Origin of the sequence: Aminobacter sp. HY435 (genome assembly GCF_027568395.1) — a bacterium.
Taxonomy (GTDB): Bacteria; Pseudomonadota; Alphaproteobacteria; order Rhizobiales; family Rhizobiaceae; genus Aminobacter.
On record NZ_JANKZL010000001.1, the window covers coordinates 1 to 113607 of the forward strand.

105 protein-coding genes, 1 tRNA gene and 2 pseudogenes (1 of these 108 only partly in view) are annotated in these 113607 nt (G+C 63.5%); 26 read left to right on the forward strand and 82 right to left on the reverse strand.

Translation table 11 applies throughout. From position 1 onward, the window contains the following. Positions 1-149: 149 nt before the first annotated feature. From PCJ21_RS00005 to PCJ21_RS00060, 12 genes are all read right to left on the reverse strand, one after another. On the reverse strand, positions 150-1784 hold the full coding sequence (locus PCJ21_RS00005) for a GMC family oxidoreductase (RefSeq protein WP_269929330.1): 1635 nt from the start codon (positions 1782-1784) through the stop codon (positions 150-152). A gap of 11 nt (positions 1785-1795) precedes the next feature. Continuing rightward, positions 1796-2572 carry a 3-ketoacyl-ACP reductase gene (locus PCJ21_RS00010; RefSeq protein ID WP_269929331.1) on the reverse strand — a complete coding sequence of 259 codons (777 nt, stop codon included), beginning with the start codon at positions 2570-2572 and terminating at the stop codon, positions 1796-1798. Continuing rightward, complete coding sequence (locus tag PCJ21_RS00015; RefSeq protein ID WP_269929332.1) at positions 2569-4074, reverse strand: GMC oxidoreductase; 1506 nt, start codon at positions 4072-4074, stop codon at positions 2569-2571. The genes PCJ21_RS00010 and PCJ21_RS00015 overlap by 4 nt, the downstream gene beginning before the upstream one ends. A 1-nt stretch (position 4075) precedes the next feature. After that, positions 4076-5191, reverse strand: coding sequence for an ABC transporter ATP-binding protein (locus PCJ21_RS00020; RefSeq protein ID WP_269929333.1), 1116 nt, complete (start codon positions 5189-5191; stop codon positions 4076-4078). Between the two features lie 4 nt (positions 5192-5195). Beyond that, complete coding sequence (locus tag PCJ21_RS00025) at positions 5196-6077, reverse strand: carbohydrate ABC transporter permease (protein WP_269929334.1); 882 nt, start codon at positions 6075-6077, stop codon at positions 5196-5198. After that, positions 6074-6991, reverse strand: coding sequence for a carbohydrate ABC transporter permease (locus tag PCJ21_RS00030; RefSeq protein WP_269929335.1), 918 nt, complete (start codon positions 6989-6991; stop codon positions 6074-6076). Before PCJ21_RS00030 ends, PCJ21_RS00025 begins: the two co-directional genes overlap by 4 nt. A gap of 155 nt (positions 6992-7146) precedes the next feature. Next, positions 7147-8400 carry an ABC transporter substrate-binding protein gene (locus tag PCJ21_RS00035; protein ID WP_269929336.1) on the reverse strand — a complete coding sequence of 418 codons (1254 nt, stop codon included), beginning with the start codon at positions 8398-8400 and terminating at the stop codon, positions 7147-7149. Between the two features lie 83 nt (positions 8401-8483). Beyond that, complete coding sequence (locus tag PCJ21_RS00040) at positions 8484-10004, reverse strand: aldehyde dehydrogenase family protein (protein ID WP_269929337.1); 1521 nt, start codon at positions 10002-10004, stop codon at positions 8484-8486. Continuing rightward, on the reverse strand, positions 10004-10783 hold the full coding sequence (locus PCJ21_RS00045) for an enoyl-CoA hydratase/isomerase family protein (protein WP_269929338.1): 780 nt from the start codon (positions 10781-10783) through the stop codon (positions 10004-10006). The genes PCJ21_RS00040 and PCJ21_RS00045 overlap by 1 nt, the downstream gene beginning before the upstream one ends. Beyond that, entirely contained in the window at positions 10776-12386 is a 1611-nt protein-coding gene (locus PCJ21_RS00050) for an acyl CoA:acetate/3-ketoacid CoA transferase (RefSeq protein WP_269929339.1), read from the reverse strand. The genes PCJ21_RS00045 and PCJ21_RS00050 overlap by 8 nt, the downstream gene beginning before the upstream one ends. 2 nt (positions 12387-12388) lie before the next feature. Then, the gene (locus PCJ21_RS00055) at positions 12389-13390 is read right to left on the reverse strand and encodes a Gfo/Idh/MocA family protein (RefSeq protein WP_269929340.1); all 1002 of its coding nucleotides are present in this window, start codon (positions 13388-13390) and stop codon (positions 12389-12391) included. Beyond that, positions 13387-14424, reverse strand: a complete 1038-nt coding sequence (locus PCJ21_RS00060; protein ID WP_269929341.1) for a LacI family DNA-binding transcriptional regulator — start codon at positions 14422-14424, stop codon at positions 13387-13389. The genes PCJ21_RS00055 and PCJ21_RS00060 overlap by 4 nt, the downstream gene beginning before the upstream one ends. A 317-nt stretch (positions 14425-14741) precedes the next feature. Between PCJ21_RS00060 and PCJ21_RS00065 the strand changes: the two genes are divergently transcribed. The 5 genes from PCJ21_RS00065 to rimO all read left to right on the forward strand — a co-directional run bounded on the left by PCJ21_RS00065 (position 14742) and on the right by rimO (position 19707). Next, a complete protein-coding gene (locus PCJ21_RS00065; protein ID WP_269929342.1) occupies positions 14742-15908 on the forward strand; it encodes a dihydrodipicolinate synthase family protein in 1167 nt (388 codons plus the stop codon). A gap of 196 nt (positions 15909-16104) precedes the next feature. Continuing rightward, positions 16105-16773: a DUF2161 domain-containing phosphodiesterase gene (locus tag PCJ21_RS00070; RefSeq protein WP_269929801.1), complete on the forward strand. Its 669-nt coding sequence runs from the start codon at positions 16105-16107 to the stop codon at positions 16771-16773. Between the two features lie 205 nt (positions 16774-16978). Further along, a complete protein-coding gene (locus PCJ21_RS00075; RefSeq protein ID WP_269929343.1) occupies positions 16979-17332 on the forward strand; it encodes a hypothetical protein in 354 nt (117 codons plus the stop codon). Between the two features lie 165 nt (positions 17333-17497). Beyond that, positions 17498-18193 (forward strand): TerC family protein, encoded by a 696-nt coding sequence (locus tag PCJ21_RS00080; RefSeq protein ID WP_269929344.1) that lies wholly within the window; start codon positions 17498-17500, stop codon positions 18191-18193. A 197-nt stretch (positions 18194-18390) separates the two neighbouring features. After that, complete coding sequence (rimO, locus tag PCJ21_RS00085) at positions 18391-19707, forward strand: 30S ribosomal protein S12 methylthiotransferase RimO (protein WP_269929345.1); 1317 nt, start codon at positions 18391-18393, stop codon at positions 19705-19707. A gap of 72 nt (positions 19708-19779) precedes the next feature. Here the strand turns inward: rimO and PCJ21_RS00090 are convergent, their stop codons facing one another. Beyond that, positions 19780-20310 (reverse strand): dihydrofolate reductase family protein, encoded by a 531-nt coding sequence (locus tag PCJ21_RS00090; RefSeq protein WP_269929346.1) that lies wholly within the window; start codon positions 20308-20310, stop codon positions 19780-19782. A 315-nt stretch (positions 20311-20625) separates the two neighbouring features. Here PCJ21_RS00090 and PCJ21_RS00095 point away from each other — a divergent pair, with 315 nt between their 5' ends. From PCJ21_RS00095 to PCJ21_RS00105, 3 genes are all read left to right on the forward strand, one after another. Continuing rightward, entirely contained in the window at positions 20626-21876 is a 1251-nt protein-coding gene (locus tag PCJ21_RS00095; RefSeq protein ID WP_269929347.1) for a multidrug effflux MFS transporter, read from the forward strand. A gap of 142 nt (positions 21877-22018) precedes the next feature. Beyond that, positions 22019-23236, forward strand: a complete 1218-nt coding sequence (locus tag PCJ21_RS00100; protein ID WP_269929348.1) for an ABC transporter substrate-binding protein — start codon at positions 22019-22021, stop codon at positions 23234-23236. A gap of 415 nt (positions 23237-23651) precedes the next feature. Then, positions 23652-24719: a helix-turn-helix transcriptional regulator gene (locus PCJ21_RS00105; RefSeq protein ID WP_269929349.1), complete on the forward strand. Its 1068-nt coding sequence runs from the start codon at positions 23652-23654 to the stop codon at positions 24717-24719. A gap of 157 nt (positions 24720-24876) precedes the next feature. Here the strand turns inward: PCJ21_RS00105 and PCJ21_RS00110 are convergent, their stop codons facing one another. The 10 genes from PCJ21_RS00110 to PCJ21_RS00155 all read right to left on the reverse strand — a co-directional run bounded on the left by PCJ21_RS00110 (position 24877) and on the right by PCJ21_RS00155 (position 33641). Then, on the reverse strand, positions 24877-25971 hold the full coding sequence (locus PCJ21_RS00110; RefSeq protein ID WP_269929802.1) for an oxidoreductase: 1095 nt from the start codon (positions 25969-25971) through the stop codon (positions 24877-24879). Positions 25972-25975: 4 nt separating this feature from the next. Beyond that, positions 25976-26611 (reverse strand): nuclear transport factor 2 family protein, encoded by a 636-nt coding sequence (locus PCJ21_RS00115; RefSeq protein WP_269929350.1) that lies wholly within the window; start codon positions 26609-26611, stop codon positions 25976-25978. Between the two features lie 27 nt (positions 26612-26638). Beyond that, positions 26639-27097, reverse strand: coding sequence for a MaoC family dehydratase (locus PCJ21_RS00120; protein ID WP_269929351.1), 459 nt, complete (start codon positions 27095-27097; stop codon positions 26639-26641). Between the two features lie 2 nt (positions 27098-27099). Beyond that, a complete protein-coding gene (locus PCJ21_RS00125; RefSeq protein ID WP_269929352.1) occupies positions 27100-27900 on the reverse strand; it encodes an SDR family oxidoreductase in 801 nt (266 codons plus the stop codon). A gap of 19 nt (positions 27901-27919) precedes the next feature. Beyond that, a complete protein-coding gene (locus tag PCJ21_RS00130; protein ID WP_269929353.1) occupies positions 27920-28678 on the reverse strand; it encodes an enoyl-CoA hydratase family protein in 759 nt (252 codons plus the stop codon). A gap of 13 nt (positions 28679-28691) precedes the next feature. Continuing rightward, complete coding sequence (locus PCJ21_RS00135; RefSeq protein ID WP_269929354.1) at positions 28692-29759, reverse strand: NAD(P)H-dependent flavin oxidoreductase; 1068 nt, start codon at positions 29757-29759, stop codon at positions 28692-28694. A gap of 123 nt (positions 29760-29882) precedes the next feature. After that, complete coding sequence (locus tag PCJ21_RS00140) at positions 29883-30647, reverse strand: SDR family NAD(P)-dependent oxidoreductase (protein ID WP_269929355.1); 765 nt, start codon at positions 30645-30647, stop codon at positions 29883-29885. Between the two features lie 45 nt (positions 30648-30692). Beyond that, positions 30693-31229 carry a nuclear transport factor 2 family protein gene (locus tag PCJ21_RS00145; RefSeq protein ID WP_269929356.1) on the reverse strand — a complete coding sequence of 179 codons (537 nt, stop codon included), beginning with the start codon at positions 31227-31229 and terminating at the stop codon, positions 30693-30695. A gap of 52 nt (positions 31230-31281) precedes the next feature. Continuing rightward, positions 31282-32457, reverse strand: coding sequence for an acyl-CoA dehydrogenase family protein (locus PCJ21_RS00150; protein WP_269929357.1), 1176 nt, complete (start codon positions 32455-32457; stop codon positions 31282-31284). Beyond that, entirely contained in the window at positions 32454-33641 is a 1188-nt protein-coding gene (locus tag PCJ21_RS00155) for an acyl-CoA dehydrogenase family protein (protein WP_269929358.1), read from the reverse strand. The genes PCJ21_RS00150 and PCJ21_RS00155 overlap by 4 nt, the downstream gene beginning before the upstream one ends. A 168-nt stretch (positions 33642-33809) precedes the next feature. Here PCJ21_RS00155 and PCJ21_RS00160 point away from each other — a divergent pair, with 168 nt between their 5' ends. Beyond that, on the forward strand, positions 33810-34580 hold the full coding sequence (locus PCJ21_RS00160) for an SDR family NAD(P)-dependent oxidoreductase (RefSeq protein ID WP_269929359.1): 771 nt from the start codon (positions 33810-33812) through the stop codon (positions 34578-34580). 51 nt (positions 34581-34631) lie between these two features. Here the strand turns inward: PCJ21_RS00160 and PCJ21_RS00165 are convergent, their stop codons facing one another. Then, on the reverse strand, positions 34632-35492 hold the full coding sequence (locus PCJ21_RS00165) for an SDR family NAD(P)-dependent oxidoreductase (protein ID WP_269929360.1): 861 nt from the start codon (positions 35490-35492) through the stop codon (positions 34632-34634). A gap of 37 nt (positions 35493-35529) precedes the next feature. After that, on the reverse strand, positions 35530-35943 hold the full coding sequence (locus tag PCJ21_RS00170) for a nuclear transport factor 2 family protein (protein ID WP_269929361.1): 414 nt from the start codon (positions 35941-35943) through the stop codon (positions 35530-35532). Between the two features lie 131 nt (positions 35944-36074). Here PCJ21_RS00170 and PCJ21_RS00175 point away from each other — a divergent pair, with 131 nt between their 5' ends. From PCJ21_RS00175 to PCJ21_RS00190, 4 genes are all read left to right on the forward strand, one after another. Further along, positions 36075-36563 (forward strand): nuclear transport factor 2 family protein, encoded by a 489-nt coding sequence (locus PCJ21_RS00175; protein ID WP_269929362.1) that lies wholly within the window; start codon positions 36075-36077, stop codon positions 36561-36563. A gap of 99 nt (positions 36564-36662) precedes the next feature. Further along, positions 36663-37541, forward strand: coding sequence for an SDR family NAD(P)-dependent oxidoreductase (locus PCJ21_RS00180; protein WP_269929363.1), 879 nt, complete (start codon positions 36663-36665; stop codon positions 37539-37541). After that, positions 37538-38431, forward strand: coding sequence for an SDR family NAD(P)-dependent oxidoreductase (locus PCJ21_RS00185; RefSeq protein WP_269929364.1), 894 nt, complete (start codon positions 37538-37540; stop codon positions 38429-38431). Before PCJ21_RS00180 ends, PCJ21_RS00185 begins: the two co-directional genes overlap by 4 nt. 184 nt (positions 38432-38615) lie before the next feature. Further along, entirely contained in the window at positions 38616-39353 is a 738-nt protein-coding gene (locus PCJ21_RS00190) for a TetR/AcrR family transcriptional regulator (RefSeq protein ID WP_269929365.1), read from the forward strand. 52 nt (positions 39354-39405) lie between these two features. Here PCJ21_RS00190 and PCJ21_RS00195 read toward each other — a convergent pair whose 3' ends face one another. The 9 genes from PCJ21_RS00195 to PCJ21_RS00235 form a co-directional block, all read right to left on the reverse strand. Beyond that, entirely contained in the window at positions 39406-40011 is a 606-nt protein-coding gene (locus tag PCJ21_RS00195; protein WP_269929366.1) for a VOC family protein, read from the reverse strand. A 26-nt stretch (positions 40012-40037) separates the two neighbouring features. Beyond that, positions 40038-41243, reverse strand: a complete 1206-nt coding sequence (locus PCJ21_RS00200) for an acetyl-CoA C-acyltransferase (RefSeq protein ID WP_269929367.1) — start codon at positions 41241-41243, stop codon at positions 40038-40040. 185 nt (positions 41244-41428) lie between these two features. Continuing rightward, positions 41429-42199: an SDR family NAD(P)-dependent oxidoreductase gene (locus PCJ21_RS00205; protein WP_269929368.1), complete on the reverse strand. Its 771-nt coding sequence runs from the start codon at positions 42197-42199 to the stop codon at positions 41429-41431. A 12-nt stretch (positions 42200-42211) separates the two neighbouring features. Continuing rightward, positions 42212-43282, reverse strand: a complete 1071-nt coding sequence (locus PCJ21_RS00210) for a phosphotransferase family protein (protein ID WP_269929369.1) — start codon at positions 43280-43282, stop codon at positions 42212-42214. A gap of 15 nt (positions 43283-43297) precedes the next feature. After that, positions 43298-44506, reverse strand: coding sequence for an acyl-CoA dehydrogenase family protein (locus PCJ21_RS00215; RefSeq protein ID WP_269929370.1), 1209 nt, complete (start codon positions 44504-44506; stop codon positions 43298-43300). 68 nt (positions 44507-44574) lie between these two features. Next, positions 44575-45375, reverse strand: a complete 801-nt coding sequence (locus PCJ21_RS00220) for a CoA-transferase subunit beta (RefSeq protein ID WP_269929371.1) — start codon at positions 45373-45375, stop codon at positions 44575-44577. 11 nt (positions 45376-45386) lie between these two features. Continuing rightward, positions 45387-46265 (reverse strand): CoA transferase subunit A, encoded by an 879-nt coding sequence (locus PCJ21_RS00225; protein ID WP_269929372.1) that lies wholly within the window; start codon positions 46263-46265, stop codon positions 45387-45389. A 50-nt stretch (positions 46266-46315) separates the two neighbouring features. Next, positions 46316-48409, reverse strand: a complete 2094-nt coding sequence (locus PCJ21_RS00230) for a 3-hydroxyacyl-CoA dehydrogenase NAD-binding domain-containing protein (protein WP_269929373.1) — start codon at positions 48407-48409, stop codon at positions 46316-46318. After that, positions 48406-49416, reverse strand: coding sequence for an NADPH:quinone oxidoreductase family protein (locus PCJ21_RS00235; RefSeq protein WP_269929374.1), 1011 nt, complete (start codon positions 49414-49416; stop codon positions 48406-48408). The genes PCJ21_RS00230 and PCJ21_RS00235 overlap by 4 nt, the downstream gene beginning before the upstream one ends. 226 nt (positions 49417-49642) lie before the next feature. Here PCJ21_RS00235 and PCJ21_RS00240 point away from each other — a divergent pair, with 226 nt between their 5' ends. Beyond that, on the forward strand, positions 49643-50398 hold the full coding sequence (locus PCJ21_RS00240; protein WP_269929375.1) for an SDR family NAD(P)-dependent oxidoreductase: 756 nt from the start codon (positions 49643-49645) through the stop codon (positions 50396-50398). 100 nt (positions 50399-50498) lie between these two features. Then, complete coding sequence (locus PCJ21_RS00245) at positions 50499-52037, forward strand: class I adenylate-forming enzyme family protein (protein ID WP_269929376.1); 1539 nt, start codon at positions 50499-50501, stop codon at positions 52035-52037. 102 nt (positions 52038-52139) lie between these two features. Here the strand turns inward: PCJ21_RS00245 and PCJ21_RS00250 are convergent, their stop codons facing one another. The 8 genes and pseudogenes from PCJ21_RS00250 to PCJ21_RS00285 all read right to left on the reverse strand — a co-directional run bounded on the left by PCJ21_RS00250 (position 52140) and on the right by PCJ21_RS00285 (position 58671). Beyond that, entirely contained in the window at positions 52140-52925 is a 786-nt protein-coding gene (locus PCJ21_RS00250; RefSeq protein ID WP_269929377.1) for an SDR family NAD(P)-dependent oxidoreductase, read from the reverse strand. Continuing rightward, positions 52922-53677 carry an SDR family NAD(P)-dependent oxidoreductase gene (locus PCJ21_RS00255; RefSeq protein WP_269929378.1) on the reverse strand — a complete coding sequence of 252 codons (756 nt, stop codon included), beginning with the start codon at positions 53675-53677 and terminating at the stop codon, positions 52922-52924. The genes PCJ21_RS00250 and PCJ21_RS00255 overlap by 4 nt, the downstream gene beginning before the upstream one ends. After that, complete coding sequence (locus PCJ21_RS00260; RefSeq protein WP_333474376.1) at positions 53674-54591, reverse strand: branched-chain amino acid ABC transporter permease; 918 nt, start codon at positions 54589-54591, stop codon at positions 53674-53676. Before PCJ21_RS00260 ends, PCJ21_RS00255 begins: the two co-directional genes overlap by 4 nt. Positions 54592-54693: 102 nt before the next feature. After that, positions 54694-55602, reverse strand: a pseudogene (locus tag PCJ21_RS00265) (branched-chain amino acid ABC transporter permease); the annotation flags it as partial. 5 nt (positions 55603-55607) lie between these two features. Beyond that, positions 55608-56324: an ABC transporter ATP-binding protein gene (locus PCJ21_RS00270; RefSeq protein WP_269929379.1), complete on the reverse strand. Its 717-nt coding sequence runs from the start codon at positions 56322-56324 to the stop codon at positions 55608-55610. Then, positions 56317-57084: an ABC transporter ATP-binding protein gene (locus tag PCJ21_RS00275; RefSeq protein WP_269929380.1), complete on the reverse strand. Its 768-nt coding sequence runs from the start codon at positions 57082-57084 to the stop codon at positions 56317-56319. The genes PCJ21_RS00270 and PCJ21_RS00275 overlap by 8 nt, the downstream gene beginning before the upstream one ends. Before the next feature lie 50 nt (positions 57085-57134). After that, entirely contained in the window at positions 57135-57419 is a 285-nt protein-coding gene (locus PCJ21_RS00280) for a DUF1330 domain-containing protein (protein WP_269929381.1), read from the reverse strand. A 52-nt stretch (positions 57420-57471) separates the two neighbouring features. Then, the gene (locus tag PCJ21_RS00285; RefSeq protein ID WP_269929382.1) at positions 57472-58671 is read right to left on the reverse strand and encodes an ABC transporter substrate-binding protein; all 1200 of its coding nucleotides are present in this window, start codon (positions 58669-58671) and stop codon (positions 57472-57474) included. Positions 58672-58907: 236 nt separating this feature from the next. On the opposite strand from PCJ21_RS00285, the gene PCJ21_RS00290 reads away from it, so the two are divergent. Then, positions 58908-60512, forward strand: coding sequence for a GMC family oxidoreductase (locus PCJ21_RS00290; protein ID WP_269929383.1), 1605 nt, complete (start codon positions 58908-58910; stop codon positions 60510-60512). Between the two features lie 91 nt (positions 60513-60603). Here PCJ21_RS00290 and PCJ21_RS00295 read toward each other — a convergent pair whose 3' ends face one another. From PCJ21_RS00295 to PCJ21_RS00310, 4 genes are all read right to left on the reverse strand, one after another. Beyond that, a complete protein-coding gene (locus PCJ21_RS00295; protein WP_269929384.1) occupies positions 60604-61551 on the reverse strand; it encodes an alpha/beta hydrolase in 948 nt (315 codons plus the stop codon). Between the two features lie 141 nt (positions 61552-61692). Continuing rightward, on the reverse strand, positions 61693-62901 hold the full coding sequence (locus tag PCJ21_RS00300) for an ABC transporter substrate-binding protein (RefSeq protein ID WP_269929385.1): 1209 nt from the start codon (positions 62899-62901) through the stop codon (positions 61693-61695). A gap of 169 nt (positions 62902-63070) precedes the next feature. Continuing rightward, positions 63071-63505, reverse strand: coding sequence for a hypothetical protein (locus PCJ21_RS00305; protein ID WP_269929386.1), 435 nt, complete (start codon positions 63503-63505; stop codon positions 63071-63073). A 3-nt stretch (positions 63506-63508) separates the two neighbouring features. Further along, entirely contained in the window at positions 63509-64315 is an 807-nt protein-coding gene (locus PCJ21_RS00310) for an SDR family oxidoreductase (RefSeq protein ID WP_269929387.1), read from the reverse strand. 203 nt (positions 64316-64518) lie between these two features. Here PCJ21_RS00310 and PCJ21_RS00315 point away from each other — a divergent pair, with 203 nt between their 5' ends. Next, positions 64519-66102: a FadD3 family acyl-CoA ligase gene (locus PCJ21_RS00315; protein ID WP_269929388.1), complete on the forward strand. Its 1584-nt coding sequence runs from the start codon at positions 64519-64521 to the stop codon at positions 66100-66102. 204 nt (positions 66103-66306) lie between these two features. Here the strand turns inward: PCJ21_RS00315 and PCJ21_RS00320 are convergent, their stop codons facing one another. From PCJ21_RS00320 to pcsA, 19 genes are all read right to left on the reverse strand, one after another. Then, positions 66307-67212, reverse strand: coding sequence for an SDR family oxidoreductase (locus PCJ21_RS00320; protein WP_269929389.1), 906 nt, complete (start codon positions 67210-67212; stop codon positions 66307-66309). 11 nt (positions 67213-67223) lie between these two features. Continuing rightward, complete coding sequence (locus PCJ21_RS00325; RefSeq protein ID WP_269929390.1) at positions 67224-67826, reverse strand: gamma carbonic anhydrase family protein; 603 nt, start codon at positions 67824-67826, stop codon at positions 67224-67226. A 2-nt stretch (positions 67827-67828) separates the two neighbouring features. Beyond that, complete coding sequence (locus PCJ21_RS00330) at positions 67829-68980, reverse strand: acetyl-CoA C-acetyltransferase (RefSeq protein WP_269929391.1); 1152 nt, start codon at positions 68978-68980, stop codon at positions 67829-67831. Further along, positions 68973-70037 carry an acyl-CoA dehydrogenase family protein gene (locus PCJ21_RS00335; protein ID WP_269929392.1) on the reverse strand — a complete coding sequence of 355 codons (1065 nt, stop codon included), beginning with the start codon at positions 70035-70037 and terminating at the stop codon, positions 68973-68975. Before PCJ21_RS00335 ends, PCJ21_RS00330 begins: the two co-directional genes overlap by 8 nt. A 15-nt stretch (positions 70038-70052) precedes the next feature. After that, entirely contained in the window at positions 70053-71216 is a 1164-nt protein-coding gene (locus PCJ21_RS00340) for an acyl-CoA dehydrogenase family protein (protein ID WP_269929393.1), read from the reverse strand. Positions 71217-71256: 40 nt separating this feature from the next. After that, on the reverse strand, positions 71257-72153 hold the full coding sequence (locus PCJ21_RS00345; protein WP_269929394.1) for an enoyl-CoA hydratase: 897 nt from the start codon (positions 72151-72153) through the stop codon (positions 71257-71259). A 185-nt stretch (positions 72154-72338) separates the two neighbouring features. Next, entirely contained in the window at positions 72339-73283 is a 945-nt protein-coding gene (locus tag PCJ21_RS00350) for an aldo/keto reductase (protein ID WP_269929395.1), read from the reverse strand. A gap of 55 nt (positions 73284-73338) precedes the next feature. Then, positions 73339-74955 carry a GMC family oxidoreductase gene (locus tag PCJ21_RS00355; RefSeq protein WP_269929396.1) on the reverse strand — a complete coding sequence of 539 codons (1617 nt, stop codon included), beginning with the start codon at positions 74953-74955 and terminating at the stop codon, positions 73339-73341. Between the two features lie 2 nt (positions 74956-74957). Continuing rightward, positions 74958-75494 carry a thioesterase family protein gene (locus tag PCJ21_RS00360; protein WP_269929397.1) on the reverse strand — a complete coding sequence of 179 codons (537 nt, stop codon included), beginning with the start codon at positions 75492-75494 and terminating at the stop codon, positions 74958-74960. A 6-nt stretch (positions 75495-75500) separates the two neighbouring features. Then, complete coding sequence (locus tag PCJ21_RS00365; RefSeq protein ID WP_269929398.1) at positions 75501-76208, reverse strand: ABC transporter ATP-binding protein; 708 nt, start codon at positions 76206-76208, stop codon at positions 75501-75503. Further along, a complete protein-coding gene (locus tag PCJ21_RS00370; RefSeq protein ID WP_269929399.1) occupies positions 76201-77967 on the reverse strand; it encodes a branched-chain amino acid ABC transporter ATP-binding protein/permease in 1767 nt (588 codons plus the stop codon). The genes PCJ21_RS00365 and PCJ21_RS00370 overlap by 8 nt, the downstream gene beginning before the upstream one ends. Before the next feature lie 41 nt (positions 77968-78008). Further along, the gene (locus tag PCJ21_RS00375; protein ID WP_269929400.1) at positions 78009-78887 is read right to left on the reverse strand and encodes a branched-chain amino acid ABC transporter permease; all 879 of its coding nucleotides are present in this window, start codon (positions 78885-78887) and stop codon (positions 78009-78011) included. Positions 78888-79135: 248 nt separating this feature from the next. Further along, positions 79136-79975 carry a sugar phosphate isomerase/epimerase family protein gene (locus tag PCJ21_RS00380; protein WP_269929401.1) on the reverse strand — a complete coding sequence of 280 codons (840 nt, stop codon included), beginning with the start codon at positions 79973-79975 and terminating at the stop codon, positions 79136-79138. 173 nt (positions 79976-80148) lie between these two features. Next, the gene (locus PCJ21_RS00385) at positions 80149-81219 is read right to left on the reverse strand and encodes a BMP family ABC transporter substrate-binding protein (RefSeq protein ID WP_269929402.1); all 1071 of its coding nucleotides are present in this window, start codon (positions 81217-81219) and stop codon (positions 80149-80151) included. 114 nt (positions 81220-81333) lie between these two features. Further along, positions 81334-82248, reverse strand: a complete 915-nt coding sequence (locus PCJ21_RS00390) for an ABC transporter permease (protein ID WP_269929403.1) — start codon at positions 82246-82248, stop codon at positions 81334-81336. Next, positions 82241-83341, reverse strand: coding sequence for an ABC transporter permease (locus PCJ21_RS00395; protein WP_269929404.1), 1101 nt, complete (start codon positions 83339-83341; stop codon positions 82241-82243). Before PCJ21_RS00395 ends, PCJ21_RS00390 begins: the two co-directional genes overlap by 8 nt. Beyond that, complete coding sequence (locus PCJ21_RS00400; protein WP_269929804.1) at positions 83341-84918, reverse strand: ABC transporter ATP-binding protein; 1578 nt, start codon at positions 84916-84918, stop codon at positions 83341-83343. Before PCJ21_RS00400 ends, PCJ21_RS00395 begins: the two co-directional genes overlap by 1 nt. A gap of 101 nt (positions 84919-85019) precedes the next feature. After that, complete coding sequence (locus PCJ21_RS00405; RefSeq protein ID WP_269929405.1) at positions 85020-85997, reverse strand: quinone oxidoreductase family protein; 978 nt, start codon at positions 85995-85997, stop codon at positions 85020-85022. Positions 85998-86001: 4 nt separating this feature from the next. Next, positions 86002-86742, reverse strand: a complete 741-nt coding sequence (gene pcsA / locus PCJ21_RS00410; RefSeq protein WP_333474372.1) for a phosphatidylcholine synthase — start codon at positions 86740-86742, stop codon at positions 86002-86004. Positions 86743-87120: 378 nt separating this feature from the next. Here pcsA and PCJ21_RS00415 point away from each other — a divergent pair, with 378 nt between their 5' ends. Further along, positions 87121-88350 (forward strand): UbiH/UbiF family hydroxylase, encoded by a 1230-nt coding sequence (locus PCJ21_RS00415; protein WP_269929407.1) that lies wholly within the window; start codon positions 87121-87123, stop codon positions 88348-88350. 3 nt (positions 88351-88353) lie between these two features. On the opposite strand, the gene PCJ21_RS00420 is transcribed toward PCJ21_RS00415, so the two are convergent. After that, the gene (locus tag PCJ21_RS00420) at positions 88354-89316 is read right to left on the reverse strand and encodes an AEC family transporter (protein ID WP_269929408.1); all 963 of its coding nucleotides are present in this window, start codon (positions 89314-89316) and stop codon (positions 88354-88356) included. Positions 89317-89569: 253 nt separating this feature from the next. Between PCJ21_RS00420 and hspQ the strand changes: the two genes are divergently transcribed. Beyond that, positions 89570-89893: a heat shock protein HspQ gene (hspQ, locus tag PCJ21_RS00425; RefSeq protein ID WP_269929409.1), complete on the forward strand. Its 324-nt coding sequence runs from the start codon at positions 89570-89572 to the stop codon at positions 89891-89893. A 92-nt stretch (positions 89894-89985) separates the two neighbouring features. Here the strand turns inward: hspQ and PCJ21_RS00430 are convergent, their stop codons facing one another. Beyond that, positions 89986-90618, reverse strand: coding sequence for an invasion associated locus B family protein (locus PCJ21_RS00430; RefSeq protein ID WP_269929410.1), 633 nt, complete (start codon positions 90616-90618; stop codon positions 89986-89988). 320 nt (positions 90619-90938) lie between these two features. On the opposite strand from PCJ21_RS00430, the gene PCJ21_RS00435 reads away from it, so the two are divergent. Together PCJ21_RS00435 and PCJ21_RS00440 are read left to right on the forward strand one after the other, a co-directional pair. After that, positions 90939-92666 carry an extracellular solute-binding protein gene (locus tag PCJ21_RS00435; protein WP_269929805.1) on the forward strand — a complete coding sequence of 576 codons (1728 nt, stop codon included), beginning with the start codon at positions 90939-90941 and terminating at the stop codon, positions 92664-92666. 24 nt (positions 92667-92690) lie between these two features. Beyond that, complete coding sequence (locus tag PCJ21_RS00440) at positions 92691-93368, forward strand: DsbA family oxidoreductase (RefSeq protein ID WP_269929411.1); 678 nt, start codon at positions 92691-92693, stop codon at positions 93366-93368. A gap of 355 nt (positions 93369-93723) precedes the next feature. On the opposite strand, the gene mfd is transcribed toward PCJ21_RS00440, so the two are convergent. Both mfd and PCJ21_RS00450 read right to left on the reverse strand, forming a co-directional pair. Further along, on the reverse strand, positions 93724-97224 hold the full coding sequence (mfd, locus tag PCJ21_RS00445; protein ID WP_269929412.1) for a transcription-repair coupling factor: 3501 nt from the start codon (positions 97222-97224) through the stop codon (positions 93724-93726). A gap of 8 nt (positions 97225-97232) precedes the next feature. Beyond that, positions 97233-97520 carry an FAD assembly factor SdhE gene (locus PCJ21_RS00450; protein WP_269929413.1) on the reverse strand — a complete coding sequence of 96 codons (288 nt, stop codon included), beginning with the start codon at positions 97518-97520 and terminating at the stop codon, positions 97233-97235. A gap of 93 nt (positions 97521-97613) precedes the next feature. Here PCJ21_RS00450 and recG point away from each other — a divergent pair, with 93 nt between their 5' ends. Next, positions 97614-99722 carry an ATP-dependent DNA helicase RecG gene (gene recG, locus PCJ21_RS00455; RefSeq protein ID WP_269929414.1) on the forward strand — a complete coding sequence of 703 codons (2109 nt, stop codon included), beginning with the start codon at positions 97614-97616 and terminating at the stop codon, positions 99720-99722. Here the strand turns inward: recG and PCJ21_RS00460 are convergent. The 5 genes from PCJ21_RS00460 to PCJ21_RS00480 all read right to left on the reverse strand — a co-directional run bounded on the left by PCJ21_RS00460 (position 99674) and on the right by PCJ21_RS00480 (position 105262). Beyond that, entirely contained in the window at positions 99674-100429 is a 756-nt protein-coding gene (locus PCJ21_RS00460; RefSeq protein ID WP_269929415.1) for a DUF502 domain-containing protein, read from the reverse strand. The genes recG and PCJ21_RS00460 overlap by 49 nt on opposite strands. A gap of 82 nt (positions 100430-100511) precedes the next feature. Then, complete coding sequence (gene glmS / locus PCJ21_RS00465; protein WP_269929416.1) at positions 100512-102335, reverse strand: glutamine--fructose-6-phosphate transaminase (isomerizing); 1824 nt, start codon at positions 102333-102335, stop codon at positions 100512-100514. Positions 102336-102473: 138 nt separating this feature from the next. Further along, on the reverse strand, positions 102474-103835 hold the full coding sequence (gene glmU / locus PCJ21_RS00470; RefSeq protein ID WP_269929417.1) for a bifunctional UDP-N-acetylglucosamine diphosphorylase/glucosamine-1-phosphate N-acetyltransferase GlmU: 1362 nt from the start codon (positions 103833-103835) through the stop codon (positions 102474-102476). Between the two features lie 187 nt (positions 103836-104022). After that, complete coding sequence (locus PCJ21_RS00475) at positions 104023-104769, reverse strand: cytochrome c biogenesis CcdA family protein (protein WP_269929418.1); 747 nt, start codon at positions 104767-104769, stop codon at positions 104023-104025. Positions 104770-104923: 154 nt separating this feature from the next. Further along, the gene (locus tag PCJ21_RS00480) at positions 104924-105262 is read right to left on the reverse strand and encodes a hypothetical protein (protein WP_269929419.1); all 339 of its coding nucleotides are present in this window, start codon (positions 105260-105262) and stop codon (positions 104924-104926) included. A gap of 218 nt (positions 105263-105480) precedes the next feature. Here PCJ21_RS00480 and PCJ21_RS00485 point away from each other — a divergent pair. The 3 genes from PCJ21_RS00485 to PCJ21_RS00495 all read left to right on the forward strand — a co-directional run bounded on the left by PCJ21_RS00485 (position 105481) and on the right by PCJ21_RS00495 (position 106929). After that, positions 105481-105556 (forward strand) — tRNA-Lys (locus tag PCJ21_RS00485). Between the two features lie 160 nt (positions 105557-105716). Then, a complete protein-coding gene (locus PCJ21_RS00490) occupies positions 105717-106133 on the forward strand; it encodes a hypothetical protein (RefSeq protein WP_269929420.1) in 417 nt (138 codons plus the stop codon). 301 nt (positions 106134-106434) lie between these two features. After that, a complete protein-coding gene (locus PCJ21_RS00495) occupies positions 106435-106929 on the forward strand; it encodes a BA14K family protein (RefSeq protein WP_269929421.1) in 495 nt (164 codons plus the stop codon). Between the two features lie 33 nt (positions 106930-106962). Here the strand turns inward: PCJ21_RS00495 and PCJ21_RS00500 are convergent, their stop codons facing one another. The 7 genes and pseudogenes from PCJ21_RS00500 to PCJ21_RS00530 form a co-directional block, all read right to left on the reverse strand. Then, the gene (locus tag PCJ21_RS00500; RefSeq protein ID WP_269929422.1) at positions 106963-107739 is read right to left on the reverse strand and encodes a DeoR/GlpR family DNA-binding transcription regulator; all 777 of its coding nucleotides are present in this window, start codon (positions 107737-107739) and stop codon (positions 106963-106965) included. Positions 107740-107844: 105 nt separating this feature from the next. After that, entirely contained in the window at positions 107845-108576 is a 732-nt protein-coding gene (locus PCJ21_RS00505; RefSeq protein WP_269929423.1) for a proteasome-type protease, read from the reverse strand. A gap of 33 nt (positions 108577-108609) precedes the next feature. Next, positions 108610-109404 carry a transglutaminase family protein gene (locus PCJ21_RS00510; RefSeq protein WP_269929424.1) on the reverse strand — a complete coding sequence of 265 codons (795 nt, stop codon included), beginning with the start codon at positions 109402-109404 and terminating at the stop codon, positions 108610-108612. Between the two features lie 12 nt (positions 109405-109416). Beyond that, positions 109417-110358: an alpha-E domain-containing protein gene (locus PCJ21_RS00515; RefSeq protein ID WP_269929425.1), complete on the reverse strand. Its 942-nt coding sequence runs from the start codon at positions 110356-110358 to the stop codon at positions 109417-109419. 60 nt (positions 110359-110418) lie between these two features. Then, positions 110419-110793, reverse strand: a pseudogene (locus PCJ21_RS00520) (four helix bundle protein). A 47-nt stretch (positions 110794-110840) separates the two neighbouring features. Next, the gene (locus PCJ21_RS00525) at positions 110841-112253 is read right to left on the reverse strand and encodes a circularly permuted type 2 ATP-grasp protein (protein ID WP_269929426.1); all 1413 of its coding nucleotides are present in this window, start codon (positions 112251-112253) and stop codon (positions 110841-110843) included. Positions 112254-112406: 153 nt separating this feature from the next. After that, positions 112407-112643, reverse strand: a complete 237-nt coding sequence (locus tag PCJ21_RS00530) for an Lrp/AsnC ligand binding domain-containing protein (protein WP_269929427.1) — start codon at positions 112641-112643, stop codon at positions 112407-112409. 167 nt (positions 112644-112810) lie between these two features. Between PCJ21_RS00530 and PCJ21_RS00535 the strand changes: the two genes are divergently transcribed. After that, entirely contained in the window at positions 112811-113224 is a 414-nt protein-coding gene (locus PCJ21_RS00535; protein WP_269929428.1) for a DUF4864 domain-containing protein, read from the forward strand. Positions 113225-113435: 211 nt separating this feature from the next. Here PCJ21_RS00535 and tgt read toward each other — a convergent pair whose 3' ends face one another. Beyond that, positions 113436-113607, reverse strand: the 3' portion of a protein-coding gene (gene tgt / locus PCJ21_RS00540; protein ID WP_269929429.1) for a tRNA guanosine(34) transglycosylase Tgt. 968 nt of this gene lie beyond the right edge of the window; 172 of the gene's 1140 nt are visible here — the last part of the coding sequence; its start codon lies beyond the right edge, outside the window — the gene reads right to left on this strand; it ends in the stop codon at positions 113436-113438.

Sequence of the window (113607 nt, forward strand, 5' to 3'; positions counted from 1 at the left end):
TCTCGACGCAGCGGCGTGAGGCGGGCATTCTTGTGGATGTTCATTCGGACCCTCCGGAGAGTGCTGTAGCTTGGTAACTCCAGTCTCCTCGGTCCGGTCCGAATGGACAACCTCCTGAAAGCTCACACCTAGCGAACCTCGTCGCGTGCTCATGGCCGCGCGTCGTTGCGCTCGTCGGCGAAGATCGCAGGCGGCAGCGGCTCGCGGTTGCGGATGATGTCGGCGCCCTTTTCGCCCATCATGATCGTCGGGCCGTTGGTGTTGCACGACGGCACGCGCGGCATCACCGAGCTGTCGCAGACGCGCAGGCCCTCGATGCCACGCACCTTGAGTTTGAGGTCGACAACGGCCATGTCGTCGGTGCCCATCTTGCAGGTGCCGACCGGGTGGTGGTCGGTCTTGGCGTTGGCGCAGCCATAATCGAACAACGCCTCTTCCGATACCTTGCCCGGCCCCGGCAGGCGCTCGGCCAGCACGAAGGGCTTGAGTGCCGCCTGCTGCATGATCTCGCGCGCGATCCTGAGACCTTCGATCGACATCTTGCGGTCGTGCGGATCTGCCCAGTAGTTCGGGTCGATCAGCGGGGCCGCCGCCGGGTCGTTCGAGGCAAGGCGCACGGTGCCGCGCGAGCGCGGGTGCAGATAGGCCGAGTTCAGCGTCACGCCCGCATTCTTGAGCCGGGCCACGCCGGCCTCGATGCCCGAGCCGAGCCCGAGATGGAACTGGATGTCGGGCGAGCGCGCGTCGGGGTCGGCATACCAGAACCCGCCTGTCTCAAAGAGGCTCGACGTCACCGGCCCGGTGCGGAACAGCACATATTGCAGCCCGGCCCACAGCGTCCGGTACAGCTTGGTGACATTGTCGTAGGTGTGATCGCCGGTGCATTCGGAAATGACGAACAGGTCGAGGTGATCCTGCATGTTCTCGCCGACGCCCTTGAGGTCGTGGACGACAGGAACGCCAACGCTTTTCAGGTGATCGGCCGGGCCGATGCCTGACTGCAGCAGAAGTTTCGGCGAGCCGATGGCGCCCGAGGCCACCAGCACTTCGCGTTCAGCGCGGATGATCTCGGTGCTGTTGCCGCTGGCGATCTCGACACCGACCACCCTGCCCTTCTCGACCACGATGCGCGTCACCCGCGCGCCCAAACGGACGGTCAGATTGCGCCGGTCCTTGATCGGGCTGAGATAGGCCATCGAGGCCGAAGAGCGGCGTTTGTTGCGCTGGGTCAGCTGATAGAAACCGACGCCGGCCTGCTGCTTGCCGTTGAAGTCGTGGTTGTAGGGAATGCCAAGCTCCTGGCCGGCACGGATATAGGCGTCGCAGATCGGCAGCGCAGCCGACGGCATCGACACGCCCAAGGGCCCGCCATAGCCATGATAGTCATCGGCAAAACGCTGGTTGTCTTCCGAGCGCTTGAAATAGGGCAACACAGAGCGGTAATCCCAGTCGGTGCAGCCGTCCTCGCTCGCCCACAAATCGTAGTCGGCGGCGTTGCCGCGCGTGTAGAGCTGGGCGTTGATGCTGGAGCCGCCGCCGATCACCTTGGCCTGGGTGTAGCGCAAAACGCGGTTCTTCATGTGCTTCTGCGGCACGGTTTCCCAGCCCCAGCTGGCCACCCCCTTGGTCATCTTGGCGAAGCCCGCCGGCATGTGGAACAGCGGGTTCCAGTCGCCGCCACCCGCTTCGAGCAAAAGTACGCGCACGTCCGCGTCTTCGCTCAGCCGATTGGCGAGGACGCAGCCGGCCGGACCGGCACCGGTGATGATGTAGTCGTAGGTCATCCCGAAAACTCTCAGAGACGCGCGACGGACAATGCGCCGTCGGCCTTGATGATGGTGCCCGTAGCGAAACCGAAGCCGCCGCTGGCAAGTGCTGCCGCGATGCGGCCGACATCGTCGGGCTCGCCCCAGCGCTTGACCGGCACAAGCCCGTCGGCGATCAGCCGGTCGTATTTTTCCGAAACCTTGGCCGTCATGTCGGAGCGGATGATCCCGGGCCGGATCTCGAACACGTCGATGCCGGTGCCGGCGAGCCGCAGCGTCAGCCCTTGCGTGAAGGCGGCGAGCCCGGCCTTCGACATGCAGTAGTCGAGCCGTTCGGGCGAGGTCATCTCGGCCGAGATCGAGGTGATGTTGATGATCGATCGCCGCTGGCCTGGATGCGGCATGGCCAGCATGGCGCGCAGCACAGCCTGCGTGAAGAACACCGTGCCGCGCAAATTGACCGCCATGATGGCGTCGTAGTTCTCGGACGAAAGCTCGAGGAAATCGCCTCGCACCCTGGACGCGATGCCGGCATTGTTGACCAGGCAGTCGAGCCGCCCGAAGTGGTCGACGATCGTCGCCACCGTCGCCGCGTGTCCCTCGATCTCGGCAAGGTCGGAGGCGACGAACAGTACCTTTGCGCCATGCTTTTCGAGGCCGGATACGGTCTCCGTCGCAGTCTTGTCCTCTTCCCGGTCGGTGATGGCGAGGTCGAAGCCTGCCACGGCCAATGCCCTTGCCACGGCAAGGCCAATGCCGCGGCGGGCGCCGGTCACCAGCGCCACGGGTTTCGCCTGGGCGCTCATGCCGCCATATCCCTTTGCGCGATATGGTCGGCCACCCGCAGCGCCTGGGCCGCGATGGTCAGCGCCGGATTGACCGCAGCCGATGCCGGCAGGAAGCTCGCGTCGACGACAAACAAATTGGGATGGTCGAAGGCCCGGCAAAAGACGTCGAGCGGCGCCTGCGCAGGGTCGTTGCCCATCCGCACCGTGCCGCATTGGTGCGACGGCGTGCGCTTGTCGAAGGCACGTGACACAACGACCGGAAAGCCTGCGCTGCGCAACACGTGCTTGAGCTTGGCAACCAGCCGTTCATGCGCCTCCCAGTTGCTGCGCACCCATTTCAGCACGATGCGCTCGCCATCGACCATGACGCGGCTTTCCTGCGACGGCAGGTCTTCGCTCATCGCGTAGAAATCGATCGAATGCGCGGTCACCCGGTTCAGCAGCCATTCCGGCACCGCCGGCATCGAACCTTTCAGGATCGTTCCCGAGATGCGACCGAGCAGTTGCACATTGCCCAGCGGTGGCCCGCCCTCTCCATCGCTGAGATAGAAATCGTTGAAACCAAAAGTCTTCTGGTAGACCGAATCGTTGCGGAACCATGGGCTTATGGCAATCACCGCCGTCGAGTTGTGGTTCATGAAGTTGCGGCCGACCTGGTCGGAGCGATTGGCCAACCCGGTCGGATTGGCATCATTGGCCGAGCGCAGCAGAAGCACCGCCGACTGCACCGCGCCCGCCGACAGGATCACCAGCTTCGGCCTCAGCACCACGGCCTCGCCGTTGCGGAGATAGTGAACCGCGACGATCCGGCCGGCCGGGCCGCTCTCCAGCCGGGTCACCCGCGAGCCGGTCTGCAGCTTGACGTTGTCGTGCTTGAGTGCAGCAGCCAGCGCCGCCGTCTCGGCGTCCATCTTGCCGTCGAAGCTGTTGGGGTGCGCGTCCCACGGCGTCTTGCCCTTGGCGAGCCAGCGCTCGATGTCGACCCCCAGCGGCAGCGAGAAGGGATGCACCCCCTTGGCCTTGAGACGCGCCCGCACCTTCGAAATCGCCGGCTCGTCGGCAACCGGCCTCAAGCCATAAGGCTTCGAATGCACCGGTTCGGTCGGGTCTTCGTCGAGCGCGCCACGCACCTGGTAGAGCTCTTCGGCGAGGCCGTACCACGGCTCCAGTTCCTCATAGGCAAACGGCCATGCCGGCGACACGCCGTCGAGATGCTGCATCTCGGCGAAATCCTCGCGGCGATAGCGCGTCAGCACGGCGCCGTAGAACTTCGAATTGCCGCCGACATTGTAGTAATTACCGGGGATGAAGCCGGTGCCATCGGCTTCGTACCAGGTTTCGTCGGGACGGAAGTGGCCGCGCTGGAAGATGGCGCGTTGATCACGGTTTTCCGGCCGGTCCTCGATGTGACCGCCGGTCTCCAGGATCAGGATTTCGGCACCGGTTGCAGCGAGGCCGGCAGCGACGGTCGCGCCGCCGACACCCGAGCCGATGATGACGATATCAGGCTGTCCGGACATGTCAGGCGATGCGCAGCTGGCTCTTGGGGTCGAAGAACACCGCCTTGTCAAGATTGAAGGCGAGCTTGGTCTTCTGGCCGGCATGGATGGCCGCATCGGCACGCAGCCGCGCCACCACCTCCTTGCCACCGAGCTTGGTGACCGCGAAGGTGTCGGAGCCCGCAGGCTCGACCACCTCGATCAGGCATTCGCCTTCGGCGATCGACTTGGCGTTGCGGTCGGCGCCGTCAGGGTCGGTCAGCGCCTCGGGGCGGACGCCGAAGATGATGTCCTTGCCCGAATAGGCGCCAAGCGCCCCGTTGGCCAGCTTGATCGGCAGCGCCAGCGGCTGGTCGCCGGGCCGGTCGAGCACGACGCTGAGCCCGCCTGCCCCGCCTTCGAGGCGGCAGTTGAGCAGGTTCATCGCCGGCGAGCCCATGAAGTCGGCAACGAACATGTTGGCCGGGCTGTTGTAGATTTCAGCCGGCGTGCCGAACTGCTGCAGCACCCCATCCTTCAGCACGGCGATCTTGGTCGCCAGCGTCATCGCCTCGATCTGGTCGTGGGTAACGTAGACGATCGTCGTCTTCATGCGCTGGTGCAGGCGCTTGATTTCGGTGCGCATGTCGACGCGCAGCTTGGCGTCGAGGTTTGACAGCGGCTCGTCGAACAGGAACACCTGCGGATTGCGCACCAGAGCCCGCCCCATGGCGACACGCTGGCGCTGGCCGCCGGAGAGCTGGCTCGGCTTGCGGTCGAGCAGGTGCCCGATCTGCAGGATATCGGCCACCTGCTTGATCGCCTTGTCGCGTTCGTCCTTGGGCACGCCGCGGATTTCCATGCCAAACGCGATGTTCCCGGCAACCGTCATGTTCGGATAGAGCGCGTAGGACTGGAACACCATAGCGATGTCGCGCTTGGACGGGTGCAGCCCGGCCACGGAATTGCCATTGATGGCGATGTCGCCCGAGGTGATCGGCTCGAGCCCGGCGATTGTGTTGAGCAGCGTCGACTTACCGCAGCCCGACGGGCCGACGAGCACCAGGAAACCACCCTTGTCGATCTCGATGTTGATGTCCTTGAGGATCTCTACCTGGCCGTAGTTCTTGTAGAGATTGCTGATCTTGAGAAACGACATGGGCTTACCCCTTGACCGCGCCGGCCATCAGGCCGCGCACGAAGTAGCGTCCGGAGACGATGTAGACGATGAGGGTGGGAAGCGCGGCCAGGATCGCACCGGCGAAATGGACGTTGTATTCCTTCACACCGGTCGACGAGTTCACCAAATTGTTCAGCGCCACGGTGAGCGGGATGGAGTTGAAGCCTGAAAAGGACGAGCCGAACAGGAAGTCGTTCCAGATGTTGGTGAACTGCCAGATGACGGTGACGACGATGATCGGTCCCGACGACGGCAACAGGATGCGCCGGAATATCTGGAAGAAGCCGGCGCCGTCGATTTGTGCCGCACGGATCAGCTCGGTCGGGAATGCTTCATAGTAGTTGCGGAAGAACAGCGTGGTGAAGCCGAGGCCGTAGATAGCGTGGATCAGCACCAGCCCGGTGATGGTGCCGGCAAGGCCGGTCAGGCCGAGGATGCGGGCCGACGGGATCAGCACGATCTGGAACGGTATGAAGCAGGCCAGCAGCATCAGGCCGAAGACGATGTTGTCACCCTTGAAGCGCCATTTGGTCAGCACATAGCCGTTGAGCGCGCCGAGGATGGTCGACAGCGCCACCGCCGGCACGACCATCATCACCGAGTTCAGGAAATAGGGCTTCAGCCCGGTCGGCGAAACACCGATCTGCGCCGTCGACCAGGCCGAAAGCCAAGGCGCGATGGTCCATTGCTGCGGCAGCGCCAGCATGTTGCCCTGGCGGATCTCGTCCAGCGGCTTCAGCGAGTTCACCACCATGACGTAGAGCGGCAGCAGGTAATAGACTGCAAACAGGATGAGCACGGCATAGATGAGCGCGCGGGCGAAAATGCCGTTGCGGGTTGCGACGTCCTGGGAAGCGGCGCTCATTTCTTCTTCCCCCCGAGCTCGGAGTACAGATAGGGCACGATGATCGCGAAGATCATCATCATCATGATGATCGCAGACGCGGCACCCATGCCCATTTCGTTGCGGCCGAAGGTGAATTTCTGCATGAACAAAGCTGGCGTCCAGGTCGCGGTGCCGGGGCCGCCGTCGGTCATCGCCACGACAAGGTCGTAGGACTTGATGGCGAGGTGGGCGAGCACCACGAAGGCGGAGAGGAACACCGGCCGCATCAGCGGAATGATGATCCGGCGATAGATGGTCAGGGTCGAGGCGCCGTCGATCTGGGCCGCCTTGATGATCTCGTTGTCGACGCCGCGCAGGCCGGCGAGGAACATCGCCATGACGAAGCCCGACGACTGCCAGACCGCGGCAATGACGATGGTGTAGATCGCCATCTGGCCTTCCTTGATCCAGCGGAACGAGAAGCTCTCCCAGCCCCACGACTGCATCACGTGCTCAAGGCCGATGCCGGGATCGAGAAACCATTTCCAGGCGACGCCGGTGACGATGAAGGACAGCGCCATCGGGTAGAGGTAGATCGGGCGCAGCACGCCCTCGCCGCGGATTTTCTGGTCGAGGAAGATCGCCAGCGCCAGCCCGATGAAGCTGCATATGACGATGTACAGCACCGAAAAGATCGCGAGGTTCTTCAGCGCCGTGATCCAGTTGGGATGGTTGAACAGCCTGACATAGTTGTTCAGGCCGACCCAGGTCGAGAAATCGGGCAAAAGCTTCGAACCGGAGAACGACAGGAAGGCCGTGAAGACGATGAAGCCGTAGACGAAGATCAGGATCAACGCGAAGCTCGGCGCCAACACGATCTTCGGCAGCAGGTCCTGCAGCGTCGCGCGCGGGTTCGTTACCGCGCGAGGTGCGGTCGTGGTGAGTTCGGCCATGCGTCGATCTCCAATCATTCCCTGGTGGTGCCGCCCCTCATCCCCTGCCGGACCCCGTGAAAGAAGGGCAGAAGGAGAAAGCTCCGGCATTGACGCCCCCCTCTCCCCGTTTTTCACGGGGAGAGGGTAAGGGTGAGGGGCAGTTTAGCGACGTATCAGCCTTTTGCTGCGGCAACCGCTTCGGCCAGCGCCTTGGCGGCGGCCTTGGAGTCGAGCTCTCCGTTGAAGTGGCGTGTCACGACGTCATAGAGCGCGTTCTTCACCGCGGCCGGTGCGGCATAGCCATGGGCCATCGAGCCGAACAGCTTGCCGCCGGAGCTGGCTTCCGCCAGGTCCTTGATGCCCTTCTTGCCGCAATCGTCGAAGGCGGTGTCAGGCACGTCGGTCCGCGCCGGCACCGAGCCCTTGACCACGTTGAACGACGACTGGAAGGCCGGATCCTCGATGTCGGCGGCCATCTGCAGCTGCGCCTTCTTCTTGTCGTCGCCGACCTTGAACATCATGAACATGTCCGAGTTGAAGGTCACCGCGCCCTGCGTGCCGGGGAAGCGGATGCAGACGAAGTCGGTGCCCGGCTTCTGGCCCGCCTTGAGGAATTCGCCCTTGGCCCAGTCACCCATCATCTGCATGCCGGCCTTGCCTTCGATGACCATTGCCGAAGCAAGGTTCCAGTCGCGGCCGGAGAAGTCCTTGTCGACATAGCTCTTGAGCTTGGCCATGCGGTCGAAGGCTTCGACCATCTTGTCACCGCCAAGTGCCGCCGGATCGAGATCGATCATCGACTGCTTGTAGAAGTCAGTGCCAAGCGACAGCACGACGGAGTCGAAGATCGTCGCATCCTGCCAGGCCTGGCCGCCATGGCCGAGCGGGGTGATGCCGTTGGCCTGCATCTTGTCGAGCACGGCGACCAGCTCGTCCCAGCTCTCCGGCGCCTTGCCGCCAGCGGCGTCGAGCGCTTTCTTGGAGATCCAGACCCAGTTGGTCGAGTGCACGTTCACAGGAGCGGCGATCCACTTGCCGTCATGCTTGGCGAAGTTCTGCAGCGCTGCCGGAACGACCTTGTCCCAGCCTTCCTTGTCGGCCACTTCGCCGAGATCGCCGACGACGCCCTGGTTGGCCCAGTCGGTGATGTCGAAGCCTAGCGCCTGCACGGCGGTGGGCGGATCGCCTGCGGTGACGCGGGCGCGCAGCGCGGTCATCGCCGCTTCGCCGCCGCCGCCGGCGACCGGCATGTCCTTCCAGGTCACGCCCTGGGCTTCCAGGTTCTTCTTCAGCACGTCGAGCGCGGCTGCCTCGCCGCCTGACGTCCACCAGTGCAGCACTTCGACACTTTCCTCGGCATGCGCCATCGGCATCGGCGCGGCCAACAGTGCCGCCACAGCTGCCGTACTCATCAAAAACTTACGCATTCCAGTTCCTCCCGGGTTGCAAGTTCCTCACGCATCATTGCGTGACATAAGTTCCCCTTGGCCCCGCCTCGGGGAATTTCTCCTCAGGTCCGCGCCTCCTTCGGCATCCAGTGTCCGGTGCGCGGTCCGATATGCATGTTGAGCGTCTTGGTCTCGGTGTAGTCCTCGACCGCATGGCGGCCGAGTTCGCGGCCGATGCCCGACTGGCGGTAGCCGCCGAAGGGCAGTTCCGACGCACCGTCCATGAAGGTGTTTATCCAGATGGTGCCCGCGCGCACACGGCGACCGACAGTCAGGCAGGTGTCGAAATCGCGGCTCCACACGCCGGCCGACAGGCCATAGTCGATCGAATTGGCGATGCGGATCGCCTCGTCAGTGGTCTCGAAGGCAAGCACCGAAAGCACCGGTCCGAACACCTCCTCTTTCGCCACCGCCATGTCGGGGGCGACCGACGACAGGATCGTCGGCTCCATGAACTGGCCAAGGCCGAGATCGGCGGCAGACCCGCCGATGGCGACGTCAGCGCCATTGTCGCTCGCACCTTTCACGTAACTAACGATCTTCGCAAGATGCTGCGGCGTGATGATAGCACCAACCTGCGTTTCGGGGTCGAGCGGATCGCCGACCTTGACCTTGGCCGACAGTGCCGCGACGCGGCTGGTCACCTCGTCCAAAATGTCGCGATGGACGATCAGGCGCGAGCCGGCGTTGCAGCATTCGCCGGCGTTGAAGTAGGCGCCGAACACCGCCGCATCGATGAAGTCGTCGAGATTGGCGTCGGGGAAGACGACCTGCGGGTTCTTGCCTCCAAGCTCCAGCGACACCTTCTTCAGCGTCTGCGCGGCATTCGCCATGGTCAGCCGCCCGATGCCGGTCGATCCGGTGAACGACACCATGTCGATATCTGGGTGGCTGGTCAGCGGGGCGCCTGCTTCCGGGCCGGTGCCGACGATGATGTTGACCACGCCGTCAGGCACGCCGGCGGCTTGCAGAATCTCGCCCAGCACCAGCGTCGAGCCGGATGTCAGCTCCGACGGCTTGACGACGGCCGTGCAGCCGGCGGCCAGCGCGAAGGGCAGCTTCTGGCTGACGATCAGGAACGGGAAGTTCCACGGCGTGATGATCGACACCACGCCGATCGCCTCGCGCAGCACGACGCCCAGCGTGCCGTCGCCCAGCGTGTTGTAGCTCTCGCCATGCAGGTCGCGCGCAAGGGCCGCCGCATAGCGCCAGATGTCGGCGGCGCCACCGAGTTCGCCCTTGGCCTGCGAGATCGGCTTGCCTGACTCGATGCAGTCGAGGAACGCCAGTTCGTCGGCACGCTCGTCGATGATGTCGGCAGCCCTGAGCAGGATGCGCGAGCGCTCGGCGCCGGTCATGCGCGGCCAGTGGCCGTCGTCGAAAGCTTTCCGCGCGGACGCGATGGCACGGTTCGCGTCGACTGCCGTCGCAGCCTCGTAGCGGCTAACAACGGTGCCGTGGCCGGGGCTGGAACGCTCAATGGCCTTGCCTTCGGCGCCTGATGTCCACTTGCCGTCGATCAGCATCTTGAACTCGCGGACCTTGAAGCCGTCGAGCGGCTTGGGGCGCATCAGGACCGTCATCACCATTCTCCTGCAAATTTGGCGGCGCGTTTCTCGCTGAAGGCCGCGAGGCCCTCCTTGAGGTCGCCGGTCTTGGCCACGAGAATCGAGCCCAGCGCCTCGACGGCGGTGCCATTGTCTTCGCCGTTCGCTGCGGCGATCATCAGTTTTGCGACCTCGACTGCCGCCGGGCCGCGTGCCGCGATACGCACCGCATAGTCGCGCGCGGCAGCCACCGCTTCACCGGTCTCGACCACATGGTCTACCAGCCCGAGCACTGCCGCCTCGTCGGCGAAAAAAACCTCGCCGCCCAGCGCCATGCGCCGCACCACCTGCGCGCCCGCACGGCGCACCAGCCGCTGCGTGCCGGACCAGCCCGGCACCATGCCGAGCCCGGTTTCCGGCAGGCCGATCTTCACGTGGCGCTCGGCGATGCGGATGTCGGCGGCAATCGCCAACTCCAGCCCGCCGCCCAGCGCATGACCGTTAACGGCAGCGACCAGCGGCACGCGGAGCGTCGCCAGCCGCTCGAACACGCGGTGGCCGAAACGCACCCAGGCATGACCGAATTCGCTGGGCGTCATGCCACCCCAGGCCTTGATGTCGCCGCCGGACGAGAACGCCTTGCCCTCGCCGGTGAGGATGGCGACGCGGATGTCACCATTCGCCTCGACCTCGTCACAAGCCGCCGCCAGTGCCTTCAGCATGTCGATGTCAAAGGCGTTGAGCTTGTCCGGCCGGGCGGCCGTGATGACCGCGACAGGACCGTCGAACTCGACCTTGATGCGCTGATCAGCCATGGACAGCCTCCAGCCTGCGCTCCGCCTTGCGCGGGAGCTTGAGGCCAACAGGCGCATCGGCGAACAGGGCGGCATCCATCTGCTTGAGCTTGTCGGAAACGATCAGCGGAAACTCGGACTGGTCGAGGATATGCGCCTGCAACTCGACCCCAGGCGCGATCTCGGTCAGCACGATGCCTTGAGGCGTCAGCTTCATTGTGCAGCGTTCGGTGACGTAGGTGATGTCCTGGCCCTGCTCGACGCCGCGACGGCCCGAGAAGGTGACGTGCTCGACCTCGTTGACCAGCTTCTTGAGCTTGCCTTCCTTCTCCACCACCAGCTTGCCGGCCTCGATGCCGAGTTTGGCGCCGGCGTTGAACATGCCCGAGAAAACTATCTTCCTGGCCCGCGCCGTGATGTCGACGAAGCCGCCCGCACCCGCCGTCACATGCGGCCGGAAGCTGAGCTTGGAAACGTTGACCGAGCCGCTCCTGTCGATCTCGAGGAACGACAGCAGCGAGGCGTCGAAGCCCGCGCCCTGGAAATAGGTGAACTGGTAAGGCGACGGCATGAAGGCGTCGGCGTTAGAGGCGCAACCGAAGGCGAAGTCGAGCAGTGGCACGCCGCCGACAGCCCCTTGCTCGATCACCCAGGTGACCTCGCCATGCAGCCCCTCTTCGAGCAGGATGCGCGGCACGTTGGCCGAGATGCCGAAGCCGAGATTGACCGCGCTGTCCGCTTCCAGCTCCTGCGCCACGCGGCGCGCGATAACCTTCTGGATGTTGAACTCGGGCACGCGAAAACTGTCGAGCGGGCGCATGATCTCGCCCGAAATCGCCGGATCGTAGAGCGTCTGCGTCGTCTGCTTCTGCTCGGGGTCGACGACGATGTAGTCGACCAGCATGCCGGGCACGCGCACATCATGCGGGCGCAGCGATCCATCCTTGGTGATGCGCTTGACCTGGGCGATGACGATGCCGCCATTGTTGCGGGCGGCCAGCGCCTGGTCGAGCCCGCCGAGATAGGCGCCCTCATGCTCATAGGTCAGGTTGCCGCGCTCGTCCGCCGTCGTCGCCCGGATGATCGCGACTTGCGGCTTGATCGCGGGGAAGAACAGCCAGTCCTCGCCCTCGAAGCTGACCTTCCTGACCAGTGGCTCCGCTGCGGCGCGCGCATTCATGGCGCAGCCCTGGCGCTCCGGATCGACGAAGGTGTCGAGCCCGACCTTGGTCAGCACGCCCGGCCGCTTGGCGGCGGCTTCGCGGTGCATGTCAAACATGATGCCCGACGGCACATTGTAGGCCGCCACCTCCTCGTTGCCGATCATCTGCCAGATCAGCGGCGGTTCGGCGCTCGACGGCCCCGACGGATAGGAGCCGCCGATGATCTTGTTCAGCAAACCCTTCTTGGCGATGTGGTCGACGCCCTTGATGCCGCTCATGTCGCCGGCAGCGATCGGATGCAGCGTCGTCAGTCCGCGCGGATGCCCTGTCGCCTCGAAGCGCTCGCCGATCGCCTTCAGCATCAGGTCGGGACAGCCGAGCCCGCTCGACGACGACACCGAAACAACGGCACCATCGGGAATGAGCGCTGCAGCCTGATCAGGGGTAATGTGCTTGCCCATGGTCAGAGTCCCGCCTCGATGGCGACCGCCTTGCCGGTCACAGCCGACTCGACCACCGCAAGCCCTGTCGCCAGCGACCACACGCCGTCCTCGCCCGTCGCCGAGGGCTTGCCCTTGCCAGCGACTGCGTCATGGAACGCCTGGAGTCCCGCTTCGTAGAGATTGCTTTGGTCGAGCTTGAGCTCGTGTTCGCCCTCGGCATTGCGCAGCACCACCGATCCGACAGGCTTCTGCGTCATCACATTGCGTGCGATCAGCGAGCCCTCGGTGCCATGCACCTCGAAGCCGGTCTCGGCGAACTTGGTCGTGAATGCGTCATGGAACTGGGCGATCACGCCTGACTTGAAGCGCAGCACTCCCATCACGGCGTCCTCCAGCCCCGCCTGCCCCATGCCACCCGTCTGGCTGAAGGCGATTGCCTCGACCGGATCGTCGTTGAGCACAAAGCGCAGCGTGTCGGCGTCATGCACCGTGATGTCGAGGATCACCCCTCCGCCGGCCTGCGGCTTGTCGAGCCGCCAGCCCTGCAGGTGCGGCGGCAGGTAGACGGCGTGGAACACCCGTGCCGCCAGCGGCTTGCCGATGCGGCCGGCAGCGATCGCATCGCGCATCGCCCTGTGGCTCGCCGCATTGCGCAGGTGATGGTTCGTTGCCAGGACGACTCCGGCATCCTTAGCCGCCCGTACCATTGCCAACGCGTCATCAAGCGTCAGCGCCAGCGGCTTTTCGCACAGCACATGCTTGCCAGCCTTTGCCGCAGCAATCGCCTGCTCGACATGCAGTTCGTTGGTGGTCGAGATGTAGACGGCATCGATCTCAGGATCGCCGGTGACGTCCTCAAGCGAGGTCACCGATTTCGCGATGCCATTCGCCTGGGCATAGTCCCGGCCGCGCTCGGCATTGGTACTCATCACCGACACCACCACGCCGCCGGTCCCCCGGATGGCGCCGATGACCCATTCCCTGGCGATGGTGCTCGCTCCGATCAAACCCCAGCGCGTCATGCCATGAACTCCTTGACCCGTTGCGGCGCGCCGCAGCTCTCGCGCACCACCAGCCGCACCGTAGCCACCAGCGCCTCGGCGTCGAAATCGCCGGCATTGATCTGCTTCAGCAGCAGCTGTGCCGCCCGCCGGCCCATGCCCTGCGGGTCGACCGAAACGGTGGTCAGCGCAGGCACCGCCGTCTTTGCCTCGATCACGTCGTCGAAACCGATGATGCCGAAGTCGACGCCCGGCTCGATGCGGGCGCTGCGCAGCCCGTCGCAGGCGCCGAAAGCCACGGCATCGTTGAAGCAAAGCGCCGCCGTCGGTCGGTCGGCCATCGACAGCAGCCGCTCAACGGCCGCCACGCCGCCGGCGCGCGAGGGCGCAGAGCTGATCACCAGTTCATCCGATGCATCGAACCCGGCTTCCAGCAGCGCGTCGCGAAAACCGCGCCTGCGCTCGTCAAAGACAGCAGTGTCATTGAAGCCGCCGAGGAAGGCGATGCGCCGATGCCCGAGTTCGATCAGGTGCCGCACTGCAGCCGCAGCACCGGCATGCCCGTCCGAAACGACGGAAGAAACCTTGAGCCCCGGCACGTTGCGGGCAACCAGCACCACGGGGATGCCGCTGTCGACAAGCGGCCGGAGGTCAGCGGCGGTCGTGCCGCGCGCCGGCGACAGGATCAGCCCGGCCATGCCGTGCTCGCGCATCGAGGCGATCACCTCGCCCTGGCGGTCGGCATTCTCGGAGGTGTTGGCCATGAACTGGATGTAGCCGGCCGACTGCACCACCATGTCCATGCCGACGGCCAGCTCGGCAAAGAAGCTGTTGGTCAGGTCGTTGACGACAATGCCGACGATCTTCGATTTCGACTGCCGGAGATTGGCAGCACCGCGGTTGTAGACATAGCCGAGTTCGCGAATGACCGCACCCACCCTGGCCCGCGTCGCCTCGTTCACCAGCGAACTGCCCTGCAGCACCAGCGACACGGTCGACTTCGACACGCCGGCGGCGCGCGCAACATCGACAACTGTCACTTTCGGCTGCTTCAAAACGATCCTCCCGGGGAAGCGTCCATGTCCCCCTTTTCGGAGTCCAATAATTGGAACGTTCCAAACTGTCAAGCAAGGAAGAAGCTGAACGCTTCCGATTTCACATGGGGTGCACGAGGAGTGCACGGTCGCCAGAATACCTAAATTGTACACAATTCGACATTTCAAACGATTTACGACACCTCGCAATACCTGAGCGCTTCGACACCATGCGTCACCGGCAAGTCCAGCGGTGCCGTCGCGTGACGGCACAAAATTCCAACTTGAAGTTTGGAACGATCTAAATTACGAGATGCAGCCGATCAGGGGAGGAACCCATGGCCAGGGCAGTGAAGCTTCCGCGGGCGGACCGCACCGTCGAGACCTACGCCCTTGTAGGCGCGCCCACCGAGCGGCCTGAAGCCGCCCCCGTTTTCAACCGCATCGCCTATGCGGCTGCGCATGTCGTCTCCGATCCGTGGGTCGACGCCACGCCCTGGAACTCCCCGGCGATCGACTGGGATGCCACCTTGGCTTTCCGCCATCATCTGTGGTCGCTCGGCTTCCGGATCGCCGAGGCGATGGACACCTCGCAGCGCAGCATGGGGCTCGACTGGACCGGCGCGCAGGAGCTGATCCGCCGTTCGCTCGGCGAAGCGCGCACGGTTCCGGGCGCCGACCTCGCCTGCGGCGCTGGCACCGATCAATTGTCCAAACAGGATGCCAAATCGCTCGACGACGTGATTGCGGCCTACGAGGAACAGCTCGGCTTCATCGAAAAGCATGGCGGCCGCGCCATCATGATGGCCAGCCGGGCGCTGGCCCATGTCGCCAAATCCCCCGACGATTACCTGGAGGTCTATGGCCGCATCCTCGGCCAGGCCAAGGACAAGGTGGTGCTGCATTGGCTGGGCGACATGTTCGATGCCGAGCTCAGCGGCTATTGGGGCGGCGAGCGCTTCGAGGATACGCTGGAGACGGTTCTGTCGATCATCGCCGATCACCGGGACAAGGTCGAAGGCATCAAGATCTCGCTGCTCGACCAGGCCTGTGAGATCGAGCTGCGCCGCCGCCTGCCCGAAGGCGTCATCTGCTTCACCGGCGACGATTTCAACTACGCCGCCCTGATCGGGGGCGACGGCACGCATCATAGCCATGCCCTACTCGGCATCTTCGACGCGGTAGCGCCACAGGCATCCAAAGCACTGGCTGCCTTGGCCAAAGGCGACCTCGCCACCTTCCGCGGCACCATCGAGCCGACGGTGCCGCTGTCGCGAAAGATCTTCGAGGCGCCAACGCAGTACTACAAGGCTGGCGTCGTCTTTCTCGCCTGGCTCAACGGCCACCAGCGTCACTTCACCATGCCTGCAGGCATGCAGTCGGCGCGCGGTGCCGTCCACTATGCGGATGTCTTCCGCCTGGCTGATCAGGCCAATGTGCTCGACAGGCCGGACCTCGCTGCCGAGCGGATGGCGGCGCTCATGAAGCTTTGCGGCATCGAATGATCCGGGCTGTTGCTGTTCGTACGAGCGGCGCTTGACGGTTGCAGCGGCAGGAGCGCGAACCGTGGCTCCTGTGGACTCCACCATCTTCCCAAGGTGCTGCCATGTCATGCATATCCTTGGCAAGGCTGTGTTGGCGGCGATTCTTGTACGCGAGCCCTCCCCCTGCACACGGCACTTCCGAAAGGAGGAATGGAAATTGCTTGAGACCTCGCTCTACGCTCCAGTCAAGCTCTACCTGGAAAGCCTTGGCTTCGAGGTGAAGGGCGAGATCGGCGGCTGCGACCTCGTGGCCTTGAGCAGCGGCTCACCTCCGATTGCAGTAATCTGCGAGCTCAAGCTGCAGTTCAATCTTGAACTCGTATTGCAGGGCATCGACAGAGCAGCTGCGGCCGACGAAATATGGCTCGCCGCGCGCATGTCCCCGCGCGGAAAAGGTCGGGAGGGCGACAAGCGGTTTAGAAACCTGTGCCGGCGTCTTGGCTTTGGCATGCTCGGCGTATTCGACGACGGCCGTGTCGAGCTTTTGGTCTCGCCAGTGGCGCCAGCACCGCGGCGTGACCCGAAACGCCGCTCCAGGCTGGTCGACGAACATCGCCGCCGTCAAGGCGATCCTGTAGCCGGCGGTAGCACGCGGTCGCCGATCATGACCGCATACCGTCAGGACGCCCTGAGATGCGCGGTCGCATTGGCTGACGGTCCGAAGCGCCCACGTGACCTGGTTCCGTTGGTCACTCGCGCCCCAAAGATACTGCTCGACAACGTCTACGGCTGGTTCGCGCGGGTTGAGCGTGGTGTCTACGATCTCACTGTGGCGGGGCGCGAGGCATTGCAGCGCTGGCCGCAGGAAGCGTCAAGATTTCCTTAGATGTGGGCTTCGACTGGCGATGCGGGCGGGCAACTTGCATGCGGGGGCCGGCAATGGGCCGCCACCTCGCGGATATCCACCTGGGCACGACCAATCGCGGGTGCCCCCGCCAGCCAGGCCTCAGCTTGCCACCTCACTGTTGCCATCTCAACTGATTGAAAATGACCACTTTATCGGGACCTCCGGGCGAGATATAGGATTTGACATGTATTCCGGTTCCAGATTGGCCCTTGCGCTCCCTGTCTGTCTTTCGCTGCTGTCCGTCAGTGGATGCAGCCGATCGTCCGATGGAACTGTGATCATTCCCAAGCCGCTCGACTCTCGCCGCTTCTGGCAGGACGATGAAGCCAAACGCGCTGCCGTCGAACGTGCCCAGTCTGCTAACTATCCCCAAACCAGCCAGGAAATCCGCTTCGTCGACCCGCAGGCGGGATCCGGATCGGCGCGGCGGAGCTCGCGTCCCCGCATGGCCGGCCAGCCTCAGTCGGGAAATGTGTCGCCGCTCGCTTGCCGCAACCAGACCGGTTCCAACGGCCGGGTGAGATACGTCTGCGACTGAACCGGTCGACGGCAAAAGAGCGCATTCGGACTGTTCTCGTCAGCTTCGCGTCAGCATTTCCAATGTTTCATTCAAATTTGGACAAACGCTGCGCTAGTCGGTTGACGCGCCGCCCACGCTCGTTATAGCCCGTTTCCGACGCCGGTTCGGAGAAGGTCACGTCATATGGAAATTTTCACCGCCGCAGGCTTTACGGCCCTGTTGCAAGTCATCGCGATCGACCTTGTGCTGGCAGGCGACAATGCAATCGTCATCGGTCTGGCAGCGGCCGGCCTCCCGGCTGACCAGCGCAAGAAGGCGATCCTCGTCGGCATCATGGCGGCGACTGTTCTGCGTATCGGCTTCGCGCTGATTACCCAGTGGCTGCTGGCAATCGGCCCGATGCTTCTCATCGCCGGCGGTCTGCTGCTGCTCTGGGTGTGCTGGAAAATGTGGCGCGAGCTCAGCGTCAGCCATGAACAGGAACATGAGGCCACCGAGGCGCTGTCCGACGCGGACTACGACAAGGACGGCAAGATCGCCGGAAAGGGCCCGCGCAAGACCTTCGCCCAGGCAGCCTGGCAGATCGTCATCGCCGACGTTTCGATGTCGCTGGACAACGTGCTCGCGGTTGCCGGCGCGGCGATGGACCATCCGACCGTCCTGATCATCGGTCTGGCGTTGTCGATCGCGCTGATGGGCTTTGCCGCTTCCTTCGTCGCCCGCCTGCTCCACAAGTACCGCTGGATCGCCTATATCGGACTGATCATCATCCTCTATGTCGCGGTGAAGATGCTGCTCGACGGCGCCGTGCAGCAGTTCCCAGACCAGTTCGGCTTCCTTTCGCCCTGGTTCGGCGCGCATTCCGGCGGCGGCCACTAGGCTGCGGATTTTGGCAAGGGCCGGGTACTCCCCGGCCCTATTCATTTCGGAGCGGATCGCCGGCGGTTTGCTTGACAGCGGAACTGTGCTATTGCGCCGCCCGAATTAAGCTCTTTTCAGAGCCGACAGATCGAGAAAATTCGAGTCTTCCGGGCCGGCCTTCAGGGGTTGCGGCCCGCATCCATTGGAAACCGCCCATGACCGCAGCCCCCCGCGTTAGCTTCGTCAGCCTCGGATGCCCGAAAGCGCTGGTCGATTCCGAACGCATCATCACCAGCCTGCGCTCGGAAGGCTACGAAATCGCGCGCAAGCATGACGGCGCCGATCTGGTCGTGGTCAACACCTGCGGCTTTCTCGATTCCGCGCGCGATGAATCGCTGAATGCCATCGGCACGGCGCTCAAGGAAAACGGCAAGGTCATCGTCACCGGCTGCATGGGCGCCACGCCCGAGCTGATCCGCGAGAAGCACCCCAACGTCTTCGCCATCACCGGCCCGCAGGCCTATGAAAGCGTCATGGCGGCTGTGCATGAGGCTGCGCCTCCGGCGCACGACCCGTTCACCGACCTGGTGCCGCCGCAGGGCGTCAAGCTCACCCCGCGCCACTACGCCTATCTCAAGATTTCGGAAGGCTGCAACAACCGCTGCACCTTCTGCATCATCCCCGACCTGCGCGGCGATCTGGTGTCCCGTCCGGCCGGCGATGTGTTGCGCGAAGCCGAGAAGCTCGCCAATGCAGGCGTCAAGGAACTGCTGGTCATCTCGCAGGACACCAGCGCCTATGGCATCGACATCAAGTATGCCACGAGCGTCTGGAAGGAGCGTGAGGTCCGCGCCAAGTTCCTCGACCTGTCGCGCGAACTCGGCGAGCTCGGCATCTGGGTGCGCATGCACTATGTCTACCCCTACCCGCATGTCGCCGACGTCATCCCCCTGATGGCCGAAGGCAAGATCCTTCCCTATCTCGACATCCCCTTCCAGCACGCCTCGCCGCAGGTGCTGAAGAACATGCGCCGCCCGGCCCATGGCGAAAAGGCGCTCGAGCGCATCCGCGGCTGGCGCGACGTCTGCCCGGATCTCGCCATCCGCTCGACCTTCATCGTCGGCTTCCCCGGCGAGACGGAAGAAGATTTCGAGATGCTGCTCGACTGGATCGACGAGGCCAAGATCGATCGCGCCGGGTGCTTCAAGTATGAGCCGGTCAAGGGCGCGCGCTCCAATGACCTCGGCCTGGAGCAGGTGCCGGAAGAGATCAAGGAAGCCCGCTGGCATCGTTTCATGCAGCGCCAGCAGAAGATTTCCGCAGCCGCGCAGGCTAAGAAGGTTGGCAAGCGCCTGCCGGTGATCATCGACGAGGCGAACGGTACGACCGCCAAGGGCCGCACCAAGTACGATGCGCCGGAGATCGACGGTTCGGTGCATATCCAGTCGCGTCGCCCGCTGCGGCTCGGCGACATCGTCACCGTCAAGATCGAGCGTGCAGACGCTTACGACCTCTACGGCTCGGCCGTCTGATCGCCTGGACGGCATCCTCCAGATCCCGCCGCATTGACCGCTGCCGCCCGCGCCAGGCTGCGAGGCGCGCGATCAAGCCGGAACGTACGTCAACCTGATCACGTCCTCGTCAACTTGATCGGTGCAAACAAGATGGAGCGGTGGTCGCGGGCCAGCGAAAAACGGCTTGCCGCGACCGAGCACGATCGGGAGCAGGTACAGTCGATACTCATCGACAAGGCCAAGGTCCGTAAGGCTTCGCGCCAGGTCCGGCCCGGAAACTGCAATGTCCCCGATGAGCCGGGCCTTCAGGTCACGTATCACCGCCTCGACGCCATCCCCGACAAGCGTGGCGTTGGGGCCGACTGACTTCAACGAGCGCGACACGACCCATTTCGGCTGGCGCCGCCAGGCCGTCGCGAACTCGCGTTGCTCCGCACTCCACTCAGGATGCTCTTCGTCCCAATAGCGCATGATCTCGTACATGCGGCGACCGTACACGCTGCCTGCAAGATCGCGCACGTGCTCTATCCAGTGACGAAAGAGCAACGGGCCAGGCGCAAATTCCTGGTGGTCGACATACCCATCCAGGGACTGGTTCATTCCAAAGACGAGCTTCGCCATCCTGCAAGATCTCCGCCGCGGTTATTCAGAATAGCTCGAGGTGATATTATGCAAAAGCGAGGTCGGGCATAAATTGCGCGCCGATCTGTCGGAATGACGAACATCAGAACCGCTAGCCGGCCTCGTGCGACATTCGAACCTCTGCTTCCGGGCAGGGTCTGAATGCGCCGCCACTGCCAGGACGGAGGTTTCTGCTCGGCTACCAGGCGCGCACTAGTCCGTATGACGGATGACGTTTCGCAGCCCTGGTTGGAAGTAAAGACAGGCACTCTGCCCTTTTGGCGCCTGCCGTCCATTCCGCGGAGGCAAGCGTCAATGAACCACAATCCCCTTGGCACACCGTCAGCCGCGCTGATGAGCGAAAGGCGGGTGACAATCGTCGGCGCTGTCCTTGCCGGCATCGGCCCGGCGTCGCTGTCGCTGTTCACCCCGGCCATGCCCGAGATTGTCCGCGCTTTCGGCACGTCGGAGGACGCGGTCAAGATGACACTCGGGCTCTATTTCGCCGGGTTCGCGCTGGCCCAGCTCGTCTGCGGGCCTCTGTCGGACGGATACGGGCGCAAGCCCGTGACCATGGCATTCCTCTGGCTGTATCTGGCCGGCAGCCTGGGCGCCTTGCTTGCGCCGTCGATCGAAATCCTGATCCTGTCGCGTCTGCTGCAAGGCGCAGGCGCAGCCGTCGGTCTTTCGCTGTCGCGCGCCATCGTGCGCGATCTCTTCGCTCATGAGCAGTCGGCGCGTATCCTCAACCTCATTACCCTCATCCTGGCGCTTGCCCCCGCGCTGGCGCCGACCGTCGGCGGCGTGGTCATGGAACTTGCCGGATGGCACGCGATATTTTCGATCATGTTCCTCATGGGGGTGGCTGCCCTTCTCACCGTCAGGATCGCATTGGTCGAGACGGTGGAGCCCAACCCGGCCAGCGTGCGACCGATGGCCGTGCTCGCCACGTATCGCAAGCTGGTTGGCGACGGTTACTTCCTGGGGTCGAGCCTCGTCATCGCCGGGACGCTCGGCGCCTACTACACCCAGGCGACGGTGCTGCCCTTCGTGCTGATGGACCGTATCGGGCTTACGGCGGGTCAATTCGGGTTGGCCATGCTGTTCCAGTCCGCCAGCTTCATCAGCGGGTCGCTGGCGATGCGCTGGCTCATCCCGCGCTATGGCGCATACCGCATGGTGCCCGTCGGTCTCTTCTTCACCAGCCTTGGAGCAATTGCCATGGCGGTGCTGCTTGGCTTCTACGAGCCGACATTCGTCACCGTCATGGCGCCCTTAGCCCTGTTTGTGTTCGGCAACTCCTTCGTCATGCCGGCCATGTCCGCGGCAACTGTCGCTTCGTACCCGGAGAATGCTGGCGCGGCTTCGTCGCTCAGCGGTTTCCTGCAGATGGGCAGTGGCCTGGTGGGCGCACTGCTGGCCGGCTTGATCGGCGATGCCGTCAGAGGCATCTCGGTGGTGGTGCCGCTGATGGGGCTGCTCGCCGTATTGTCATGGCTTGTCTGGCGCAAGATACCTGAGCCGGTCACGGCGAGAACCGTGCTAACCCGCAAGACCTCGCGCTGACCAGCCTGTACATGCGTGTCCGCCCATTAGGCGGTTCTCATGCAAATTGTTGCCTTGCGCGGGGCGTTATCGTCCAAGCGGACGATGCCGGAAAAAAATGTCCGTGACTGGCTGGCGGTCGAAGTAAGCGGAGGAGATACGCATGAACTTCCAATGGAATAGTTCCATTACACGTCGCCTGGCCATCGGAATGGTTTCGGTAGCTGCCCTGGCCATTTCGGCCGGCGCGTCGCAGGCTGATGAGACCATCAAGCTTGGCGGCATCATGTCGCTGACAGGTGGTGGCGCATCGATCGGCAAGACCGCCGAGGTGGGCTGGAAACTGGCTGTCGAAGACATCAATGCCGCCGGCGGTATCCTCGGCAAGAAGGTCGAGCTGGTGCTCGGCGACACCATGACCGACCCGACCCACGCGGTCAGCGAAGTGCGCCGCCTGATCGAAAACGAAAAGGTCCAGGCGCTGGTAGGCCCAGCCACCAGCCAGGAAACCATTCCGGTCGTTCCCGTCGCCACCGAAAAGGGCATTGCCCAGGTTTCGTCGGCTGCTTCCACCCAGCTGACCCCGGAAGCAGGTCCGCTCCACTTCTCGGGCTCGGTGACCGGCCTCAACCAGATGAAGCCGAATATCGACTACGCGCTCGACAAGCTCAAGCTCACCAAGCTCGCGCTGATTTCCGACAATGGCGGCATGTCCAAGGCAGCCGTCGCCGAGATCGTGGAATACCTCAAGTCGCGCGGCATCGAGCCGACCGCGGTGCAGGAATTCGCCTTCCGCACCGAAGACATGACCCCGCAGCTGTTCCAGATGCGCAGCTCGGGCGCCGAAGCCATCCTGCTGATCAATTCGATCGGCGATGATTCGCGCAAGCTGCTCGAAAACCGTGCAGACATTGGTTGGGAAGTGCCGGTTCTGGCCAGCCAGACGATGACCAACTACGCAGTCGGCAATGCCGGCGTCGTTGGCGAGGAAGCGTTCAAGGACGTCTACTCGGTGCAATTCGTCGGCATGACCTATTGCCCGAGCGACGCGGTCGGCGAATCGCCGTTCGCCAAGTTCGTCAAGCGCGCCAAGGAACAGGTCGCCGACGTGGACCGTATGGGTGGCGCGCCGGCGCTGATCCCCTACTACATCCAGCCGATCGTTTTGGCTGCCGCCATCAATGGCGCGGGCAAGAGCGATGGCGCGGCTGTCGCAGCCTGGCTGCAGGAAAACGCCTCCAAGGTCGAAATGTTGATCGGGCCGATCCAGGCAAGCGCCACCAGCCACTTCTTGCCGGCGCCGGAGTCGATCAAGGTCGTCAAGAACGCCTACAAGCTGCGTGAAGACGGTCTGGTGGAGCGCGCCGACTGCGGCGCATAAGCCAGATCCCACACTGCCGAACGAAACGGGCCGGGTCGCAAGACCCGGCCCGTTTCGTTTGCAGGTGCCCAAAACTTATCCACTGTTGACAGGGTGTCAAAAATTCCACGACTGTCATTTCAGATTTGACGACCTGTCAATTTAGTGACATAACTGTCGACGTTAATCATTTCGCATTCGGGAGGAAGCGCGATGACGAGTTCGAGCACCGTCTGTCTCACTGCTGCGTCATCTTTCGTCCGGCACCACGTCCGACGAGGTTTCCTGCCCCCATCCTGATACGCTGACGCCTAGGCCGGCCCCCCGGCCTTCGCCAAAAGTCCAACGCATTTCATCCCATGACGCTCCGACCGGGCACCATGGGGCTGGGTCCGTACGCCTGACAGGCTGTGCGGCGGATATTGGGAGCACGACCTTGACCTTTCACGCCAGATCGATCGTTGAATTCGGCCATTTCCTGAACCGCGTGTCAGACAGCCTGCTCAACGGCAAGCCGCTCAGGAATTCGCTGGAACTTATCCGCGAGCAATTCGACGGCTACGCCGCGGTCCTCGTCATCGAAGATCGCCAGCGCACCGGCGAGACCTACTATGTGTTCACCGAGATCGACGAGAACATGGCCGACGCGTCCGGCGCGGCCCTGCCCCGTTCCGCGCAGTTGACCTATCTCACCGAACGCTGCCAGCCGATGTCCGCTTCCTTGCTGACGGCGGACGAATCCGCCCGCTATACGCTGTGGGTCTTCCGCGATCGCGCCGCGGGCAAGTTCGACGATGACGCCGCATCGGTGTGTGAAATCCTGGTCTCGCAGCTGGCGAGAGGCGTGGAAACCTCATGGCGCATGGGCGCTACCGAGGTCGAGCGCACGCTTTATTCCGACGTCATGGACAAGCTCTATGTCGGCGTCGTCATCCTCGACCATTCCGGCAAGATCGTACGCGCCTCCGATGCCGCCGCTCGCTTGCTCGAAGCACGCGATGGCCTGCAGATCCAGGGCAACCGCCTGCGCGCCACCTCCGCCAAGGAGGATCGCGACTTCCAGGCGGCAGTCAAGTCGGCAATGCAGCAAGCCGACAGCAACGACGCGCCGCTCTCGCGCGGCCTGTCGCTGACCAAGCAGTCCGGCTCGCGCAATCTCGGCGTCATCGTGCGCCCCATCCACGCCGCCAAGGACAATGCCGCAGCAGCCAATTCCGCCGTCGCCGTCTACATTCGCGACCCGGAGACCAATCCGGAAGTTGAAGGCGAACTGGTGCGCCAGCTTTTCGACTTGACCCCGGCCGAAGCCGCCGTTGCCCGCCGCCTGACCGCCGGCCTGTCGCTGGAAGATGCCGCAACCTCGCTTGACATCAGCCGCAACACGGCGCGTGCCCATCTTCGCTCGATCTTCTCGAAGAGCGGCATCACTCGCCAGACCGAGCTCGTTCGCCTTGTGCTGAACAGCGCCGTCATCCTGGGCCAGGGACCGCGTCAGGCCGCATAGGCAACGCGCGTCCGGTCACCAATCACGCATACGACCCTACTGAAAGCGCCGGCGGACAATGTCCCCGGCGCTTCTTTTTTTGCTTCTGAATTGAGGGTGGCGCTGGCCCTGATTGCCCGGACATGGCGTCGCGCCGGCTGGGCGCGACGCCAAACCGTCAAAACAGCGACTTCAGCTGTTCCTTGCTGTAGCCAACGCCTTCACTGGCGCGGCCCTGCTTGATTTTCAGCGCCCAGGCGGGGTCGGCGAGCAGTGCCCGGCCAACCGCCAGGATGTCGAACTCGTCGCGCGACAGCGGCTTTTCGATGACGTCGAGCGGCGCGATTTCGGCTGCGTTGAGACCAGGGCGATCCAGGCCTACGCCGCCAACCGCGATGACAGGCAATCCGGTCAGTTTCTTCGTCCAGCCGGCCAGTGTCATGTCGCCTTCCGCGGCAAACCCCGGCTCCCACACGCGCCGCGTCGAGCAATGCAGCATGCTGATGCCGGCATCAGCCAGGGGCTCGAGCACTTCGGCCAGTTCCGCCGGTGTATCGCCCAGCGCCACCTTGTAGTCCTGTTGCTTCCACTGCGAATAGCGGAACGAGATCGGGAATTCCGAACCGACGCGGGCGCGCATCGCTTCGATCACCTCGACGGCGAACCGCGTGCGCTGGCGACGGTCGCCACCATAGCGGTCGGTGCGACGGTTGGTCGTCGCCCAGAAGAATTCGTCGATCAGATAGCCGTGCGCGCCATGGATTTCGACACCGTCGAAGCCGAGCTTCTGTGCCGCTTCGGCGGCCGCCGCATAAGCCTCGATGACCTCTTCGATTTCCTTTTCGGTCATCGCCTTGGTCGGCTCGGGGTGTCCCGTGAAGGCATTCAGGTTTTCCGATGGGCCAACGCCCGGAACGCCCGGCTGCGGCGCCATCGCCGAGTTGCGGAAGCTGCCGGTGTGCCACAACTGCGGCATGATCTTGCCGCCGGCGGCGTGGACGGCCGCGCGCACCTTTGCCCATCCCGCCAATGCCGCTTCGCCATAGAAGTTGGGAACCCCTTCATAGCTTGGCGCTGTCGGATGGCCGATATAGGTGGCTTCGGTGATGATCAGGCCGACATGGTTGAGCGCACGACGCGAATAGTAGGCCGAGACCTTTTCGTGCGGCACGCCATCGGCGCAGAAATAGCGCGACATCGGCGCCATGGCGATGCGGTTGGCAAGCTCGAGCTGGCCGACCTTGATCGGCCGGAATAGCTTGTCGGCGATCATGTTGTCAGCGTACGCGGTTTCCACGGACTTCGTTACCTTTGCGCATGGTTTCGATGAAAGCTTCGAGCGGTGCCGGCTCCGGCAGCGCTTCCTCGGGACCCGAACGCGCCCAGAATTCCTTCCAGGACGGGAACAGGTCGTGGAACGAACCCTCATAGGGTTCGCGGCCGGGCCAGCGCATCTTGCGCGAGCCGACGGGAGGCTTGTTGAGGTCGGTGGCGTACCAGTAGAGCGGCTGACGGCGGCGGAAGCACCAGCGTCCGTCGATGCGCTCGTAGCGGTCGTAGTACATCATCTGCATGATGACCCATTCCGCGCCGCACTCGTGTTCGTTCTTGGAGTAGACGACGCCCACAGCATTGTCGGCGTCGATGAACTCGATGATCGTCGAACCGACATGGTGCGAGGTGCCGTCGAACTGCTTGCGCATGGTGTCGTCGAGCCAGTCGCGCAGCGCCGCCCGACCCGACTTGCCGCCGCCGACCTTGACGTCGGGCGCAAACAGCGAGGCCATCGCGCTCATGTCGCGCATGTCGAGCGCCAAGGAATATTTCGAGATCAGCTGGCGGATCTCGTCGCGCGACTCGAGCCTGTCCAGCCGCGCAAGGATCTCGGCCTGCGCATCGCTAGTCTTGTCCATTGTCATCTCCCGACGGCCCTTCGCGTCTTAGAAATAGTATCGGCCGACCATGTCGGCGACGCAGGCCGGCTTTGCCGACCCCTCGATCTCGATGGTCACGCGAACGGTCGTCTGCACCGCGTTTCCGGCCAAGAGCTCGGCATTGACCAGCTCGCCAACAGCCCGAACCCTCGAGCCGACCGGCACCGGTGCTGGAAAGCGCAGCCGGTCGCAACCGTAGTTGATGCCCATCTTCATGCCTTCGGCCTTGAACAAATCCGGCAGGAAGCCATTGATCAGGGAGAAGGTCAGGCAGCCATGCGCGACCGTGGTGCCGAACGGCCCGTCCTTGGCGCGCACCGGATCGACATGGATCCACTGGTGATCGCCGGTCGCCTCGGCAAACGTGTCGATGCGCTTCTGGTCGATTATCAGCCAGTCGCTCGAACCGAGGTTCTGGCCGATGGCCGCCACCGCCTCTTCGGGCGAGGAGAAGACGAGCCCCATGCTCACGCCCTCTGGCTGGAAACGGAGACGATCTCACCGACCATGTAGCCGGCATAATCGCTGGCCAGGAACATCATGACGTTGGCGATTTCCCACACTTCCGCCGCGCGGCCGAAGGCTTCGAGGCTGGTCAGCGCGTCGAGCTGCTCCTGCGGCGCCGACTTCTTGAGGAAGTCGTGCATGGCGATCGACGGCGACACTGCGTTGATGCGGATGCCGTATTCGGCGGCTTCGACGGCCGAGCAGCGGGTGAAGGCCATCACGCCGGCCTTGGCGGCGGCATAGTGCGACTGGCCCTTCTGGGCGCGCCAGCCGAGCACGGAGGCGTTGTTGACGATGGCGCCCTTGCCGCGCGGCTGCATCTTCTTGAGCGCGGCGCGCGTCATGCGCATGGTGCCGGTGAGCGTGACGTCGAGCACCAGGTTCCATTCCTGGTCGGTCATTTCGACCACCGGCTTCAGGCCACCGAGACCGGCATTGTTGATCAGAACGTCGATGCCACCGAGCTTTTCCTCTGCCGCGTCGACGAGCGCCTGCACCTGCTCTTCGTCGGTGACGTTGCAAAGCTGGCTGTAGATTTCGACCGTCGGGGAGAACTCGCGCAGCTTCTCGGCCGCCTCGCCCAGACGACGCTCGTGGACGTCGGAGATCATGATAGCGCGGCAGCCTTCCTCGATCGCCTTGCGAGCGGCGGCGAAGCCGATGCCGACGCCGGCGGCGGCGGTGATGAGAACCGAACGGCCCTTGAGCAGGCCATGGCCTTCGACATAGGGCGGAACGGGCAGGATTTTGGTGGCGGTCATCTGGGGCGTCCTGGTCTGATTACTTCTTGAAGTCGGCGTCGCGCTTGCCGACGAAAGCGTCGCGCGCCTCCTGCGATTCCTGGGTCAGGTAGGCCTGCGCGGTGAAGCCCTGTTCCCAGCGGTATTTCTTCTCGAGATCGCCGTCCTCGATGCCGTTGAGCGCTTCCTTGGCTAGGCGGATCATGATCGAGCTCTTTGCGGCGATGGTCTTGGCGATCTTGATGGCTGCATCGCGCAGTTCCTCGCGCGGAACGACCTTCTCGACGGCGCCAAGCCGATAGGCCTCGGCCGCGTCGATAGGCTCGCCGGTAAAGTACATCTGGCGCACCTTCTGCACCGGGAACAGACGCTGCAGGTGCGCGCCGGCGCCGAGTGCGCCGCGATCGACCTCGGGCACGCCGAAGGTCGCGTCGGGCGAGCAGACGATGATGTCGGCCGACCCGCAGATGCCGATGCCGCCACCGAGGATGTAACCGTGCGCGGCGACGATCACCGGCTTGAGCCCGCGATGCACGGCGCGGAAGGTTTCCCAGTTGCCGGCATTCACTTCCGGAATACGCTCGGGATGCTTCTGCAATTCCTTGATGTCGACGCCGGCGCAGAAGCCGCGGCCTTCGGCGCGAATGACGATCACCCGCACATCGCCATTGGCGTTGAGGGCATCGATCTCCTGCGACAGCTTGCGCCAGCCGATGCTGTCGAGCGCGTTGACTGGCGCGTTCTCGATCACCACTTCGGCAATGCCGTCTTCGATCCTGGTCCAGAACTGGTCGCTCATCGAAATATCTCCGTTACTTCGCGGCGACGAGCGCCGAAATTTCCTTGAGGCGCGCCTCGGCCTCGGCAACGATGCGAACGATCAGTTCCTCGCAGCTTTCGAGCTTGTTGATCATTGCGGCAGCCTGGCCGGACGGTAGCAGGCCGGTTTCGGTATTGCCTTCGACCACGCCGCGCTGCACGAGCGTCGGCAGGTTCGGCGCCATCACCGTCTGGGCAAAGCTGTTTTCGCCGCTCGACAGAACCTTCAATCCGAGCTTGGCCATGGCGATCGGGCCAAGGCCGGATTCCTTGCCCCACTGGCGAGCATATTTCATGCTCATGGCGAGCCGCGCTGGCAGGCCCATGCTCTCGAGACGCCTGATCTCGGCGTTTTCGATGAAGCGCTGCGGCATGCCGTCGACGGCGGTGGTGGTGCGGATCAGCGTCGGATCCTTGGTGGCGAGGTAGCGGTCGAGCGCCGAGCTGGGAACCGGCGATTCCTTGGTCATCAGGAAGCGCGTGCCCATGGCGATGCCGGCTGCACCGTAGCCGAGAGCGGCAGCCAGGCCGCGACCGTCGAAGAAGCCACCGGCAGCCACTACCGGAACCTTCACCGCGTCAAGAACCTGCGGCAGCAGGATGGTGGTCGGCACAGCGCCGGTATGGCCACCGCCCTCGCCGCCCTGCACGGTAATGATGTCGGCGCCGAGTTCGACTGCCTTGATCGCGTGCTTGACGGCACCGACCGTCGGCATGCAGACGACGCCGGCGTCCTTCAGTCGCTTGATCGTCTTGGCGTCGGGGCCGCGACCGTAGCTGACGGCGCGAACCTGATGCTTGATGACAGCCGCGATCACCTCTTCGGCGTTGGGCTGGAACATGTGGAAGTTGACGCCAAACGGCCGGTCGGTCTTCGACTTGATCAGCAGCAGCTGGTTCTCGACGTCGCCCGGTTCGGTTGTGGCGCCGGCGAAGAAGCCGAAACCGCCAGCGTTGCAGGTCGCAGCTGTCAGGTTCGCATCGGCCACCCAGCCCATGGCAGTCTGCACCACCGGGTAGCGGCTGCCGAGGCGTTCGCACAGGACGGTATGCAGGCTCATGGTCATTCTCTCTTGCTGGTTTTCCAGTGAGCGCCCCTTGCGGGCCGGGGCGACCACTCTGTCTGCTTTCAAATGATGCGCCGCACAATCCGGAACATCGTCTGAATGAACTAACGAAAACGATCAGTAGAAGACGCGTCCGCCATTGACCATCAGCGTCTGCCCGGTGATGAACCGCGCCTTGTCGCTGGACAGGAAAACGACCGCGTTGGCTATGTCTTCCGGCTCGCTCAGCTCGCCAAGCGGGATCATGTTCCTGGCCCGCTCATAGGCGTCCCTGGGGATACGCTGCATGGCGCGGGTGTTGGTCGGTCCGGGGCAAACGGCGTTGACGTTGACCTTGAACGGCCCGAGCTCACGGGCGAGCGCGCGGGTGAAGCCGAGCACGCCGGACTTGGCAGCGGCATAGTCGACGCAACCGATGTCGCCATTCATCGCCGAATCGGACGAGATGGAGACGATCTTGCCCGAGCGCCGCTCGCGCATGTCTTCCACGACCTGGCGCGTGCAGGTCAGCGTGGTCATCAGCGAAACGCCGATCACGAACTGCAGCGTTTCAGGTTTCGCCTGCCAGAATTCGGAATAGTTCTCGCGCGCGGTCTGGCCGATGTTGTTGAGCAGGATGTCGACCGGCCCCAATTCGCGCTTGATGCGGGCGAAACTGTCGACCACCACTTGCTGGTCCGTCATGTCGCCGACCAGCGGCAGCGCCTTGACGCCATGCGCGCGCACCAGTTCCATAGTCTCTGCGAGCGCCTCGGCCTCGCGATCGAGTATGGCGACATCGGCGCCTTCCTGGGCGTAGGCGATGGCGGCGGCGCGGCCGATGCCGTTGCCGGCTCCGGTCACAACGGCGATCTTGCCGGCGAATTGCCTGGCGTTTGTCATGTCTTCCTCCCTGCGAAACAGTTAGCTGCTGAAAATCAATCGGCGTCAGCCGCCGTGGCGGCCAAACAGTTTCAGGACTTCGTAGGACAGGTCGTCAGGACCGGGCCGCCCGGGTGGGCTGCCGGCTGCGAAGTCGCGATAGGCCTCGGCGTCGACTTTGCGCCTGGTCGACCAGTCGAGCGTTATGGACCGTCCCAGGAACCGCCACTCGCCATTGTCGCGCCGGTAACGGTCGAGGCTGCGACTACCGGTGATCACCTCATGGGCGTCAGGGCCATGCGTGCGGTGATAGTTGATCTTGTAGACCTCGCCCTCGGCGCGGTCGCCGTCGATCTCAAAGCTGGTGTTAACGACATAATGGGCCGTCGCAGCGTAGCTGGAGAGCGCCTTTTCAACGAACGTCATGTAGGCGTCCGGGCCGCCGACGAACATCTCGCCATGCTCCTCGTGCGCATCGTCGTGGTAGAGGCTGCGCAACAACGCGAAATCGCGCCGGTCCACCGCCCGCGAATAGGCCGTCACCAGCCGACGCAGCGCATCGCGCGCTGCGAGCTCCTCCAGATCCGCCTCACGAATGCCCATGCTGGTCCTCCCAAACCCGTGCCGCACCAACCGGGGTGCGGCCGCGCCATCCTCATGATTTGCCGCGCGGCTCCCGTGGCATGCCCAAGCCCTGCTCGGCGATGATGTTGAGCTGGATTTCGTTGGTGCCGCCGTAGATCGTGTCGGCGCGTGCAAACAAAAACATCTGCTGCAGCCGCTCGCGGCGCGGATCGTCCGAGATCACGTTGCCGTCCATGCCGAGCACGTCCATGGCCAGGCGGCCAAGGTCGCGATGCCAGTTCGACCAGTGGAATTTGTAGGCCAGGCCTTCGCGGCGCGTGTCGGCCGCCGGTTCGTCGCTCAGAACGCGCATGGCGAGATAACGCATGGCGCGCAGGCCAACCCAGGCGCGGGCCAGCCGATGCCGGACGGCAGGAGAGCGATCCGCGCCATTTTCCTTGGCGATATCGACAATCAGGTCGAGCTCCTGCTGGAAACCCATCTGCTGGCCGAGCGTGGAAATGCCGCGCTCGAAGCCGAGCAGCGCCATGGCGATCTTCCAGCCGTCACCTGGCTGTCCGACGACATGTTCGGCCTTGGCGCGGGCGTTGTCGAAGAACACCGAGTTGAACTCCGAACCACCGCCGATCTGCTTGATTGGATGGATGTCGACACCCGGCTGATCGAGTGGCATCAGCAGGAAGATCAGCCCGTTGCGGCCGACCGAACCTTCCTCGCAGCGCGCCACGACGAAAATCCAGTCGGAGAGATGCGCAAGCGACGTCCACACCTTCTGGCCAGAGACCAGCCAGTCGCCGGTTTCGGCGTCCTGCCTTGCGCGGGTCTTGATGTTGCCGAAGTCCGAGCCGGCGCTCGGCTCGGAGTAGCCCTGCGCCCAGAACTCGGTGCCGTTCAGGATGCCCGGCAAGAAGCGCTTCTTCTGTTCTTCTGTGCCAAATGCAATCAGCGTCGGTCCCATCAGGCCTTCGCCGATATGCCCCATGCGTCCGGGACCGCCGGCACGACTGTATTCTTCCTGGAACACCACCTGCTCGGCGACCGACAGGCCGCGACCGCCGTGCTCGGCAGGCCAGCCCGGGCAGGTCCATCGGCCGCGCGCCAGTTCCTGCTCCCATTCCTTGCGCAGATCGGGCAGTGCATCGCCCTCGCCCGAGCCGCCGCGATATTTCAGCTCGGCAAACTTGCCGTTGAGATGGCCTGCCATCCACTCGCGCACTTCGGCGCGGAAGGCGTTCAGGTCGCTCATGGCCGGCCTCCGTCACTGAACAGCGCAGCGGCAATGTTGTCCATCTGTGCCTCGCGTGAACCGAGCAGCGCCGCGCTGGCCTGCGCGCGCTTGAAATAAAGGTGTGGGTCGTATTCCCAGGTGAAGCCGACGCCGCCATGCAGCTGGATCGCTTCTTCTGCGGCAAGGAACTGCAGATCCGACGCCAGAACCCGCGCGCCTGCAATCTCCAGGGCGCTCGCGGTCGCCTCGGCCTGGTCCATCGAAGCCGCCGCGCCGAAGACAAGCGAGCGCGCTTCGGCGATGTCCACCACCAGCTTGGCGCAGCGATGCTTGATAGCCTGAAACGAGGCGATGCTGCGCCCGAACTGCACGCGCTCCGAGATGTAGTCGAGCGTCAGGCCGAAGGCCCCTTGCGCCGCCCCGATCTGCTCGGCAGCGAGTCCGAGATTGGCATGGCGAAGCGCCTCGGCGAATTGACCTTCGGTGACCCCGCCCTGGTCTATCCGACATGCGGCCGAGACTTCGACCTTGGCGAGTTCGAGCGATGCGATGGGACGGGTGGCGTCCATGACGTTGAGAGGCGTGATCTTCTGACCGGCATTGCGCGGCAGCGCAAACAGGGCGACGGCGCCATCATCCAGCTTGGCGGGAACGATCACGATATCCGCAACCGCCAGATCGATGACCTGGTCGACGCTGCCAGACAGACGATAGCCGTCGGTCGTGGAGGTGGCCTGGACCGCAACCGTCGCCGCCGGATCGGCCGCAGAAAGATCGGCGTAGGCGACGGTTACGGCCATTTCGCCCGCGGCGATGCCACCAAGATAAGTCGTCTTGGCATCGTCGCTTCCGGCCGCCTCGATGAGGGGTGCCGCCAGGCACACCGTCGACCAGAAGGGCGCGCAGGCAAGTCGTGCGCCGGCAAGTTCCATCAGGATGGCAACCTCGGTTGCCCCAAGCCCCAGCCCGCCGAATTCTTCCGGGACAGCCATCGCGCACCAGCCGAGTTCGCGTGAGATGCTGTTCCACAACTCGGCGTCATGCGTCGCTCTGGCATCGACGACGCGACGGATGGCTTCGGATGACGATTTCTCGCGCAGAAAGCGCTCGGCTTCCTCGCGGATCATCTGCTGGTCAGGTGTGAATTCGAGGATCATGAAGGTCCATGAGGCCCGTATCGCTACGGCTTTGTCGTTGAACATTGCCTCAAGCCTTTCGACGGAAGCAATGAATGCGCTTCATGCCGGATGCCACCGCCGAGCACCAGCGACATCGTCCAAATGTGGGATGTTAGGCCACTGCCGGGCCTAGTCTATTCCCGTCCGGAAGTTGGCGGGCCGTCGGCCACCGCCGTTTGCAGGGAGATGACTATGGCGCTCAGGCGTTTCGACAACAAGGTGGCGCTCATCACCGGCGCTGCCACCGGCATCGGCCGCGCCACGGCCCTGCGCCTGGCAGCCGAGGGCGCGACGTTGATCCTTGCCGACCGCAATGTCGAGGGCGTGGAAAAGGTTTGTGCGGAAGCTGCCACCAGCTTTGGCGTCCGCGCCGATGCCGTCGGTTACGATGCGGCCGACACGGCGTCGGCGCGCGCAATGGTCGACAAGGCGCTTGCACTGCACGGTCGCCTCGACAGCCTGATCAACAATGCCGGCATCTATCGCCGCGACCACTTCGCCAAACAGACCGGCGACGAATGGGCCCTGGTCTTCCGCATCAATCTCGAAAGCGTCTTCCACATCGTGCACCAGGCGCTGCCGGCACTGGCCGCCTCGCGTGGCAATGTCGTGTCGACAGCCTCGACGGCCGGCATCGACGGCATCGCCTATGCCGCAGCCTACGCCGCATCCAAGGCCGGGATCATCGCCATGACCAAGTCGCTGGCGACGGAGTATGCGCCCAAGGGCGTGCGTTTCAACGCTATCTGCCCTGGCCGCGTGCGCACCGAAATCGGCACTGGCCTGCAGCCGATCGATGATCAGGATCCGGCAATCAGCGTGCGGCCCTCGAAGCTGCTCGGCAAGATGGAGACTGGCGAGCCCGAAGACATCGCCGGCGCCTTTGCCTACCTGGCGTCGGACGATGCATCCTATGTCTCGGGCGCTGTCATCGTCGTCGACGGCGCACAGACCGTCGGCTGATCGACGAATGTGAGGCAGCCGGTCAATCGGGACCGGCTGCGCGAGTTTCGATCACGCCTTGTGCGCGTGCGCGGTGATGACGGGGCGATTGGTCCAGGTGCCATCAGCCGTCTGGCGCCAGCCGCCTGCAGCCAGCGCGCCGCCGTCGAGATTGATCGTCGTCCCCGTGATCCAGCTCGACAGGCTCGATGCGAGGAACAGGGCAGCACCCGCTGCGTCGTCAGGCTGGCCGTAGCGGCCGAGCGGCATCCAGCGCTTGACCATGTGCTGGTGCTCTTCCGGGATCCATTTCAGGATCTGGATCTGCTCGGTCTCGGTCGTCTCTGGAGCGATCGCGTTGACGCGGATGTTTTCGGGCGCCAGTTCCAGCGCAAGGCTCTTGGTGAAACCGGTGATTCCAGTCTTGAAGGCGCTGTAGACCGAGAAGTTCGGGATGCCGCGGAAGGCCTCGATGGTCGAGACGTTGATGATGCTGGCGTTCTCGCCCTTGCGCAGCAGCGGCAGGGCGGCATGCGTCATCAGGAAGATGTGCTCGAGATTGACGCCGTAGAGCGCGCTCCACTCTGCGCGCGTTGTTTCGGCGAACGGCTTGTGCACCCCCAGGAAGTCGCCGACATTGTTGACCAGAATATCGAGCCGGCCGAAGCCGTCCTTGATTTTCGCGATCAGGCTGTCGACCGCATCGGCGTCGGTCACGTCGGCGCAGGCGACGATATTGGTGACCTTGGCGGCGTCGAGTTCCGCGCGGATATTGTCGGCGCGGCCGGCGTCCTTTTCGGCAACGACGACGATTGCGCCGCACCGTCCGTAAGCCAGCGCGATGGCGCGGCCGATGCCGGCGCCGCCGCCGCTGATCAGGGCGATTTTGCCGAGCAGCGAATCCGCCATGCCTTCAAGTGACGTTTCTGTCATGATAGTCTCATTATTTCCGTTTGTTAGATGTGTTTGTTCAAGGGGCGCGAAAGGTGATGTCGGTGCGCCTATGGGCAAGGCGCCAACCATCGGCGGTGCGCACGAACCTGTCGAAATAGCGGCCGACCACCCGGGGCGTCGTGGCTGCCGGATCGTCGCGGCTGGTGCCGTAGTAAGTGAAGGTCGCGGTGCCGGTCGCTGAGACATCGTCGATCAGATCGATGACGATGTTGTGGGCCATATGGATCGTCGTATCGGTTTGGGCCTTGGCGTCGAGATAGGCACGCATTTCGGCATGGCCTTTCAGCGGACCCTTCCAGGTCTCCCACAGTCCGTCGGCGGCCCACAAGCCGACAAGCTCCTCGTGCCGGTATTCGTCGACGAGCACGCAATAGCGTCGAACCAGCTTCGCGCATTCATGTTCAGCGGCGATCCGCTCTGCCTGATCCATGGTTTCCTCCCGTGAGACGTTGGCTGGCACCGTCGTCGCTGGGAAAAGCTGTTTCATCCTCCAAACGAACGATGGCGCAACCCGGACCATGGCCCACTATGGCTCCAACACGCGAACCATCGGAGGATTCTATGACTGACCTGGAAGCGCGGCTGGCGGCGCTCGAAGCCCGAACCAAGCGCCTGGAGGATCAGCTCGCCATCTACCAGCTGCTCGCCAGCTACGGTCCGTCGGTCGACAGCCGCAGCGGCAATGTCACAGCCTCGCTGTGGGCCGAAGATGGAGCCTACGACTTCGGCGGCGATCCGCTGGTCGGCGCCGAAAATGTCGGATCGCTGGTCAACATCGAACCGCATATCCATTACGTCGCCGATGGCTGCGCCCACGTCATCTCGATGCCGCATATCGCCGTCGACGGCGATGCGGCTGTGGCTACCGGCTATTCGCGCGTCTATCTCAACCAGGGCGACCACTGGCGCGTCGAGCGCGCCAGCGCCAATCGCTGGGAGCTGATCCGCACGGCGACTGGCTGGCGGGTCCAGAACCGGGTGAACCGCCTGCTCAACGGCCAGCCGGAGGCTCGCGACCTGCTCTCCAGCGGCGTCAAGGCCGGCGACTGAAACGATCAGGCCCAACCAGGCCTGCTTGGTGGCATCGTCCGAACGTGGGATGTCCCGGCTCGTCCTCTTCTTCACCATGGACTGCCGGGAGGACACCAAATGATATCACTTGAAGGCAAAGCGGTGGTCATCACCGGCGCCGGCTCCGGCCTTGGCGCGGCATACGCCCGCCATGCGGCCCATCTTGGCGCGAGGGTCGTCGTCAACGACATCAGCGCTGCGGCGGCGCAGTCGACGGTCGATTCCATCAACGCGGCTGGCGGCCGGGCGGTCGCGCACGCGGGTGATGTTTCATCGTGGAGCTATGCCCAGTCACTTGTCGATGCCTGCATCGATGCATTCGGTTCGATCAACGGCGTTGTCAACAACGCGGGCATCCTGCGCATCGGCAAGATTCTTGAGTTCACCGAGGCCGACCTTCGCCAGATGATCGAGGTCAACCTGATCGGCACCGCGGCCTGCGCCAGCCATGCCGCACGGCGCATGTTGGCTGCCGGAAAGGGCGGTTCGATCCTCAACGTTGCTTCGGGCTCGCAGGCCGGCGACGTCGCGCTCGGTGGCTACAGCGCGACCAAGGGCGGCATCGCCTCCTTGACCTACAGCTGGGCGATGGAGCTGCGTGGTACCGGCGTGCGCGTCAACGCACTGTCGCCATTGGCCGAAACCGCTATGGCAGCCCAGAACAAGGCGCTGATGGCCGAACAGGCGGCCAACCGCGAGGTGCACTACGCCGCCCTGCCCGATCCCGACGTGAATGCCCCTGTGGTCAGCTTCCTGTTGTCGGACGCTGCCGAACAGATCAACGGCCAGGTGGTCCGCATTGCCGGCAAGCAGCTGTCTTTCGTCACCCATCCTCTGATCGCCGACCCGGTACTCGAAGGCGATTGGAACGACGTTGCGGTGCAGGCGGCCTTCGCCGGCACCCTGGTCGAAAGGCAGCAACCGCTTGGTCTCGGCTATTCGAGGAAACCCAATTGAACGCGAAAACGCCAGAGAAGCCGGTAGCGGTCGTCACCGGCGCCAGCCGCGGACTCGGCCGCGGCATCGCCATTGCGCTCGGTGAAGCCGGCTTCACCGTCTATTGTACCGGCCGCAGCGACAGGGCCGCGATCGGCCCGTGGGCCGGCACGGTTCGCGACACCGCCGAGGAGATCGACAAGGCCGGCGGCAAAGGAATCGTGGCGATCTGCGATCACCTCGACGATGGCCAGACCGAAGCGCTGTTCAAACGCGTCGACGCCGAGCAAGGTCGCCTCGACCTGCTGGTCAACAACGCCTTCGCCATGCCCGACTGGGCCGTCCCGGACGGCAATTTCTGGGAGCGCCCGCTGTCGCTGTGGCGCGACATGATCGATGTCGGTTTGCGTTCGAGCTATGCGGCCAGCCATTTCGCTGCGCCGATAATGGTGCGCCAAGGTTCCGGCCTGATCGCCAACACTTCTGGCCCCGGTGGCAAGGTCTATCGCCACAGCCTTCCCTACGGCGTCGGCAAGGCTGGCCAGGACAAGCTGGCGCACGACATGGCGCACGAGCTGAAGCCGTTCGGCGTTGCCGCGATTTCGCTCTGGCCGGGCCTGATCGGCACCGAACGCACCCTGGCGGGAATCGCTGCCGGCGGGGTCGTCGGCGACAATGCCGGCAACCTGCCCCACATCGAAACGCCCTATTTCATCGGCCGCGTGCTCGCGGCCATTCACAATTCCGGCGACGCAATGACGCTCAGCGGCGGCACGTTCTATTCGACGGAGCTCGCCGAGCGCTTGGGCGTCGTCGACGCAGACGGCCGCCTTCCAGTGTCGCGCCGCCCGATGTTTGGTGCGCCACTGTACCATCCCCTGTCTGAAGACATCGCCCTGGGAACATCATGATGGCTGCTGACAGCGATACGAATCCTGAATATGTCCGGGCTTACAGGAGCGCGAAGCGTATTATAGTCGATTTGGCGAGAGGCTCCCGGCGCGGGCGATTCGACCCTTGGTTGTCGTGCAGGTCAGCGATAACCCTCGAACGCATCCCGGGCGCGGAGTCGCGGCGTTGAGCAGGATGGCGCGTATGGCACAAACGGACGGTGGTATTGGCGCGGACACACTGGATCGCGACGGCTCGGTGCGCGCGGCGACCAACCCGCGCAAGGAGCTGGTTCGCGAGCAACTGATCGACATTGCCGCCGAGCTGTTCGACAGCAAGGGCTACGTCCAGACCAGCATCAACGACATCGCCCAGGCACTCGGCCTCGGCCGTTCTGCCGTCTACCACTACTTCCGCAACAAGGAAGAGATGCTGGCGGCACTGGTCGAATCCGAGGCGCTGACGCCTTCGAACAGGCTGCAGGAATTGATGGCCGAGCCCGGTCTGTCGCCATCGGAACGCATCCGCCGGGCAGTGGTTGACGGCATCGTGCGGCGCCTGTCGTCCGGCGCGCGCTTCATCCTGTTGTCCCGGCTCGAGACGCAGATTCCGGAAGCGCTCGGCCCCCTCTACAATCAGGGTCGCCGGCACATCTACGATTTCTACGTCCGCTGCATTTCCGATGGCATGGCGACGGGCGAGTTCCGCACGGTCGACCCCAAGGTGACTGCGTTTGCCGTGATCGGCATGGCCAACTGGACGTCTCGCTGGTACTCGCCTTCAGGCGCAAGGACGCCGACCGAGATCGGCGAGATCATCGCGGATCTCGCGCTGTCCGGCTTGCGCGCGCATGACGACCGTCCACGTGACGCCGAAGCGGTGCGCCAGACCATTTCCGGCCTGCGCCAGCAGATCGACGAGTTGGAAAAGCTGGTAAAATAGGAAAATGGCCGCCGGTGTGCCGGCGGCCGCCAATTTGCCCTTACAAGGTCGATCAGTCGAATTTCACGCCGGCATGCGCGATGAACGCACTGTAGGTGTCGAAGCGGATGATCGGATCAGAGCCGGCATAGGCGCGGATATGGTCGAGAACTGCCTGGCGTGACCGACGCCACATTGGCGGCACGATCTCGAGCATCGGTCCGTAGAGTGACGGCGACTTGTAGTAGATGATCGACTGTGACTGGCCGGCGACGCGGATCTCGTAGTCGCGCACGTAGCCCGCTGCTTCGACGCGGCTCGTTGCCTCGTCGTGATCGTGCACCCAGAAACCGAGATGCTGGAGCCCTTCGCGACCTTCGTTGAGAAAATCGGCATAGGGCGACGACGCGTCGTTGGTCTGTTCGATCAGCTCAATCTGCACGTCGCCCATATAGGCGAAGGCCAGCCTGAGTTCGACCTGCACCGGTTGGCCGCGATGATAGGTCGTGCCGACCGGCTGGCTGACGCCACGTTCCATGAAGATGAAGGGACCGACGCCGAACACGTCGATCCAGTGGCGCATCGCCTTTTCGATATCACGGACCACAAAGCCGAGCTGGGTGGCAGGTCCAAGTATGGGCCTGAGACCCGGTTGAATTTCGATCTCAGTTCCAGTCATTGGACCCTCCCAGGTAGTCAGTCTCGTCAGTTGTAGATTTCGAACAGGCCGGCAGCACCCATGCCACCGCCGACACACATGGTGACGACGCCATACTTTGCGCCACGACGGCGACCTTCGATCAGCAGATGACCGGTCGTGCGTGCGCCGGTCATGCCGAACGGATGGCCCACGGCAATGGCGCCGCCATTGACGTTTAGCTTTTCCGGGTCGATTCCAAGCGTGTCGCGGCAATAGATTGCCTGGCTGGCGAATGCCTCGTTGAGCTCCCACAGGCCAATGTCATCGACGGTGAGGCCGTGCCGCTTAAGCAGCTGGGGCACGGCGAAAACCGGACCGATGCCCATTTCTTCAGGCGCGCAGCCGGCAACCGCCATGCCGCGATAAGCGCCAAGCGGCTTCAGACCGAGCTGCTCGGCGCGCTTGGCTTCCATGACGACGAGTGCTGCTGCGCCGTCGGAAAGCTGCGACGAGTTGCCGGCGGTGATGTATTCGCCGACCTTGACGACTTCGCCATCGGCGAACACCGGCTTCAGCTTTGCCAGGCCTTCGAGATTGGTATCGGCGCGGAAACCCTCGTCCTCGGCCAGCGTCACGTCGTGGAAGCTGGTCTCGTTGGTTTCCTTGTTGACCACCATCTTGCGCGAGGCCATCGGCACGATTTCGTCGTTGAAGCGACCGGCCTGGTGAGCGGCGGCCGTGCGCAGCTGGCTGGCCAGCGAGAATTCGTCCTGCGCTTCGCGGCTGACGCCGTACTTCTTGGCGACGATCTCGGCGGTCTCGATCATCGTCATGTACATATGCGGCCACTGCGAGGTCACCGCCTGCGAGCGGGCACGGTAGCTGTTCTTGTGCTTGTTCTGGGTCAGGCTGATCGACTCGACACCGCCGGCGACGACCGTCTCCATGCCGTCGACGATGATCTGCTTGGCCGCGATCGAAACGGCCATCAGGCCGGACGAGCACATGCGGTCGATGGTCATGCCCGGCACGCTGTCGGGCAGGCCGGCTGCGGCTGCGGTCAGGCGGCCAATGTTGTAGCCTTGCGTGCCCTGCTGCGCGGAGCAGCCCAGGATGACGTCTTCCACAGCATCGAGCGCGATGCCGGCGCGTTTGACCGCCTCGCGAACCGCGTGGCCCGACAGGGCCGGCGCCTCGGTGTCGTTGAAGGCGCCGCGAAAGGCTTTGCCGATTGGGGTGCGGGCGACAGAAACGATGACGGCTTCGCGCAAGGGATTGCTCCAGAACTGCTTATGTTTCGGCAAGGAACCGGGGGCGAAGCGGTCTTTGCAACCGCCCTCGAAAACGCCCGGAACCGAAGTTTTCCAGCTACTTGCCTAGGAGCGACGCGATCGCCGAACATCGTCTGAAAAGACTAACGGTCGGCGCGGACGATTTTCCCGCGCCGATGTTGCCGTCAGACGTGATAGCCGCCATCGACATTGATGACCTCGCCGGAGATGAAGCCGGCGCGGCTGGAGGCGAGGAACGACACGGCTTCGGCAATGTCGATCGCCTTGCCGTTGCGGCGCAGTGGCGTGTTCATCGCCGCGGCCTGCATGTACTTGTCGTCGATAAAGCCGAGCTTGCTGAGTTCGGTGTGCTGGCCGGTCTCGATGATCCCCAGCGCCACGCCATTGGAGCGGATGCCATAGCGGCCCTCCTCCTTGGCAACGCCCTTCATCAGCGCATGCACCGCCGACTTCGGCACGACGGAGAGGCCGTCCGCAGCGGCGAAGCGGTACTGCGCCGAGCTCTGGCAGGCGACGATCGAGCCACGCGTCTTGCGCAAATGCGGGATCGCGTAATGGACGACGTTGAAGAAGCCGAAGGCGTCCTGCATCAGGTGCTTGCGCATCTGTTCCGGTTCGATCTTGCTGAGATGAATCAGCGGCACCAGCGGCCCGGCCGCGTAGACGACCGTATGGACGCCGCCACCGGCATCCGCAACACCATCGATGAACGCGCGTGTCGCCTCGACATCCTCGATGTTGAGCTTGTGGATCGAGGCCTTGCGCCCCTCGCCGCGGACCGTCTCGGCCGCAGCCTCCGCCTTGGCCTGGTTGCTGTGATAGGTCAGCGCCACATCGCAGCCGTCACGGGCCAGCACCCGGCAGATCTCGGCGCCGACGCCGCCGCTGCCACCGATGACGATAGCCGTTCCCTCGGCCGGATAAAGTCCGCTCATGTCCATCCTCCCTTATGATTTCATCGCCAGTTCGGCGTAATGCCAGCCGAATTCGGCGACGGGGCGCGCGAGTGCGCCGGCCTCGCGGGCGTGGGCGCTCGCCGCATTGCCGTCGACCACGCGTTTCATGATGCCCTGGCGAATGCCGGCAACGCGGAACAGGCTGTAGGCGAGATAGGCGTACCAATGGCGGTCCGACACACCGTGCTGCCCAGTCGCCTTGAGATAGGCGTCGCGGTAGCTGCGCTCGTCGGGGATGCCGAGTGCGCCGATGTCGAGGTCACCGAGCCCGCGATAGGGCTTGTTCGGCAGCCGCCACGTCAGCATGTGATAGGCAAAGTCGGCCATCGGCTCGCCGAGCGTCGACAACTCCCAATCGACCAGCGCCAGAACGCGCGGCTCGGTCGGATGGAACAGCATGTTGTCGATGCGGAAGTCGCCGTGGATCAGCGACGTGCGGGTTTCAGGCGGGATGTTGCCTGGCAGCCATTCGATCAGCCGGTCCATCGCCGCGATGGTTTCGGTCTCCGAGGCGCGGTACTGCTTGGTCCAACGTGCGACCTGCCGTGCGACATAGTCGGCCGGCTTGCCAAAACCCTCCAGGCCGACAGCCTTGTAGTCGGTCTTGTGCAGGGCGGCGGCGACGCGATTCATCTCCATGTAGATCGCGCGGCGCTCGGCCGGCGACTGATCCGGCAGCGACGGCGCCCAGAAGGAACGTCCCTCCACGAAGTCCATGACGTAAAACATCGCGCCGACGATGCTTTCGTCGTCGCACAACAGCCGCGCGCCGGCCACCGGCACGTCGCTCTCGCGCAACGCGCTGATGACCCGGAATTCGCGATCAACGGCATGCGCCGACGGCAACAGCTTGCCGTCTGGCTTCTTGCGCAGTACCAGGCTGGGCTTGCCGTCGAAGGAAAGCAGCATCGTCGGATTGGACTGCCCGCCGCGAAAGCGCTCGACCGTCAGCTTTCCTTCACAGCCCTCGATATTGGCCTTGAGATAAGCATGCAGACGCGCGACATCGATCGGGCTGTCGGCAGCGAGCGGCTCGGTGCCGACGAAACGGCTGGCATCCATGTCCCGCCTCCCCGCTCAGCCGATATCTGCGTATTTGGCCAGTTCGAGGCGCCCGATCTGGTTGCGGTGAACCTCGTCCGGACCGTCGGCGAAGCGCAACTTGCGGGCATGAGCGTAGTAGTTGGCAAGCACGAAGTCCTGCGACACGCCGGCGGCGCCATGCGCCTGGATGGCCCAGTCGATGACCTTGCAGGCCATGGTGGGGGCAGCGACCTTGATCATGCCGATCTCGGCGCGCGCGGCCTTGTTGCCGACTGTGTCCATCATGTAGGCGGCCTTCAACGTCAGCAGGCGCGCCTGGTCGATCATGATGCGGGATTCGGCGATGCGCTCGAGCGTCACGGACTGTTCGCCGATGGGACGGCCGAAGGCGACGCGGCTCTTCACGCGCCGGCACATCAGTTCGAGGCAGCGTTCGGCCAGGCCGATCAGGCGCATGCAGTGATGGATGCGGCCAGGTCCGAGGCGGCCTTGCGCGATTTCGAAGCCACGGCCTTCGCCCAGCAGCATGTTGGTCGCAGGTACTCGCACGTTCTCGAATGTCATGTCCATGTGGCCGTGCGGCGCGTCGTCATAGCCGAACACCGTCATCGGACGCAGAACCTTGATGCCGGGCGTATCCATTGGCACCAGGATCATCGACTGCTGCTTGTGCTTGTGGGCACTCGGATCGGTCTTGCCCATGAAGATCAGCAGTTCGCAATGACGGTCGCCGACGCCCGAAATCCACCACTTGCGGCCGTTGATGACGTAGTCGTCGCCGTCGCGGACGATGGAGCTCTGGATATTGGTCGCATCGCTCGATGCGACATCAGGCTCGGTCATCGCGAAGGCCGAGCGGATCGAGCCGTCGAGCATGCCGGGCAGCCAGCGCGCCTTGTGCTCATTGGAGCCGTAGCGCTCGATGGTCTCGATGTTCCCGGTATCGGGTGCTGAACAATTGAAAATCTGCGACGAAAAATGCACGCGGCCCATGACTTCGCAGAGTGGCGCATATTCGGCATTGGTCAGACCGGCGCCATGTGCTGAATCCGGCAGGAACAGGTTCCACAGTCCGGCGTCCTTGGCCTTTGCCTTCAATTCTTCGAGGACTGGCGGATGGCCCCAGCGATCGGCCTCCACCTCTTCATGGTAGCGGCGTTCGTTCGGGTAGACATGCTCGTCCATGAACGCGTTCAGGCGTTTGAGCAGGCCATTTGTCTTTGCGCTGTATTCGAAGTCCATGTCACGTCCGCCACTGGTATTTCAGGAGAAGTGCCGCCGGCATATTGGAATGCCGGCGGCGGTTTTTGTTACGCGGCTCGGATGCCGGGCGGGTTGCCCTTGAGCACGGTCGCGCGGATATTGTGCGGATCGAGCTTTGCGATGATCGCCAGCTGCGCCTCGGTCGGTGCGTCTGTGGTCGTCATGCCTTCCGCGCGCAGCAGCGGGAAGCCAGTCGCTTCCTGCACCTGCTCGAAGGTGACGCCCGGATGCAGCGACAGCACCTGCGGCGCATGGTCCGGGCCATTGTAGTCGAACACGCAGAGGTCGGTGATGACGCGGCCCAGCTTGACGTCGTCGGGCTTTGTGCCCTCTGGCCAGTTCTTCGCGTTGAAGCCGACGCTCGCCACCACATCGACCTCACCCTCGACGAAGGTGCGCTTGCTGTGGTTGGGCAGGAACATCGAGTTCTTGTGGCAGAGGCTGTTGCCCGGGAAGCCACGGACGCCAAGCATGGCGACCTTCGGCTTGTTGAAGTCGTCGCCAAGCGCCGAGATGTTGCCCTGGCCGTAGCGGTCCATCTGGACCGGCGTCACCATGGCATGGCGGCGTCCGCTCCAGACGCTGTCGAAGACGCGGTGATAGGGCATCCAGCCGGAGAATTTCGGCTTGAAGTCGCCGCGTGCGCCGAGCGGGATCGGGTCCTCGACCAGGTATGCCTCACCGTCCGTCATCATGAGACCGGGCGCGCAGGTGAGCTTGGCCAGCCCAACCGCGAGACGCGGCAAGGGGCCGATACCGGTGGCGAGAACTTCTCCATCGTTGCGAAATGCTTCCGCACCGGCAACGATGATCAGTTCGGCAAGAGTGAATTCATTTGCAGTCGTCATGTCGTATCCGATCAGAAAATGGGGAGCGGCAGGGCGCGGATCTTGGCTTCACCGCCTACGCTCGCGATGTAGCTGGCCTCATCGCCCTTCACATACTCGTCAAAATAGCGCTGCCAGCCGCCCTCTTCGCCCGCCGACGCGGCATAGGCCTTCAAGTGGCCCATGTCCCAGCCATAGGCTTCGTGCGAGGCGGTCGGGTGTGCGCCGAGCGGCGCCTTGACCACGCCGCTGACAAAGCAGCGTTCGAACAGCTGCTGCTTGGCCTTGTCCGAATATTCGGCGTCGATGCGGTCGACCAGCACCTCGGTGGTGACGAACACCTTGTCCGCCGCGCGCGCAAACAGCGCGTCGAAGAACGGGTCCGGACCATCGGTCTGGGTGTTGCCCAGGCGGTCGGCACGGCTGGTGTGGATCAGGGCCACGTCGAGCTTGATTGCCGGCATCGCCAGCAGCGTCTCGCCGTCGTCGTATGGCGACTTGATCGTCTTGAAGTGCGGATTGTACTTGAGCACGTCCGAGCCGATACCGACGCGGGTTGCGGCGAACGGCAGGTTGTGGCCGGCAGCCTGCAGGCCGAGGAGCAGGAGCCCCTCGTCGAGTTCGCTGACTTCCACCGAGCCCGCCTCACGCGCCTTGCGGAAGTAGGGCTCGATCGGCATGGCGTCGAGCGAGACGAAGCCGTAGATCAGCTTCTTGACCTTGCCGGACGCGCACAGCATGCCGATCTCGGGGCCGCCGTAAGCAACCAGCGTCAGATCCTTCAGATCAGAGCGAAGAATCTCGCGCACGATCGCCATCGGCTTGCGCCGGGGACCCCAGCCGCCAAATCCGATCGTCATGCCGTCGCGCAACTGGGCGACGACCGATTTCAGGTCCATTTCCTTGTTCATAGATACCTAATCCGTTTGTTATTCGTCTTGGTTCGGCAAGGTTCCACGGCTCAGCCGTAAAAGCCCCTGCCCTCGGCTACCAGCCGCTCTATGAGCGCGGCCGGCTTGAAATACTGCTCGCCCACCAGGCCCGCATACTTGTCGAGCGCCGCCTTGACCTTCGGCAGGCCGACCTGGTCGGCGTAGAACATAGGTCCGCCCAGATAGGTCGGGAAACCGAAGCCGTTGGTCCAGATGACGTCGATGTCGCTCGGCCGTGCGGCCGCACCTTCGTCGAGGATCTTGGCTGCCTCGTTGACCATGGCGAAGAGGCAGCGTTCGAGGATTTCCTCGTCGGTGATGGTGCGCGCGGTGAAGCCACGTTCGCGGCGGTGCGTGTCCAGCAGTTCGTCCACGGCAGGATCGTGCGATGCCTTGCGGTTTTCGTCATAGACGTAGTAGCCCGCGCCCGACTTCTGGCCGAGACGGCCAGCAGCGACCAGGCGGTCGACGATGTTGCACTGCTGCTCGCGCGGCGACATCCGGGCGACGCGTGCTGCGCGCGCGGCCGCCATGATGTCCATGCCGGCAAGGTCCGCCAGAGCGAACGGCCCGATCGGGAAGCCGAAGGCGGTTAGCACGCGGTCGACCTGTTGCGGCGTCGCACCGTCCTCAAGCAGGAATTGAGCCTCGCGCGTTCGCTTGGAAAGCATGCGGTTGGCGACGAATCCTTCGGAGCGCCCGACCATGACAGGCACCTTTCCGAGGCGCTTGCCAATCGCCGTGGTGGTTGCAAGCACGTCCGGGGCCGTCTGGGCCGCCCGCACGTTCTCGAGCAGCTTCATGACATTGGCCGGGTTGAAGAAATGCATGCCGGCAACACGCGCCGGGTTCTTCGAAGTCTGGGCCAGTTCCTCGATGTCGAGGAAAGAAGTGTTGGTGGCAATGATCGCATCGTCGCGCAACACGGCGTCAAGCTTGGCAAACACCTCCTTCTTGACATCGAGCTGTTCCGTCACCGCTTCGATGACCAGGTCGACATCACCGATGCCGTCATAGGTCGTCGCCGTGGTCAGCAACGCCATGCGGCGCTCCATCTCCTCGGAAGACAAGCTGCCGCGCTTGACGCTGCCTTCGTAGATCTTGCCGATTGCCTTGGTCGCCGACGCAAGCCCTTCGTCCGACAGACCGATCAGCGTGACCGGAATGCCGATGTTGAGGAAGCAAGCGGCGATGCCGCGTCCCATCGTGCCAGGACCGACGATCGCCACCTTCGTGACGTCGCGCGGCTTGTCATCCGCACTGACGCCGTCGATCTTCAGCGCCTCGCGCTCGGCCGCAAAGATATGGCGCAGCGCCTTGGACTGCGGAGACACCAGCAATTCCTTGCAGGTCTTGTATTCGAGCGCGATCGCCTCGGCGACCGGCGTCTCGATGACCATCTTGATCAGATCGACTGCAACAAGCGGCGCCTTGAAGCCCTTGTATTTCTTTGCCAATGCCGCACGGCTCGTTTCCAGGACGGCAGGGTCGAACGCCGGCACCGGCAGGTCGCTGGTACGGCGCACCTTGGCGCCGTCTGCCACCACCTTCTCGGCGAAGGCAATGGCCGCCGCTTTCAGGTCTCCAGCGACGACTTCGTCGACGATGCCCTTTTCGCGGGCGTCCCGCGCCGAGATCTGGCCGCCTTCGCTGATCATCGTCAGCGCCTGCTCGACACCGGCAAGGCGCGGCAGGCGGACCGTGCCGCCCGAACCCGGCAGGATGCCGAGCTTGACTTCCGGCAGACCGACCTTCGAGCCGTCGAGGGCGACGCGGTAGCTGCAGGCGAGTGCTACTTCGAGGCCGCCGCCGAGTGCGGTGCCATGGATGGCGGCAACGATCGGCTTGGTGGCAGCGTCAAGCGTGTCGATCACCTCACCCAGGAGGGGCGCGACCATCGGCTTCTTGAATTCGTGGATGTCGGCGCCGGCGATGAAGGTGCGGCCCTCGCAGACGATGACCATGGCGCGTGCCTCGGCATCGCTTTCGAGCGCCTTGACGGCCTCGATCAATCCAAAACGCACCGAATACGACAGCGCGTTGACCGGTGGATTGTCGACGGTTGCAACCAGAATGTTGCCTTGCTTGACGACCGATACGGTCTTGACCAGTTGCTCGGTCATGCCGGCACTCCTTCCTTGCTGTTATTGCTGCTTCCGGTGACCAGCACGACCTTGCCCTTCACCGCGCGTTCCATCACCACGTCGAGGGCTTCGGCGAAGCGTTCGAGCGGATATTCCGCCGAAATGTGCGGCTTGAGCTTGCCCTGCGCGAACCAGTCCATCAGTTCGGCGATGTTTTCGGCGTTCTTCTCCGGCGCCGAGCGTGCATAGGCGCCCCAGAACACGCCGATCAGCGCGGACTGCTTGAGCAGCAGCAGGTTGAGCGCGATCTTCGGGATGTCGCCTGCGGCGAAGCCGATGACCAGAAGACGCCCGAACAACGCCAACCCGCGCACGACCGTTTCCGTCATGCTGCCGCCAACCGGATCGTAGACCACGTCGACGCCCTGCCCGTTGGTAAGCTCCTTCAGGCGCTGGCGCAGGTCCTCGGTCGAATAGTTGATGGTCTCGTCGGCGCCGTATTCACGGCACAGCTCAAGCTTCTCGTCGCTGGAGGCGGCGGCGATGACACGCGCGCCCATCTGCTTGCCGAGTTCGACGGCGGTCAGCCCGACGCCACCGGCAGCACCCAGGACGAGCAGCGTTTCGCCCGGCTTGATCCGCGCTCTGTCCTTCAAGGCATGATGCGAGGTCGCATAGGTGATCAGGAACCCCGCCGCCTCGACGAAACTCATCTGGTCAGGGATCGGAAACACCTTCCACGCATCGACCGCAACCTGCTCGCCATAGCCGCCGATACCGGCGAAAGCCAGAACCCGCATTCCGACCTTGAGGCGCTCGACGCCGTCGCCCAGCGCAACGATGACGCCCGCGGCCTCGCTGCCCGGCGTGAACGGCAGCTCCGGCTTGGTCTGGTACTTGCCCTCGACCATCAGGCCGTCGAAGAAATTGATGCCGCAAGCTTCGGTGCGGATCACCACCTGCCCGGGCTTCGCCACGGGCGCCGGAACCTCTTCTATTCTGAGTTCGGCCCGTGGGGCGAACTCCCTGCAGATGACTGCCTTCATTTCCAGTAACGCCGCTTTCTCTGCCGTTTAGGCACATCCAACATCCTTGATCGAGGCAAGAAATGGGACAGTGGCACAGGGCAAACATCGTCTGATGGGACTAGTCGCCGGGAAGCGGCCATTTTGCTGCATGGATGGCAGAACTGTGCGGCTTCGCTAGTCCCTTCGGACGATGTTGCCGGCGCTGTCGCGCGCAGGTTCGCGCAATCAGTTCAGGAGGAAAATCATGGCCCGTTTGGCAGGCAAAGTCGCATTCATAACCGGCGCGACCGGCGGCATTGGCGAGGCTGCCGCACGGCTGTTCGCACAGGAAGGTGCCAAGGTCGCAGTCGCAGGCCGCAGCCGCGACAAGGGCGAAGCGATTGCAGCGTCGATCAACGCCGCCGGCGGCGTAGCCATGTATGTCGAGACGGACGTGACCGAACCGGAAAGCGTCGCGGTCGCATTCAAGGCTGTCATGGACGCATGGGGCCGCCTCGACGTGCTCTACAACAATGCCGGTGGTTCGAGTTCGGCTGACGGACCGGTCACCGTCGCGCCGTTCGAGGAGTTCTGGCGCTGCATCAAGCTTGACCTGTTCGGCACCTGGGTCTGCTGCCGCAACGCCATTCCGCTGATGCAGCAGTCTGGCGGCGGTTCGATCATCAACTGCTCGTCCATCGTCGGCGCCATGGGCATCCCCAATCGCGACGCCTATTCGGCCGCCAAGGGCGGCATCATCTCACTGACGCGCTCGATGGCGGTGGAGTTCGCCAAGGACAACATCCGGGTCAATACGCTGGTTCCGGGCGCGGTCGCCACTGACCGCGTGCTCGGCTTCTTCGAGCGGGAGCCGCACCTGAAGGCGCAGTTCGACGCCTACCTGCTCGGCATCGCCGAACCGATCGACGTGGCCAACGCGGCGCTCTACCTGGCCTCGGACGAATCGCGGAAGATGACCGGGCATCAGCTGCCAATCGACGGCGGCATCCTGATCTCCTGAGCGGGCCTGCGGTTGCTTAGTCTGTGCAGACGATGTCCGGATTGACCCGCGGGTCTTGAAGTCGGCACAGAATCCCATTTTCGAGTGCAGGAATACACGTATGGAAATCCTGAGCCAGGTCCTGGCGCGGAATGCGCGGCTGATCGGCGACCGCCGCTTTATCGTGACGGACAACGAAACCATCACCTACGCGCGCTTTTCAGAACTGACGGCGCAACTGGCCAACGTGCTTGCCGCGCGCGGGGTTGCCAAGGGCGATCGCGTTGGCCTCTACCTGCCGAGCACGCCGATGATGGCAGTCGGCTTCTGGGCCTGCCAGCGGCTCGGCGCGATCCCTGCGCCGCTAAGCGCCATGTTCCGCCACGCCGAACTGCGCAAGATCGTTGCCCAGACTGGCATGAAGGCGCTCATCGCGGACGGATCGACTTGGCCCTATTTCTCGGAGATCAGGGGCGAATTCGACGAGCTTGCCCATTGCCTGGTGGCCTCCGGCGATGGCAGTGCCGACGATCTCACCGCACTGATGGCCGCAGCGCCCACGACGTTCGAGGACGCAGCCTGCCATATCGATGACATCTGCGCCCTGTTCTTCACCTCCGGCACGACAGGCGCGCCCAAGGGCGCCGCGCAGTCGCAGTTCAACCAGTGCTCGACGCTGCGCGACATGATGGTGTCCCACCGCACGCGCTTCGCAGAGGAAACCTATCTTTGCGCCGTGCCACTGTTCACCAATTTCGGGCTGACGGTGACGCTCAACCTCTGCCTCTACACCGGCGGCACCATCGTGCTGCACGAGCGTTGGGACACACAGCGGGTTCTGTCCGACATCGGCCGGCATCAGGCCACCTATTTCGGCGGCACCCCGACCATGTATGTCTACATGGTCAACGAGGTCGATCCGACAAAGCACGACCTGTCGTCGCTGCGCATCTGCACCACGGGCGGCTCGCCCGTTCCGCAACCGGTCATCCGTCGTTTCGAGGAGCTGTCGGGCGCTCGGGTGACCCAGGTCTACGGCTCGACCGAGACCAGCGGCCAGAACGTCATGGAACCGACTGCCGGCATCCGCAAACCAGGCTCGGCGGGCCTCCCGGTCGGCAGTTCGCGCATCTCGATCGTCGACGACGAGGGCAATGCCTTGCAGCAGGGTGAAATCGGCGAGGTCATCATCGAAGGCGACTGCGTCGCGCAAGGCTACTGGATGGACGAGAAGGCAACAGCGGAAGCCTTCGGCAATGGCGGCTGGAAGTCGGGCGACCTCGGTTATGTCGACGAGGACGGCTACCTGTTCATCGTCGACCGCAAGAAGGACGTCATCATTGCCGGCGGCCACAATGTCTATCCACTCGAAATCGAGGCGCTGCTCTACAAGCACCCAGCGGTGGCCATGTGCGCTGTTGTCGGCGCGCCCGACGAGAGCAAGGGCGAAATCCCGGTCGCGGTCATCGTCAAGGCCGAAGGGCAGAACGCGACTGCCGAGGAACTGATCCGTTACTGCCGCGAAAGCCTCGCAGCCTACAAGGCTCCGCGCGCTGTCCACTTCATCGACACCATGCCCGTCGAGGCTGCCAAGATCCGCAAGCGCGAGCTGGTGCTGGCACTGCGCGAAAACCGCCTCGATGATTTCAGAAACAAGTGATTTCCGGCATAGCCGGAGCACTGAAACGGCCGCGCGATGCGCGGCCGTTGTATTATATATCAATCAGTTGTTAGGATATGTTCAGTATCGACTGCAACTTGCTCAGGCGCTCACAACGTCACCTGCGCCGCCGAAAGCGCTCCAGCCGCCGTCGACCGGCAACACAGTCCCGGTGATGTAGGACGCCCAGTCCGACAACAGGAACACGGCCGCCTGCGCCATCTCCTCCGGCACGGCCAATCTGCCAAGTGGCGTTCGGCGCTCCAGCAGCGTCGGATCGAACGCCTTGCGCTCGAGCAGCGCCTCGACCATCGGTGTGCGCGTATAGGCCGGTGCAATCGCATTGACGCGAATGCCATGTGGGCCCCATTCGCAGGCCAGAGTGTGCGTCAGATGGTTGATGCCGGCCTTGGCGGCAGCGTAGGCCGAACGCCTGGGGAAGCCCCCAAGTCCGACGATGGACGACACGTTGACGATGGCGCCGCGCTTCTGCGCCAGCATCGGCCGCGATGCGGCTCGGCACATCAGGTAGGTGCCGCGCAGGTTGACGTCTACCACGCGCTGCCAGCGCTCCACCGACTGCTCGTGCACCGGCACGAGGTCGTCGCCGATGCCGGCAGAATTGAAAACGAGGTCAAGCCCGCTCAGCATGGCCATCGCCTCGCCGACCATGCGTTCGGCATCGGCTTCACTGGCGACGTCACCCTGGGTCGCGCCCACTGCTCCGGTGCGCCGTGTCGCCGGGTCGAGTTGCTCACGATTGAGGTCGGCGATGACCACGCGCGCGCCGAGATCGCCCAGCAGCCGGGCGGCCGTCTCGCCGATGCCGCTGGCACCGCCAGTGACCAGCGCCCGCCTGCCGTCGAAGCGGATCGCCGGTGCGCTCATGCGTCGGGATCCCCGCCGTCTTCTGCGTCCTGCCTGAAATGGAAATCCGGCTGCCACTGGTCGCGCGGCTGGACATGCAGTTTCCAGTAGGCCTCGGCGACGAGATCGTGGTCGTAGGGCGTTCCTGCCTGCATCGTGCCATGGATGGCGACGGTCGAGACGTGGATGCCTGACGGCGAAAGCTCCTTGTCGAGCGAGTGCCCGAGGCTGCGCAGCGCCGCCTTGCCGAGGGATGTTACGCCCCATTCGATCCACGGACCGAATGCAAGCACGCCGCCGGTCAGCAGGATTGTGCCGCGACCGCGTTCGATCATCGCAGGCGCAACCGCCTGCGCCGCATGCAGCGCGCCGGCGACGTTGGTCCGGAACGCGTCGACGACATAGTCGACGCTGGCTGCCTCGCCATGCGATTTCCAACCGTCGGCGGTGCCGTACTTCACCTCGTCGAGACGAGACGGCGTCACAAAGCGCGCCGGCTCGATGATCGCGGCATTGTAGACCAGCGCCTCCGCATTGCCGTGCTGGCTGCGGATGGCGGCATGGACGCGGTCCATGTCGTCAGGCCTGCCGGCGTCGCCTACGAAGCCGGTGACATCCAGCCCCTCGGCGCGCAAATCCTGTTCGTAGCGCGCAATCGTTTCGGCGCGGCGGCCGACGAAGGCAACGCGGTGACCTTCTCGGGCGAACTTTTTCACCAGGGCCTGGCCAAGACCAGGCCCCATGCCGATGACAACAGTCGACGGCGCGCTCATGGCGCGACTTTCGCCTTGGCCGGGGTTGCGCCTTGCGCCTTGCGCTCGGCCCGGTTCGCCAGGAATTCCTCCAGCGTGCCGATGATGCCCTTGCGCAGGAAGAGCACGCACAGGACGAAGATCACGCCCTGGATCACCACCACCCAGGCCCCGAAGGTCGCCAGCTCACGCTGCAGCGTCACCAGGACTGCGGCGCCGACCACCGGTCCCAGCAAGGTGCCAACGCCGCCTATGAGGGTCATCAGCAGCACATCCGCCGAGGTCATGAAGAACACGTCGGCGAGCGAGGCGAGCTGGAAGATGATCGCCTTCAACGCACCCGCGACGCCTGCCAGCATCGCCGACAGCATGAAGGCGATCAGCTTGAAGCGGTCGGTGGAGTAGCCGAGCGAGATGGCGCGCGGCTCGTTCTCGCGGATCGACTTCAGCGTCTGGCCGAAAGGCGAATGGATGATCCGGTAGACGAAGGCGAACCCCGCCAGGAACACAGCCAGCGTGACGTAATACATGTTGAACGTATTGGAGAGGTCGATCGCGCCGAACAGCGTGCCACGCGGCACCGACTGGATACCGTCTTCGCCATGCGTCCACGGCGCCTGCACAGCGTAGAAATAGATGATCTGCGCCAGCGCCAGGGTGATCATGGCGAAATACAGGCCTTGCCGGCGGATCGCCAGCCAGCCGAACAGCGTGCCGACCGCCGTTGCCGTTGCGACGCCCATCAGGATGCAGATCTCGGTCGGCAGCCCCCAGGCGGCGGCCGCATGCGCCGTGACATAGGCCGACGAGCCATAGAATGCGGCATGACCGAAGGCGAGCAGGCCGACATAGCCGAAGATCAGATTGTAGGCCAAGGCAAACAGCGCCAGCACCAGGATCTTCATCGCCATGATGGGATAGACGACGAACGGCATCGCGAGACCGCCAACGGTGAAGATCGCGAGCCACAGGCGTCCGTTTTCAAGGAAGCTGCCCGAGCGGCCCGACGAGACGTCGGCAACGGAGTGGCTGGTGGTTTCCTTGCCGAACAGACCGGCGGGCCGGAAGATCAGAACCAGCGCCATGATGATGAAGATCACCGTTGCCGAGGCCTGCGGATAAAACACCTTGGTCAGGCCCTCGATCACGCCCAGCATCAGGCCGGAAACGATGGCACCGAAGATCGAGCCCATGCCGCCGATGACCACCACGGCGAAGATGGTGATGATGATACCTTGGCCCATCTGCGGGCTGACCTGGTAGATCGGCGCCGCCATCACGCCGGCGAAGCCGGCAAGCCCGACGCCAAAGGCATAGGTCAGCATGAGCAGCCGAGGCACGTTGATGCCGAAGGCGCGGACCAGGTCCGGATTTTCGGTAGCCGCGCGCAGGTAGGAGCCCAGCTTGGTGCGCTCGACCGTGTACCAGGTGCCGAAGCAGACGATGATTGCGGCAACGATGACCCATGCGCGGTAGATCGGCAGGAACATGAAGCCGAGATTGATGCCGCCCTTCAACGAGTCCGGAACGCCGTACATCTGGCCGGCCGCGCCGTAATAGACGTTGAAGGCGCCCTCGATCGCCATGGCGAGGCCGACGGTCAGCAGCAGACCATAGGCATGGTCGAGGTCGTAGACGCGGCGGATGAAGATGCGCTCCATCAGCGCGCCGATGACGGCGACGACCAGAGGCACGATGACCAGCGCCCACCAGTAGCCGATGGATGGCAGGCCGAGGCCGGGGAACAGTTCGGGCAGGCGCAGCAGATACCACGCGCCGAACGCCCCCAGCATGTACTGCGCGCCATGGACGAAGTTGCCGATGCGCAGCATGCCGAAGATGATCGCCACGCCAAGGCTCATCATGGCGTAGAACGAGCCGTTGATGAGGCCAACGAGCAACTGGCCGAAAAGTAGTGCAGGCGGAACGCCAATCAGGTCCATCATGGCCATCACACCCCGAGGTAAGCTTGGATCTTGGCTTCGTTTCCGGCGAGCTCGTCGCGTTTGAAGCGCTCGACGACCTTGCCGTGGTCGACGACGAAATGCCGGTCGGCGAGTTTCGACGCAAAACGGAAGTTCTGCTCGACCAGAAGGATGGTGAAGCCCCTCGCCTTCAGCTTTTCGAGCACAACGGCGATCTGCTTGACGATGACCGGGGCAAGGCCCTCGGTCGGCTCGTCGAAGATCAGTAGCTTGGCGCCGGTGCGCAGGATGCGGCCGATGGCCAGCATCTGCTGTTCGCCGCCCGACAGCTTGGTGCCCGGGCTCGACCAGCGCGCCTTGAGATTCGGAAACAGCTCGAGAATTTCGTCGACGCTCATGCCGCCCGGAGCGATGACCGGTGGCAGTTCGAGGTTTTCGGCCACAGACAGGCTGGAGAAGATGCCGCGCTCTTCGGGGCAGTAGGCGATGCCGCGGCGCGCAACGATTTCGGGCGCCTTCTGGGTCAGGTTTTCGCCTCGGTAGCTGATCGCGCCGGTCTTCTTGCGCACCAGCCCCATGATGCAGCGCAGGGCGGTCGTCTTGCCCGCGCCGTTGCGGCCAAGCAGGGTGACGAGCTCGCCCTCGCGGATGTCGAAGTTCATGCCGTGCAGCGCTTTGCTTTCACCGTACCAGGCATGCAGGTCGGCGATTTCGAGAACCGTCTTGTTGTTGTTTTCAGTCATCTGCGCCACCGATGTAGGCCTCGACAACGCGCGGATCGCGCGACACGGTCTCGTAGTTGCCCTCGGCCAGCACGCGGCCTTGCGCCAGCACCGTGATGGTGTCGGAAAGGGCTGCGACGACCGACAGGTTGTGCTCGACCATCAGGATGGTGCGTTCGGCCGATACCTTGCGGATCAGTTCTGCGATGCGGTCGACATCCTCGTGGCCCATGCCGGAGGTCGGCTCGTCGAGCAGCAGCATCTCGGGATCGAGCGCCAGCGTTGTTGCGATCTCCAGCGCCCGCTTGCGCCCGTAAGGCAGGTTCACGGCAACATGGTTGCGATAGGAAAGCATTCCGACAGCGTCAAGCAACTCGTCGATGCGGTCGTTGAGTACGCCGAGCGTGCGCTCGCTCTGCCAGAAGCGGTAGGACGTACCTGTCGGTCGCTGCAGCGCCATGCGCACGTTCTCGCGCACGCTCATGCGCGGGAACACGGCCGAGATCTGGAACGAGCGGACGAGTCCCTTGCGCGCCACCTCTTCCGGCTTCAGCGCGGTAATGTCCTCGCCGTTGTAGCGAATGGTGCCTTCGCTCGGCGCCAGGAACTTGGTGATGAGGTTGAAGGTCGTCGTCTTGCCGGCACCGTTCGGACCGATCAGGGCGTGGATGGTATTGCGACGGACCTTGAGGTCGACGTCCTTCACGGCGGCGAAGCCGTAGAAATACCGGCTCAGCCCAGACGCCTCGATGATGTAGTCGTCCGAAGTGCCTTGTCGCACCTTGTCCTCCCGAATGCTTTGAATGATGCGGCGATGCCGACTCGTCGGCCCTAGACGTCGACGAGTATGCCTCTGGCGCGAGATGCGACCTGCCTGAGCGCGACGACCTTCTGATAATCGTCCGAGCGGTAGAAGCGGCGCGCGTCCTCGGCGCTCGTAAATTCCACCACCGAGATCGAGGCCGGCTGCCAGTCGCCTTCCAGGCTTTCGATACGGTCGCTCGACAGGACGAAACGTCCGCCCCCGCCAGCCAGGATCGGGCCCGCCACCTCGCGGTAGTGATCGTAGGCCGCCTGATCGGTGACCTCGATTTCAAAGATCAGATAGCCAGGCAAGGTTCGCTCCCGAATATTGCCGGGCCGCCAGACGACGGCCCGGCAACTCAACTCAGCTCTTGGACAGCTTGCAGGCGCTCTTGTCGATCGAGCGGAATGCCTGGTCAGCCGGAACGGTGGTCACGACCTTGAACACGTCCTGGGCATCGGGAGCTTCGCCCGGCGCACGGACCTCCAGCAGCTGCATGTCATGCGCCAGACGGCCATTCGGCAGCAGCGTGGCGTTCTTTGCGAACAGGTCGTTGATCTTGCCTTCGCGCAACTTGGCAAGCACCGCGGTCGGCTCGTCGGTACCCGCGGCCTTGACAGCGTTCAGGTAATTGGTGGCCGCCGAATAGGCACCGGCTGCGACCCAGCCCGGCGCATTGCCGGTCTTCTTCTGCATCTCTTCCTTGAAGCGCTTGGATGCGTCGTCGGTGTTCCAGTACCAGGCGGCTGCGAACTGGATGCCCTTAAGCGCTTCGAGGCCGATGGCGCGCGCATCCGACTGGTGCAGCACGGTCACAGCGACGCGCATGCCCTGGTCGATCAGGCCGAACTCCTGCACCTGCTTCAGCGTGTTGATCAGCTCGGGGCCGTTGACGGTCAGCGCCAGCACCTTGGCGCCGGAAGCCTGGGCCTGCAGGATGTAGGACGAGAAGTCAGTCGAGCCGAGCGGCGCACGAACGGCGCCCAGGATCTTGCCACCCTCCTCCTCGACGGCGGCCTTCACGCTGGCTTCCATCACCTTGCCGGCTTCGTAGTCGGGCGACAGGATGAACCAGGTCTCGCCGCCGGCCTGAAGCTGGGCGCTGACGGAGGAGCGCACCTGCGAATAGGCATCATAGGCCCAGGCCATGCCGTAGCCGTTGCAATCGGCTTCCGTCATCTTGTCGGTCATCGGCGACACGAAGAAGCCGAGCTTCTTCTGCTCGCCGAGCAGCGTGTTGACGCTGAGCGCGATGGCCGAGTTGGCGACGTCGAACAGCGCGTCGACATTGTCACGCTCCAGCCACTCGCGGGCGATCGACAGCGCCACTTCCGGCTTGTTCTGATGGTCGGCTGAAACAATCTCGATCGGCTTGCCGAGCACTTCGCCGCCGAAATCCGAAATGGCGAGCTTGACGGCCTCGGTCACTTCAGTGCCGCCAAGGGCCGAGAAGGACGAGCTCTGGTCATTGAGCACGCCAAGCTTGACGCTCGGCGCGTCCTGAGCCGCAGCGGTCAGCGCGGTCGACAGCAGCAAGGCTGCCGCGAAGATGGATTTCCTCATGTGTATCCTCCCGAAACGGATGCTTGGGTGCGCGCAAACCTCCTTGCGCGCGCCAGAACGGCGCTTCCAGAAAATTGGCGCGCGGGCTCTTCCGGTGAACTCACAAGATCACCCACCTGGAGGCATCGTCCATGCGGACTAGCGCACGTTCGTTGTCGCGCTAACGGCTGCCCGCCAAAGGCGGGCTAATTCGTTTGTAGGATGCCGGTGCAAGGCTGCCGGGCCGAGATCGTGTCATGAGCGAATTCGATACCATCATCGTCGGGGCCGGCTCCGCCGGTTGTGTTCTGGCCGCACGGCTGAGCGAGGATCCCGCGCACCGGGTTCTGCTGCTCGAGGCCGGGCCTTCCGACCTGCATCCTCTGGTGCGCATGCCGCGTGGCTGGGTGAAACTTACCAAGAGCGCCAACCGGTCCTGGAACTTCCCGGTGGAGCATGCGTCGGGGCGCCCAAGGGGTGAAACCTGGGCGCGCGGCCGCGGCCTGGGCGGATCGAGCTCGATCAACGGCATGCTTTATTGCCGGGGCGCGCCCGAGGACTACGACGGCTGGCGTCAATTCGGCGTCAACGGCTGGGACTGGTCGGACATGGCGCCCGTTTTCCACAGGATGGAAAACCGTCAGCTCGGCGGAAACGACCTGCGCGGCGGCCGCGGCCCGCTGCAAGTCAGCATGCGTCCCCTCGCCAATCCGCTCGGCCAGGCGATTCTCGACGCCGGCGTGTCCTACGGCCTGCGCACGCTTGATGACCTGAACGGTCCGTCCAGGGAGGGCATCGGCACCTATGAGCATACTGTCGGCCACGACGGCCGACGCATGAGTGCGGCGCGGGCGTTCCTGCACCCTGCTCTTTCGCGCAATAACCTGACCGTCATGACCACTGCCCAGGCGACGCGGATCGTCTTCGAAGGGCGGCGCGCCGTGGGCGTCGAGTTTCTCAAGAGCGGTCACAGGCGGATTGCCCGCGCCAGGTCGGACGTGATCGTCGCCTGCGGCGCGATCCAGTCGCCGCAATTGTTGCAAGTGTCGGGCGTTGGCCCGGCCGACGTGCTGGCAGCAGCCGGGGTGGACAAGGTGGCGGTGGTGCCGGGCGTGGGCAGGAATTTCGCCGAGCACCTGGTTGTCGCGCTGCCATACCGGCTGGCAGGATTGGAAGGTCACAACCCTCGGCTTCGAGGCCTGCGCTTGATCGGCGAGGTTCTCCGCTACTATCTCTGCGGCAGCGGGCTGATGAGCTTCGGCGCTTCCGAAATGGGCGGCTTCGTCCGCTCGTCGCCGCAAGTCGCCTACCCCGATATCCAGCTGTCGCTGTCGCCCTACACCTTCGCGCGGGGGCTTTTGCAGGGAAAATTGCAGCTCGAGGACAAGCCGGGCCTGACCATCATCGGCTACGCGTTGCGGCCGGAGAGCCGTGGCGAGATCGCCATCCGCACTTCGGACATGCGCGACCTGCCGCGGATCAGGCCGAACTGGCTGGCGACCGAAGCCGACGCCCGCGTGGCCGTTTCGATGATGCGCATCATGCGCGAGCTTGTTGCCCAGCCCGCCCTTCGCCCCTATGTCAAGGAGGAGATCTGGCCCGGCGCAGGCGTTCAGTCCGACGCCGCATTGCTGGATGCCTTCCGCGGAACGTTCGTTTCCGGCCTGCACGCAACGGGCACCTGCCGGATGGGCACGGATGCCGGCGCCGTGGTCGACGAAAGGCTGCGCGTCCATGGGGTCGAAGGCCTGCGTGTCGTCGATGCCTCGGCGATTCCCGCGCCCATTTCCGGCAACACCAACGGCCCCGTCATGGCGCTGGCCTGGCGTGCGGCCGACCGTATTCTTGAAGACCGGCGCTGAGTTCAGAAGCCGAAGTATTCGCACGGGCGCGCCTCAAGTGCGATGATTTCCGACATCGCTTCGGCGCGTGACCAGCGCATTTCCAGCGTTTTCATGCAGAAGCCTCAAAGGAGCGCCGCAGCCTGTCGCCGCCGAACCCGATCGCCTGGCTCGCCTTGCCGATCAACCCGACCATGCTGGCAAAGCCGTGCGAAACACCATCGTAGCGCCTTGCCTCAACATCCACGCCGGCTTCGGCCAGTGCTGCGCACAAGGCCTCGACCTCGCTGCGAAGCGGGTCGTATTCGGCAATGGCGACCGTTGTTTGCGGCAGGCCCGCCAACCCCGCCGAGCGCATCAGCGCCACACGCGGGTCGGCCAGATCAGCCGTCTCGCCAATGTACTGGCGCCAGTACCAGCGCATCATCTCGGCGCTGAGAAACGGCGTCAGCGGATAGGTCTCATAGCTGGGCCCTGAGCCGGACGGGTCGGCTGCTGGGTAAAACAACAACAGATGGAGGAGCACGTGGCGTATTTCGGGCGACGCATGCATCGCTGCCGCGGCCGCCAGATTGCCGCCGGCGCTGTCGCCCGAGATCGCCAGGCGCTCTGCGTCGCAGCCCAGCGACTCTGCATTTTCTGCTGCCCATTCAAGTGCTGCCAGCCCATCTTCGAAGGCCGCCGGGAATTTGTGTTCCGGCGCCAGCCGGTAGTCGACCGACAGCACCGCGCAATCGCCCGCCTTGGCCAGTGCCCGGCAGAAATTGTCGTGCGTGTCGAGCGAGCACAGAACGAAACCGCCTCCATGCAGGAAAACCAGCAACGGCAGCCGCTCCCCATGACGAGGCTTGTAGAGTCGCGCCGGCAGCGCGGTGGCTCCGCCGACAATCTTGATGTCTTCGACCGAGGCCATCTCTGTGCGTTCGGTCGGCCAGCCGGCGGCATTCACGGCAGCGCGCAAGGCCGGGATATCGATATTGCGGAGGTCGAACTGGGGGCGTTTGGCGATGATCTCCGCCATGGCCGCCATGTCCGCATCCAGCATCATCGTCTCGACCATCGGCGCCTCCCTTGCCAGCCCAGGCGAAAAGAGTGCCGTCGCCCCGGTCGGCGCGCATCGTTCGATCGGGTGAGACCTGGCAACGAAAGGGCGCCGCCGGAAACCGGCGACGCCCTCAGGCACGTTATGCGCCGGCGCTGCTTACTGCGCGCAGTCGGCGCGCTCGACGAGACCGTCCTCACGCAGCTGGTAAGGGTTCTTGACCACCTTGAGGCTCTCGACCGAAGGCAGGAAGTGGTTGTCGGCACTCGCCGCAAGCTTGCCGGTCAAAGTCTTGATCTCGCCGGCGTTTGCCTCGATCCAGGCCGCGACCGACTTGCCGTCGGTCTTGCCCGAGCCGTTCATCGCAGCTGCGAGGATAAAGGGCTGGATGTAGTAGGGTACCAGCGCCGAAGGGCCGCCCATGCGGTCGAGCTCGGCAACCTCTGCCTTGGCTTTGGCGGCGAACTTGGCGAAGTCCTTCTCGCCGAGCGCGTCGCCCGGGCAGTAGGTCATGCCTTCGAACTGCACCGAATAGACACCCTCGAACGGCTCGGTGCCGATGGTTGCGGCGTTGCCGACCGCGTAGTTGGTCATGGTCAGGCTTGCCAGCACCGGCACGTCCCAGCCGATGTCATAGCGGTTTTCCAGCATCTTGCGCGAATCGTCGCCGATCGAGTTGATCAGCAGAACAGCCTCGGCTTCGGAATTGCGCAGCGAAAACAGCTGCGGCGTCATGTCCTCGGTGCGGAAGGCGAATTCCTGCACGGCGACCGGCTCGACGCCCTTGCCCTTCATGTAGTTGACGATATCGGCGACAGCCGCTTTCGACATGCCGCCATTGTCCGAGATCAACGCCAGCTTGGTGAGCTTCAGCACGTCGAGAGCGTAGGTGATATTGGGGATCATCTGGTTCTCGCCGATCGGCGAGGTCGAGAAGTGATACGGACCGACCTGCGGCGTCAGCTGGGTAGAGGCGGCGCTGGAAATCTGGGCGATGTTGGCTTCGGTGCCGATCGGCATCAGCGGCGTTGTTTCCTGGCTGGTCGCAGGGCCGACAACCGCCTGCACCTTTTCGCTTTCGATCAGGCGACGCATTTCGCTGACGCCGTGCGTCGGATCGGTCATTGTGTCGGCAAGGACGAGCTCGACCTTCTTGCCCAGGATGCCGCCGGAGGCATTGATATCTTCGATCGCGCGCTTCCAGGCGATCTCGGCGTTCTTGCCGATTGAAGCGCCAGCACCCGTCAGCGACATGATGCCACCGATCTTGATTGTCTCCTCGGCGTGCGCGGCAGTCGCGCCAGCCAGGGCGGTGAAGGACATCAGGGCGGCTGCGAGGGTGCGCCGGCTGCGGATGCTGGTAGTCATGAACTTACTCCTCGGAAATCGGAAGCCGCCCTGTCCGCCTAACGATCCGCCTCCGCATCGTCCATAAGGACCATTGGATTGGGCCAGCGCCATCTGGCAGCAGGCTGACGCAACGTCGTGGACCAATCATGCCCTGATCTTCCAATCAGCTTTCCGGGAGCAATGCCTCTCACCCGATCGAACGATGAAGAAAGCAGCTGCGTAGCCGACACTCCGGACAATGCCAGGGCGGCATTTGTATCCGCAGCGGAGGAGCCTGCCAGCCGGAGCCGGTCATGAACTCCGAGCGCGAAAAACCCTCTTCGCCTACAAGCTCCGCCAGGGTCGTGACCTTGCCCAGCGGCAGGTCGATGAACGGATCTTCGGCATAGAGGGCATTGTAGCGCGCGATCCGCTCCTCGGACGCAGTGGCCGAATAGATGGCTCCGGGACGGTCCCGGCGCTGCCGCTCGATGATGAGCGTGCTGCTCTCGGCGTCGACCGCCGTGCGCAACGCCTTGAGAAAGCCGTCGAACGGCTTTGTTTCGGTGATGCCGGCATAGAGCAGTTCTGCCAGGCGGTCGTGGTCGGGCCAGGCCGTGGATGTTTCGGCCCGGTTGGCCACGCGTCAGCTCTGGTCGGGCTTGGCGTAGCGCTTGATCAGGTCCAGGAACAGCGGGGTTTCGCCGCCGCCGTGAACTTCAAGCTGCGCGCCGGTGACAAAAGTCGCGGTCGGGTTGGCGAGGTACAGGGCGGCGCGGGCGATGTCTTCGCCGCGGCCCATGCGCTTCATCGGCACGGAGGCGGCGATCGCCTCCTGCGCCTCGAGCGATCCGTAGGTCTCTTCGGCCTTCTCGGTCTCGATCAGGCCGACGATGATGGCGTTGACCCTGACCTTCGGCGCCCATTCCTGGGCAAGGCTGGCGGTCAGGCTCAGAAGCCCAGCCTTGGCCGCGCCATAAGCAGCGGTGCCCGGCGACGGTCGGCGGCCCGAAACGCTGGCAATGTTGATGATGTTGCCGCCCTCCGGCAGCTTCGCCATCCACCGGTAGGCTGCCTGCGACAGATAGATCGGCGCCATCAGGTTGAGGTTGATGATGGCGTCGGAGAAGCGCGGCGAAACTGTTGCCGCGTCGACATGGGGCGAACCGCCGGCATTGTTGACCAGAACGTCGACGCGGCCATGCTCTTCTCCGACCCTGTCGAGCAGGTCGATGCAGGCTGCGGCCGTGCGCACGTCGCATTGCATGAAGATCGCCTTGTTGCCGTTGGCATGCGGCAGGCTGTCCGGCTCGGTGCGCGCGCACACCACGACGACTGCCCCTGCGCCCAGGAAACCCTCGGCTATGGCGCGCCCGATTCCCTTGGTGCCGCCGGTCACAATGACCACGCGTCCCACGAAATTGGTCGAAGCCGGTAGCGTCGCGCTGCTCATTTCATTCTCCACGCTGGTCGTGCGTATCGCGTCTGTCGTTGCGCACAGTCCTACAGGTCTTTAAGTCCATCGATGGCGGCTTTATTCGTCTCTTCGGACGATGCCTGCCGCTGGCCGGTGCCTATGTTCGCGCCAAACTAGCCCGGCTGTCGCCTTGGTGCACAGCCCTTTGTCGTATCGGCCTCGCGCCGTCAGGTAGCCAGATGATTGCAGAAGACGCCAACTGGAAGTTCACCACGATCCCCAACCTTTGCGCGCGCGCCGCGGAGGTCTATGGCGACCGGCCGGCCATTGAGGACGGCATCACCCTGAACTACGTCGAACTCGATGCCGTTCGCCGTCGCGTCGCCAAGGCGATGATCGCTGCCGGCGTCCAGAGGGGCGACCGGATCATGATCTGGGCCCCCAACACCTGGAAGTGGTTCGCCACCGCACTCGGCCTTGTCAGCGCCGGTGCGGTGCTGATCCCCGCCAGCACCCGCTTCAAGGGCGCGGAGATCGCCGAACTGGTCAAGCGCAGCGGCACCTCGATGCTGTTTTCGGTCGGCGAATTCCTCGGCGCCTACTATCCCGATCAGCTCAAGGCTGAGACGCGCGAAATCCTGCGACAGGTCGTCGTCATCGGCGAGCCGCGCGGCGGCGATCTCGACTGGGACAGCTTTGTCGCCAGGGGCGACAGCATCAGCGACGCGGAGCTCGCCGAGCGCGAAGCGACGGTCGGCCCCGATGATCTCTGCGACATGCTTTTCACCTCGGGTACGACCGGCTACCCCAAGGGCGTCATGTACGGTCACCAGCAGTGCCTCAAGGCGATCGACGCCTGGGCAACGCGCGTCGGCATCCGCGAACATGACCGCATCCTGGTCATCCCGCCCTTCTTCCATGCCTTCGGCTACCGCTCGGGCGCCATCGTCTCGATGATGCGCGGCGCCGTCCTCATGCCGCATCTGACATATGACGCAGGCGAAATCCTCAAGCGCGTCTCCGAGGAAAAGATCAGCGTCATTCCCGGACCGCCGGCCATCTTCCACGGCATGCTGCAGCATCCGGAACTGGCGAAGTTCGACACCAGTTCGCTGCGTCTCGGCGTGACCGGTGGCGCGGTGGTTCCCTCGATCCTCATCCGCCGCATGCGCGAGGAGCTTGGCTTCGCTGGCGTGGTCAATGGCTACGGCCTGACCGAATGCGGCGGCTACGGCACCATGTGCCTGGCGACCGATCCCGACGAAGTCATCGCCAACACCGCGGGCAAGGCCGCGGCCGGTGTGGAAGTCCGCATCATGGACGACGACAGGAACTTCCTGCCCGACGGCCAGCCAGGCGAAGTGGTGATCCGTGGCTACATTGTCATGAAGGGCTACTTCAACGATCCGGAATCGACCGCCAAGACCATCGACTCCGAGGGCTGGCTGCACACCGGCGACGTCGGCTATTTCGACGCCGATGGCAACCTGCGCATCGAAGACCGTCTCAAGGACATGTACATCACCGGCGGCTTCAATTGCTATCCGGCCGAGATCGAGCGCATGCTGAGCACGCATCCGGCGATCGGCATCGTCGCCGTAATCGGCGTTCCCGAAGAACGCCTCGGCGAGGTCGGGAAGGCCTATGTTGTGCTGCGTCCCGGCACAGCGGCGACGGAAAAGGAAATCATCGACTGGTCGCGCGCCAACATGGCCAACTACAAGTGCCCGCGCTTTGTCGAAATCCGGTCTTCGCTGCCCACCAGCCCGCAGGGCAAGGTGCTGAAGAACCTTTTGCGGGATGAGGCTCCCCAAGACGCCTGACCGCCCGCCGCCTGCCCTTCAGCCTCCCGGCCGAAGCGGCAGGCCTCCAATCGCTGAACTGAAAACGGGATGGCTTTTCGCCGTCCCGTTGTCGTTTGGCGGACCATTGATCGCGGACATCGCCCCAGGTTTCGCCGGCAGCGGGCCAAAATGCAAAAGGGCGCCGGTTTCCCGGCGCCCTCGAGCAACAGACTTGGCTGGCGTCTATGCGCCGTAGACGGACTTCGGCGCCGGCCGCGCGGCGACCAGGTCCTTGATCTTGTCGCCGAGCGCAGCCGCGTCCCAGCGGCTGCCCTTGTCGAACTCCGGACCATCGTTCCAGCCGAGGCAGACGCGGATCTTGCCGCCGATCAGCTCGAAGACCTGTCCGGTGACATCGGCCGACGCCGAGCTGCACAGCCAGGCAACCAGCGGCGCGGTGTTTTCCGGGGCGAAGATGTCGAACTCGCCGTCCTTGGCCTGCATCGCCTCGGCAAACGCCGTCTCGGTCATGCGCGTGCGGGCGTTGGGAGCGAGGCCGTTGGCGGTGATGCCGTAGCGGCGCAGTTCCGCAGCCTGGACCAGCGTCAGCGAGGCGATGCCGCCCTTGGCCGCCGAGTATGCGCTCTGGCCGACGCTGCCCTGCAGGCCGGCACCCGACGAGGTGTTGACGATGCGGGCGTCGATCTGCTTGCCCGCCTTCTGCTGGGCGCGCCAGTAGTCGACGGCGTGCCGGCTGACGCAGAAATGGCCGCGCAGATGCACGCGAAGCACCGCGTCCCACTCTTCCGGGGTGCAGGACACGAACATGCGGTCGCGTACGAAACCGGCATTGTTGACCACTGCGTGCAGATCGCCGAACGCGTCGAGCGCGGCCTTGACGATGCGACCGCCGGCCTCGAAATCGGTGACGTCGTCATAGTTGGCGACGGCCTGGCCGCCCATGGCCTTGATTTCGTCGACCACCTGCTGCGCCGGCGTCTCCGTCGTCGCATCGCCATGGGTGCCGACGCCGAGATCGTTGACCACCACCTTGGCGCCCTCGGACGCCAGTCCAAGCGCATAGGCGCGGCCCAGGCCGCGGCCTGCCCCGGTGACGATGACAACCCTGTTTTCGCAAATACCCGACATTTTGGTCTTTCTCACTTTGTCTTTGTGGACAGCCGCACCGCGCGTGCCTGGCCAGCGTTGCGCTTGCGGTTGGGCTCCACTGAACGGAGCGGTTCGCATTCGACGAGGTCGGCGAGCGACCTGTCCGCCAGTCGCTGATACTCACCGTCGCCATTGTTGCGCCAGCGGATCGCCTCTTCCGGCATTTCCTTGATGACTTTCGCCGGATTGCCTGCAACCAGGCTGCGCGCCGGCGTCACCGTGTCGTTCTTGACCAGGCTGAGGGCGGCCACCAGGCTGTCCTCGCCGATGACAGCGCCGTCCAGCACGACAGAGTTCATGCCGACAAGCGCATTTTCGCCAACGTGACAGCCATGCAACACCACGCCATGCCCGATGGTCGCGCCGCGGCCGACGATGCAGTCCGAACCCGATCCGGTGTGCAGGGTGCAGTTGTCCTGCACGCTCGAGTCTCCGACCACCGTGATGCGGCCGAAATCGCCGCGCAGCGCCGCTCCGGGACCGATGTAGCAGCGCGGACCGATGGTCACGTCGCCGATCAGAACGGCCGTAGGGTGCAGGTAGGTGGTCGGATCGACGACAGGGACGATACCCTCGAAGGCGTAGCAAGGCATGGTCAGAGCCTTTCGATGATGGTCACGTTGGCCTGGCCACCGCCTTCGCACATGGTCTGCAGCGCATAGCGGCCGTTGCGGCGCTCGAGTTCGTTCAGCATCGTGGTCATCAGACGTGCGCCGGTGGCGCCAAGCGGGTGGCCAAGAGCGATCGCCCCACCGTTCACATTGACCTTGTCGTGCGGGATGCCGAGTTCCTTCATCCAGGCGAGCGGGATCGAGGCGAACGCTTCGTTGCATTCGAACAGGTCGATGTCGTCGACCTTCAGGCCGGTCTTCTCGAGCGCATGGCGGGTCGCCGGGATCGGTGCTGTCAGCATCCAGACCGGGTCGTCGCCGCGCACGCTGATGTGATGGATGCGGGCGCGCGGCTTCAGGTTGTGGTCCTTCACGGCGCGCTCGGAGGCAATGAGCAGCGCAGCCGAAGCGTCGGCGTTCTGGCTGGCCACGCCCGCATGTACGCGGCCGCCTTCGATCAGGGTCTTCAGCGTTGCCATCTTCTCCATCGACGTGTCGCGGCGCGGCGTCTCGTCGACGGCGAAGTCGCCGACCGGCACGATCTCGCCGGCGAAGCGGCCTTCATCGATCGCCGCCACCGCACGTCGATGGCTTTCATAGGCAAAGCGTTCCATCTCTTCGCGGCTGCACTGCCACTTCTCGGCAATCATCTCGGCTGAACGGAACTGGCTCACTTCCTGGTCGCCGTAGCGTGCGTTCCAGCCCGGCGAGGTGCTGAACGGATCGGGAAAACCGAACTGCGGCCCGACCAGCATGGCCGAAGCCATAGGGATCATGTTCATGTTCTGGACGCCACCGGCCACCACCAGGTCCTGCGTGCCGCTCATCACAGCCTGCGCCGCGAAATGCACCGCCTGCTGCGCCGATCCGCACTGGCGGTCGACTGTCACGCCAGGAACGTGGTGAGGCAGGCCTGCCACCAGCCAGCAGGTGCGGGCGATGTCGCCGGCCTGCGAACCGATGGTATCGGTGCAGCCGTAGATGACATCATCCACCGCATTCGGATCAATACCGGTGCGCGCCATCAAGGCCTTGATAGGCTGGGCGCCGAGATCGGCGGAATGAAGGCCTGCGAGCGAACCCTTCTTGCGTCCGACAGGCGTGCGGACGGCGTCTACGATGTAAGCTTCAGGCATTTTCGGCCTCCCTGGCAAAAGTGTGTTCGGGTCCAAGCGCGGCGCCGAAAACGCGAGCGGAGACGCGCCCGCGATGGAAGGCGGGGCCGCCCCACCAGTTGGTCAGCGCGATGCCGCGCTTCAGGAAAAAGTGGACGTCGACCTCCCAGGAATAGCCCATGGCTCCATGCACCTGGATCGAGGTACGAGCGGCGACGTCGGACGCGTCGGCGCAGGCAAGCTTCGCCTGCGAGATGCGAGCGCGGCTGTACAGGTCACCCTGCTCCAGCTGGGCAGCGGCGGCATGCAGCACCGGCCTGGCGAATTCGATCTTGACCTGCGCGGTGGCAAGATGGTGCTTCACCGCCTGATACGAGCCGATCGGCTTGCCAAACTGCTGCCGCTCCTTGGCGTAGGCCACGCCGAGATCGACGCAACGCTGCGCCATGCCCTGCATCTGGGCCGCGGCAAACAGCGCGCCGCGATCTAGGGCTGCCGCGAGCGGCGCTTTGGCCAGGGTTGCGTCGGCCAACAGCGTTTCGGCACTCGGCTCGAACTCGACGGTGAACAGACGACGGAACGGGTCGACGCTCGGCTGGGCAACGAGCGTCGCCTTCACCGTCTCGACCAGATGCACCGCGCCATCACGGACAACGATAATGGCCTCAGCGGTATCGGCATCAGCCACGAACGGATTGGCAGGGTGCGCAACGGTGACCGTCACCTCGCCCGCCAGCGCCCGCTCGAGCAGAGCCCCAACGCGCGGGTTCCCGGCAAACGCGGCGAGCAACGGCAATGCAACGCCGGCATTTTCGACCAGCGGCTCAGGCAGTCCAGCATAGCCGCAAGCTTCGGCGATCTGCACGAAATCGACAGCCTTGAGGCCGAGGCCGCCCTGCTCTTCGGCGACAAGCGCCCCGGCAAGGCCCATCTCGACGATCTTGGCCCAGCGGACCTCGTCGCGCGCGGCACCCTCGCCCATCAGCCGGCGCAGGTCGGCCGGCTGGCAAACGTCGGCGAGCAGCTCGCGCACGACGTCTGATGTCATCGTCTGTTCTTCGGAGAAACGGAAATCCATGTGTCGTCCCTCCCCTTAGGCGCGCGGCAGCCCGAGCATGCGCTCGGCGATGATGTTGCGCTGGATTTCGTTCGATCCCGCATAGATCGGTCCGGCCAGCGAGAAGAAGTAGCCGTCCAGCCAGCGCCCGATATCGCCGGCTTCCGGCGCGCTGCGCAGCAATTCGGCGCGAGCCCCCAGAATGGAGAGTGCCGCCTTGTGCAGTGCTATGTCCATTTCGGACCAGAAGATCTTGTTGGTGCTGGCCTCGGCGCCGATATGGCCGCCGGCGGCGAGCCGCGAGGCAGTGGCGTAGATCGACAGGGCATAGGCCTCGGCATCCATCCAGGCCTGCAGAACAGTCGCGCGGACTGTCGGCTCGACCTCGGCTTCATGCGCCTTGAACAGCTCGACCAGCTTGCGCGCCGCCACCTGGAAGCGGGCCGGACTGCGCAGCATCAGGCCGCGCTCGAAGCCGGCAGTCGCCATGCAGATGTTCCAGCCTTCGCCTTCGCCACCGAGACGGTTGAACGCAGGAACGCGAACGTCGTCGAGGAAAATTTCAGCGAAGCCGGTTTCGCCGTCGATCTGCGGAATCGCCTGCACCCGCACCCCCGGAGCGTTGAGCGGAAAGAAGATCAGCGACAGGCCCTTGTGGCGCTGCGAGGCAGCGTCGGTGCGGAACAGGCCAAAGGCCCAGTCGGCGAAGACCGCGCGCGACGACCAGATCTTGTGGCCCTTGAGAACATAGTCATCGCCTTCGAGCACGGCGGTGGCGCGCACGGCAGCAAGGTCGGAACCCGCCTGCGGCTCGGACCAGGCTTGCGCCCAGATTTCGTCGCCCGAAGCCATGGAGGTCAGGAAGCGCGCCTTCTGTTCGTCCGTGCCGTATTCCATCAGCGTCGGGCCGAGCAGGAAGATGCCGTTCTGGTTGACGCGCAGCGGTGCGCCGGCACGGTAATACTCTTCCTCGAAGATCAGCCACTGGATCAGGTCAAGGCCGCGGCCGCCGTAGCTTTCCGGCCAGGTGACCATACCCCAGCGCCCTTCGTTGAGCACACGCTCCCAGGCGCGGTGCGCCTCGAAGCCCTCGCGGCTTGCATCGAAGGACGGCAGCGGCGTGCTCGGCACGTGAGCTTCGAGCCAGGAGCGCACTTCCAGGCGGAAGGCCTCTTGCTCTTCGGTGTAGTTCAGATCCACGCTTGGAAATTCCTGTTTGGTCGTCTGGCGGCGAGAAGGCTCAGCCTTCGCCGGCCTGCTTCTTGTTGGCGGCGGCCATGCTCTTGGCGTCCTGGCCGCCGAGCGTGTTGCCGGTGGTCAGGTCGTTCTGGGCATGGGCGAAGTGGTGCATGTGGTAGTGGGCGTCCATCGCCGTGCGCTTGCCGCGCAAATCCTCGACGTGATTGATCGCCTGCTTGGAAAGCCAGAGCCCGAGCCGCGGATACTGCGCCAGCTTCTCTGCCATGGCCCGGCCAGCCCCTTCGAGTTCGTCACGGGTGACGATCTTGTTGACCATGCCATACTGTTCGGCACGCGCGGCCGGCATGCGCTCGCCCAGCATCAGGAACTCTTTTGCCACGCGCGGCGGCAGTTCAAAGGCATGGGCGAAATATTCGACACCGGGAATACCCATCCGCACGACCGGGTCCTGGAAGAACGCGTCGTCGGTGGCGACGATGAAATCGCAGACCCAGGCCAGCATCAGCCCGCCGGCAACGCAGGCGCCCTGCACCAGCGCGATGGTTGGCTTGGGGATGTCGCGCCAGCGCCGGCACATGCCGAGATAGACCTCGTGCTCCCTGGTGTAGAGCATCTCGGCCGCCGGCTTGTTGGTGTGGTCGGACCACATCAGGCGGCGGTCGAAGGTCTTGTTGACGTCACGTCCCGGGGTGCCGATGTCATGACCGGCCGAGAAATGCTTGCCTGCACCGCGCAGGATGATGACCTTCACCGCGTCGTCGTCGACAGCGCGCTTGAAGGCGTCGTCGAGCGCATAGGTCATCTGAGAATTCTGGGCATTGTTGAACGTCGGCCGGTTCATCGTCACCCAGGCGATCGGCCCTTCGGTTTCGTACAGAACCGGCTGGTCGGTCTCATAGGTAATATCAGCCGTGCGCGGCTCTACCAGATCGCTCATGTTCGGTTTTTCCGCTGACAATTCAAATTCGTAGCTGACGGCAAACTATGGCTCCCCGCAAGGGGTGCAATCGTCCAAAGGGACTAACGCAACGGCCCGAAAACCACTTTCGATTTTCGGGCCGGAACGGCTCTGTGGCGGCGCTGCACATCAGGACGCAGCGGGCATATCCAACGCTCGCGGCGTCACTTGCAGATGGTGTCGATTTCCGCCAGTTCTTCGGCGGAAAGCTTCCAGCTGGCAGCGGCCGCGTTGGCCACGACCTGCTCGGGCCGGGTCGCGCCGGCAATCACGCTCGACACGATCGGCTGCGCCGCCAGCCACGAGAACGCCAGCTCGAGAATGGTCTTGCCACGCGCATCGCTGAAGGCGATCAGCTTTTCCACCTTGTCTAGATTGGCGTCAGTCAACCCAGCCTTGAAGTAAGCCATGTTCATACGCGTATCGGCCGGAATTTCCTGGCCCTTTCGGTACTTGCCGGTCAGCAGGCCGCTGGCGAGCGGGAAATACGGCAGCAGCGTCATGCCGGTCTTGCGCATTGCCGGAAACAATTCCGTCTCGGCCGAACGCGAAATGAGATTGTATTCGGTCTGCGTCGACAACAGGCTATGGAGCCCGTGGTGGCGCGACGTCCAGCTGGCATCGACCAGTTGCCATGCCGGCAGATTGGAGCAGCCCAGGTAGCGCACCTTGCCCTGCCTGACGAGGTCGTCGAGCGCCCGCAGCGTCTCTTCGATCGGGGTCAGCGGATCCGGGAAATGGTACTGGTAGACGTCGATGTAGTCGGTCTTCAGGCGTCGCAGGCTGGCTTCCACCGCACCCATGATGTAGCTGCGCGATCCATTGTAGCGAGTGCTCTTCTCGCGGTTAAGCGGCGAAGCGAACTTCGTGGCCAGCACCACATCCTTGCGGCGGTCGCCGAGGATGTCGCCGAGCGTGCTCTCCGAGCCGCCGTTGATGCCATAGGAATCCGACGTGTCGAGAAGGGTGATGCCTGCGTCGAGGGCAGCGAACACAACCTTGCGCGCGCCGTCGGCGTCGAGGGCCTTGATCATGCCGCCGAAGTTGTTGCAGCCGAGGCCGACCACGGAAACCTCAAGGCCGGAATGGCCCAATACGCGCTTTTCCATCTCGTCTACTCCATCATCTCTGTTCGCTAACTATTTGCAATTGTTGTGGATTGCCTCACGCCGCAGCCTTGATGAGGTCGGCGGCCTTTTCGGCGATCATCACGGTCGCCGCGTAGGTATTGCCGTTGACCAGAACCGGCATGACCGAGGCATCGGCGACGCGAAGCCGCTCGACGCCACGCACCCGAAGCTGCGGATCGACCACCGAACCCATATCCGCGCCCATCCGGCAGGTGCCGGCCGCGTGGTAGTGCGTGACAGTGGTCGCCAAGATATCTGCCTTCAAATCCTCGACCGACCGGATCGGCCCTGACGGCAACAGCTCCTGGCCGAGCGCGCCGCGCAAGGCAGGGCGATGAACCATGGCGCGCACCCGATCAGCCCCTTCCGCCAGAGTGCGCAGATCGCGCGGATCGGAGAAATAGTTGGGCGAGATCGCCGCGTGGGTGAGCGGGTCCGCCGACTTCAGCGTCACGCGACCTCGGCTGTAGGGCGAACCATGATTGAGCAGCAGCGTGAAGCCGTGCTCTTTCGGCAATATGCCGAGCACGCCCGGCCCGCGCCGGATCACCAGCGCCGGCGCCATGCACACCTGGATTTCCGAACCGGCGTCGCCGCTGTCCGTGCGAAAAAAGCCGCTCGTCGGAAACAGGCCGCGGCTCAGCACGCCGCGTCGAGCGAACACATACTCGGCGCCGGCTTTCAAAGCGCCCCACGGCCTGACGTGCGAATAGGCGCTGACCGGCATGGTGGTCTTGTACATCAGCCTGTACATCGGATGGTTCTGCAGGTTCTTGCCGACTTCGGGCCGATCAGCAGCAACGGTGATGCCCAACTGGTTGAGCCGCCTGGCATCGCCGATGCCCGACAGCATCAGCAGTTGTGGCGAGTTCACCGCCCCTCCGCTGAGGATTATCTCCTTCGCCGCGCGCGCCACCTTGGTTCGCCCGGCGTGGACGAACTCGACACCTGCGGCAACGCCCGCCGCGACGACAACACGAAGAACGGGCGCATCGACGATCAGGGTCAGGTTGCGGCGCTTCAGGGCCGGATGCAGGAACGCAGCCGATGTGCTTGAGCGCCTGCCCCGCCCGATCGTCAGATCGACATGGCCGATGGCTTCCTGCGCGTCCTTGTTGAGGTCGTCGCTGACCGGCAGGCCCTCTTGCCCACCCGCCGCCACGAACATGTCGCAGACGGGCGCGGTCCCTGCCCCCTTGGAAACCTGGAGCGGCCCGTTGTCGCCATGGATGTCGTTGGCGCCGCGTTCATTGGTTTCGGATCTCTTGAAATAGGGCAACACGTCGTCGTAGCCCCAGCCATCGCAACCCAAATCGCGCCAGTTGTCGTAGTCGCTGCGATGCCCGCGCATGTACATCATGCCGTTGATCGAGCTCGAGCCGCCAACGACACGGCCTTGGGCCCAATACAGCTTGCGGCCGCCCAACGCCTGGACCGGCTCTGTTTCGTAGCTCCAGTTGTAGGCAGGGCTCGTTCCCGTCACGACGTTCGCGCCGGGGATCTTGAGCAGCAACGCCTTGTCCAGCCCACCAGCCTCGATCACCGCGACGCGCATGTTGGGGTTCTCGGACAGACGGGCGGCGAGCACGCAACCAGCCGCGCCTGCGCCAACGATGACGTAGTCGAATTCCAGGTCGTTCAGGTCGGTCACGTTTACTTCTCGAAATCTCGCCGCGCGACGCCCTTGGGCCAGGGCAGATGCGCGTGTTCGGCGGCAAGAACCGTCAATCTGTCGGCGACGTCGGGGGTGACGATCTTGGCGGCTCGGCGGACGCGCAGGTCGACATGGATCGACAGTCCTTCGACCGTCGCCGCCCTGTAGTTTTCGTCGACATTCCACAATTCGTGGAAATGGTGCACGCGCTTGAGGTCGGTCCACAGCACGCGGCTGCGCGCCTCCAGCCGCGCGTCGGGCATCAGCTCGCGTTCGTAGCGAACGATCTTTTCCAGCCGGAAGAAACTGTAGCTGGACGCCCTGATGTAGTCGTCGTGGATGCCGAACACCTCGAACAGGTCGCATTCGGCAATATCGAAGACCCGGTCGTACCACGACACGTTCATGTGCCGGTTCACGTCGAGCCAATGCGGCTCGACCGTTCCCTTGAAGCTGATGTAAGGGCGCGGTTCAGCCTCGAGCACCTCGGCAACATCGCCATGTGTGCCGTCGGTCGCCGCGCCCTGTCCAGCCATTCCTGCCTACTCCGCCGCAGTGGCCGACGGTGCGTTCAGCTTCTCGTCCAGTTCCGAGGCAAGGCAGGAGAACTTGACCTGGCCGCGCTCGATGATCATCGCGCGGTCGGCATAAGGTGCCGTCACCGCCAGGTGCTGCTCGACGATGACTACCGCGGTGCCGGTCTGCGCCCAGCGGCGCAGGAAGGCGAGGATCGGCGGCAACAGCGCCTGTGCCAAACCCATCGACGGTTCGTCGCACAACAGCACCTTGGGCTGCGCGATGAACGCCTGGCCGAGCGCCAGCATCTGCTGCTGGCCACCCGACAGGTCGCGAGCGTAGAGCTTCTGCTTTTCCTTCAGGATCGGGAAAACCGCGTAGATTTCCTCGACCGCGTTGTTGAATCCGGCGCGGTCGCCACGGCGCGCCGCAGCTCCCATTCGCAGATTGTCGTAGACGCTGAGTTCGGGAAACACGCGGTGCCCGTCGAGCACCAGACGCAACCCGGACTGCGCCACCTTTTCCGGGGCGGTTCCGCCGATCGACTTGCCGTCGAGCAGGATCTGTCCGCTGTCGGGCTTGTTGAAACCGGCGATTGCCCGCATCAAGGTTGACTTGCCCGCACCGTTCTCGCCGCCGATCAGCAGGATTTCGCCTGCCTTGGCGGTTAGCGACACGTCCCGCAACACCGGGATGGTGCCATAGCCTGCAACCAGATTCTTGACCTCAAGCATGGCGCGACCCCACGAACATATGCTGCACTGCCGGGTCCTTGGCGACCACATCAGGCTTGCCAGAAGATACCACGCGACCCTGTTCGAGGACGGTGATCGTGTCGGCGATTCCCCACACCAGATCGAGATCGTGCTCGACGAGGATGACGGTCTTGCCCATCTGGCGGCTCAGGAACTTGACGAGATTGGCGAAGTTGGTGCGCTCGCTCTGCGAAAGGCCGGCTGCCGGCTCGTCGAACAGCACGATCGTTGCCTCCTTGAGCACCGTACGCATCACTTCCACCAGACGGCGCTGGCCGTGCGACAGAAGATTGGCGCTGTCCTGGCCGAACTCGCTCTCCATCGCGTTGGCGAGCGCCGTGATGTCAGGGCTGGCAGGACCGACGCGGGCGTCGATGCCGATCTTCAGATTGTCCCACAGCGACAGCTGACTGAAGATGCGCGGCGCCTGGAAGGTCCGGCCAAGGCTCATGTTGGCGATGCGGTCTGCGGCCATGTTGGTCGCGTCGACACCATTGATCATGAACGAGCCGGTGTTCAGGCGGGACAGACCGCTCAACACGTTGAGCAGGCTGGTCTTGCCCGAGCCGTTGGCGCCGATCAGGCCATGCACCTCGCCCTTGCGGACCTTGAGGTCAACGGCGCTGACAGCAACCACTTCGCCGAACTTCTTGGTGCCGTTGCGCACCTCGACAGCGATCTCGTTGCTCGGCTCGTGAGCAACCTTGCCGGACTGCAGGTCCGCTAGGTAGCCGTCGATCCTGAATGCCTGTTCGCCGCCGCCGGTCTGCTTGCGCTTGGCGCGCAGGCGCTCGATCGAGCCGACGATGCCGTCCGGGAAGATCAGAACCGCGAGCAGCGTCAAGCAACCGTACATCAGCAGGCGATATTCGACGAATTGCGCCAGCAGGATGTTGGGCAGGATGAAGACGATCCAGATGCCGATGACCGGTCCGAGCATCTGTCCACGGCCGCCGACGACGACGGCGAAGAAGAACACGAACGACAGCTCGATGTTGAAACCTTGCGGGCTGACGAAGGCGACGGTCGGCAGGTAGAGGATGCCGCAGATGCCGGTACCGATCGACGCGACGATGAAGGCGGTGAAGCGCATCACGCCGGGCTTGATGCCGAGCGAGCGCGCCGCCTCGGGGCTCAGCGCCGCGACGAACATGCTGCGCCCAAGTTTCGACCGGCGGATCGAATAATGGGCAAACAGCGCGATCATCGGGAACACGGCGACAGCGATCGCCAGCGGCGACATGCCGAAGACCACAGGATTGGTCAGCGCAGGGACGGTGACGCTGATGCCGTTGATCCCGTTGGTCCACTTGTCGAGCGTGACCAGGAGTTGCGGGAAGACGATCGCCGCACTCATGGTCACGAAACCGAGATGAAAACCTTGCACGCGCAGTGCGGGCAGCGCAAACAGCAGGCCGCCGAGCACGGCCGCCACGACGCCACCGACCGAAGCAGCGGCGAACGACCAGCCATGCAGGCCATAGAGGATTGCCGCACCATATGCGGCAAGTCCGAGGATCGCGCCCTGGCCGAATGACTTCTGGCCGGCATCGACGAACAGCATGTTCTGGAAGATCGCTGCGGCGATATAGATGTTCACCAGCTGGAACGTGTGGATCCAGTAGGAGTTTCCGAGGATAACAGGCCCGAAGCCGGTGATGGCGATCAGCGCGACGCCGATCCACACCTGCGTCAGGTCGGAGTTGAAGCGGCCTTTCGGCTTGGTTTCAGCGGCCATGGAAATAGGTCCGGTCTGTACGTTTGTCGCAGTCTGCATGGTTACACCCGCCTTGCGCTGACGCGCCCGAACAGGCCCTGCGGCCTGAACATCAGGATGATGACCAGCACCAGCAGCGAAGCGAGATCCTGATAGGCGCCACCGACCTTGTATGCGGTGAGCATGGCGACGACACCAACAAGCGGACCGCCAATCAGCGTTCCGGCATTGGAGCCGATGCCGCCGACCACTGCCGCGACAAAGCCGTTGAGCACGTATTTCAGGCCGGCGTCGGGGCTGACGGAGATCACCGGAGCGACGAGGAAGCCGACGGTGCCCACCATCAGGCCGCTGATCGCAAAGGAGATCAGTTGCAGGCGGCGAACCGGCAGGCCGGCGGCACGCGCCGCGTCGAAATCCTGCGACAGCGCACTGATGGCGAGGCCGATGAAGGTGCGACGCAGGAAGAAGCGCAGTGCGAAGAACCAGAAGAACATGGCAGCGATGGCAAGCGCATAGGCGCCCGGCGTGCGGGTGCCCAGGATGCGGAAGCTCGGTACGATGCTCTGGACCGAATAGGCGAACGGCCCCTGGGTAATCATCAGCAATGCTGCGACGATGACGGAAACCGAGACAGTCGAGATCAGCCAGCTGTCCTGCTCGACCGACGAGCGCAGCGGCAGAAGCGTGATGTAGCCCTGAATGGTCACAACGGCCGCGATCAGCAGGCCGGTGACAAGGAGCATCAGCGTCCACTGCCCGAGGCCAACCTGGTTGGCCAGGAAGTAGGCCGCGAAGCCGCCCAGGATGAACATGTTGCCCTGGGCGAAATTGAAGATATTGGTCGCCCCATGGACGATATTGAAGCTCATCGCGATGGTGGCGAAGATCGACCCGATGGCCATTCCTCGTATCACGATGATCAGTATTTCACTGAGCATAAGCTCGCCTCCCTGACCTCACTTATGGCACCAGACCCGCATCCATCGGGCGAACCCGGCCTGATGACGAGGATGGCGTATTTTGGCGAGAGCTTATGCGTAGCGAAGGCCGCCGCAACATCGTTCGAACGGACTAACGACAAATACCAGCAAACGCGGCGTTTGGTCGCCTGGCAGCCTGTCGTGTTTTCAGCGCGGCAGTTCCGGCACTGCCAGAAATGTATTTCCCTGTCAGGCGATGGCAACAACTATATCGCAAAGCAGTTCCGGGCAGTCGTTAGAGACGTAGAGGCCACATACTCGAGTTCCCGATCTGCCAGATCGGGTGAAATGACTTCCACGCTGAGCGGTGCAACCACTCCCATCACATCGAGCACGGCAACGAAAGCTCTGAGGTCGAAGGCGCCCTGCCCGCAAAGCTTTCGATGCATCGTGTCAGCCGCCAGCGTCCCCTCGATACGCGCATTGGCGTCGTTGACCTGGACACACAAGATTCGCTCGGCAGGAATACGCTTCAGGTCTTCGAGCGGCACTCCCGCGCGGAAGACGTGCCACGAATCGACCACAAGGCCGGCGTTGCGAATGCCATCGATGATTGGCAGTGCCGTATCGACACTGCGCACGTTGCCCCAGGCAACCAGCTCAAGTGCCATAGACAGCCCCTGTTCTTCGGCGCGGCTGCAAAGCTCCACGAACTTGCGGCGCATGGTCTCGGCGGAAATGCCACGCTCGCCGAGGTCGGGACCGACATTGACCACCGTCGCACCGAGCGCCCGCGCGGCCTCGAAGGCGATCGCCTCGTTGCGCCGGGAAAGTTCACCGGCATCGCCATCCATGAACCAGTCGGTGAGGAACTCGATGGAGACGTACTTCATGCCGTTGCGATCGAGGATCGCTCGCAGTTCGGCATTGCTCATGCCTTCCTGTCGTTGCTCGGCATAGTCACGAAAATGCAGGCACATGCCCCTGTAACCCGCCGCCGCGCACGCCTCTACGCGTTGCACAAAACCATGGCGCGAGGCGATCGGCGAGCCCGGAATGACACCGCTGATGGTGTGTGAACTGCAGACAAATTCTCTGGCTGCCATATCGTTCCTGAGCTGATTGGAGCTTGTTTCTCCTCACAAAGCTCCCGTCATAGCGCTACTTACAGGTCCGTTTGGACTAAAACGACAGCCGTCACCGGCGGTAGGCAACAAAAAAAGCCCCCGGAAACCGGGGGCTTTTCGGCGCACCTTGCGGTACGCACGATCGATGTCGCTTACTGCGGCAGCTTGTCGTCCACGCCCTTGACGTAGAAGTTCAGGCCGAGCAGCACACCGTCCTGTGCCACTTCGCCGGCCTTCAGCCACTCGGTGCCGTCCTGCTTGGTAACCGGGCCGGTAAACGGGTTGAACGAGCCCGACTTGATCTTGGCTTCGGTTTCCTCGGCCAGCTTCTTGGTCTCGTCCGACATGTTGGCGTAAGGCGCCATCACGACGTGGCCTTCCTTCATGCCGCCCCAGATGTCGCTCTGCTTCCAGGTGCCGTCAATGACTTCCTGGATGCGCTCGATGTAGTACGGACCCCAGTCGTCGACGATCGACGTCAGCTGGGTGGTCGGGCCGAACTTGATCATGTCGGAAGCCTGGCCGAACGCCTTGATGCCGCGCTCGGTCGCAACCTGCATCGGAGCGGTCGAGTCGGTGTGCTGCGTGATGATGTCGACCCCCTGGTCGATCAGCGCCTTGGCAGCATCAGCTTCCTTGCCGGCGTCGAACCAGGTGTTGGCCCATACGACCTTGACCTTGAAGTCCGGGTTGACCGACTGCGCGCCGAGCATGAACGAGTTGATGCCCATCACAACTTCCGGGATCGGGAAGGATGCGATGTAGCCGGCGACGCCAGCCTTCGATTCCTTGGCGGCGATCACGCCCTGGATGTAGCGGCCTTCATGGAACTTCGAATTGAAGGTCGCGACATTCGGATGCTCGCGCTTGTAGCCCGTGGCGTGTTCGAACTTCACGTCCGGGAACTTGCCGGCGACCTTGTTCAGCGGATCCATGTAGCCGAACGATGTTGCGAAGATGATGTTGCAGCCCGAACGCGCGAAACGCTCGATGGCGCGCTCGGCGTCAGCGCCTTCCGGTACGCTTTCCAGATAGGCCGTCTCGAGTTCGTCGCCAAACTTCTCCTTCGCATGCAGCAGCCCCTGGTGGTGCTGGTAGGAATAGCCGAAGTCGCCGATTGGGCCGACATAGATCCAGCAGGCCTTGACCTTGGCTTCCGCCGCCACCGTGCCGAACGACATCACGGCTGCGGCGGCCGCCAACGACAATATTGTCTTCTTCATTTCATGTTCCTCTTACTGGTTGCCCGGGGCACTATCCCATCAACGTTTTTTATAGTCCCAGAAGCGCAATCCCTTGCCGCCCCCGCCTTAGGGACGCGACTCAAAATCTTGCCCTTAGCGATCTGGCACAAACGGCCGCCCCAATGAAGCCGGAGTGTTCACCATCGTCAGTCGCCTGTTGCGTGAGATTAGAACAAGCACCACGACGGTAGCCAGATAGGGTAGCGAAGAAAGCAGCTGCGACGGCACGCCGATGCCCAGCGCCTGGGCATGAAGCTGGCCGATCGAAACCGCTCCGAACAGATAGGCGCCCGCCAGCACCCGCCACGGGCGCCATGAGGCGAAGACCACCAGCGCCAGCGCGATCCAGCCGCGGCCGGCGGTCATGTTTTCATTCCACTGCGGGGTGTAGACGAGCGACAGGTAGGCACCGGCAAGACCGGCACAGGCGCCGCCGAACATCACCGCCATGTAGCGGATGGCAATGACCTTGATGCCAAGCGCATGGGCCGAGGTGTGGTTGTCGCCGATCGAACGCAAGGTGAGGCCTGCGCGCGTCTTGAACAGGAAGTAGGCGACGCCGCCGGTCAAGACGATCGAGACGTAGAACAGCGGATCCTGGCCGAAGAACAGCCTGCCGACCATCGGCAGGTCGCTGAGACCGGGAATGTAGACGTAGTCCATCTTGACACCCGGCAGGCCAACGAAACTTTCGCCCATCATGCCGGCCAGGCCGAGGCCGAGCAGCGTCAGCGCCAGGCCGGTGGCGACCTGATTGGTGACCAGCGTCAGCGTCAGGAAGCCGAACAGCAGCGAAAACAGCGCGCCGACCATGATTGCCGCGAGCACGCCGAGCCATGGCGAGCCGGTGGCCAGTGCCACGCCGAAGCCGGTCACCGCGCCCATCACCATCATGCCTTCGACGCCGAGATTGAGAACGCCGGAGCGCTCGACCACGAGTTCACCGACGGCTGCGATCAGAAGCGGGGTCGCCGCCGTCGCGATCGTAAGAAGAATGCCTTCAAACATTTTGCGTGGCCTCCACGGTCTTTGCAGCGGAGGTGCCGACAAAGCGGATGCGATAAAGGATGAGCGTGTCGCAGGCGAGCACGAAGAACAAAAGCATGCCCTGGAAGGCGCGAACCACCTTGTCGGAGACGCCGATGGAGATCTGCGCCGCCTCGCCGCCGAGATAGGACAGCGCAAGCACGAGGCCGGCGGCAATGATGCCGAGCGGGTTCAGGCGGCCAAGGAACGCCACGATGATGGCGGCAAAGCCGTAGCCGGGCGAAATGGTCGGCCGCAGCTGGCCGATGGCTCCGGACACTTCCGAAATGCCGGCAAGCCCTGCCAGACCGCCCGAAACCAGGAACGCGAAGAACACCATGCGCGACTGCGAGAAGCCCGCGAAGCGACCGGCGCGCGGGCTCTGACCCAGGACCTGGACCTCAAAGCCCTTCAGTGTCCGCGACAGCATGAACCACAGCGCGATCGCCGCAACGATGGCGAAGACAAAGCCCCAGTTGGCGCGACCGGAAGCCGACCAGACTTCGGGCAATGTCGCGGCAGCGCTAAAGGTCCGCGTTTCCGGGAAGTTCATGCCGGCCGGGTTGCGCCAGGGGCCGCGCACCATCCAGTCGAGAAACAGCTGCGCCACATAGACCAGCATCAGGCTGGTCAGGATCTCGTTGGTGTTGAAGCGAACCTTGAGATAGGCCGGGATGGCGGCATAGGCGGCTCCGCCGGCAATACCCATGAGCAGCATCAGCGGCAGAACGATCCACGACTGGAAGTCCGGGAACATGACCGGCAGGATCGAGCCGACGATGGCGCCGACCACAAACTGGCCTTCGGCGCCGATGTTCCAGTTGTTGGAGAGGTAGCAGATCGAAAGGCCGACGGCGATGAGGATCAGCGGCGCTGCCTTGATCGCCAGTTCATGCAGCGACCAGACCTCGCGCAGCGGATCGATGAAATAGTAATACAGCGCCTCGACTGGGCTCTTGCCGAGCAGCGAAAACATGATCGCACCGGCGACAAGGGTCAGTCCAAGGGCGATGAACGGCGACAATGCCGCAAACAGCGCCGAGCGCTCGGGACGCTTGATAAGTTCGATCCGCATCACGCGACCTCCTTGCCGTGCTCTGCATGACCGGGCTCGGCGCCGCCCATGAGCAGGCCGATACGTTCCAAAGTGGCTTCAGCGATGGGGATTGGCTTCGACAGCTCGCCATTGTGCATGACCGCGATCGAGTCCGAGATTTCGAACAGCTCGTCGAGATCCTGGCTGATCACCAGCACCGCCGAGCCGCTGCGGGCGAGCTCGATCAGCGCCTGGCGGATACGCGCCGCAGCACCCGCGTCGACGCCCCATGTCGGCTGGTTGACCACCATCACCGATGGATTGCGGTCAAGTTCGCGGCCGATGATGAACTTTTGCAGGTTGCCGCCCGAGAGGGCTGCGGCCTCTGGGTCGGGCGCGCTCTTGCGCACGTCCATTTCGGCGATGATGCGCTGCGACGCCTGCTGGATGGCGCTGGTCTTGATGACGCCGGCGGTCCCGACAAACGCCTTGCCATCGGTCTTGTGCCTCGACAGCAGCAGGTTGTCCGACAGTCGCATGCGCGGCGCAGCACCATGGCCAAGACGCTCCTCCGGCACGAAGGCCGCCCCCAGTAGCCTGCGCTGCGAAATGCCCAGCTTGCCGGCAGCCTTGCCGCGAATCTGGATGGCGTCGGCGCTTTCCTGCAGGGCTTCGCCGGAAATCGCCTCGAACAACTCGCCTTGGCCGTTGCCGGCAACACCGGCGATGCCGATCACCTCACCACCGGCCACGCTGAGCCAGATGTCCCTGAGCGGCATCGAGAAGGGTCCCGCCGGCTTGCGGCTCATGCCACGGATGCCGAGCAACTCCTCGCCGCGCACCGCAGCCGTCGTCCGCTCGGCGTTCTTGACGTCGGTCCCCACCATCATCCGGGCGAGCGAAGCCGGCGTTTCCTGGCGCGGATCGCAATGACCGACCACCTTGCCGTGGCGCAGCACCGTGGCGCGGTCGCACATGCGCTTCACCTCTTCGAGGCGATGCGAGATGTAGAGGATCGACTTGCCTTCGGAGCGCAGCCGTTCGAGCGTTTCGAACAGCTTGTCGGCCTCCTGCGGCGTCAGCACCGATGTCGGCTCGTCGAGGATGATGAGCTCGGGCGTCTGCAGCAGGCAGCGGATGATTTCGATGCGCTGGCGTTCGCCGACCGAGAGATCGCCAACCAGGGAGTCCGGGTCAAGCGGCAGGCCATAGGAATAGGACAGCGCCCGCGCTTTGGCGGCAATGGTACCGATGGCGGTGTCGTCGGCCAGGGAAAGCGCAATGTTTTCGGCCGCAGTCAGCGCCTCGAACAGTGAAAAGTGCTGGAAAACCATGCCGATGCCGAGCTTCTTGGCAACGCCTGGGCTGGTGATGCGGACAGGCTGGCCGTTCCAGCGGATTTCGCCGCCATTCGGTTCCAGCGAGCCGAACAGCATCTTCACCAGCGTCGATTTGCCGGCGCCGTTCTCGCCCAGCAAGGCATGTATCTCGCCCTTGGCGATAGTCAGGTCGACCCGGTCGCAGGCAGTCAGCGTGCCAAAGACCTTCGTCAGACCACGAACCTCAAGCAGGTTCGGCCTGTCGGCTAAAGGGGTTGTGTCCACAACGCCTCCCATTGTCATTTTTTATATGTTCCCGAGAGCATGGTAGGCGCGTCCAGCTCCGAGCGCAAAGCATGCCACAAGTTGAAAGAGCTTCAAGAAATTCAGTGAAGACGTTAGGGTACAAGTACAGTTGTCCCGGTCGTTTTACGCCCCTCGAGGTCGGCATGGGCCTTTGCGGCGTCGCGCAAGGCATAGCGCTGGTTGATCCTGATGTTGACAGCTCCCTTGAGCACCACATCGAAAAGCGCATCCGCCGAACGGACCAGGTCGTCGCGTTTGGCGTTGTAGGCGAACAAGGTAGGCCGCGTCGCATACAGCGATCCCTTCTGCGCCAGCAGGGAAATGCTGAACGGCGGGATCGGACCCGACGACTGGCCAAAACTGACGAATGTCCCAAGCTGGCGCAGGCAATCCAGTGAACCTGGGAAGGTGTCGTTGCCGACGGAATCGTAGACCACGTCGCACTTCTTGCCACCGGTGATGGCCGCGACTTCGGCGACGAAATCCTGGTCGCGATAGTTGATGATGTGATCGAAGCCGTGCGCCTTGGCGAGTTCGCCCTTCTCCCTTGATCCGACGGTGCCGATCACGGTCGCACCGAGGTGCTTGGCCCATTGCCCGAGAATGAGGCCCACGCCGCCGGCAGCGGCGTGGTAGAGCACGGTGTCACCAGCCTTGACCTTGAACGTGCGCAGCAGCAGGTATTCGGCGGTCATGCCCTTCAGCATCATTCCCGCCGCCTGTTCGTCGGAAATGCCATCGGGCACCTGAACCAGCCTGTCGGCTGCAATGACCCGCTGTTCGCAATAGGCGCCGGTGGGAACGGCATAGGCGACGCGGTCGCCGACCTTCAGCCAGTCGACGCCCTCGCCCAGTTCGAGCACCACGCCGGCTGCCTCGCCACCGGGAATGACCGGCATGCCTGCCGGAGCCGGGTAAAGGCCGGTGCGGAAATAGACGTCGATGAAATTGAGCCCGATGGCCGTCTGGCGGATCAGCGCCTGGCCTGGGCCTGGACGTCCTGCGTCGATCTCTTCATAGACCAGCGCCTCGGGGCCGCCGTGGCTGTGAACGCGTATGGCTTTGGGCACGGGTTCAATCTTTCCCTGTTCCGAGCTCCGGTTTGCCCCCAAGATTGGGGAAAAGCTGCATCACACCACCGATGAAGAACAGATAGATGCCGCTGACCGCGATGCCGATCTTGATCCATTCGCTGGCGTTCATGCCCTGGGCCAGCGCCAGGCCGCCGAAGGCGCACCAGATCAGCGTCATCGGCAGGTTGATGCTGCGCAGCCGCACGACGCGCACTGGATGCAGGAAGTTCATCGGCACGAAGGTCAGGATGCCGGCGATCATCACGACGGCGAACGACACCCATTGCCCCGGTTCGATGACAAACAGCGTGAACACAACCATGTTCCAGACCACTGGGAAGCCCTTGAAGAAATTCTCCTTCGTCTTCATTCCGGTGTCGGCGTAGTAGATCGCACTCGACACGACGATGATCGCGCCCGACAGGAACGACAGCCCCTCGCCCATGAAGCCACTCTGGTAGAGCGCAAAAGCCGGGATCAGGACGTAGGTGACGTAGTCGATGATGTTGTCGAGAAGTTCACCCGACCAGGTCGGCAGGATCTCCTTGACCTCGAGCTTGCGCGCGATCGGACCATCGATGCCGTCGACGAAAAGCGCCAACCCCAGCCACCAGAACATCGCCGTCCAGCGTTCCTCGCTGGCTGCGACAAGCGACAGGAAGGCCAGGAACGAGCCGGACGCGGTGAGAAGATGGACCGAAAAGGCGCGTGCCTGCGGCCACGTAACTTTCTTGGGCTTCACGATCCCCGACCGATCAATTTGACAGAAATGACTGGATGAAACCAATTGTGCAGCACATCCGCAAAAGCTCTGCGCAAGGAATAGCCACCTTCCCCATCGCTTGAACCTGCTTGCAACTGCCAATCTCCCCTTTGTTCCTGACACTTAATAGCAGCGCCGCTTTCCATACAAGCCGAAAGCCGCGCCGGAGCGCGGAACGCAACGTCAACGTCGCTCCTCGCACCGGCCTGCGGGCGCCATCGCGCGACGCCAACAGCACCAGCATGGCCGCCTGGCGCAGCGAATGAGCTAAATCGCCGCGTTGATCAATGGCTTAGGCCTGCAATATACCGGGATAACTGAGGTCACATCGCACCTCGCAGAGTTGGACGGCGGCCGATGAGCGTCAACGACAGCACCCGCATTCTGGTGGCCGGCACGGGACCGGTTGGCCTGCTCTCCGCGCTGGCCTTCGCCCAGGCCGGCTTCGGCGTCGTCATTGCCGGACCACCGGCCCGCGCCGACGACGGCCGCACGACGGCCCTGATGGTGCCGGCACTGAAGGTTCTCGACCGCATCGGCGTCCTCGGCGAATTGTCGAAGGATGCGGCGCCGCTCAAGACCATGCGCATCATCGACGGCACATCCCGTCTGATCCGTAGTCCCATCGTCACCTTCCGTGCCGGCGAGATCGGCGAGGATCATTTCGGCTACAACTTCCGCAACAGCGTGCTGAACGCCGTGCTTGAGAGGGCCGTCACCGGGCACTCGGGCATCGAATGGCGCCGCGCCCTGGTCGAGCACTGGCAGCTTGGCCCGGACCTGGCCACGGCAACCCTGTCCGACGGGACATTGGTACAGTCGGCGCTGGCGGTTGCCGCGGATGGACGCGGTTCGCCGGCACGGCAGGCAGCCGGCATATCCTCGTCCTCGCGCGCGCTGCCGCAAGCGGCGCTTGTGCTGAACTTCGCCCATAGCCGCGACCACGCATTCACCTCGACGGAGTTTCACACCGAAACCGGTCCGTTCACAGTCGTTCCACTGCCAGGCCGCCGCTCCAGCCTCGTCTGGGTGGTGCGGCCAGAGACGGCAAGACAACTGGCCGACCTCGACGACGCCGCCCTGTCCGTGCGGATCGAACGCCAGATGCAGTCGATGCTCGGCCGCGTCACGGTCGACGGCGGCCGGCAGATCTATCCGCTGTCAACGTCGCTGCCCCAGCGTTTTGGCCAAAATCGCATCGCCCTCGTCGGTGAAGCCGCACACGTCTTTCCGCCGATTGGCGCGCAAGGGCTCAACCTGGGCATCAGGGATGTCGATCAGCTGGTTGAAATCGCAGCGAAACATGCCGCAGACCCCGGCAGCGCGGCAGCCCTCGCAGCTTATGACTCGTCGCGCCGGCCAGATATCCTGGCGCGCACGGGCGCGGTCAATCTGCTCAATATGTCGCTGCTCTCGGACATGCTGCCGGCGCAAATGGCGCGTGGCCTCGGCCTCAATGTGCTCGGTGGCTTTTCGCCGATCCGCGCCTTCTTCATGCGCGAAGGCCTGCGCCCGGGCAGCGGTTTTGCAGCCATTGCCGCCTCGCTGAGAGCGCCGGGCCGCATCCGCGACACGAGGCACGACTGACCCTCAGGGAAAAAGGTCCGGCGGCAGGATGCCGTGCTGGATCATGTAGAGAAGCGCTGTCACGGTCACGACCGACACGCAGGTCGTGACGAGCACGCTGGCCGACGCGCGCTCGACCCAAACGCCATACTGCTGGGCGATGACAAACACGTTCGTCGCTGTCGGAAGCGCCGCCAGCAGCACCGCCGAAAACAGCCAGACCGGCGAAAAATCGCCGATCCAGCTCAACATCACGTAGCACAGCAGCGGATGCGCGATCAGTTTGAGCACGGCGATCGGCGCCATCTCGCGCGGTACGCGCTTCAGCGGGCGTAGCGCCAGCGTCACCCCCATGGCAAACAAGGCGCAAGGTGCGGCCGCGCGCGACAGATACTCGAGCAGACGTTCGGCAGGCAGCGGCGGCCGAAACTCCACGTACGCGGCCAGAACGCCCAACGCGGTCGCGACGATGAAGGGATGAAAGACGATCTTGCTGATGACATATCGGGCTACCTTCATGGCCGGACGCGGCTCGTCGCCTGCCAGCGCCATCAGCATCGGCGCGATAGTGAAATGCATGATGTTTTCGAAGCAGAAGATCAGCGCCACGGGCACGGCGGCTTCTTCGCCGAAGGCCAGGAGCGCCAGTCCGGGACCCATGTAGCCGATATTGCCATAGGCCGAGGCCAGACCCTTGATCGTCGATTCGGCGATCTCGCCGCGGCCCTTGATGAAGGAGGCCGTGAACATCACGGTGAAGATGACGAAGGTCGAGAACACCGCGCCGAAGATATAGCTCCACTCGGTCAGCCGCTCGAAGGGAGTCTTGGCGAGAAGCTGGAAGAACAGGGCCGGCAAGGCGACATAGACGATGAATGTCGTCATCCAGCCGAGCGCCTCGACCGGCTGGCGGGTGATGCGCGCGACGACGAAGCCGACGAAGATCAGCCCGAAGAACGGAAGCACCAGGCCGATCACGTCAGACATAGCTCTGTTCCCGGATAAGATTGGCGGGCGCGGGCCGGACAGGCCTTCCGCAACGCATCGGACCCTGCTGCGGGTATCGTGCGTGTTTGGCCGCAGTCAAGCGCCACGCCATTGAATTCCTTGACCTGCTGCGCCAAATAGGTTCCGAGAGGGCACCAACAGGGCAGTCATGCGCCATTGCCTCTCCTGTTTGCCCTAAACAGTTGATCTTGCGCGTAATCAGGCAGTTGCTGCCTGACTGATGGTGACGAACATGAAGACGGCCAAATTTTCGATCGGACAGGTGGTGCGCCACCGGGTGTTTCCGTTCCGTGGCGTCATTTTCGACGTCGATCCGGAATTCGCCAACACCGAGGAATGGTACGAGGCCATCCCTGCCGAGGTTCGCCCGCGCCGCGATCAGCCCTTCTACCATCTTCTCGCCGAGAACGCCGAGACCGAGTACGTCGCTTATGTTTCCGAGCAGAATTTGCTCGAAGACAGCACCGGCGAGCCGATCCGCCATCCCCAGGTTGGCGACTATTTCGACAAGACGCCCGACGGGCGCTACGCGCCTAAGCACGGCACCAGCCACTGAACCAGCCGCCCCTCGAAGCGCAACTCATGGCCTGAAACAAAAAAAGCGGAGCCCAGGCTCCGCTTTTTTTCGGTGTTCGCTGGAACGCGGGATCAGTTGGCCGTCTTGGCCTTGTCCTGCTCTTCCTTGAGCTTCTTGGCGAAGTCTTCGTTGTTCTTCGAGACGAACTCCTGAAGCTTCTTCTGGCGATCCTCAAGATCCGACTGCTTCATCGGCTCGCCGTCGAAGGCGCCGGTGAAGCCCTGCAGCGAAACCTTGATCGGGTTCGGCTGGTTCTGGAAGTTGATCGAGGTCAGGGTCAGATCGGTGCCCTTCTTGAACGAATTGACCAATGCGTCGGTCAGCGCGATCTCGGCGACGCAACGGTCAGGGAAGCAGATCACGTAGTCGAGCTTCTGCGCCTTGGCGCCGTCGACCTGCAGGCCGATGCCCGGAGGGATGAGACGGCCGCTCGGCACGGTGACCTGGAACACCTTGCGGTTGACCTTGCCCTTGAGCTCGATCATCGAGATGCCGGTGACCAGCTGGCCGTTGGACGCGGTGAGGATGTTCTGCACGTTGCAGATATCGACGTCAGCCTGCTTGGAACAGGCCTTGAACCAGCCTTGCGGGACCTGCTGCTGCTGTGCTGCAGCGGGCGACAGGCTCGACGCCACAACGCCGGCGACACCAGCCGCCAGGAGGGACAGACGGAAACCGTCGAATTTCTGGCTCGTGAACTTCATGAAATCCTCTCAAGCAATTCCGGATCCGGCCCGGAGCCGTGTGTCGACGCTACCTGTTGGGCAAATAAGGCAACAGCATGACTTCGCCGCGCGTGTTACACCGCCCCGACGCGTGAATCCAGCCCGCTCAACTGCATTTCTTGTGACATGAGCCGGCAATGGACGGCCGATGCGTGGCTGCGCTACCCTTCGAATCAACTGGCTCCCCCAATTCGTGGAGAATCGTCGTGAGACGCACCCTTTCGTTGCTGGCCGCCGTGGCCGCAATTGCCCTGCTCGCCCCGCGCGCCGCCACCGCCGAACCGGTCCATGGACTGTCGATGCATGGACTACCCGCGCTGCCAGCCGACTTCAAAAGCTTCCCATACGTCAACTCGGACGCCCCCAAGGGCGGCAAGATCACCTATTGCGTCATCGGCAGCTTCGACAACCTCAACCCGTTCATCATCAAGAGCCTGCGCACCACCGCCCGAGGCGTGATCGACACCATCTACGGCAACCTGGTGTTCGAATCGCTGATGCAGCGCAGCGCCGACGAACCCTTCAGCATCTACGGGTTGACCGCGAAATCGGTCGACATCGATCCGGAGCGCAAATGGATCGAGTTCAACATCGACCCCAACGCCAAGTGGTCCGACGGCCAGCAGATCACGCCCGACGATGTCATCTTCACCTATGACGTGTTCACCGAAAAAGGCCGCCCGCCCTACAGCGACCGCATGGCCAAGATCGAAAAGATCGAAAAGACCGGCGATCTCAGCGTCCGCTTCACTTTCAACGACAAGGCCGACCGCGAGTTTCCACTTATCATCGCGCTGACGCCGATCGTGCCGAAGCACTTCTTCGACAAGGAAACCTTCGACAAGACGACGTTGAGGCCTGTCATTGGCAGCGGCCCCTACACCATTTCAGACGTCAAGCCCGGCGAACGAATCGTCTTCAAGCGCAATCCCCAGTACTGGGCGCGCGACATTCCTTCCAAGCGCGGTTTCGACAACTACGATCAGATCACCATCGAGTATTTCCTCAACACGGCAGCTCTGTTCGAGGCCTTCAAGAAAGGCATTTGCGACACCTTCACCGAGGCCGATCCGGTCAAGCGCGAGCGCGGCTTCGATTTCCCCGCATACAAGAACGGCGATATCGTCGCCGAGACCTTCAAGAGTGGCCTGCCGCCCGTCGTTACCGGCTTCATGTTCAACACCCGTCTGCCCAAGTTTGCCGACCCTGCGGTCAGGCAGGCGCTCGGAATGCTCTACGACTTCGAATGGGCCAATCGAAACCTATTCGGCGGCAAATATGAGCGCACCGTCAGCTACTGGCAGAATTCCGAACTGTCGGCCTTCGGCGTGCCTGCCAGCGACAAGGAAAAGGCCTTGCTGGCACCCTTCGCCGGCGCCGTACGCCCTGACGTGATGGACGGAACATACCGTCCACCGGTCACGGATGGTTCGGGCCAGGACCGCAAGGCGCTGAAGGCCGCATTCGACCTGTTCAGGAGCGCCGGCTACACGCTGAACGGCGGCAAGATGATGGACAAGCAGGGCAAGCCATTCGGCTTCGAGATCATCACCTCGTCGGAAGCCGAACAGCGTCTCGCAGCCCTCTACCAGCGGACGCTCGAAAAGCTCGGCATCGCGGTCACCATCCGCGCATTGGAGGCGGACCAGATCCAGTCCCGCAAGCAAGCCTTTGATTTCGATGCGCTGATAGGCGTCACCGGCTTCAGCGGCACGCTCTCGCCGGGCATCGAGCAGATCGGGCGCTGGGGTTCGGCCGCGGCCAACAAGGAAGGCTCCTTCAATCTCGCCGGGGTCGCCAGTCCGGCGGTCGACGCCATGATCGAAGCCATGCTCAAGGCGCGCGAGAAGGACGATTTTGTCGCCGCCGTACGGGCGCTCGACCGTCTGCTGATCTCCGGCGCCTACATGGTGCCGATGCAGCACAACTCCGAACAATGGATCGCCTATTCAAAAAGGCTGAAACATCCGGAAAAGACCCCCATATTCGGGTATCAGTTGCCGGTCTGGTGGAGCCAGGGCGGTTAAGCCGCGACATCAAGGGACTTCTCCATGAACATCGACAACAAAGTAACCATCGACGTCGTCTCGGATGTCGTCTGCCCGTGGTGTTTCCTCGGCGCCAAGCGGCTGCAAAGCGCCTTGGCGGCACTTCCGGACCTCGACGTCGAAGTGCGTTGGCGTCCGTTCCAGCTCGATCCGACCATTCCGCCGGAGGGCAAGGAGCGCAAGGCGTACATGCTCGCCAAATTCAACGATGAGAACCGCTTGAAACAGGCCCATTCCACCCTCGTGTCGCTCGGCGCCGTGGAAGGCATTTCGTTCGATTTCGAGGCGATCACGGTTGCGCCGAACACGCTCGACGCACATCGCGTCATCCGCTGGGCGGCAGCTTCCGGCGACGGCGTCCAGGGCAAGCTGGTGAGCGCGCTGTTCAGCTACTACTTCGAGCAGGGCAAGAACATCGGCGACCACGCTGTCCTGATCGAGGCCGCCCGCGAAGCCGGCATGGACGCAGCCGTCGTCGAGGCGCTGCTGCCGACCGACACCGACCGCCCCGAAGTCTCCAACGAAATTGTCACCGCGTCGCGCATGGGCATCACAGGCGTGCCGTGCTTCCTGCTCGACGGCAAATACGCAGTCATGGGCGCGCAGGAGACCGCGACGCTTGTCGACGCCATCCGTCAGGTGGCCGCAGAGATCGGCGCCGACGAACCGACTCTGAACTGACCGGGCGGCGGGGCATCGGCGACAGCTTGATGTCTCGCGGGCGCTGTCCGCGCTATCGGAAGCCGATCTCCGCTTCTGTGCGGCCTCGGGAGCCCTCATGGTGAGCTTGTCGAACTACGAGGGCGCTAGGCTGCGCCTGCTCACCTCTATGCTCCAAGACAGAAGGATCGACCTGCCGCTGCTGCGTTTGGCCACGCCAGCGGGCGCACTTGAACGCAAGGCCAGCCCAGCGCCCTCATGGTTCGACAAGCTCACCATGAGGGCTACTGATACGTAGCCGCACGACCTTCAAGAAGACAGCAGAGCACTCTGTTGACCGCCCTTGCCAGCCGGCGCGAAGGCGTACGCCCTCGCGCTACATGGCCTGCTCGGCCAGTTTCGCCAGTTGCGTCATGATGACGGCGGAGCCGGCGAGACGCTTCTCGGCGTTTGGCCAGTCGCGCGCGAACACCACGCTGTGGTCGGCCCTGATCTTGGCCAGCGAACCCTGCTCGGCGATGTAGCCCACCAGTCCGGCCGGATTGGCGAACTCGCGCTTGCGGAACTGCACCACCACGCCCTTCGGTCCGGCGTCGAGCTTCTCGACATTCGCCTTGCGGCAAAGCGCCTTGATGAAGACGATCTTGAGCAGGTGCTTGACCTCCTCGGGCAGAGGCCCGAAGCGGTCGATGAGTTCGGCGCCGAAGCCATCGATCTCGTCTGTGCTCTCGAGATCGCCAAGGCGGCGGTAGAGTGCCAGCCTGAGCTGCAGGTCCGGCACGTAGCTCTCCGGGATCATCACCGCGGTTCCGACCGCGATCAACGGAGACCAGCCGGTATCGATTTCCTGGCCGCTGCCGCGCAGTTCGGCGACCGCCTCTTCCAGCATCTGCTGGTAGAGTTCGAAACCGACTTCCTTGATGTGTCCGGACTGCTCGTCGCCCAGCAGGTTGCCGGCGCCGCGGATGTCGAGATCGTGGCTGGCGAGCTGGAAGCCCGCGCCGAGCGTGTCGAGCGACTGCAGCACCTTGAGCCGCCGGTCCGCCGTTGTCGTCAACGTACGGTTGGCCGGCAGCGTGAACAGAGCGTAGGCGCGCACCTTGGCGCGGCCGACGCGCCCACGTAGCTGGTAGAGCTGCGCCAAGCCGAACATGTCGGCGCGATGCACGATCAGCGTATTGGCCGTCGGGATGTCGAGACCGGATTCGACGATCGTCGTCGACAGCAGCACGTCGTACTGTCCGTCGTAGAAGGCGTTCATGATGTCGTCGAGCTGGCCCGGCGCCATCTGCCCGTGCGCCACCGCGACCTTCAGTTCGGGCACCGATTCCTGAAGGAATTGATGCACTTCCGCGAGATCCGCAATGCGCGGCACGACATAGAAGCTGTGTCCGCCACGGTAACGCTCGCGCAGCAGCGTCTCGCGAATGACCAGCGGGTCGTAGGGCGAAATGAAGCTGCGTACAGCCATTCGGTCGACCGGCGGCGTGGCGATCAGCGACAGCTCGCGCACGCCCGTCAGCGCCAGCTGCAGCGTGCGCGGGATCGGCGTCGCCGACAGCGTCAGCACATGCACATCGCTCTTCAGCTCCTTGAGGCGTTCCTTGTGCTTGACGCCGAAATGCTGCTCCTCGTCGATGATCAGCAAGCCCAGGTTCTTGAACGAGATCGACGCGCTGAGCAGCGCATGGGTGCCAACGACGATATCGACGGTGCCTTCGGCAACGCCCTTCTTGGTCTCGGCCAGCTCCTTGGTGCCGACCAGCCGCGAAGCCTGCCGCACGACGACCGGCAATCCGGCGAAGCGCTGCGAGAACGTCTTGAAGTGCTGGCGTGACAGAAGCGTCGTCGGCACCACCACCGCCACCTGGAACCCTTCCATGGCGGCGATGAAGGCCGCGCGCAGCGCGACTTCGGTTTTCCCGAAGCCGACGTCGCCGCAAATCAGCCGGTCCATCGGCTTGCCGGCGGAAAGGTCTTCCATCACCGAATCGATGGCGCCCTGCTGGTCGTCGGTCTCTTCGTAAGGGAACCGGGCGGCGAATTCGCCGTAGACGCCTTCCGGCGGGCTCATCGCCGGCGCTTCGCGCATCTGCCGTTCGGCTGCCAGCCTGATCAGCTGCCCCGCCATCTCGAGCAGGCGACGCTTGAGCTTGGCCTTGCGCGACTGCCAGGCCCCGCCGCCGAGCCTGTCGAGTGGCGCTTCGGCCGAATCCGAGCCGTAGCGCGACAGAAGTTCGATATTCTCGACCGGCAGGAACAACCTGCCGTCCGCGGCATAGTGGATTTCCAGGCAATCGTGCGGCGCACCGGCCGCCTCGATGGTTTTCAACCCGACGAAGCGGCCGATGCCGTGGTCGGCGTGCACGACGATATCGCCCGACGAAAGGGCGGACGCTTCGGCGATGAAGTCGGCGGCGCGCTTGCGCTTCTTCGAACGCCGGATCAGGCGGTCGCCAAGGATGTCCTGTTCGGCGACGAAGACCAGCTCGCCAGCCTCGAAACCGGCTTCGATCGGCAGCACGGCAAGACCCGCCTCGCCCGCCTTCAGCGCCTCTATGTCGGCAAGACTTGCCACGCGCTTCAGGTTGCCGAGATCGTGCTCGTCGAGGATCTGCGCCAGCCTGTCGAGCGACCCCTCGGTCCAACCGGCGACGACAACGCGCCGTTTGGCGGCGCGCTGGTCGGCGATGTGCCTGACAACCACGTCGAAGACGTTGGCGTTCGGATCGGCGCGCTCCTCGGCGAAACTGCGACCGGCGTGCGAGCCGGCATGCAGAACCTTGCGAGCGCCGGCATCCGGCGCATCGAACGGCGTGAACTCGGCGTTGGCCTCGTCGGCCAAGGCCATCGTTACCTCATCGGGCGACAGATACATCAGCTCCGGCGCGACCGGCTTGTAGGGGACCGCATCCTTCAGCCCCTTGCCTTCGGCCTGCTTGCGGCGGGCCTCGTAGTGGTCGACGATCAGGGCGTGACGTTCGCCCAGCGCCTCGCGCGCCAGATGGTCGAACACCACCGGCGCCGCAGGCAGGTATTCGAAAACCGTCTCCATGTGGGGGTAGAAGAACGGCAACCAGTGCTCCATGCCGGCGAAGCGGCGGCCTTCGCTGACGGCGGCATAAAGCGCGTCGTCGCGCGACGGCGCGCCAAATGCGTCGATATAGCTGCGGCGGAACTTGCTGATTGTTTCCGGTATCAGCGCAACCTCGCTCATCGCCTGCAGGACAACCAAATTGCGGCTGCCCGTCGTGCGCTGTGTGGCGACGTCGAAGGCGCGAATCGTCTCCAGCGTGTCGCCGAAGAAATCGAGCCTCAGCGCATCGGCCGCACCCGGCGCGTAGAGATCGAGTATGCCGCCGCGCACGGCGAACTCACCGACGCCGCGCACTGTCGGCACCCGCTCGAACCCTGCGCGCTCCAGCCGCGCCACCAGCCCATTCATCTCGACCTGGTTGCCCGGCTTGGCACGGAACTCCTGCGCCTCGATGGCGGCGGCAGGCGGCACGCGCTGCAGCAGCGCATTGGCAGTGGTCAGCACGATCGCCCTGTGCGGCGCCTTGCGCAGTGCAATCATCGCCGCCAGTGCATCGAGACGCCGTGCCGCGGCGTCGGAACCTGGCGAAACGCGGTCGTAGGGCAGGCAGTCCCACGCCGGCAGTTCCAGCACCGGCAGATCCGGCGCGACGAAAGCCAGCGCTTCGGCGATCTGCGGCAATCTTTGACCGTCGCGCGCAACGAAGATGATCGGCCCATCCGGCGCCAATTCGGCTGCCGCCACGGCCAGTGCAAAGGCCTCATAGCCGTCGGCGACGCCATCGACGATGAACTGTCCGGCACGGCCATTCGGCAGGCCAATGGGTTTCAGCACGCTCATGATTGGACTCAGGCTATGAAGGCGGTGCGCGACGCGACGATCTGCTGATAGACCTCGCTGTCGACGGCGGCCGGCACCGGCGCCTCGCCGATGATCCACGACAGCAGCTCCTTGTCAGTGATGTCGAGCAGCACTTCGTAGAGGTCGAGCTGCTCATCGCTCAGCTTGTCGATGTTGACGTCGGCGAAGCTTCCAAGGATGAGATCCATCTCGCGCATGCCGCGGTGCCAGGAACGGAACAGGAGCTTGCGCCTGCGCGTGTCCAGTCCTTCGCTCGAGCGTGTCGTACCGGTCATTTCTGCAATTCCTCTGGTGTCGGGGCGCATATAGCGTGGATAGCCGCCCCTGTCAGCCTTTGCCCGGGCAACTGCAACGCATAAGCTGACATCATGCGTCCCTCATTGCTCGATCCCCTCTTCTCGCCCATCACGACACTTGCCGGCGTCGGTCCGAAGGTGGCGGTGCTGATCGAAAAGGTGGTGCCAGCGGATTTGGGTGATCGGTCGGCCCGTGTCGGCGATCTCTTGTTCGTGCTGCCGAATTCGGTCATCGACCGGCGCAACCGGCCGGGCATCGCCCTTGCGGCCGAAGGCGCAATCGTCACGCTGGAAGTCCGCATCGATCGCCATCAGCCGGCGCCACGCGGCAACCGCGCGGCGCCCTATCGGGTGTTCGCCCATGACGACACCGGCGAGATCGCGCTGACCTTCTTCCACGCCCATGCCGCCTATCTCGAAAAGGCGATGCCTGAGGGCGAGAGGGTCATTGTCTCGGGGCGCATGGAATGGTTCAACGGCCGTCCGTCGATGGTCCATCCCGATCACATCGCGCTGGCCAGCGAAGCCGACAAGCTGCCGCTCATCGAACCGGTCTATCCGCTGACCGCGGGGCTATCGACCAAGGTGCTGCGGCGGGCCATCGGCCAGGCGCTGGAGCGGGTGCCGACATTCCCTGAATGGCTCGATCCCGACGTCATGAAGCGACAGAGCTTTCCAGCCTTCGCGCCTGCCCTCCAGCGCATCCACAATCCGTTGGATCCCATCGATGCCTCGCCCGAGAACGCCGCCTGGCGCCGCCTCGCCTATGACGAGTTCCTCGCCGGACAGGTCTCGCTGGCGCTTGTCCGTGCCCGCGTGCGCAAGTTGCATGGCCGCCCGCTGACCGGTGACGGCAGGATCGTCGAGGTGCTGCGCGCGGCCCTGCCTTACAAGCTGACCAATTCGCAGGCGCACGCCCTGGCGGAAATCGATGCCGATCTTGCCAAACCCGAACGCATGCTGCGGCTGCTGCAGGGCGATGTCGGCTCAGGCAAGACGGTGGTCGCGTTGCTGTCGATGGCGCGGGCGGTGGAGGCCGGTGGCCAGGCGGCTTTGATGGCGCCGACCGAAATCCTTGCCCGCCAGCATCTGGCGACTATCTCACCGCTCGCTGAACGTGTGGGCATGAAAGTGGCCGTGCTGACTGGACGCGAAAAGGGCCGCGAACGGGTGCAGATCCTCGCCGGCCTCGAAAGCGGCGACATCGACATCGTCATCGGCACGCACGCCCTGTTCCAGGAAACAGTGGTGTTCCGCGATCTCGCGCTCGCTATCATCGACGAGCAGCACCGCTTCGGCGTCCACCAGCGCCTCGCCATGACCGCCAAGGGCGATGCGCCCGACATGCTGGTGATGACCGCGACGCCGATCCCCCGCACGCTGGTCCTCACGGCGTTCGGCGACATGGACGTCTCGCGCCTGACCGAAAAGCCGGCGGGCCGGCAACCGATCAAGACTGTGACTCTGCCGCTCGAGCGCATCGACGAGCTCGTCGGCCGCATCCGCGACGCTGTCGCCGAGGGCCAGAAAGTCTACTGGATCTGCCCGCTGGTCGAAGAGTCCGAAGAAATCAAGCTGATGTCGGCAGAGGATCGCTTTGCCTCGCTGCAGCCTGTCTTCGGTGCTCGTATCGGCCTCGTCCACGGCCGCATGAAGGGGGCAGAGAAGGACGAGGCGATGCGCGCCTTCAAGGACGGCGAAACGCGCGTGCTGATCGCCACCACCGTCATAGAGGTCGGCGTCGACGTGCCGGACGCCACCATCATCGTCATCGAGCATGCCGAGCGTTTCGGCCTCGCGCAGTTGCACCAACTGCGCGGCCGCGTTGGCCGCGGCTCGAAGCCTTCGACCTGCGTGCTGCTCTACAAGGATCCGCTCGGCGAAACGGCCAAGCGCCGCCTTTCGGTGATGCGCGACACCGAGGACGGCTTCGTCATCGCCGAGGAGGATCTGAAGCTGCGTGGCGAAGGCGAATTGCTGGGGACCCGCCAGTCCGGCACGCCGGGTTTCCAGGTCGCGCGCATCGAGGCGCATGCCGACCTGCTCGAAATCGCCCGCGACGACGCGCGGCTGATCCTGACGCGCGACCCGGACCTCATCTCGCCGCGCGGCGAGGCGCTGCGGCAGTTGCTCTACTTGTTCGGGCGCGACGAGGCGGTCAGGCTGCTGAGGGCCGGCTGAGGCATTTCGCCGACCGGCGGATTGCCGACCGGGCCGTCGACGACCTTGCCCTTGGCCGCAGTCTTCCGCCTGGTTTCGGGCGCCACCAGTCCCGCTGAAACGATCAGCTTGGCGCCGTCCTCGATGCTCATGTCGAGCAGCACGATCTCGGACCTGGGCACATACATCAGGAAACCGGTCGTCGGGTTAGGTGTGCACGGCATGAACACGGCGACCAGCGGATCGCCTTCCGGATCGAGCTTTTCGTTGATCTCGGTGTGTTTTTCATTCGCGACGAAGACGATCGACCAGACGCCCTTGCGCGGATATTCGACCATGCCGACGGTGCGGAACATCTCGTTCTTGTTCGACAACGCGGTCTCGAACAATTGCTTCAATGCCCGGTACAGCCCGCGCACCAGCGGCATTCGTCCCAGCAGATGTTCGCCGAAGGAAACGATGGCGCGGCCGATGAAATTGGCCGTCAGGAACCCGATCAGCGTGATCAGCACCAGCGCCACGATGAGCCCGAACCCGGGAATCCTGACCGACAGATAGGTGTCGGGGTTGTAGGAGCTCGGCAGGTACGGCTTGACCCACGAATCGACCCAGCCGACGAACGACCAGACGATGTATACGGTCAGCGCCAACGGCGCGCAGACGACAAACCCGGTCAGGAAGTAGTTCCTCAACCGTGTCATGGCCGATGTTCTGGACTGGTCCGTCATGTCTCACCGCAATGCTCTTTGCAGCGCAACATTAGTGAACCGCGCAAGGCTTTGGAACCGGGAACTTCGTAGGGGCCGCGCCCTACTCCACCGTTACCGACTTGGCCAGGTTGCGCGGCTGATCGACGTCGGTGCCCATGAAGACGGCGGTGAAATAGGCCAGCATCTGGATCGGCAGGGCGTAGATGATCGGCGCGATGAATTCCGGGACGTCCGGCAGGATGATCGTCTCCATCGTGTCGACGGTTGCCTGGGCTGCGCCCTTCCGATCGGTGATCAGGATGATCTTGCCGCCCCGCGCCGCCACTTCCTGCATGTTCGACACGGTTTTCTCGAAGATACGGTCATGCGGAGCGATAACGATGACCGGCATGTTCTCGTCGATCAGCGCGATCGGCCCGTGCTTCAGCTCACCCGCCGCGTAGCCTTCGGCGTGGATGTAGGAGATTTCCTTGAGCTTGAGCGCGCCTTCCATGGCGAGCGGGAAACTGGTGTCGCGGCCGAGATAGAGCACGTGCTTGTAGTGCGACAGGTCGCGCGCCACTTTCTCGATCTGCTTGTCGAGCTTGAGCACCTGTGCGGCGTAGCGCGGCGTCTCCGACAGGCTGCGCACCAGCGCCTGCTCTTCATCCGCGGTGATCGTGCCCCGCTGCGAAGCAGCGCGAATCGTCAGCGCCGCAAGCACCGAAAGCTGGCAGGTAAAGGCCTTGGTCGAGGCGACGCCGATCTCGGGCCCGGCCAGCGTCGGCAGCGTCACGTCGGATTCGCGCGCGATGGTCGATTCGCGCACGTTGACGATGGCGCCGATCGGCACGCCCTCCTTGCGGCAGTAGCGCAGCGAAGCCAATGTGTCGGCGGTTTCGCCCGACTGCGAGACGAAGAACGCCGCACTTTTCTTCGAGATCGGCATTTCGCGGTAGCGAAACTCCGAGGCGACATCGATGTCGACCGGCAGCCGCGCATGGCGTTCGAACCAGTATTTGCCGACCAGTCCTGCAAGATAGGCGGTGCCGCAGGCCGAGAACGCCAGCCGGTCGATGTCGGCGAAATTGAACGGCAGGTCGAGCGGTTTGGACGTTCCTTGCGTGAAGTCCAGGTAATGCGCCAGGGTGTGGGAGATTACCTCCGGCTGCTCATGGATTTCCTTCTCCATGAAATGCCTGTGGTTGCCCTTGTCGACGAGGTAGCTGCTGCCGACCGATTGGCGCCGCTGCCGCTCCACTGGCTTGCCGTCGATGTCATAGACTTGGAATTCGTCGCGGCGCACCACTGCCCAGTCGCCATCCTCGAGATAGGTGACCGAGTTGGTGAAAGGCGCAAGCGCGATGGCATCCGACCCCAGGAACATCTCGCCTTCGCCATGACCGATGGCGAGCGGCGGTCCGTTGCGCGCGCCAACAATCAGATTGTCGTCGCTGGCAAACATGATGGCGAGCGCAAACGCACCGTTGAGCCGCTTCAACGCGACATGCGCCGCCTCGACAGGCTTCACTCCACGCGCCAGCTCGCGCGCGATCAAATGGGCAACGACCTCTGTGTCGGTCTGCGACGTGAACTCGTAGCCGTCGCCCTTGAGCTCCTGGCGCAGCTCGGCGAAGTTTTCGATGATGCCGTTGTGGACGATCGCCACTCCGTTGGAGAAATGCGGATGCGCATTGGTCTCGTTAGGCACGCCATGGGTCGCCCAGCGGGTGTGGCCGATGCCAATCATGCCGTCGAGCGGCTCGTTCTTGAGCCGGCGTTCGAGGTTGACCAGCTTGCCTTCGGCGCGGCGGCGCGCAAGCTCTCCATTCTCGATGGTGGCAACGCCGGCAGAATCATAGCCGCGGTATTCGAGGCGCTTCAGCGCATCGACGATCAGCGGCGCAACCGGCGTCTGGCCGACGATTCCGACAATTCCGCACATGATTCAGCCCCGTCAATGTCCCAAAAACCCTGTCGGCCTTTTAGGCAGAGCAAGGTTCAAGCGGAAGTCACATTCCGTTTCGTTGCGTATCAGCCGTCCAGCCTTGCGCCACAGTGGCATACGGGAATTGAAATGCGGTTACTTGGCCTTCTTCGCCGCGGCCGCCGAGGCAAAGCGTTCGCGCAATTCCTTGCCCTTGCCGGGCAGAGTTTTCTGCCGTGCACGACCAAAGGCCAGCGCATCCTCCGGCACCTCGTCGGTGATGACGCTGCCCGATGCGATGTATGAACGCGCGCCGATGGCAATCGGCGCCACTATCGAGGTGTTCGAGCCGATGAAGGCGCCCTCGCCGATGTCGGTGAAGAACTTCGAATAACCGTCGTAATTGCAGGTGATCGTGCCTGCCCCGATGTTGGCGCCGGCGCCGACGCGCGCGTCGCCGATATAGGTCAGGTGGTTGACCTTGGCGCCCTTCTCGACCGTTGCCTTCTTGACCTCGCAGAAATTGCCGACCTTGGCCTTTTCATGCAGCTCCGCGCCCGGCCGCAGCCGGGCAAACGGTCCGATCTCGGCGCGCGGTCCAACCGAAGCCCCCTCGAGATGGCAATAGGCGTGGACCAGCGCCCCGTCGGCGATTGTCACGCCGACACCGAACCAGACGTTCGGTTCGACCACCACATCCGCGCCGATCTCCGTGTCATGCGAAAAATAGACGGTTTCAGGCGCAATCAGCGTCGCCCCGCCGAGCATCGCGGAGCGGCGGCGGCGCTGCTGCCAGATTGCTTCGGCCTCGGCCAGTTCGACCCGGTTGTTGATGCCGAGCACGCTTTCGAAGCCGGCCTCGGTCGCCACGACGTTCAATCCGGTCCTGTCGGCGATCTCGACGATGTCGGTGAGATAGAATTCACCCTTGGCATTGGCGTTGCCGACCTTGCCGAGCAGTTCGAGCGCCACAGCCCCCGAAATCGCCATCAGGCCGGCATTGCAAAAGCTGATCATGCGCTCTTCGTCGCTGCAGTCCTTGTCCTCACGGATGGCGACAAGCTTGCCGTCCTTTTCGATCAGGCGACCATAGCCCGCGGGATTGGGCGTGCGGAAACCGATGACAACGACGGCAGCGCCTTCCGCGAGCTTTTGCCGCGCCGACGCCAGTGCGCCGGCCTCGATCAGCGGCGTGTCGCCAAACATCACCAGCAAATCATCGTAACCGCGTGCGATGGCGGCCCGCGCCGCAAGCACCGCATGGGCGGTGCCCAAACGCTGGGACTGGACGAAGATTTCGGCCTCCGGCGCAAAACCCTGTGCTGCTTTCTGCACCTCCTCGCCACCGTGACCGACAACGATCCCCAGGTCGCCGGCACCCGCCGCTTCCGCGGCACGGGCGACATGGGCAACCATGGGCAGGCCGGCGATCTTGTGCAGCACCTTTGGCGTCGCGCTTTTCATGCGCGTGCCCTCGCCGGCGGCGAGGATGATCGACAGGCAGGATCGTGCGGTCATGGAATATTCCGGATGTTCGGAGCGGATTCGGTGCGATTATTAGCATCGCTGCCATAGCGCGCCAAAGCGGTCAATTCCGTGGCGCTCCGCGCTACGCGCCGCTGCACGCGGCGGGCTTGGACTTGCGCCTTGTCCAACTTTGCGCCTCGCAGCCGGTGCCACGAAAGCCGAAAGGCTATCCCTTGCCTCAGCCAAGTTGTCCGAGGATCGGAAAACGCTCGAGCAGCCAGTACGACGCCGTCTGGATGCCACCGGTCAGGAACAGCACGCCTGCAACCACCAGCAGGGCGCCGATGGCCTTTTCCACCTTGCCGAGGTGGACCTTGAACTTGCCGAGGAAGCGCATGAACGCGCCCGAGAACATCGCCGCGATCAGGAACGGAATGCCGAGCCCAAGCGAATAGACCGCCAGCAGCAGCGCGCCCTCGCCCACCGTCTCGCGCCCGCCGGCGAGCGTCAGGATGGGACCGAGCACCGGGCCGATGCACGGCGTCCAGCCAAAGGCGAAAGCAAGGCCCATCAGGTATGCGGCGAGGTTGCTCGCCGGTTTACCCTGCGACTGGAAGCGCGCCTCGCGCGACAGCAGCGGAATGCGCAGCACGCCGAGAAAATTGAGCCCCATCAGGATGATCAGCACGCCGGCGGCCATCGCCAGCGGCTCCTGCCACACCCGCAGCAGCTGGCCGATTGTCGAGGCGCCGGCGCCCAGCGCCACGAAGACGGTGGAAAACCCAAGCACGAACGACGCCGACGCCGCCATCAGCGCACCGCGCGCCGGAGTGACCGTTGCTGCGTTGCCCTCGGCCCGGAAATCCTCGACCGAAACGCCCGCCATGTAGCAAAGGTAGGGCGGCACCAGAGGCAACACGCAAGGCGACAGGAACGACAGCGCTCCCGCTCCCAATGCACTCAGGTAACCGATATCCAACGCCATGCCATACAGCTCCGCTCAAAATCCAGCCGCCGCATATAGCCGGACAATTTCGAGGGCACCAATCACCATTCCGTGGCAGGAAAAAAGGGCCGGCGCTATCGCCAGCCCTTTGACGCCCGGAGCAATGGCCTGGCGTCGATCTGCCCGCGCAGCATTATTCGTGGATGGTGTACTCCCCGAGTTCGCACAGATTCTGCTTGTCGGTGGTGGTGTCGAGGTCGGAGCCTTCTTCGAACTCGAAACGCATGTCGTAGTCGCAGGTGCGACGGCCATCGGCGATGGTGATTTGCATCGTTTCACCGGGAGCCAGCGTATCGCGGCCGAAAATGTCGTCCTCCCACTGCTCGACGCCAACAGGCGACGCGTAGAAATTGGTGAGCACCGACTGCGTGCCGTTCTTCAACGTGAAGACCAGGTCGTCTGCCTTTGCGGCGACGGTAAGAGCAGACAGGGTCACGGCCGAAGCAAACGCGATCTTCAAAAAAGTATGCATTATGTATGTCCACAACGATGGGCAGCCCGATATTGGGCGACATCGTTTACCAGTGGGCCATGAACCCAGCAATATGATGCGGTTGTAATATTCGCCCCCTCGCCGGTGCTCGACAGGAGCAAAAACACCAAGCTAGGGAGAGGCTGTTTTTCCGGTTGACCCGCACCGGCACTCTCCCTATGTTCCGCCGCAATTCCCGGCCGCCGCGCGGCCTTCGGGAGCGCGTAGCTCAGCCGGTAGAGCAACTGACTTTTAATCAGTAGGTCCAGGGTTCGAATCCCTGCGCGCTCACCAATAATATCAAGAAAATCAAGACATTACACTCTAGCAACGGTCGAGCCATGTCTGCAGCTCAGGCCGAGTCCGCACAGTGTCCGAATTTGTTCACGGGGCTCGACAACACCGTGTCCGTGTGGAAGCTGTGCTACGCAGAGGATGTGCACGGGGGCTGAAAATGGCATTGACCAATCGCGAAATAGGGAACGCTTGGATTAGCTACATTCTTGGCGAACTCTACGATGAGTGGCCGCGCAGAAGAGATTTCGACGCGTCGGAATTGGCCACTAAGACCGGCGTATCCCCCAAGAGCGACGAAGATGACCTTTTCGATCACACGGTCGATTGGCTACGAGAGAACGGCTACATCCGCGTCGGCAGCCAATCCGCGCCAGAAGGAACCGCTTTCGACGTAGGGCTTACAGACAAAGGCTACGCCGTTCTGGGCTCGTCACCCGAGAGCCTTTCGAAGCCGATAGGGATTCGCATGAAAGAGGTTGCAGCCGCCGGGGCGTCCGAAGGGGGCAAAGCAGGTGTTGCCGAAGCGGTCGGTGCACTGGTCGGCTTTGCGTTTAAGGCCGCACTAGGGTCGTGAATTACTCGTTACCCCCACGGCTCGACAGAAGCGGCAATAGCGGCGTTTTTCGCGGCTGAGGTTAGGACTCCGAAAGAAGTCGGTGGGATCAGCGTCGGCAAACCGAACGCATTACAGTCACAATCGAAGTTGAAGGCGGTAGCACTGTTCGTTGCATTTGCCGGTCAATCGCCCTGCGACTTGACGGGCTAGGTTCTGTGAACCGCAGCTTGATGCGCGCAGGAACATTTCCCCCGCTCCACCCGTTTACCTCACGAGCACCAGTGCTTTACATCAAGAGCCCCTTTGCGAGGAGACGATCATGAACAGGATTTTGTCTGGTTTGACGGCAGGCGCCGTCGCAGTATCGCTTGCAGCCGGCGCGGCCGTGCCCGTCCTGGCCGCGCCGCTGCCGCTGATCAAGGAGCCTGCGGCACAGAACCCTGTGCAGCAGGTGCAATATGACGGGTATTGGAAAAAGCGATTTCCGAGTCGGATAAATAGGGAGAACGATCGCTATCGGGTTATGCGCCGTGGCGACGACTATTATCTGAATGGCCACCGTGGCTACCGCGACTACCGACCGGGCTATCGGCGCCACAACGACTTCTGGTTCCCCGCAGGCGCCTTCATCGCCGGCGCAATCATCGGCGGCGCGCTGAACCAACCGCGTTATGTCGCGCCGCGCTATGCGCAACCGGCCTATGGCAATGCCCATGTCCAGTGGTGCTACGACCGTTACCGCTCGTATCGCGCATCCGACAACACGTTCCAGCCCTACAACGGGCCGCGCCGGCAGTGCTATTCGCCCTATTGAGGCTGGCGGCTGAACGTTGAAACTGGCCGGCGCCTACATCGGCGCGGGCCTTTTCGTTTCGATCAGCTGCACGTCGGATTCTGCGCAGATCTTGCGGATGCTCGGAATGTCGCAGTGATCGGTGATGAAGGTGTCCATCTGCGACAGATGCGCGATGCGCACCGGGGCAGTGCGTTCAAACTTGGTCCGGTCGGAGACCAGGATGACGTGACGCGCATTGGCAATGATTGCCTGCGCCACTTTCACTTCGCGGAAATCGAAATCGAGCAATGCGCCGTCATGGTCGATCGCCGAAGCGCCGATGACGGCGTAGTCGACCTTGAACTGCCGGATGAAATCGACGGCAGCCTCGCCGACGATGCCGCCATCGGAGCCGCGCACCACGCCGCCGGCGATCACCACCTCCATCGAGGGATAGACGCGCATACGGTTGGCGACGTTGATGTTGTTGGTGATGACCATCAGGCCCTTGTGGTCGAGCAGCGCCTTGCCCACCGCCTCCGTCGTCGTGCCGATATTGACGAAAAGCGAGGCGTTGTCGGGAATTAGCTGCGCTGCAGCCTGGCCGATCGCATCCTTCTCATCGGCTGCGATCTTGCGCCGCGCTTCGTATTCAAGGTTTTCGATGCCGGAGGGAAACAGCGCCCCGCCATGGATGCGGCTCAGCAAGCGCTGATCGCAAAGGTCGTTCAGATCCTTGCGGATCGTCTGGGGCGTGACCTGGAAATGCGCCGCCAGATCGTCGACCAGTACCCGCCCGTTGTCTTTGGCAAGCTGGATGATTTCCGATTGGCGCGGCGAAAGATACATGCTGGTGGTTCCCCGAATTTCGTTTTGGCAAACGATAGGGGAAAACGAAAGCAGTGAAAAGCCGCTTCGAAAAGAACTGCGAAACTGGAGCGTCCAGCCGGCAGTCTATTCCGGGAAGTCAGGCAGGCTCTGGAACGCCACCTTCAGGGCGTTCGACCAGCCATCGGAGATCGTCTTGTAGTAAGGATCGTCGGCACCGATGCGCTTCTTCAGGCCGGCCTTGAGTGCATCCTTCTCATAGAACAGCAGGTCGAGCGGCAACCCAACCGACAGGTTCGATTTCAACGTCGAATCGAACGAGACCATCAAGAGCTTCACCGTTTCGGCAAAGCTCATCGACCTATCATAGGCGCGCACGATGATCGGCTTGCCGTATTTGGTCTCGCCGATCTGGAAGAACGGCGTGTCTTCGCCGCTCTCGATGAAATTGCCTTCCGGATAGATCATGAACAGCCGGGGCTCGCTGCCCCTGATCTGTCCGCCGAGGATGAACGAGGCATTGAAGCTCGAATCGGCCGTCTGTCCGGCAGGCGCGGATTGGGCGATCACCTCCTTGACCGTATTCCCGACAAGGCAGGCGGTCTGGTACATGGATGGTGTTTCAAGCAGCGTCGGCGCGCGCTCGGCAACCGCCTTGGTGCGTTCGTCGAGCAGGCTGACCACGGCTTGCGTGGTAGCAAGGTTGCCCGCCGACATCAGCACGATCACCCGCTCGCCCGGCTCTTCCCATACCTTCATCTTGCGGAAGGTCGAGATGCTGTCGATCCCGGCATTGGTCCGGGTGTCCGACATGAACACGAGTCCACGATCAATCTTCAGGCCGACGCAATAGGTCATCGATTCCAGTCCGGGAGATGCTTACCAGGCCGATTACTGCTCTACAGTGATATGGACTGCAAGCCGTTCCTGCGCCTGACCGATCAGGATCCCCGATATCGGCATGGCCTCGCGGTAATCCCGGCCGACCGCCACCCGCACATAGCGCTCGTCCGGTGAAATACCGTTGGCGGCGTCGAAGCCGACCCAGCCGAGCCCGTTGAGATAGGCCTCCGCCCAGGCATGGCTAGCCACTTGCTCGATGGTGTCGTTCATCATCAGGTAGCCGCTGACATAGCGCGCCGGAAATCCGAGCAGCCGCGCCGATGCGGCAAATACATGCGCATGGTCCTGGCAAACGCCGGTGCCCTTGTTCAGCGCCTGCTCGCCTGTCGTCGTCGTATCCGTCGTTCCCGGCACATAGGCGACACGTTCACGGATCGTCGCCATCAGTGCATGCAATCTGTCGAGTTCGCCGCCCTGCCCGATACCGGCTGCAAGGTCGCGGATCGCAGCACCGGGCGCCGTCAGCGGCGTCTGGTGCTCGAACAGCCACAGCGGCGCAAAGCCCCGGTTCGGCCCGGAAATGCCGGCGACGTCGTTGGTGTCGACATCGCCTTCTGCGACGATGCTGATCGTGTGCGGATCGCCGTCGATGCTGAGCAGACGCGTGTCGTTGCCGAACTGGTCGACGAAGCGCACCTCCTCGCGCGCGCCCTCGATGCGCAGCGACCATGTCAGAACGGTCTGCGCCGGGCCGCTCAGCGGCCACAGGCGCAGCCGCTGCAACCCATAACGGATCGGCTCGTCATAGTTATATTCGGTCCGGTGGGTGACCTTGAGGCGCATCGCCTTGTCCGCTCAATAGAAGCCGAAATCCTGGGCGATCTGATCGCCCAACCGATTGTTGTCGCGAATGAAGTCAGCCAGGAACTCGTGCAGGCCGGTGTCGAAGATATCCTTGATCTCGGTGCCGCGCAGCTTGGCGTAGGTGCGTTCGGCGATGTCCTGCGCCGCATGCCTGGCGCCATAGTCCTCGCCGAGAAACTTCAGGTGCTCGGCGAGGAAACGGTAGCTGAAGGTCAGCGAACGCGGCATGCGCACATTTAGGATCAGGTATTCGGCGATGTTCGTCGGCTTGTATTCTGCCTCATAGACCCAGCGATAGGAGCGATGGGCGGCCACCGAGCGCAGGATCGACTCCCATTGATAGTTGTCCAGCGACGACCCCACCCAGGAGATCGACGGCAACAGCACGTAGTATTTGACGTCGAGGATGCGCGCGGTGTTGTCGGCGCGCTCGACATAAGTGCCCAACTGGGCGAAGTCGAAGATCTCGTTGCGCAGCATCGTGCCGTAAAACGAGCCGCGGATCAGCGCCGTCTCACGCTTGATGGCGTCGAGGACTGCCGGCAACTCGCGCTGGTCGATCGGCTCGGCCAGCATGCGTTTCAGCGACATCCACGCTTCGTTGATGCTTTCCCAGGTTTCGCGCGTCAATGCGGTGCGCACCATGCGGGCATTGTTGCGCGCCGTTTCGATCGCGGCGGCCGCACTCGAAGCGTTGGACATGTCGCGCAACAGGAAGTCGGCGACGTTTTCGGCGGTGTAGTCGCTGTGCCTTGCCGCAAACGCAGCCGCCGCTCCGGCAGACAGCAGCACCGAGTTCCACTCTTCCGATGCGTCTTGGCTGCGCGTCAGCGCCATGCGCAAGCCGGCGTCGATCAGCCTCGCCATGTTTTCGGTCCGCTCGATATAGCGGTTCATCCAGTAGAGGCCGTTGGCTGTGCGTCCGAGGAGCATGTCAGAGGGACCTGCGGATGAGCGAATAGGGCATAGCGAATAGCGAATAGCGAATATTCGTCATGATTTCTGCTGCAGGCTCCTGATCATGGAACGAACCATCCTGCCGATCTCGTCAGCTTGTTCGAGCAACTTCTTCGTCTCGACTTCACGCATCAATCCAACTCGGCCGCTCAGGTTCAGATGTGTTTCCAACTCTTTGAGCGAGCCTTGGGCCACTATGAGAAACTAGAAGAACGAACCTGTACTCTCTCGACCATGTCCTTCCGCAATGTTCGCTGCGATGGAGGTCGCGGATCGTCTGATTTGCGAGGTCATCCCGTAGGTTTCGCTTGTAGGAATCGCCTTGGTGGCAGAATAGCAGTCCACCGCCAGTTCGACCGAGGCTCTCCAAACAACCAGATCCTTGTATGAGTTGATCGTCGACGACAGCATTTCCTCCCTATTCGCTATTCGCTACTCACTATTCGCTATTCGCCCTCTTAGTCATCCAGCACCCACGTATCCTTCGTCCCGCCACCTTGCGACGAGTTGACGACAAGCGACCCCTCTTTCAGTGCAACCCGCGTCAGTCCGCCCGGCACGATGCGGATGCGGTCGGACACCAGCACGAACGGCCTGAGGTCGACATGGCGCGGCGCCAGCCCCTTCTCGGTCAGGATCGGACAGGTCGACAGCGACAGAGTCGGTTGCGCGATATAGTTTGCCGGTCTCGCTGCGAGCTTTTTCGAGAAATCTTCGCGTTCTTTCTTGGAAGCCGCCGGGCCGACCAGCATGCCGTAGCCGCCGGACCCGTGCACTTCCTTGACCACCAGTTCGGCCAGATGCTCCTGGACATATTGCAGGCTGTCGGGCTCCGAGCAGCGCCATGTCGGAATGTTGCCGAGGATCGGCTTGCGGCCGGTGTAGAACTCGATGATCTCCGGCATGTAGGAATAGATCGCCTTGTCGTCGGCGATGCCCGTGCCCGGCGCATTGGCGATGGTGATGTTGCCGGCGCGGTAGACGTCCATGATTCCAGGAACACCGAGTGCCGAGTCCGGCCTGAAGGTCAAAGGATCGAGATAGGCGTCGTCGACACGACGGTATAGCACGTCGATCTGCTTGTAGCCCTCGGTCGTACGCATCGCCACGCGCCCGTCGACGACGCGCAAATCTTGCCCCTCGACCAGTTGCACGCCCATCTGATCGGCAAGGAATGCGTGTTCGAAATAGGCCGAGTTGAAGCTGCCAGGTGTCAGAACCGCGATCGTCGGCGCGCCGTGAACGCCGTTGGGTCGCACCGCCGACAGCGATTGCCTGAGCAACTGCGGATAGTTCTCGACCGGATGGACCTTGATACGCTGGAACAGCTCGGGGAAGAGCTGGAGCATCGTCTCGCGGTTTTCCAGCATGTAGGAGACGCCCGACGGGGTCCGCGCATTGTCCTCGAGCACGTAGAACTCGTTCTCAGAGATACGCACGATGTCGACGCCGATGATGTGGGTGTAAACGCCGGCCGGCGGCCTGACGCCGATCATCTCCGGCAAGAACGCCTCGTTGCCCGCGATCAGCTCGCGCGGCACGCGGCCGGCGCGCAGGATTTCCTGGCGGTGATAGATATCGTCGAGAAACGCGTTCAGCGCCTGGACGCGCTGTTCGATGCCCTGGGTCAGCCGTCGCCATTCATTGCCCGAGATAATGCGCGGCACGATGTCGAAAGGGATCAGCCGTTCGGCGGCTTCCGCCTCGCCGTAGACGGCAAAGGTAATACCCGTCTTGCGGAACACCCTCTCGGCGTCACGCATTTTTTCGGCAAGCCGCGCGGGATCCTGGTTCTTCAACCAGCCATCATAGGCCTCGTACGGTCTTCTCAGGCCGGCTTGATCCGGAAGCATCTCATCGAAGGCGACCACTGGCAAACTCCCCTCTCGGCCAGTGAAATGACCTCGAAAGGGAAAATCAAGCGCAATCGCCCAATTCGGGCGAAGCCGGCTTCATGTTCGGAATTTTGCCCGCCATTTGGGCAGCGAGCTGCGGCTTTGGGCACGGGACTGCCTTTGCCGCGCTCAGAACGCGCGGAAGGTCACCGTGGTGAAGGTGTCCTTGATGTTGCCGATCGCATGGACTCGCTGGTTGACGAAATGGCCGATGTCTTCCTCGTCATCGACATAGAACTTCACCAAAAGGTCATAGTTGCCGGCAGTGGAGTAGATCTCCGAGGCAATTTCGGCATCGGCGAGAGCGCTCGCAACCTCGTAGGCCTTGCCGAGTTCGCATTTGATCTGGACGAAAAAGGTCTTCATAGCGCTGTCCATTCCGGCACTGCCACTGTTGCCGGTCTTGTCGCAGAACGCGGCGGCGCTTTCAAGCCGAACCGGCAAATCGCCCTCGCCGTGAAACCACAGCGGCCGCATCAGCGTATGTTACAGTGTCGGCATCGGCCGGCGCCGTGCGAACGGGAGCGGACATCATGCGCCGTACCGCTGTTTTCTTCGCGAGCCTGTTGCTGGCATTCCCGTCGCTTGCCGGCGAAGCCCAAATCAAGGCCGCCCAAAGCAGCATTTCCGGCCAGCTTCATGCGTTCCGCGCCGACGACAACGCAACCGCCTACAGCTATGCCGCGCCCAATGTGAAGCGCATATTCCCGACCCTCGACACCTTCATGGGCATGGTATCCGGCGCCTACAAACCGGTGCACAAGCCGCAGAGCTTTTCGTTCGGCAAGTTCCAGGAAATGAGCCCGAATTCGATCGTCCAGCAGGTGATCATCGTCGGTGCCGACGGCAAGGATTATGAGGCTCTGTACACGCTCGAGCTGCAGCCCGACGGCGTCTGGCGCATCACCGGCGTCAGCTTGCGGGCGGCGAACTCGCTGAGCACGTAAAGGCACCGACGCTCCCACCGGCTTGAACGCCCTGCGCTCATGAACCGCCCAGATCGATCCGCCTTGGCGGCATCGGTCCGGAACATGGTCGCGGATCGAGGCATTGCCATCGAGCAACCCAACGGGCTGTTCAGTCTCCATGGCTTCCGGTCAATCTAGCCGGTCGCGGGACAAGCCAGAAGGGCGCAGGCGACTGCGGCGCGCTGTTTGTTCAGCGCGCGGAATGGACCGGCAGATCACCCCGCTGCCAGCCTTCAGCGATCTCGGCCGTTCGCTCGACGAACCGCCCTGCCTCGATCGCGGCGCGGATCTCGCCCATCAGGTGCTGGTAGTAGGACAGGTTGTTCCAGGTCAGCAGCATCGCGCCAAGGCTTTCGCCCGAC

What these genes read in the sequence shown, in the direction of transcription:
- PCJ21_RS00370 (WP_269929399.1), bottom strand. Translation starts at nt 77,967, where the DNA reads ATGGCCGCTGAAACCAAGCCGAAAGGCCGCTTCAACTCCGACCTGACG.
- PCJ21_RS00435 (WP_269929805.1), top strand. Translation starts at nt 90,939, where the DNA reads ATGCATGGACTACCCGCGCTGCCAGCCGACTTCAAAAGCTTCCCATAC.
- PCJ21_RS00390 (WP_269929403.1), bottom strand. Translation starts at nt 82,248, where the DNA reads ATGTTTGAAGGCATTCTTCTTACGATCGCGACGGCGGCGACCCCGCTT.
- PCJ21_RS00120 (WP_269929351.1), bottom strand. Translation starts at nt 27,097, where the DNA reads ATGGGGCTCGTCTTCTCCTCGCCCGAAGAGGCGGTGGCGGCCATCGGC.
- PCJ21_RS00125 (WP_269929352.1), bottom strand. Translation starts at nt 27,900, where the DNA reads ATGACCGCCACCAAAATCCTGCCCGTTCCGCCCTATGTCGAAGGCCAT.
- PCJ21_RS00225 (WP_269929372.1), bottom strand. Translation starts at nt 46,265, where the DNA reads ATGAACAAGGAAATGGACCTGAAATCGGTCGTCGCCCAGTTGCGCGAC.
- PCJ21_RS00160 (WP_269929359.1), top strand. Translation starts at nt 33,810, where the DNA reads ATGGCGCTCAGGCGTTTCGACAACAAGGTGGCGCTCATCACCGGCGCT.
- PCJ21_RS00415 (WP_269929407.1), top strand. Translation starts at nt 87,121, where the DNA reads ATGAGCGTCAACGACAGCACCCGCATTCTGGTGGCCGGCACGGGACCG.
- PCJ21_RS00320 (WP_269929389.1), bottom strand. Translation starts at nt 67,212, where the DNA reads ATGTCGGGTATTTGCGAAAACAGGGTTGTCATCGTCACCGGGGCAGGC.
- PCJ21_RS00010 (WP_269929331.1), bottom strand. Translation starts at nt 2,572, where the DNA reads ATGAGCGCCCAGGCGAAACCCGTGGCGCTGGTGACCGGCGCCCGCCGC.
- PCJ21_RS00230 (WP_269929373.1), bottom strand. Translation starts at nt 48,409, where the DNA reads ATGACCGAGCAACTGGTCAAGACCGTATCGGTCGTCAAGCAAGGCAAC.
- recG (WP_269929414.1), top strand. Translation starts at nt 97,614, where the DNA reads ATGCGTCCCTCATTGCTCGATCCCCTCTTCTCGCCCATCACGACACTT.
- PCJ21_RS00020 (WP_269929333.1), bottom strand. Translation starts at nt 5,191, where the DNA reads ATGTCGTTTCTCAAGATCAGCAATCTCTACAAGAACTACGGCCAGGTA.
- rimO (WP_269929345.1), top strand. Translation starts at nt 18,391, where the DNA reads ATGACCGCAGCCCCCCGCGTTAGCTTCGTCAGCCTCGGATGCCCGAAA.
- PCJ21_RS00150 (WP_269929357.1), bottom strand. Translation starts at nt 32,457, where the DNA reads ATGAGCGACCTGAACGCCTTCCGCGCCGAAGTGCGCGAGTGGATGGCA.
- PCJ21_RS00480 (WP_269929419.1), bottom strand. Translation starts at nt 105,262, where the DNA reads ATGCATACTTTTTTGAAGATCGCGTTTGCTTCGGCCGTGACCCTGTCT.
- glmU (WP_269929417.1), bottom strand. Translation starts at nt 103,835, where the DNA reads ATGACCGCACGATCCTGCCTGTCGATCATCCTCGCCGCCGGCGAGGGC.
- PCJ21_RS00095 (WP_269929347.1), top strand. Translation starts at nt 20,626, where the DNA reads ATGAACCACAATCCCCTTGGCACACCGTCAGCCGCGCTGATGAGCGAA.
- PCJ21_RS00100 (WP_269929348.1), top strand. Translation starts at nt 22,019, where the DNA reads ATGAACTTCCAATGGAATAGTTCCATTACACGTCGCCTGGCCATCGGA.
- PCJ21_RS00155 (WP_269929358.1), bottom strand. Translation starts at nt 33,641, where the DNA reads ATGTTCAACGACAAAGCCGTAGCGATACGGGCCTCATGGACCTTCATG.
- PCJ21_RS00365 (WP_269929398.1), bottom strand. Translation starts at nt 76,208, where the DNA reads ATGCTTGAGGTCAAGAATCTGGTTGCAGGCTATGGCACCATCCCGGTG.
- PCJ21_RS00115 (WP_269929350.1), bottom strand. Translation starts at nt 26,611, where the DNA reads ATGGACAAGACTAGCGATGCGCAGGCCGAGATCCTTGCGCGGCTGGAC.
- PCJ21_RS00255 (WP_269929378.1), bottom strand. Translation starts at nt 53,677, where the DNA reads ATGAGCGCGCCGTCGACTGTTGTCATCGGCATGGGGCCTGGTCTTGGC.
- glmS (WP_269929416.1), bottom strand. Translation starts at nt 102,335, where the DNA reads ATGTGCGGAATTGTCGGAATCGTCGGCCAGACGCCGGTTGCGCCGCTG.
- PCJ21_RS00075 (WP_269929343.1), top strand. Translation starts at nt 16,979, where the DNA reads ATGTATTCCGGTTCCAGATTGGCCCTTGCGCTCCCTGTCTGTCTTTCG.
- PCJ21_RS00035 (WP_269929336.1), bottom strand. Translation starts at nt 8,400, where the DNA reads ATGCGTAAGTTTTTGATGAGTACGGCAGCTGTGGCGGCACTGTTGGCC.
- PCJ21_RS00090 (WP_269929346.1), bottom strand. Translation starts at nt 20,310, where the DNA reads ATGGCGAAGCTCGTCTTTGGAATGAACCAGTCCCTGGATGGGTATGTC.
- PCJ21_RS00420 (WP_269929408.1), bottom strand. Translation starts at nt 89,316, where the DNA reads ATGTCTGACGTGATCGGCCTGGTGCTTCCGTTCTTCGGGCTGATCTTC.
- PCJ21_RS00395 (WP_269929404.1), bottom strand. Translation starts at nt 83,341, where the DNA reads ATGCGGATCGAACTTATCAAGCGTCCCGAGCGCTCGGCGCTGTTTGCG.
- PCJ21_RS00380 (WP_269929401.1), bottom strand. Translation starts at nt 79,975, where the DNA reads ATGGCAGCCAGAGAATTTGTCTGCAGTTCACACACCATCAGCGGTGTC.
- PCJ21_RS00310 (WP_269929387.1), bottom strand. Translation starts at nt 64,315, where the DNA reads ATGAGCAGCGCGACGCTACCGGCTTCGACCAATTTCGTGGGACGCGTG.
- PCJ21_RS00460 (WP_269929415.1), bottom strand. Translation starts at nt 100,429, where the DNA reads ATGACGGACCAGTCCAGAACATCGGCCATGACACGGTTGAGGAACTAC.
- PCJ21_RS00040 (WP_269929337.1), bottom strand. Translation starts at nt 10,004, where the DNA reads ATGACGGTCCTGATGCGCCCCAAGCCGCTCGACGGCTTCAAGGTCCGC.
- PCJ21_RS00165 (WP_269929360.1), bottom strand. Translation starts at nt 35,492, where the DNA reads ATGACAGAAACGTCACTTGAAGGCATGGCGGATTCGCTGCTCGGCAAA.
- PCJ21_RS00300 (WP_269929385.1), bottom strand. Translation starts at nt 62,901, where the DNA reads ATGACTACCAGCATCCGCAGCCGGCGCACCCTCGCAGCCGCCCTGATG.
- PCJ21_RS00110 (WP_269929802.1), bottom strand. Translation starts at nt 25,971, where the DNA reads ATGATCGCCGACAAGCTATTCCGGCCGATCAAGGTCGGCCAGCTCGAG.
- PCJ21_RS00290 (WP_269929383.1), top strand. Translation starts at nt 58,908, where the DNA reads ATGAGCGAATTCGATACCATCATCGTCGGGGCCGGCTCCGCCGGTTGT.
- PCJ21_RS00285 (WP_269929382.1), bottom strand. Translation starts at nt 58,671, where the DNA reads ATGAGGAAATCCATCTTCGCGGCAGCCTTGCTGCTGTCGACCGCGCTG.
- PCJ21_RS00250 (WP_269929377.1), bottom strand. Translation starts at nt 52,925, where the DNA reads ATGAGCGCACCGGCGATCCGCTTCGACGGCAGGCGGGCGCTGGTCACT.
- PCJ21_RS00500 (WP_269929422.1), bottom strand. Translation starts at nt 107,739, where the DNA reads ATGTATCTTTCGCCGCGCCAATCGGAAATCATCCAGCTTGCCAAAGAC.
- PCJ21_RS00080 (WP_269929344.1), top strand. Translation starts at nt 17,498, where the DNA reads ATGGAAATTTTCACCGCCGCAGGCTTTACGGCCCTGTTGCAAGTCATC.
- PCJ21_RS00195 (WP_269929366.1), bottom strand. Translation starts at nt 40,011, where the DNA reads ATGACTGGAACTGAGATCGAAATTCAACCGGGTCTCAGGCCCATACTT.
- PCJ21_RS00205 (WP_269929368.1), bottom strand. Translation starts at nt 42,199, where the DNA reads ATGAGCGGACTTTATCCGGCCGAGGGAACGGCTATCGTCATCGGTGGC.
- PCJ21_RS00175 (WP_269929362.1), top strand. Translation starts at nt 36,075, where the DNA reads ATGACTGACCTGGAAGCGCGGCTGGCGGCGCTCGAAGCCCGAACCAAG.
- PCJ21_RS00190 (WP_269929365.1), top strand. Translation starts at nt 38,616, where the DNA reads ATGGCACAAACGGACGGTGGTATTGGCGCGGACACACTGGATCGCGAC.
- mfd (WP_269929412.1), bottom strand. Translation starts at nt 97,224, where the DNA reads ATGAGCGTGCTGAAACCCATTGGCCTGCCGAATGGCCGTGCCGGACAG.
- PCJ21_RS00360 (WP_269929397.1), bottom strand. Translation starts at nt 75,494, where the DNA reads ATGGCTGGACAGGGCGCGGCGACCGACGGCACACATGGCGATGTTGCC.
- PCJ21_RS00045 (WP_269929338.1), bottom strand. Translation starts at nt 10,783, where the DNA reads ATGGCTGATCAGCGCATCAAGGTCGAGTTCGACGGTCCTGTCGCGGTC.
- PCJ21_RS00140 (WP_269929355.1), bottom strand. Translation starts at nt 30,647, where the DNA reads ATGACAAACGCCAGGCAATTCGCCGGCAAGATCGCCGTTGTGACCGGA.
- PCJ21_RS00440 (WP_269929411.1), top strand. Translation starts at nt 92,691, where the DNA reads ATGAACATCGACAACAAAGTAACCATCGACGTCGTCTCGGATGTCGTC.
- PCJ21_RS00495 (WP_269929421.1), top strand. Translation starts at nt 106,435, where the DNA reads ATGAACAGGATTTTGTCTGGTTTGACGGCAGGCGCCGTCGCAGTATCG.
- PCJ21_RS00350 (WP_269929395.1), bottom strand. Translation starts at nt 73,283, where the DNA reads ATGGAAAAGCGCGTATTGGGCCATTCCGGCCTTGAGGTTTCCGTGGTC.
- PCJ21_RS00400 (WP_269929804.1), bottom strand. Translation starts at nt 84,918, where the DNA reads ATGGGAGGCGTTGTGGACACAACCCCTTTAGCCGACAGGCCGAACCTG.
- PCJ21_RS00210 (WP_269929369.1), bottom strand. Translation starts at nt 43,282, where the DNA reads ATGGATGCCAGCCGTTTCGTCGGCACCGAGCCGCTCGCTGCCGACAGC.
- PCJ21_RS00065 (WP_269929342.1), top strand. Translation starts at nt 14,742, where the DNA reads ATGGCCAGGGCAGTGAAGCTTCCGCGGGCGGACCGCACCGTCGAGACC.
- PCJ21_RS00295 (WP_269929384.1), bottom strand. Translation starts at nt 61,551, where the DNA reads ATGGTCGAGACGATGATGCTGGATGCGGACATGGCGGCCATGGCGGAG.
- PCJ21_RS00315 (WP_269929388.1), top strand. Translation starts at nt 64,519, where the DNA reads ATGATTGCAGAAGACGCCAACTGGAAGTTCACCACGATCCCCAACCTT.
- PCJ21_RS00235 (WP_269929374.1), bottom strand. Translation starts at nt 49,416, where the DNA reads ATGAAGGCAGTCATCTGCAGGGAGTTCGCCCCACGGGCCGAACTCAGA.
- PCJ21_RS00510 (WP_269929424.1), bottom strand. Translation starts at nt 109,404, where the DNA reads ATGCGCCTCAAGGTCACCCACCGGACCGAATATAACTATGACGAGCCG.
- PCJ21_RS00385 (WP_269929402.1), bottom strand. Translation starts at nt 81,219, where the DNA reads ATGAAGAAGACAATATTGTCGTTGGCGGCCGCCGCAGCCGTGATGTCG.
- PCJ21_RS00170 (WP_269929361.1), bottom strand. Translation starts at nt 35,943, where the DNA reads ATGGATCAGGCAGAGCGGATCGCCGCTGAACATGAATGCGCGAAGCTG.
- PCJ21_RS00130 (WP_269929353.1), bottom strand. Translation starts at nt 28,678, where the DNA reads ATGAGCGACCAGTTCTGGACCAGGATCGAAGACGGCATTGCCGAAGTG.
- PCJ21_RS00325 (WP_269929390.1), bottom strand. Translation starts at nt 67,826, where the DNA reads ATGCCTTGCTACGCCTTCGAGGGTATCGTCCCTGTCGTCGATCCGACC.
- hspQ (WP_269929409.1), top strand. Translation starts at nt 89,570, where the DNA reads ATGAAGACGGCCAAATTTTCGATCGGACAGGTGGTGCGCCACCGGGTG.
- PCJ21_RS00180 (WP_269929363.1), top strand. Translation starts at nt 36,663, where the DNA reads ATGATATCACTTGAAGGCAAAGCGGTGGTCATCACCGGCGCCGGCTCC.
- PCJ21_RS00330 (WP_269929391.1), bottom strand. Translation starts at nt 68,980, where the DNA reads ATGCCTGAAGCTTACATCGTAGACGCCGTCCGCACGCCTGTCGGACGC.
- PCJ21_RS00245 (WP_269929376.1), top strand. Translation starts at nt 50,499, where the DNA reads ATGGAAATCCTGAGCCAGGTCCTGGCGCGGAATGCGCGGCTGATCGGC.
- PCJ21_RS00270 (WP_269929379.1), bottom strand. Translation starts at nt 56,324, where the DNA reads ATGACTGAAAACAACAACAAGACGGTTCTCGAAATCGCCGACCTGCAT.
- PCJ21_RS00055 (WP_269929340.1), bottom strand. Translation starts at nt 13,390, where the DNA reads ATGACGCGCTGGGGTTTGATCGGAGCGAGCACCATCGCCAGGGAATGG.
- PCJ21_RS00260 (WP_333474376.1), bottom strand. Translation starts at nt 54,591, where the DNA reads ATGCCGTTCGTCGTCTATCCCATCATGGCGATGAAGATCCTGGTGCTG.
- PCJ21_RS00345 (WP_269929394.1), bottom strand. Translation starts at nt 72,153, where the DNA reads ATGAGCGATCTGGTAGAGCCGCGCACGGCTGATATTACCTATGAGACC.
- PCJ21_RS00025 (WP_269929334.1), bottom strand. Translation starts at nt 6,077, where the DNA reads ATGAGCGCCGCTTCCCAGGACGTCGCAACCCGCAACGGCATTTTCGCC.
- PCJ21_RS00515 (WP_269929425.1), bottom strand. Translation starts at nt 110,358, where the DNA reads ATGCTCCTCGGACGCACAGCCAACGGCCTCTACTGGATGAACCGCTAT.
- PCJ21_RS00145 (WP_269929356.1), bottom strand. Translation starts at nt 31,229, where the DNA reads ATGGGCATTCGTGAGGCGGATCTGGAGGAGCTCGCAGCGCGCGATGCG.
- PCJ21_RS00215 (WP_269929370.1), bottom strand. Translation starts at nt 44,506, where the DNA reads ATGGACTTCGAATACAGCGCAAAGACAAATGGCCTGCTCAAACGCCTG.
- PCJ21_RS00475 (WP_269929418.1), bottom strand. Translation starts at nt 104,769, where the DNA reads ATGGCGTTGGATATCGGTTACCTGAGTGCATTGGGAGCGGGAGCGCTG.
- PCJ21_RS00450 (WP_269929413.1), bottom strand. Translation starts at nt 97,520, where the DNA reads ATGACCGGTACGACACGCTCGAGCGAAGGACTGGACACGCGCAGGCGC.
- PCJ21_RS00490 (WP_269929420.1), top strand. Translation starts at nt 105,717, where the DNA reads ATGGCATTGACCAATCGCGAAATAGGGAACGCTTGGATTAGCTACATT.
- PCJ21_RS00050 (WP_269929339.1), bottom strand. Translation starts at nt 12,386, where the DNA reads ATGGGCAAGCACATTACCCCTGATCAGGCTGCAGCGCTCATTCCCGAT.
- PCJ21_RS00535 (WP_269929428.1), top strand. Translation starts at nt 112,811, where the DNA reads ATGCGCCGTACCGCTGTTTTCTTCGCGAGCCTGTTGCTGGCATTCCCG.
- PCJ21_RS00375 (WP_269929400.1), bottom strand. Translation starts at nt 78,887, where the DNA reads ATGCTCAGTGAAATACTGATCATCGTGATACGAGGAATGGCCATCGGG.
- PCJ21_RS00135 (WP_269929354.1), bottom strand. Translation starts at nt 29,759, where the DNA reads ATGAGCCTGCATACCGTCCTGTGCGAACGCCTCGGCAGCCGCTACCCG.
- PCJ21_RS00005 (WP_269929330.1), bottom strand. Translation starts at nt 1,784, where the DNA reads ATGACCTACGACTACATCATCACCGGTGCCGGTCCGGCCGGCTGCGTC.
- PCJ21_RS00240 (WP_269929375.1), top strand. Translation starts at nt 49,643, where the DNA reads ATGGCCCGTTTGGCAGGCAAAGTCGCATTCATAACCGGCGCGACCGGC.
- PCJ21_RS00015 (WP_269929332.1), bottom strand. Translation starts at nt 4,074, where the DNA reads ATGTCCGGACAGCCTGATATCGTCATCATCGGCTCGGGTGTCGGCGGC.
- PCJ21_RS00530 (WP_269929427.1), bottom strand. Translation starts at nt 112,643, where the DNA reads ATGAAGACCTTTTTCGTCCAGATCAAATGCGAACTCGGCAAGGCCTAC.
- PCJ21_RS00030 (WP_269929335.1), bottom strand. Translation starts at nt 6,991, where the DNA reads ATGGCCGAACTCACCACGACCGCACCTCGCGCGGTAACGAACCCGCGC.
- PCJ21_RS00335 (WP_269929392.1), bottom strand. Translation starts at nt 70,037, where the DNA reads ATGGATTTCCGTTTCTCCGAAGAACAGACGATGACATCAGACGTCGTG.
- PCJ21_RS00220 (WP_269929371.1), bottom strand. Translation starts at nt 45,375, where the DNA reads ATGACGACTGCAAATGAATTCACTCTTGCCGAACTGATCATCGTTGCC.
- PCJ21_RS00430 (WP_269929410.1), bottom strand. Translation starts at nt 90,618, where the DNA reads ATGAAGTTCACGAGCCAGAAATTCGACGGTTTCCGTCTGTCCCTCCTG.
- PCJ21_RS00505 (WP_269929423.1), bottom strand. Translation starts at nt 108,576, where the DNA reads ATGACCTATTGCGTCGGCCTGAAGATTGATCGTGGACTCGTGTTCATG.